General features: G+C 65.3%; 108 protein-coding genes and 2 pseudogenes (1 of these 110 cut by a window edge). 50 read left to right on the forward strand and 60 right to left on the reverse strand.

The window, feature by feature from the left end; translation table 11 throughout:
* From CA2_RS00005 to CA2_RS00025, 5 genes are all read left to right on the forward strand, one after another.
* Positions 1–252, forward strand: a 252-nt coding sequence (locus tag CA2_RS00005; protein WP_042411139.1) for a pilus assembly protein, incomplete at its 5' end; no start/stop codon positions are given.
* 94 nt (positions 253–346) lie between these two features.
* The gene (locus CA2_RS17340) at positions 347–4,033 is read left to right on the forward strand and encodes a pilus assembly protein (RefSeq protein WP_042411143.1); all 3,687 of its coding nucleotides are present in this window, start codon (positions 347–349) and stop codon (positions 4,031–4,033) included.
* Between the two features lie 20 nt (positions 4,034–4,053).
* On the forward strand, positions 4,054–4,494 hold the full coding sequence (locus tag CA2_RS00015) for a type IV pilin protein (protein WP_042411146.1): 441 nt from the start codon (positions 4,054–4,056) through the stop codon (positions 4,492–4,494).
* Between the two features lie 34 nt (positions 4,495–4,528).
* Positions 4,529–5,638 carry a bifunctional diaminohydroxyphosphoribosylaminopyrimidine deaminase/5-amino-6-(5-phosphoribosylamino)uracil reductase RibD gene (gene ribD, locus CA2_RS00020; protein ID WP_042411148.1) on the forward strand — a complete coding sequence of 370 codons (1,110 nt, stop codon included), beginning with the start codon at positions 4,529–4,531 and terminating at the stop codon, positions 5,636–5,638.
* A gap of 72 nt (positions 5,639–5,710) precedes the next feature.
* The gene (locus CA2_RS00025) at positions 5,711–7,501 is read left to right on the forward strand and encodes a phospholipase D family protein (RefSeq protein ID WP_042411150.1); all 1,791 of its coding nucleotides are present in this window, start codon (positions 5,711–5,713) and stop codon (positions 7,499–7,501) included.
* A gap of 30 nt (positions 7,502–7,531) precedes the next feature.
* Here CA2_RS00025 and CA2_RS00030 read toward each other — a convergent pair whose 3' ends face one another.
* A complete protein-coding gene (locus CA2_RS00030; protein WP_081888806.1) occupies positions 7,532–8,584 on the reverse strand; it encodes a tRNA dihydrouridine synthase in 1,053 nt (350 codons plus the stop codon).
* A 183-nt stretch (positions 8,585–8,767) separates the two neighbouring features.
* Between CA2_RS00030 and CA2_RS00035 the strand changes: the two genes are divergently transcribed.
* The gene (locus CA2_RS00035; RefSeq protein ID WP_042411153.1) at positions 8,768–9,256 is read left to right on the forward strand and encodes a hypothetical protein; all 489 of its coding nucleotides are present in this window, start codon (positions 8,768–8,770) and stop codon (positions 9,254–9,256) included.
* Positions 9,257–9,275: 19 nt separating this feature from the next.
* Here the strand turns inward: CA2_RS00035 and CA2_RS00040 are convergent, their stop codons facing one another.
* The 5 genes from CA2_RS00040 to clpB form a co-directional block, all read right to left on the reverse strand.
* A complete protein-coding gene (locus CA2_RS00040; protein ID WP_042411156.1) occupies positions 9,276–10,448 on the reverse strand; it encodes a methyltransferase in 1,173 nt (390 codons plus the stop codon).
* A gap of 62 nt (positions 10,449–10,510) precedes the next feature.
* On the reverse strand, positions 10,511–11,032 hold the full coding sequence (locus CA2_RS00045) for a GNAT family N-acetyltransferase (RefSeq protein WP_042411160.1): 522 nt from the start codon (positions 11,030–11,032) through the stop codon (positions 10,511–10,513).
* 206 nt (positions 11,033–11,238) lie between these two features.
* Positions 11,239–12,684, reverse strand: a complete 1,446-nt coding sequence (locus tag CA2_RS00050) for a coniferyl aldehyde dehydrogenase (RefSeq protein ID WP_042411163.1) — start codon at positions 12,682–12,684, stop codon at positions 11,239–11,241.
* Between the two features lie 56 nt (positions 12,685–12,740).
* On the reverse strand, positions 12,741–13,112 hold the full coding sequence (locus CA2_RS00055) for a hypothetical protein (RefSeq protein WP_042411168.1): 372 nt from the start codon (positions 13,110–13,112) through the stop codon (positions 12,741–12,743).
* A 52-nt stretch (positions 13,113–13,164) separates the two neighbouring features.
* Positions 13,165–15,774 carry an ATP-dependent chaperone ClpB gene (gene clpB / locus CA2_RS00060; RefSeq protein ID WP_042411170.1) on the reverse strand — a complete coding sequence of 870 codons (2,610 nt, stop codon included), beginning with the start codon at positions 15,772–15,774 and terminating at the stop codon, positions 13,165–13,167.
* Positions 15,775–16,012: 238 nt separating this feature from the next.
* Here clpB and CA2_RS00065 point away from each other — a divergent pair, with 238 nt between their 5' ends.
* The 3 genes from CA2_RS00065 (at position 16,013) to CA2_RS00075 (ending at position 17,903) form a co-directional block, all read left to right on the forward strand.
* On the forward strand, positions 16,013–16,573 hold the full coding sequence (locus CA2_RS00065; protein WP_174435587.1) for a cytochrome b: 561 nt from the start codon (positions 16,013–16,015) through the stop codon (positions 16,571–16,573).
* A gap of 43 nt (positions 16,574–16,616) precedes the next feature.
* Positions 16,617–17,189, forward strand: a complete 573-nt coding sequence (locus CA2_RS00070; RefSeq protein WP_042411631.1) for a YceI family protein — start codon at positions 16,617–16,619, stop codon at positions 17,187–17,189.
* A gap of 141 nt (positions 17,190–17,330) precedes the next feature.
* Entirely contained in the window at positions 17,331–17,903 is a 573-nt protein-coding gene (locus CA2_RS00075; protein ID WP_042411173.1) for a YceI family protein, read from the forward strand.
* Between the two features lie 112 nt (positions 17,904–18,015).
* Here the strand turns inward: CA2_RS00075 and CA2_RS00080 are convergent, their stop codons facing one another.
* Both CA2_RS00080 and moaE read right to left on the reverse strand, forming a co-directional pair.
* Positions 18,016–18,549, reverse strand: a complete 534-nt coding sequence (locus CA2_RS00080; protein ID WP_042411176.1) for a type 1 glutamine amidotransferase domain-containing protein — start codon at positions 18,547–18,549, stop codon at positions 18,016–18,018.
* A 192-nt stretch (positions 18,550–18,741) separates the two neighbouring features.
* Positions 18,742–19,215 carry a molybdopterin synthase catalytic subunit MoaE gene (moaE, locus tag CA2_RS00085; protein WP_042411179.1) on the reverse strand — a complete coding sequence of 158 codons (474 nt, stop codon included), beginning with the start codon at positions 19,213–19,215 and terminating at the stop codon, positions 18,742–18,744.
* A gap of 116 nt (positions 19,216–19,331) precedes the next feature.
* Between moaE and CA2_RS00090 the strand changes: the two genes are divergently transcribed.
* Positions 19,332–19,586, forward strand: coding sequence for a hypothetical protein (locus CA2_RS00090; RefSeq protein WP_042411181.1), 255 nt, complete (start codon positions 19,332–19,334; stop codon positions 19,584–19,586).
* 9 nt (positions 19,587–19,595) lie between these two features.
* Positions 19,596–19,922, forward strand: a complete 327-nt coding sequence (locus CA2_RS00095; protein WP_042411183.1) for a hypothetical protein — start codon at positions 19,596–19,598, stop codon at positions 19,920–19,922.
* A gap of 92 nt (positions 19,923–20,014) precedes the next feature.
* Here CA2_RS00095 and CA2_RS00100 read toward each other — a convergent pair whose 3' ends face one another.
* Positions 20,015–20,902: a LysR family transcriptional regulator gene (locus CA2_RS00100; RefSeq protein WP_042411185.1), complete on the reverse strand. Its 888-nt coding sequence runs from the start codon at positions 20,900–20,902 to the stop codon at positions 20,015–20,017.
* 132 nt (positions 20,903–21,034) lie between these two features.
* Here CA2_RS00100 and CA2_RS00105 point away from each other — a divergent pair, with 132 nt between their 5' ends.
* Both CA2_RS00105 and CA2_RS00110 read left to right on the forward strand, forming a co-directional pair.
* Positions 21,035–22,249, forward strand: coding sequence for a CaiB/BaiF CoA transferase family protein (locus CA2_RS00105; RefSeq protein WP_042411187.1), 1,215 nt, complete (start codon positions 21,035–21,037; stop codon positions 22,247–22,249).
* 31 nt (positions 22,250–22,280) lie between these two features.
* A complete protein-coding gene (locus tag CA2_RS00110) occupies positions 22,281–23,279 on the forward strand; it encodes a Bug family tripartite tricarboxylate transporter substrate binding protein (RefSeq protein ID WP_042411189.1) in 999 nt (332 codons plus the stop codon).
* Between the two features lie 133 nt (positions 23,280–23,412).
* On the opposite strand, the gene CA2_RS00115 is transcribed toward CA2_RS00110, so the two are convergent.
* The 7 genes from CA2_RS00115 to CA2_RS00145 all read right to left on the reverse strand — a co-directional run bounded on the left by CA2_RS00115 (position 23,413) and on the right by CA2_RS00145 (position 30,186).
* Positions 23,413–23,748: a recombinase family protein gene (locus tag CA2_RS00115; RefSeq protein ID WP_042411191.1), complete on the reverse strand. Its 336-nt coding sequence runs from the start codon at positions 23,746–23,748 to the stop codon at positions 23,413–23,415.
* Positions 23,749–23,751: 3 nt separating this feature from the next.
* Positions 23,752–24,003 carry a molybdopterin converting factor subunit 1 gene (moaD, locus tag CA2_RS00120; protein WP_042411193.1) on the reverse strand — a complete coding sequence of 84 codons (252 nt, stop codon included), beginning with the start codon at positions 24,001–24,003 and terminating at the stop codon, positions 23,752–23,754.
* Between the two features lie 20 nt (positions 24,004–24,023).
* Positions 24,024–25,268 carry a molybdopterin molybdotransferase MoeA gene (locus tag CA2_RS00125; RefSeq protein WP_042411197.1) on the reverse strand — a complete coding sequence of 415 codons (1,245 nt, stop codon included), beginning with the start codon at positions 25,266–25,268 and terminating at the stop codon, positions 24,024–24,026.
* Complete coding sequence (gene mobB, locus CA2_RS00130; protein ID WP_042411199.1) at positions 25,265–25,828, reverse strand: molybdopterin-guanine dinucleotide biosynthesis protein B; 564 nt, start codon at positions 25,826–25,828, stop codon at positions 25,265–25,267. Before mobB ends, CA2_RS00125 begins: the two co-directional genes overlap by 4 nt.
* Before the next feature lie 79 nt (positions 25,829–25,907).
* Positions 25,908–27,332, reverse strand: a complete 1,425-nt coding sequence (thrC, locus tag CA2_RS00135; protein WP_042411201.1) for a threonine synthase — start codon at positions 27,330–27,332, stop codon at positions 25,908–25,910.
* A 162-nt stretch (positions 27,333–27,494) separates the two neighbouring features.
* Positions 27,495–28,829: a homoserine dehydrogenase gene (locus tag CA2_RS00140; RefSeq protein WP_042411203.1), complete on the reverse strand. Its 1,335-nt coding sequence runs from the start codon at positions 28,827–28,829 to the stop codon at positions 27,495–27,497.
* A gap of 73 nt (positions 28,830–28,902) precedes the next feature.
* Positions 28,903–30,186 (reverse strand): pyridoxal phosphate-dependent aminotransferase, encoded by a 1,284-nt coding sequence (locus CA2_RS00145; RefSeq protein ID WP_042411205.1) that lies wholly within the window; start codon positions 30,184–30,186, stop codon positions 28,903–28,905.
* 171 nt (positions 30,187–30,357) lie between these two features.
* Here CA2_RS00145 and CA2_RS00150 point away from each other — a divergent pair, with 171 nt between their 5' ends.
* The 4 genes from CA2_RS00150 (at position 30,358) to CA2_RS00165 (ending at position 33,749) form a co-directional block, all read left to right on the forward strand.
* Positions 30,358–30,726: an Mth938-like domain-containing protein gene (locus tag CA2_RS00150; RefSeq protein ID WP_042411208.1), complete on the forward strand. Its 369-nt coding sequence runs from the start codon at positions 30,358–30,360 to the stop codon at positions 30,724–30,726.
* A 138-nt stretch (positions 30,727–30,864) separates the two neighbouring features.
* On the forward strand, positions 30,865–31,353 hold the full coding sequence (locus CA2_RS00155; protein ID WP_042411211.1) for a peroxiredoxin: 489 nt from the start codon (positions 30,865–30,867) through the stop codon (positions 31,351–31,353).
* 170 nt (positions 31,354–31,523) lie between these two features.
* Positions 31,524–33,341, forward strand: coding sequence for a PhoH family protein (locus CA2_RS00160; RefSeq protein WP_042411214.1), 1,818 nt, complete (start codon positions 31,524–31,526; stop codon positions 33,339–33,341).
* Entirely contained in the window at positions 33,342–33,749 is a 408-nt protein-coding gene (locus tag CA2_RS00165) for a hypothetical protein (RefSeq protein WP_042411217.1), read from the forward strand.
* Positions 33,750–33,916: 167 nt separating this feature from the next.
* On the opposite strand, the gene dnaB is transcribed toward CA2_RS00165, so the two are convergent.
* The 5 genes from dnaB to rpsF all read right to left on the reverse strand — a co-directional run bounded on the left by dnaB (position 33,917) and on the right by rpsF (position 37,022).
* Positions 33,917–35,347: a replicative DNA helicase gene (gene dnaB / locus CA2_RS00170; RefSeq protein WP_042411221.1), complete on the reverse strand. Its 1,431-nt coding sequence runs from the start codon at positions 35,345–35,347 to the stop codon at positions 33,917–33,919.
* A gap of 235 nt (positions 35,348–35,582) precedes the next feature.
* On the reverse strand, positions 35,583–36,035 hold the full coding sequence (gene rplI / locus CA2_RS00175; protein ID WP_042411223.1) for a 50S ribosomal protein L9: 453 nt from the start codon (positions 36,033–36,035) through the stop codon (positions 35,583–35,585).
* A 12-nt stretch (positions 36,036–36,047) separates the two neighbouring features.
* On the reverse strand, positions 36,048–36,329 hold the full coding sequence (gene rpsR / locus CA2_RS00180; protein WP_042411225.1) for a 30S ribosomal protein S18: 282 nt from the start codon (positions 36,327–36,329) through the stop codon (positions 36,048–36,050).
* An 18-nt stretch (positions 36,330–36,347) separates the two neighbouring features.
* The gene (gene priB, locus CA2_RS17345; RefSeq protein ID WP_045267300.1) at positions 36,348–36,638 is read right to left on the reverse strand and encodes a primosomal replication protein N; all 291 of its coding nucleotides are present in this window, start codon (positions 36,636–36,638) and stop codon (positions 36,348–36,350) included.
* A 21-nt stretch (positions 36,639–36,659) separates the two neighbouring features.
* Positions 36,660–37,022, reverse strand: a complete 363-nt coding sequence (gene rpsF / locus CA2_RS00185; protein WP_042411228.1) for a 30S ribosomal protein S6 — start codon at positions 37,020–37,022, stop codon at positions 36,660–36,662.
* 194 nt (positions 37,023–37,216) lie between these two features.
* Here rpsF and grpE point away from each other — a divergent pair, with 194 nt between their 5' ends.
* The 16 genes from grpE (at position 37,217) to accD (ending at position 57,381) form a co-directional block, all read left to right on the forward strand.
* Positions 37,217–37,771, forward strand: a complete 555-nt coding sequence (grpE, locus tag CA2_RS00190; RefSeq protein ID WP_042411231.1) for a nucleotide exchange factor GrpE — start codon at positions 37,217–37,219, stop codon at positions 37,769–37,771.
* A 91-nt stretch (positions 37,772–37,862) separates the two neighbouring features.
* Positions 37,863–39,812, forward strand: coding sequence for a molecular chaperone DnaK (gene dnaK, locus CA2_RS00195; RefSeq protein WP_042411235.1), 1,950 nt, complete (start codon positions 37,863–37,865; stop codon positions 39,810–39,812).
* A gap of 95 nt (positions 39,813–39,907) precedes the next feature.
* Positions 39,908–41,047 carry a molecular chaperone DnaJ gene (gene dnaJ / locus CA2_RS00200; protein WP_042411237.1) on the forward strand — a complete coding sequence of 380 codons (1,140 nt, stop codon included), beginning with the start codon at positions 39,908–39,910 and terminating at the stop codon, positions 41,045–41,047.
* Positions 41,048–41,611: 564 nt separating this feature from the next.
* Complete coding sequence (locus CA2_RS00210; RefSeq protein WP_081888807.1) at positions 41,612–43,411, forward strand: TonB-dependent receptor domain-containing protein; 1,800 nt, start codon at positions 41,612–41,614, stop codon at positions 43,409–43,411.
* A 291-nt stretch (positions 43,412–43,702) separates the two neighbouring features.
* Complete coding sequence (locus CA2_RS00215) at positions 43,703–44,644, forward strand: LysR family transcriptional regulator (RefSeq protein WP_042411242.1); 942 nt, start codon at positions 43,703–43,705, stop codon at positions 44,642–44,644.
* A gap of 42 nt (positions 44,645–44,686) precedes the next feature.
* Entirely contained in the window at positions 44,687–46,108 is a 1,422-nt protein-coding gene (gene leuC / locus CA2_RS00220; protein WP_042411245.1) for a 3-isopropylmalate dehydratase large subunit, read from the forward strand.
* 35 nt (positions 46,109–46,143) lie between these two features.
* On the forward strand, positions 46,144–46,269 hold the full coding sequence (locus CA2_RS00225; RefSeq protein WP_042411248.1) for an entericidin A/B family lipoprotein: 126 nt from the start codon (positions 46,144–46,146) through the stop codon (positions 46,267–46,269).
* 26 nt (positions 46,270–46,295) lie between these two features.
* The gene (gene leuD, locus CA2_RS00230) at positions 46,296–46,952 is read left to right on the forward strand and encodes a 3-isopropylmalate dehydratase small subunit (RefSeq protein ID WP_042411251.1); all 657 of its coding nucleotides are present in this window, start codon (positions 46,296–46,298) and stop codon (positions 46,950–46,952) included.
* Positions 46,953–47,076: 124 nt separating this feature from the next.
* Positions 47,077–48,153 carry a 3-isopropylmalate dehydrogenase gene (gene leuB, locus CA2_RS00235; protein WP_042411254.1) on the forward strand — a complete coding sequence of 359 codons (1,077 nt, stop codon included), beginning with the start codon at positions 47,077–47,079 and terminating at the stop codon, positions 48,151–48,153.
* Positions 48,154–48,533: 380 nt separating this feature from the next.
* Positions 48,534–49,646, forward strand: a complete 1,113-nt coding sequence (gene asd, locus CA2_RS00240) for an aspartate-semialdehyde dehydrogenase (protein WP_042411258.1) — start codon at positions 48,534–48,536, stop codon at positions 49,644–49,646.
* 402 nt (positions 49,647–50,048) lie between these two features.
* Positions 50,049–52,727 (forward strand): motility hub landmark protein FimV, encoded by a 2,679-nt coding sequence (locus CA2_RS00245; RefSeq protein ID WP_042411261.1) that lies wholly within the window; start codon positions 50,049–50,051, stop codon positions 52,725–52,727.
* 49 nt (positions 52,728–52,776) lie between these two features.
* A complete protein-coding gene (truA, locus tag CA2_RS00250) occupies positions 52,777–53,592 on the forward strand; it encodes a tRNA pseudouridine(38-40) synthase TruA (protein WP_042411265.1) in 816 nt (271 codons plus the stop codon).
* Between the two features lie 35 nt (positions 53,593–53,627).
* Positions 53,628–54,353: a phosphoribosylanthranilate isomerase gene (locus CA2_RS00255; protein WP_154163762.1), complete on the forward strand. Its 726-nt coding sequence runs from the start codon at positions 53,628–53,630 to the stop codon at positions 54,351–54,353.
* Positions 54,353–55,621 (forward strand): tryptophan synthase subunit beta, encoded by a 1,269-nt coding sequence (trpB, locus tag CA2_RS00260; RefSeq protein WP_042411268.1) that lies wholly within the window; start codon positions 54,353–54,355, stop codon positions 55,619–55,621. The genes CA2_RS00255 and trpB overlap by 1 nt, the downstream gene beginning before the upstream one ends.
* Positions 55,618–56,439, forward strand: coding sequence for a tryptophan synthase subunit alpha (trpA, locus tag CA2_RS00265; RefSeq protein ID WP_042411271.1), 822 nt, complete (start codon positions 55,618–55,620; stop codon positions 56,437–56,439). Before trpB ends, trpA begins: the two co-directional genes overlap by 4 nt.
* Positions 56,440–56,499: 60 nt before the next feature.
* Positions 56,500–57,381 (forward strand): acetyl-CoA carboxylase, carboxyltransferase subunit beta, encoded by an 882-nt coding sequence (accD, locus tag CA2_RS00270; RefSeq protein WP_042411272.1) that lies wholly within the window; start codon positions 56,500–56,502, stop codon positions 57,379–57,381.
* A gap of 88 nt (positions 57,382–57,469) precedes the next feature.
* Here the strand turns inward: accD and CA2_RS00275 are convergent, their stop codons facing one another.
* Positions 57,470–58,036, reverse strand: coding sequence for a YggT family protein (locus CA2_RS00275; RefSeq protein ID WP_042411273.1), 567 nt, complete (start codon positions 58,034–58,036; stop codon positions 57,470–57,472).
* Positions 58,037–58,163: 127 nt separating this feature from the next.
* On the opposite strand from CA2_RS00275, the gene CA2_RS00280 reads away from it, so the two are divergent.
* From CA2_RS00280 to CA2_RS00290, 4 genes are all read left to right on the forward strand, one after another.
* A complete protein-coding gene (locus CA2_RS00280; protein WP_042411274.1) occupies positions 58,164–58,784 on the forward strand; it encodes an LON peptidase substrate-binding domain-containing protein in 621 nt (206 codons plus the stop codon).
* 24 nt (positions 58,785–58,808) lie between these two features.
* Positions 58,809–58,997: a hypothetical protein gene (locus CA2_RS17835; RefSeq protein ID WP_156105917.1), complete on the forward strand. Its 189-nt coding sequence runs from the start codon at positions 58,809–58,811 to the stop codon at positions 58,995–58,997.
* Between the two features lie 48 nt (positions 58,998–59,045).
* A complete protein-coding gene (lysS, locus tag CA2_RS00285; protein ID WP_042411276.1) occupies positions 59,046–60,593 on the forward strand; it encodes a lysine--tRNA ligase in 1,548 nt (515 codons plus the stop codon).
* 182 nt (positions 60,594–60,775) lie between these two features.
* Complete coding sequence (locus CA2_RS00290) at positions 60,776–61,399, forward strand: mechanosensitive ion channel family protein (RefSeq protein WP_042411640.1); 624 nt, start codon at positions 60,776–60,778, stop codon at positions 61,397–61,399.
* A 72-nt stretch (positions 61,400–61,471) separates the two neighbouring features.
* Here CA2_RS00290 and ppk2 read toward each other — a convergent pair.
* Positions 61,472–62,393, reverse strand: a pseudogene (gene ppk2 / locus CA2_RS00295) (polyphosphate kinase 2).
* 292 nt (positions 62,394–62,685) lie between these two features.
* Between ppk2 and CA2_RS00300 the strand changes: the two are divergent.
* The 5 genes from CA2_RS00300 (at position 62,686) to CA2_RS00320 (ending at position 67,685) form a co-directional block, all read left to right on the forward strand.
* Positions 62,686–63,198 (forward strand): rhodanese-like domain-containing protein, encoded by a 513-nt coding sequence (locus tag CA2_RS00300; protein WP_042411643.1) that lies wholly within the window; start codon positions 62,686–62,688, stop codon positions 63,196–63,198.
* A gap of 40 nt (positions 63,199–63,238) precedes the next feature.
* Positions 63,239–64,213 carry a serine O-acetyltransferase EpsC gene (epsC, locus tag CA2_RS00305; RefSeq protein ID WP_042411277.1) on the forward strand — a complete coding sequence of 325 codons (975 nt, stop codon included), beginning with the start codon at positions 63,239–63,241 and terminating at the stop codon, positions 64,211–64,213.
* Positions 64,214–64,215: 2 nt separating this feature from the next.
* Entirely contained in the window at positions 64,216–64,503 is a 288-nt protein-coding gene (locus CA2_RS00310) for a helix-turn-helix domain-containing protein (protein ID WP_042411279.1), read from the forward strand.
* A gap of 94 nt (positions 64,504–64,597) precedes the next feature.
* Positions 64,598–65,536, forward strand: coding sequence for a family 2A encapsulin nanocompartment shell protein (locus CA2_RS00315; protein WP_042411281.1), 939 nt, complete (start codon positions 64,598–64,600; stop codon positions 65,534–65,536).
* 163 nt (positions 65,537–65,699) lie between these two features.
* Positions 65,700–67,685: a family 2A encapsulin nanocompartment cargo protein cysteine desulfurase gene (locus tag CA2_RS00320; RefSeq protein WP_042411644.1), complete on the forward strand. Its 1,986-nt coding sequence runs from the start codon at positions 65,700–65,702 to the stop codon at positions 67,683–67,685.
* A gap of 237 nt (positions 67,686–67,922) precedes the next feature.
* Here the strand turns inward: CA2_RS00320 and purT are convergent, their stop codons facing one another.
* Entirely contained in the window at positions 67,923–69,140 is a 1,218-nt protein-coding gene (purT, locus tag CA2_RS00325; RefSeq protein WP_042411648.1) for a formate-dependent phosphoribosylglycinamide formyltransferase, read from the reverse strand.
* 303 nt (positions 69,141–69,443) lie between these two features.
* Here purT and CA2_RS00330 point away from each other — a divergent pair, with 303 nt between their 5' ends.
* The gene (locus CA2_RS00330) at positions 69,444–71,009 is read left to right on the forward strand and encodes a methyl-accepting chemotaxis protein (RefSeq protein ID WP_042411284.1); all 1,566 of its coding nucleotides are present in this window, start codon (positions 69,444–69,446) and stop codon (positions 71,007–71,009) included.
* A 42-nt stretch (positions 71,010–71,051) separates the two neighbouring features.
* On the opposite strand, the gene CA2_RS00335 is transcribed toward CA2_RS00330, so the two are convergent.
* From CA2_RS00335 to CA2_RS00450, 24 genes are all read right to left on the reverse strand, one after another.
* A complete protein-coding gene (locus CA2_RS00335) occupies positions 71,052–71,534 on the reverse strand; it encodes a hypothetical protein (protein ID WP_042411287.1) in 483 nt (160 codons plus the stop codon).
* A 115-nt stretch (positions 71,535–71,649) separates the two neighbouring features.
* Positions 71,650–73,443: a methyl-accepting chemotaxis protein gene (locus tag CA2_RS00340; protein WP_042411289.1), complete on the reverse strand. Its 1,794-nt coding sequence runs from the start codon at positions 73,441–73,443 to the stop codon at positions 71,650–71,652.
* A gap of 192 nt (positions 73,444–73,635) precedes the next feature.
* On the reverse strand, positions 73,636–74,700 hold the full coding sequence (locus CA2_RS00345) for a 6-phosphofructokinase (protein ID WP_042411291.1): 1,065 nt from the start codon (positions 74,698–74,700) through the stop codon (positions 73,636–73,638).
* 17 nt (positions 74,701–74,717) lie between these two features.
* A complete protein-coding gene (nagZ, locus tag CA2_RS00350) occupies positions 74,718–75,812 on the reverse strand; it encodes a beta-N-acetylhexosaminidase (protein ID WP_042411293.1) in 1,095 nt (364 codons plus the stop codon).
* A 177-nt stretch (positions 75,813–75,989) separates the two neighbouring features.
* Positions 75,990–76,388 (reverse strand): holo-ACP synthase, encoded by a 399-nt coding sequence (acpS, locus tag CA2_RS00355; protein WP_042411295.1) that lies wholly within the window; start codon positions 76,386–76,388, stop codon positions 75,990–75,992.
* A 68-nt stretch (positions 76,389–76,456) separates the two neighbouring features.
* A complete protein-coding gene (locus tag CA2_RS00360) occupies positions 76,457–77,230 on the reverse strand; it encodes a pyridoxine 5'-phosphate synthase (protein ID WP_042411298.1) in 774 nt (257 codons plus the stop codon).
* Positions 77,227–77,991, reverse strand: a complete 765-nt coding sequence (gene recO / locus CA2_RS00365; RefSeq protein WP_042411302.1) for a DNA repair protein RecO — start codon at positions 77,989–77,991, stop codon at positions 77,227–77,229. Before recO ends, CA2_RS00360 begins: the two co-directional genes overlap by 4 nt.
* Before the next feature lie 170 nt (positions 77,992–78,161).
* Positions 78,162–79,292, reverse strand: coding sequence for a GTPase Era (era, locus tag CA2_RS00370; protein WP_042411305.1), 1,131 nt, complete (start codon positions 79,290–79,292; stop codon positions 78,162–78,164).
* Positions 79,289–79,972, reverse strand: a complete 684-nt coding sequence (gene rnc, locus CA2_RS00375; protein ID WP_042411308.1) for a ribonuclease III — start codon at positions 79,970–79,972, stop codon at positions 79,289–79,291. Before rnc ends, era begins: the two co-directional genes overlap by 4 nt.
* The gene (locus tag CA2_RS00380) at positions 79,973–80,329 is read right to left on the reverse strand and encodes a DUF4845 domain-containing protein (RefSeq protein WP_042411311.1); all 357 of its coding nucleotides are present in this window, start codon (positions 80,327–80,329) and stop codon (positions 79,973–79,975) included.
* Positions 80,330–80,398: 69 nt separating this feature from the next.
* Positions 80,399–81,373, reverse strand: a complete 975-nt coding sequence (lepB, locus tag CA2_RS00385; RefSeq protein WP_042411314.1) for a signal peptidase I — start codon at positions 81,371–81,373, stop codon at positions 80,399–80,401.
* Between the two features lie 11 nt (positions 81,374–81,384).
* On the reverse strand, positions 81,385–83,193 hold the full coding sequence (gene lepA / locus CA2_RS00390) for a translation elongation factor 4 (RefSeq protein WP_042411317.1): 1,809 nt from the start codon (positions 83,191–83,193) through the stop codon (positions 81,385–81,387).
* Between the two features lie 417 nt (positions 83,194–83,610).
* Positions 83,611–85,134, reverse strand: a complete 1,524-nt coding sequence (locus CA2_RS00395; protein WP_439708923.1) for a DegQ family serine endoprotease — start codon at positions 85,132–85,134, stop codon at positions 83,611–83,613.
* A 247-nt stretch (positions 85,135–85,381) separates the two neighbouring features.
* Complete coding sequence (locus CA2_RS00400) at positions 85,382–85,999, reverse strand: sigma-E factor negative regulatory protein (RefSeq protein ID WP_042411322.1); 618 nt, start codon at positions 85,997–85,999, stop codon at positions 85,382–85,384.
* A 41-nt stretch (positions 86,000–86,040) separates the two neighbouring features.
* The gene (gene rpoE / locus CA2_RS00405; RefSeq protein ID WP_042411650.1) at positions 86,041–86,670 is read right to left on the reverse strand and encodes an RNA polymerase sigma factor RpoE; all 630 of its coding nucleotides are present in this window, start codon (positions 86,668–86,670) and stop codon (positions 86,041–86,043) included.
* Between the two features lie 77 nt (positions 86,671–86,747).
* A complete protein-coding gene (locus CA2_RS17840) occupies positions 86,748–87,197 on the reverse strand; it encodes a hypothetical protein (protein WP_052369775.1) in 450 nt (149 codons plus the stop codon).
* A 99-nt stretch (positions 87,198–87,296) separates the two neighbouring features.
* Positions 87,297–88,541, reverse strand: coding sequence for a beta-ketoacyl-ACP synthase II (gene fabF, locus CA2_RS00415; RefSeq protein WP_042411323.1), 1,245 nt, complete (start codon positions 88,539–88,541; stop codon positions 87,297–87,299).
* Between the two features lie 42 nt (positions 88,542–88,583).
* Positions 88,584–88,823, reverse strand: a complete 240-nt coding sequence (gene acpP, locus CA2_RS00420; protein WP_019575021.1) for an acyl carrier protein — start codon at positions 88,821–88,823, stop codon at positions 88,584–88,586.
* Between the two features lie 105 nt (positions 88,824–88,928).
* Positions 88,929–89,666 carry a 3-oxoacyl-ACP reductase FabG gene (fabG, locus tag CA2_RS00425; protein ID WP_042411325.1) on the reverse strand — a complete coding sequence of 246 codons (738 nt, stop codon included), beginning with the start codon at positions 89,664–89,666 and terminating at the stop codon, positions 88,929–88,931.
* Positions 89,663–90,607 (reverse strand): ACP S-malonyltransferase, encoded by a 945-nt coding sequence (gene fabD, locus CA2_RS00430; RefSeq protein ID WP_042411328.1) that lies wholly within the window; start codon positions 90,605–90,607, stop codon positions 89,663–89,665. Before fabD ends, fabG begins: the two co-directional genes overlap by 4 nt.
* Positions 90,608–90,668: 61 nt before the next feature.
* The gene (locus CA2_RS00435; protein WP_042411331.1) at positions 90,669–91,646 is read right to left on the reverse strand and encodes a beta-ketoacyl-ACP synthase III; all 978 of its coding nucleotides are present in this window, start codon (positions 91,644–91,646) and stop codon (positions 90,669–90,671) included.
* A 6-nt stretch (positions 91,647–91,652) separates the two neighbouring features.
* On the reverse strand, positions 91,653–92,705 hold the full coding sequence (gene plsX / locus CA2_RS00440; RefSeq protein ID WP_042411336.1) for a phosphate acyltransferase PlsX: 1,053 nt from the start codon (positions 92,703–92,705) through the stop codon (positions 91,653–91,655).
* A 122-nt stretch (positions 92,706–92,827) separates the two neighbouring features.
* On the reverse strand, positions 92,828–93,010 hold the full coding sequence (rpmF, locus tag CA2_RS00445; RefSeq protein WP_042411339.1) for a 50S ribosomal protein L32: 183 nt from the start codon (positions 93,008–93,010) through the stop codon (positions 92,828–92,830).
* Between the two features lie 252 nt (positions 93,011–93,262).
* Positions 93,263–93,817, reverse strand: coding sequence for a YceD family protein (locus tag CA2_RS00450; RefSeq protein WP_042411655.1), 555 nt, complete (start codon positions 93,815–93,817; stop codon positions 93,263–93,265).
* A gap of 25 nt (positions 93,818–93,842) precedes the next feature.
* Here CA2_RS00450 and CA2_RS00455 point away from each other — a divergent pair, with 25 nt between their 5' ends.
* Both CA2_RS00455 and CA2_RS00460 read left to right on the forward strand, forming a co-directional pair.
* Positions 93,843–94,445: a Maf family nucleotide pyrophosphatase gene (locus CA2_RS00455; RefSeq protein WP_042411341.1), complete on the forward strand. Its 603-nt coding sequence runs from the start codon at positions 93,843–93,845 to the stop codon at positions 94,443–94,445.
* Positions 94,442–95,215 (forward strand): SAM-dependent methyltransferase, encoded by a 774-nt coding sequence (locus CA2_RS00460; protein WP_042411343.1) that lies wholly within the window; start codon positions 94,442–94,444, stop codon positions 95,213–95,215. Before CA2_RS00455 ends, CA2_RS00460 begins: the two co-directional genes overlap by 4 nt.
* A 138-nt stretch (positions 95,216–95,353) precedes the next feature.
* Here the strand turns inward: CA2_RS00460 and CA2_RS00465 are convergent, their stop codons facing one another.
* From CA2_RS00465 to CA2_RS00475, 3 genes are all read right to left on the reverse strand, one after another.
* A complete protein-coding gene (locus CA2_RS00465) occupies positions 95,354–96,394 on the reverse strand; it encodes a S49 family peptidase (RefSeq protein ID WP_042411346.1) in 1,041 nt (346 codons plus the stop codon).
* Positions 96,395–96,472: 78 nt separating this feature from the next.
* Positions 96,473–97,132 carry an HAD family hydrolase gene (locus CA2_RS00470; protein ID WP_042411349.1) on the reverse strand — a complete coding sequence of 220 codons (660 nt, stop codon included), beginning with the start codon at positions 97,130–97,132 and terminating at the stop codon, positions 96,473–96,475.
* A gap of 28 nt (positions 97,133–97,160) precedes the next feature.
* Positions 97,161–98,165 carry an RluA family pseudouridine synthase gene (locus CA2_RS00475; protein WP_369441105.1) on the reverse strand — a complete coding sequence of 335 codons (1,005 nt, stop codon included), beginning with the start codon at positions 98,163–98,165 and terminating at the stop codon, positions 97,161–97,163.
* Between the two features lie 594 nt (positions 98,166–98,759).
* On the opposite strand from CA2_RS00475, the gene CA2_RS00480 reads away from it, so the two are divergent.
* The 4 genes from CA2_RS00480 (at position 98,760) to queF (ending at position 104,386) form a co-directional block, all read left to right on the forward strand.
* Complete coding sequence (locus CA2_RS00480; protein WP_042411354.1) at positions 98,760–101,699, forward strand: Rne/Rng family ribonuclease; 2,940 nt, start codon at positions 98,760–98,762, stop codon at positions 101,697–101,699.
* A gap of 78 nt (positions 101,700–101,777) precedes the next feature.
* Positions 101,778–102,554: a peroxide stress protein YaaA gene (yaaA, locus tag CA2_RS00485; RefSeq protein ID WP_042411357.1), complete on the forward strand. Its 777-nt coding sequence runs from the start codon at positions 101,778–101,780 to the stop codon at positions 102,552–102,554.
* Positions 102,555–102,608: 54 nt separating this feature from the next.
* Positions 102,609–103,469, forward strand: a complete 861-nt coding sequence (locus CA2_RS00490; RefSeq protein WP_042411360.1) for a 2OG-Fe(II) oxygenase — start codon at positions 102,609–102,611, stop codon at positions 103,467–103,469.
* 68 nt (positions 103,470–103,537) lie between these two features.
* Positions 103,538–104,386, forward strand: a complete 849-nt coding sequence (gene queF / locus CA2_RS00495; protein WP_042411363.1) for an NADPH-dependent 7-cyano-7-deazaguanine reductase QueF — start codon at positions 103,538–103,540, stop codon at positions 104,384–104,386.
* Positions 104,387–104,475: 89 nt separating this feature from the next.
* Here queF and CA2_RS00500 read toward each other — a convergent pair whose 3' ends face one another.
* The 8 genes and pseudogenes from CA2_RS00500 to CA2_RS00530 all read right to left on the reverse strand — a co-directional run bounded on the left by CA2_RS00500 (position 104,476) and on the right by CA2_RS00530 (position 110,914).
* Positions 104,476–105,384 (reverse strand): carbohydrate kinase family protein, encoded by a 909-nt coding sequence (locus tag CA2_RS00500; protein WP_042411658.1) that lies wholly within the window; start codon positions 105,382–105,384, stop codon positions 104,476–104,478.
* A gap of 29 nt (positions 105,385–105,413) precedes the next feature.
* On the reverse strand, positions 105,414–106,364 hold the full coding sequence (locus CA2_RS00505; RefSeq protein WP_052369777.1) for a DUF3426 domain-containing protein: 951 nt from the start codon (positions 106,362–106,364) through the stop codon (positions 105,414–105,416).
* Between the two features lie 228 nt (positions 106,365–106,592).
* A pseudogene (locus CA2_RS18790) lies at positions 106,593–106,661 on the reverse strand (zinc-ribbon domain-containing protein); the annotation flags it as partial.
* 93 nt (positions 106,662–106,754) lie between these two features.
* Positions 106,755–107,642: a 50S ribosomal protein L11 methyltransferase gene (prmA, locus tag CA2_RS00510; RefSeq protein WP_042411369.1), complete on the reverse strand. Its 888-nt coding sequence runs from the start codon at positions 107,640–107,642 to the stop codon at positions 106,755–106,757.
* 85 nt (positions 107,643–107,727) lie between these two features.
* Positions 107,728–109,086, reverse strand: a complete 1,359-nt coding sequence (gene accC, locus CA2_RS00515) for an acetyl-CoA carboxylase biotin carboxylase subunit (protein WP_042411372.1) — start codon at positions 109,084–109,086, stop codon at positions 107,728–107,730.
* Positions 109,087–109,167: 81 nt separating this feature from the next.
* Complete coding sequence (accB, locus tag CA2_RS00520; protein ID WP_042411374.1) at positions 109,168–109,629, reverse strand: acetyl-CoA carboxylase biotin carboxyl carrier protein; 462 nt, start codon at positions 109,627–109,629, stop codon at positions 109,168–109,170.
* Positions 109,630–109,763: 134 nt separating this feature from the next.
* Positions 109,764–110,318, reverse strand: a complete 555-nt coding sequence (locus CA2_RS00525) for a TlpA family protein disulfide reductase (protein ID WP_042411376.1) — start codon at positions 110,316–110,318, stop codon at positions 109,764–109,766.
* Positions 110,315–110,914 carry a hypothetical protein gene (locus CA2_RS00530; protein ID WP_042411379.1) on the reverse strand — a complete coding sequence of 200 codons (600 nt, stop codon included), beginning with the start codon at positions 110,912–110,914 and terminating at the stop codon, positions 110,315–110,317. Before CA2_RS00530 ends, CA2_RS00525 begins: the two co-directional genes overlap by 4 nt.
* 418 nt (positions 110,915–111,332) lie before the next feature.
* Between CA2_RS00530 and mpl the strand changes: the two genes are divergently transcribed.
* Entirely contained in the window at positions 111,333–112,733 is a 1,401-nt protein-coding gene (gene mpl / locus CA2_RS00535; RefSeq protein ID WP_042411381.1) for a UDP-N-acetylmuramate:L-alanyl-gamma-D-glutamyl-meso-diaminopimelate ligase, read from the forward strand.
* Positions 112,734–112,837: 104 nt separating this feature from the next.
* On the opposite strand, the gene CA2_RS00540 is transcribed toward mpl, so the two are convergent.
* Positions 112,838–112,963, reverse strand: the final stretch of a protein-coding gene (locus CA2_RS00540) for a hypothetical protein (protein WP_042411384.1). 186 nt of this gene lie beyond the right edge of the window; only the last 126 of its 312 coding nucleotides appear in the window; its start codon lies off the right edge, out of view — the gene reads right to left on this strand; the stop codon is at positions 112,838–112,840.

The following is a 112,963-nucleotide window of genomic DNA, read 5'->3' on the forward strand; positions in this document are numbered from 1 at the left end:
GCCAATGGTCCACTCAACCCCATCCTGACTGAGACCGATGCTGGCCGCGGCGGCTGGTACTGGATAGAAATCATGCGCTACAGCGATGCAGCCAAAAGCGCCAATCTCATCGTGGATGCGTCCACCAGTCAACTGCCATTGAACCTGGATGTTTACGTTGTATTTCGCATCACCGCATTGGCTGTGGGACGCAAGCCTGGCACTACCGTCGTCCTGCAGCAAACCTACGCACGTCAACGGCTCAGAGATTGAAACCAGGCATCGAAACCCATGGAGTGCTGGCCAATTTCTGTGTCTTAGCCAGTGTTTTTACTTCTATTCTTATTTAGCGAACAAGGAGCACGTCATGCATTGCATCAAGCAGCTGCCCTTTCAGTACAGCGCACTCACTATTGCCATTCTTGCCGTATTAACCACACCAAACAGTTGGTCGCTGGAATTGGTCCAGGAACCACCTCTCCCGACCTCCAAATCAGCTTTTGTCGCACCGAACGTGATTATCTCGATCGATGACTCTGGAAGTATGGAATACGGCATCAAGACATCCCGAGATGGCTCATCCAGTACGGGGGCTGGTTACACCTACCCAGACTCGAATGGAAAGTGGAAAGACAATGCCAAACGCATCAACGTTTTAAAATACTCACTCAAAACAGTTTTTGAAGATAAAACACTGATTCCAGATAACAAAATACGTATTGCATGGCAAACCATGCATAACAACGCCAAATCCAGCGATGCTGGCAACGTCAACAGTAGCAGCATGAATACAAACTCCATGCGCCCAATCGACGCCATCGTCAGCAACAAATCACACCGCGCCAATTTTTTGAGTTTTGTCGCTGGCATCAAGGCTGACAACGGCACCCCTTCCCACAAGATGTTCAGTCAAGCTGATGCCTATATGCGTCGCACACTCAGCAAGAACAGCCCTTGGTCGACCGATCCCGGCGGGACCGGCAGCAAATCTACTGAATATTTAGGATGTCGTCGCAACTACCACATCATGATGACCGACGGCAGATGGAATGGCGATACATCGGGAGCTAATCAGGACGGGACAAACTGGTCCGCTTTGAATGGACGTCAAGCATATAACACCAATTCTGATCAAACCAGAATTTATCAGGATGACACCTCAGACACGTTGTCCGACTGGGCTTTCAAAAGTTGGATGAATCCCCTCCAAGACCCAACCAAACTCAAAGATTCAGAAAATCTAAAACCATCCAAAATTTATGATGATGCAAGCGCCATCGAGTCCTTCACCAAGACAAAAACCGTGGATGTTTTCGAAACCAGACCTATATATGGCCCAATATGCATAGACAATAGATGGTGGGGCTGCAACCAATGGGGAACCGGACAAATTGGCACAGAACAAGTAAAAATAGGAACTCGCCAAGAGACAAAATCAGTAGATTTACAAAAGTATTGGAATCCCAAATACAATCCAGCCACTTGGCCTCACATGGTGACTTACACCATCGGCTTCAGTGATGAAGCTGTAACCTGGCCTGGAGCCAGCGAAATTATTGCACCATCCACCAAAGTTCCATTCGGTTATGACAATAGTTTTGTCGATTTAGTCACTGGCTGGCAGACCTGGCCCAACATGGGCAATGAAAACAGGCGATCGCTCGATTTATGGCATTCGGCAATCAATGGACGCGGCCGCTTTTATGCCATCACAGAGGCCGAAGACCTCGCCAAGGCTTTCACCGAAATCATCGGAAAAATCAACGAGGAAAGCGCACCCTTGCCTGACGAAATAGCGGGCGGTGGCAGCACCAGCGGCTATAACGTATCGCAAAACAATGCGGGCATCTTTGCCTCGGTTTACAGCCCCAAGGATGGCTGGAGTGGCTACATCACGGCATCACGTGCGATTGAGCCGGAAGAATACGCTTGTCCAACCAAAACCGAACCTGAAAAAACATGCATTCGCTTTCCCGATGTCATTTCTGGCTGGGAAAGCAAAACCACCGCCATGCGACTGGATGAATTGACTTCGTTGGACAACCGGCTAATTTTGACTTGGAGTGACAGCACCAATGCGGGCACCGCGTTCAAATGGCCATCCATGGAAACTCCCATCGGCTACAGCACAGCCCAAATCAAAAACTTATTGGGTGTGACCACATCCGGCGACCTGACCACAGCCCAAAAAATCCAGGCACAAAACATCATCAATTACATCCGGGGCGATAAATCCCTGGAAGGCACAACGACCGAAAGGCCGATGCGCATACGTCATAGCCGACAAGGTGACGTGGTCAACTCTGAAATTTGGTACACGGGTGGCCCCATCGGGAATTACTCACTCGGCTATTCAAGTTTTGTCAAAGCGCAAAAAGATCGTACACCCATCCTGTACGTAGGAGGCAATGACGGGATGCTGCATGGCTTCTCCGCCAAGGACGGCAAAGAACTGCTCGCCTATGTACCACGCGGTGTGGTCGCAGGGCTGAAAAGCCTGTCTGACAAGGATTATCAGCACCGTTATTACGTGGATGGCTCGCCAATGACTGGCGACATCCGTGATAACGAAACATGGAAGACCCTGCTGGTTGGCACGCTGGGGGCTGGTGGCAAAGGCTATTTCCTGCTGAACGTCACCAATCCATCGACCTTCAGCAGCACGCCAGCCTCCGATCTGGTGGTGCTGGACCGCACCCGCGCCAGCTCGGAAGCCGCCGCGAATTGCAGCGCACTCAGCGGTTCTGCACAAACCGCTTGTAACGCAACCGTCGCTGAAGATGGCGACATTGGTCATATCACAGCCCAACCCGGACGCAACCCCGCCAACCTACAGGAGGCCACGCAAATCACACGCATGAACAACGGCCGCTGGGCCGTGGTGATGGGCAACGGCTACAACAGCACCAACCAGCGCCCGGTGCTACTGGTGCAATACCTGGATGGGAACAAGGCACTCAAGCGCATCCAGGCCACGACCGACGCCACAGGTTCCGGCAATGCACTGGACAACGGATTGTCTTCCCCAGCTCTGACGGATTTAGACGGAGACGGCACAACCGACATAGTGTATGCCGGCGACAACCTGGGCAATCTCTGGAAGTTTGATCTCACCAGCGCCAATGACAGCAATTGGCAGGTGGCATTCGGAAACAACAGACCGCTTTTCACCGCACGCGGCCCCGTGGCACTGAATGGCACACGCAATCAAGTTCAACCCATCACTGCACCGCCTACTGTGCGGGCCAACGACCGGAGCATGGTGGTGGGCGAGGGCAAAAATGCCAAGACGGTTCCCGTGGGAGGCATGATGGTGGCTTTCGGCACCGGCCGCAACGTCACATCCAACGACCGACGCACTGACATCACGCAGAACGTGCAAACGCTGTATTCCGTGCTCGACAGCACGCGTTACCGCATGAATGCCGACAAAACCTCGCTGGAGGTTCACCCTGGGAGCAACGATTGCAGCACTAACACCAGCTGCGTTCCCACGCCAGCCCCTGTAGGCACCATGGGAGCAACCGGCGTGACCTTGGCCAAACAGAGTATCACGACCGTGGACGGTGACTTTGCCACCGTCACCGCCACACAGGAACTGAAGGCGGAGACCTGGAAAAACTACAAGGGCTGGTACCTCGATTTTCCGGTCACTGGTGAGCGTCTGCTCAAGCCCATGCAGTTCTTTGATGGCAGCAACATTCTGGCCGTTTATTCAGAGACGCCCTCAGGCATCAAGAACAGCGAAAGCGACAACATCAATGAAAGCTGTGTCCCGGTGAAGGTCGACACCAGCGCCGGCAGCCAGTTCCGCACCCTGATCAACATCATGGACGGTAAGCGCGCCACCATTCAACTTGTGGACTACAACGGCGATGGCCTCTACAACGCCGACGACCTGAACGTGGACCGTGCGGCGGTTAAGACGGGCACCCCTATTCTGATCACCAAACGAGACCGGATTGTCGACCTAACCGGGGGTGGGGGTGGCCGCGATACCCTGGCACGCATGCCAGAAAGCTCCATGCGCCCCAGTTGGCGCCAATTGAAGTAAGAAGAAGGAACGCAAACCTCATGCACCAGCATTCGCACAGCCGACAAGATGGTTTTACTCTCATCGAATTGATGATCGTGGTCGCGATCATCGGCATTCTGGGGGCGATCGCCTACCCCAGCTACACCAGTTATGTGCAGCGTGGCCACCGGGCCGATGCTCGGGCGGGGCTGCTTCAGGCCCAGCAGTGGTTGGAGCGCGCCTCCACCGCCACCGGTGTCTATCCCACCGAACTACCCGACGCGTTGACCTGGGCGAATGACAAAAGCAAGCGCTACACGATCGGATTTGCCGCCAACAATACAGAAATGGCATTCAGCCTGACGGCAACCCCCAAATCGCCGGGCCCCCAGGCCAGCGACCAGTGCGGTACCTACACACTGACCCACACCGGCATCCGCGGGGCGGCGGGTAAGAAGCAAGGCGACAGCAGCTACAACGCCAGTTGCTGGGACAAATAAGCCTGGTCGCGCTTGGATTACCATCCGGGGCAAGATGACCCACTCCCCCTTCATGCAACAAGCGCTTGATCTGGCTCGTCAGGCGCTTTTCATTTCCAACCCCAACCCGCGCGTGGGCTGTGTGCTGGTGTCCGCCACGGGCCAGGTCATCGGCCAGGGCTTCACCCAGCAAGCCGGCGGGCCGCATGCCGAGGTCATGGCGCTGCGCGATGCCGCGACGCAAGGCCACAGCACCCAGGGGGCCACGGCCTATGTCACGCTGGAGCCCTGCTCCCACACCGGGCGCACCGGCCCCTGCTGCCATGCGTTGATCGACGCCGGCATCGCCCAGGTGGTCGGCGCCATCACCGACCCCAACCCGCAGGTGGCCGGCCAAGGTTTTGCCAAGTTGCGGGCCGCCGGGGTGCAGGTCGAGGTGTACGCGCCCGCCGGCCTGGCTTCGCGCGAGCTGAATCTGGGTTTCTTCAGCCGCATGGTGCGAGGTACTCCCTGGGTGCGCATGAAGGCGGCCACCTCGTTGGATGGCAGCTCGGCCTTGCACAACGGCCGCAGCCAGTGGATCACCGGCCCCGCTGCGCGTGCCGACGGACATGCCTGGCGGGCCCGGGCCTGCGCCATCTTGACGGGCATCGGCACCGTGCTGCAAGACAACCCGCGCCTGAATGTGCGCGAGGTGGCCACGCCCCGCCAGCCCAAGCTGGTGGTGATCGACAGCCATCTGGACATGCCCCTGGATGCGCATGTTTTAAAAGCACCCAGCGGTTGCACCATCTACACCTCCAACCACAATCCATCCAAGACCCAGGCGTTGCAAGCGCTGGGTGCTACCGTGATTGCACTGCCGAACGCACACGGCAAGGTCGATCTGGCCGCCATGCTGCGCGATCTGGGCGCCCGCGGCACCAACGAGCTGCATGTGGAAGCCGGCTTCAAGCTCAATGGCTCCCTGCTGCGTGAAGGCCTGGTCGATGAGCTGCTGCTCTACCTGGCCCCCCAGTTGCTGGGCACCGGCGGCATGGGGCTGGCCAACTTTGGCCCACTGGACGAGCTGGCACAGGGTGTGCCGCTGCAGTGGCAGGACGTCAGCCGCATCGGCAACGACCTGCGCATCGTGGCCCGTGTGGCCGGCCGCGACCAGTTTTAAGCCTCCGCCGCCCGTGCAAAACCTCTGGCGTCTGACAGGCCAGCGCCGCCGCGCCGTCTTATAAATTCCTGCATGCCTTTTCTTCTGCCTGCACGCTTTGGCCGCGCCCTGCGGCGCTTGGCACTGTACGGCCTGCTCTGCGCCAGCGCCCTGGGCTTGACGGCCTGCGGCAGCCTGCCGCCCATGCCGCCACGCACGGCCAGCACGGCGTTGGCGGCCCCACAGGCCACGCCCCTGGGGCAGATGGTGCAGACCCAGCGCCAGGCCGCCGGCACGCGCTACACCTCGGGCTTCACCCTGCTGGGCGGCGCCCAGGCGGCTTTCACCAGCCGCCTGGCCCTGGTGCAGGCCGCCACCCAGACCCTGGACCTGCAGTACTACGCCATCCACGCCGATGCCAGCACCGCCCGCCTGCTGGAGGCCCTGGTGCAGGCCGCACAGCGCGGGGTGCGCGTGCGGGTGCTGCTGGATGACTTCCATGGTGCCGGCAAGAACGCACAGGTCATGCGCCTGGCGTTTGTGCCCGGCATCGAGATGCGCATGTTCAACCCGCTGACGGGGCCACGCGGCTCGACCATGCTGCGGGCACTGTCCACGCTGACCGATTTCCAGCGCGCCCAGCAGCGCATGCACAACAAGCTGTTCATTGCCGACAACAGCATCGGCATCACCGGTGGGCGCAACCTGGGCGACGCCTACTTCGATGCCCTGGACAGCGACAACTTCATCGACCTGGATGTGATGGCGGCCGGCGCCGCCGTGCGCCAGCTGTCCGCCAGCTTCGACCGCTACTGGAACGACGCCCGCGCCTACCCCGTCAGTGCGCTGGTGTCCGAGCCCGAACTGCTGCGCCTGCGCGAGCACGCCAGCGAGGACCAGGAACAGGCGCTGGTGCAGGCCGCCATCGCCACCAGCAAAACCGCAGAGCTGCAGCCCATGGATTTGCAGGCCGTGCCGTGGATCTGGGCACCGGCCCTGGTGCTGGCCGATGCCCCGGGGAAGATTCCGCCGCCCCCCGAGGACGCGCCACCAGACACCGGCAGCGCCGCCGCCGGCGACACGGCCACACCGCCGGCCGATGCCGAAGACGGCCATGCCACCCAGTTGCTGCCGATCCGCCTGCCGTCCACGCAGGAGGCCGCACCGCGCGGCCAGCCGACCTCGCCCAACCGCCAGGCCCTGCGCCAGGTGCTGGCCCCGGTGGTCGGCCAGGACAATGTGGTCAGCGGCCTGCTGGCCCTGATCGACCATGCCAGCAGCGACATCCTCATTGTCTCGCCCTACTTCGTGCCAGGGGACGACATGAAGCAGGCCTTCGCCCGCGCCCGCGCGCGGGGCATCCGGCTGCGCATCCTGACCAACTCGCTGGCCTCCAACGATGCACCGCTGGCCCATGCTGGCTATGCGCGCCACCGTCTGGCCTTGCTGCAGCAGGGGATCGAGCTGTATGAGCTGCGCAGCCTGCAGGACGGCCACGTCGGCACCGGCACGCTGCGCGGCACGGCGGGCACGATCACTGGCTCGCAAGGCCAGTCGCGCGCCATGCTGCACTCCAAGATGCTGGTGCTGGACCACAAGTTGACCGTGGTCGGCTCCATGAACCTGGACATGCGCTCGCAGCTGCAGAACACCGAGATCGCCCTGCTCATCGCCTCGCGCCAGCTGGCCCAGGAAGCCACGGCCAACATCGAGGCCACGCTGCAGGAGGCCGCCTGGCGGGTGGAGGACACGCCGCACGGCCTGGTGTGGCGCGCCCCGGCGGGCAGCGACTGGGGCGACCGCAGCCGCGAACCCGATGCCAGCCTGCCACTGCGGCTGATGATCCAGCTGATCGGCCCGCTGGCGCCCGACCATCTGCTCTAAAAAGCGCAGCTGCCTGCGCTGGTCAGCGCTTCATTCCAGCACGTAATCGCCGTCAGGCATCCGGTGTTCGTACGCGGCAAGCTCTTGTTTGTGTAGCACAAAGGGCACGCCGCAACGCGCGCACTCCTGCTCGATCCACGCCGTCACCAGGCTTTGCTGGGTGATCACGCGCACGCACTGGAACGCCTCCTCGGCCTCGGGGTAGCGGCGGCGCATCAGGTTCAGCCACTGCTTGAGCCGGCCAGCGCGCTGGTTGGGCGTCAGGTCGCGGCAGACCATCCACCAAAAGCGCTGGATGTGGGGCAACAAATCCGCCCAGGCCACCACGGGTGGCAGCTCGGGGGCCTCCTGCGCGCCCTGCGCCAGCGCCTGGCGCACCGCCAGGGCCAGGCCCGGGTCGGCCACGCTGCCGCGGCCCAGCATCAGGTCGCTGCAACCGGACTGCGCACGGCAGCGCAGCGCGTCCTGCACGGTCCAGATCTCGCCATTGGCCACCACGGGCACGCGCACGGCGGCCGCAATCTCGGGGATCAGCTCCCAGTAGGCCGGCGGGCGGTAGCCCTCCACCTTGGTCCGGGCGTGCACCACCAGCTCGCAGGCGCCGTTTTCGGCCATGGCCAGCGCGCACTCGCGCATCAGGCTTTTGTCGTTGAAACCCAGGCGCATCTTGGCCGACACCGGCAGGTGGGCCGGCACGGCGCGGCGCACGGCGGCCACCAGGGTGGCGATCGCCTCGGGGTCCTGGAGCATCGACGCCCCGCCGCCGTGGCGGTTCACGGTCTTGGCCGGGCAGCCGAAGTTCAGATCGATGCCCTCGGGCTGCAGGCGCGCCAGCGCGGCCGCGTTCTCGGCCATGCTGACCGGGTCCGAGCCCAGCAACTGCGCGCGCACCGGCACGCCGGCCAGGGTGCGGCTGCCGTGCCGCAGCTCCGGCATATAGCGCAGAAACACCCGGTCCGGCAGCAGCGAGCCGCTGACGCGGATGAACTCCGAGACGCAGCGGTCCACCCCGCCCACCCGGGTCAGCACATCGCGCAGCACAAAGTCCAGCAAACCCTCCATCGGGGCCAACAACAGTCTCATGGAATTTTCAGTGGCACCCACAGGCACCTTCAGATCAAAATCACGCTCCTGCGCTTGTCCAGCAAGCGCAGGCAGCTATCAATATGGAGGGCTTGATGCCGTCCAGCCTGCCATTGTCGCAAGCCTGGGGCATTCCTGCCTCGGCTTCATCGTGCTGTCACACAGCTTGTGTGCAATCGACCGATGTCTCTGCAACGCACGCCCAAAGCCCTGCTGGAGCTGGCCCCTGGCCAGCGCCACCTGAGCCTGCGCGAGCGTTCCCTGCTGCTGCTGGCCGAGGGCACGCCCCTGGCCCAGCTGCAGGCCATGTACCACGGCCAGGGGGCGGCGCTGGTGCAGCGCCTGCTGCAAGACGGCTACCTGCAGCAACCCAGCGCGGAACAGACCACGGCAGCGCCCGAGTCCCCCAGTGCCACCGCGCCCGTCAGCCTAGCGGGCGTGCGCATGCACTTGTTTGACCTGTGCGAGCGCATGTTTGCCAACCGCCTGCACGACACCGCCCACCACCTGCGCCAGATGCTGCGCGAAGCCCGGGATCTGGACAGCATGCTGCACGCCCGCGATCAGCTGCTGCGCGCCGTGCACCTGCATGCCGGCGCCGAGCGGGCCGAGGTCCTGCGCCAGCAGCTGGCCGACATGCTGCCCGAGCGCAGCCTGGAAAGCCCCAACTGAAACCGTCAGCGCCCTGCCGTCAACGCGCCTGCAGGCGCCACAGCGAGGTGACTTCCTGCGCACGCGCGGCGTGCAGCGGGTCGCTCGCGTCCTGTGCCTTGCCATGGCGCGGGCGCACGTCCAGCTTGCCCACCACCTGCAGGCCGGCGGCCTCGATCCAGCCCAGCAGCTCGGCACGGCTGCGCAGGCCCAGGTGCTCGGCCAGGTCCGACAGGATCAGCCAGCCCTCGCCCTGCGGCAGCAGGTGCGCGCGCAGACCGGTCAGGAAGCCCCGCAGCATGGCGCTGTGCTCGTCGTACACGGCCTGCTCCAGCGTGGTCACGGCGCGGGCCGGCAGCCAGGGCGGGTTGCAGACGATCAGACCGGCCTGCCCTTCGGGGAACAGGTCGCAGGCCTGCAACTGCACGCGCTGGGACAGGCCCAGGCGCTGCAGATTCTCCTGGGCGCAGGCCAGGGCGCGCGGCGACAGGTCGGTGCCCACCACCTGGCGCACACCGCGCTGCACCAGCAGCGCCGAGAGCACGCCCGTACCGACGCCAATGTCAAAGGCCCGCGCCTGGCCCGCGGCCGGCAAGGGCGCCTGGGCGACCAGGTCCACATACTCCCCACGCACCGGCGAGAACACGCCGTAGTGCGGGTGGATGCGCGCCTGCGCGCCCAGCACCGGCATGGCCACGCCCTTCTTGCGCCACTCATAGGCGCCGACCACGCCCAGCAACTCGCGCAGCGCCACCACCTGCACACCGGCATCACCGCTGGGCGCGCCCCAGGCCTGGGTGCAGGCTTCGCGCCAGTCGGGCGCACGGCGCAGTTGCATGCCGTAATCGGGCTGCAGCGGCACCAGCAGGCTGTTCAGCACCCGCGCACGCTGGCCCTGGGCCTGGCGGTGCAGGTGGAAGGCCTGGGCCGGGCTGACCGGCTCCGCGGCCGGGCGTGGCTTGCCCCGGCCTGCGGCCTTGCCGGCCGGCTTGCGCGCGGGCTTGTCCAGGCGGCGCTTGAGCGCATCCAGCAGGTGCCGCGCATTCTGGAAGTCTCCCTGCCACAGCAGGGCCGTGCCCTCGCACGCCGGGCGGTAGGCGGTATCGGCGGACAGGGTGTCGTCCGCCACCACCACGCGGCGCGGCGCGGGCAGGCCGCTTTCACTGCGCCAAGCAGCTTGGTGGTCAACGCCTTGGTGGTGCCAGTGCAGCATGCAAAAATCCTTGGTCAGGGTACAAAAAAAATCGGCCCGCCGAAGCGGGCCGTGGACAGCAATCAGTTCAAGGGCCGCTTGAGGCGGACTTCCTCGATCTTGATGCCGGCAATGACTGCCGTCTTGGCGGTCGACATCTCGCGCTTGAAGCCTGCCATTTCATGGAAATGCAGGGCACGCTCGTTGCGCAAAGGGACCCAGGCGGTGACGTTGGTACAGCCTTCTTCAAGCAGGCCTTCGCGCGCAGCGTCCCACAGGGTCACGCCGACGCCCTTGTTCCAGTGCGAAGGGGCCGCATAGATGGCCCAGATTTCACCGGTGGTCTGGCGCGACTTCTCGTCACGGGAACGGTCAAAGCCAACAAAGCCTACGATCTTGTCACCGTCGATGGCCACTTGCACTTGCGGCTCGCAGTACTCAATGGCCTCACGCCAGTAAGCTTGGCGCTTCTCGACGGAAGACATGGCTTTCAGTTGATCGTCAGGCACGATGCCACGGTAGGCTTCCAGCGCAGAAGCAGTGTGGATTTGTGCAATCGCCTTCGCATCGCGAAGGGTTGCAGGACGAACCTGGTAATTGGACATGGAAAAACCGGAAACGGGAACAGGTGTTGAAAACGAAAGTCGGCAATTGTCAGTGAAAACGGTTTTTCACCTTAGGCCTTTCGTTTGTAGCCATTTGCCCAAGTACGGCTGTATCCGGTTTCTTGCCCCTTCAAAAAGGATGTGCTAGGCCTGTCGAAGCACAAGCCACGCCAAGCCATTCGGGGCGTTTTCAGAGTGGCAAGCGCTCAGTGCCAGCGCTTGAGGAGCGCCATGACACGCTCAAACTTGGCGCCATACGGGGGGTAGAGCCAAGCAGCAGGGCTCCATTTTGCTTGCAAAAAGACCCCCTTTTGGTGAGAAAAGCGTAAAAAACCAGACTCTCCGTGGTACGCACCCCAGCCACTGGCGCCCACGCCACCAAATGGCAGGTTGTCGTGCGCCACGTGCATCAAGGTGTCGTTGACGGTCACACCACCGCTGACCGTGCGGCGCAGCACGCTGTCACGCTGCTGCACATCCTGCCCGAACCAGTACAGAGCCAGCGGCCGCTCCCCAGCGTTGATGGCCTTCACCACATCGTCCAGGTGGTCGTAGCTGATCACCGGCAGCAAGGGCCCGAAGATCTCCTCGCGCATGATGTCCATCTCGGAGTGCACGTTCCACACTAGGGCCGGCGTCATCTGGCGCTGCACCGCATCACCCCACCCGGGGGCGGCCGACGCGGGGCTGGCACTGGCAGGGCCGGCCTCCAGCCACTGCACATGTGCGCCCTCGCTTTCCGCCTGCTGGGCCAGGTTACGCAAGCGGTTGAAATGCTTCTGGTTGATGATGGCCGCATAGTCCGGGTTGCCGGCCAGTGCGGGAAACAGCTGGGCCACGGCCTTGCGGTAGGCCTGCTCGAAGGCCTGTTCGCGCCCGCGCGGCAGCAGTAGGTAGTCGGGGGCGATGCAGGTCTGCCCGGCGTTCAGCAACTTGCCGTGGGCAATGCGCACGGCGGCCTGCGCCAGATCGCAGTCGTTGCCGATGATGCAGGGGGACTTGCCACCCAGCTCCAGCGTGGTCGGCGTCAGGTGCTGGGCAGCGGCCATCGCCACCTTGCGGCCAACGGCGGTCGAACCGGTGAACACCAGGTGGTCGAAGGGCAGGCCGGCAAACTGGCTGGCCACCTGGGCATCGCCCTGGATGACGCAGAACTCCTCGGGGCTGAAGAACTGGCCGATCACGTGCGCCAGCTGGGCCGAGGTGTGCGGTGTCAGTTCGCTGGGCTTGAGCATCACGCGGTTGCCGGCCGCCAGGGCCGCGATCGCCGGGCCCAGGGCCAACTGCAGGGGATAGTTCCACGGCGAGATGATGCCCACCACCCCCAGCGGCTGGCGTTCGATGCGCGCCGTGGCGGGCAACAGGTGCAAGGGGGTCCAGACACGCTGCGTGCGCATCCAGCGCTTGAGCTGGCGCAGCGTCTGCTGCAGCATGGTGCGCAGCACCATGAGGTCGGCCATCTCGGTCAACTGGGGGGAGCGCACGCCAAAGTCGGCCTGCACCGCGGCCGCCAGGGTGGTGCCATGTTCGTGCAGCAGTTTCTGCAGGCGCAACAGGCGTTCTCGGCGCACCAGCTCGGGCACGTCCACGTGCTGGCGGCTGGCCTGGTATTGCAGCTCAAACGCTTGCTGCCAGGGGGAAGGAAGGTGCATGCTGGCGTTGTCTCCGTCGCGTTCTCTCTCGTTGGGACCTTCCTGGGAAGGCCGGCTCAGCGCTCGTGGACTTCGCGGGGTTGCACGTCGCTCACATCACCGGCGACCTGGGACAGGATGCCGCCGCGCTTGCTGCCGGCCGCAGTACTGAAAGGGGGCGCCGTTTCGGCAGCCGCCGCCGATTGCGCAGCCATGCCGCCAAAACCGCCGGCGCGCTGGTACATGCTGGTCCAGCTGCTGGCCGCGCGCATGGGCATGACCCAGGGCGTCACAGGCTGACCGGTGAGCTTGGCCCACAGGGCCCGCAGCCCCCACAGGGCCGCCAGCAGGCAGCCCACGGTGAGCAGGCTCAGAAAGAACACGACACCGACCATGAGCAGGACGATGCGGACGGTCCACCGGGTGGCCCAGTTCAAAAAATCGTTCAAAGCAATCCCTTTCTGAATGCGGCCAGCCCCTTGCGGCGCTGGCCGTCCCGGATCAGGCGCCGCCGTCGGCGGCGACCAGACCGAAATTGAAGACTCCGGGGGCCTGGACAGGGTCCACCGAAACCTCGATCCGGCTCTTGGGCGGGAACTTGCCTTCCAGCAACAGGCGCGAGAGCGGGTTCTCGATGCGCTGCTGGATGGCCCGCTTCAGCGGACGTGCGCCAAAGACCGGATCAAACCCTACTTTAGCCAACTCTGCCAAAGCAGGCGCTGTCACGTGCATTTCCAGGTCCATTTTTTGCAGACGGCGCTGCAGCAACTGCAGCTGGATCTGGGCGATGGCCTCGATGTGCGCCGCATCCAGGCCGTGGAAGACCACGGTTTCATCGATGCGGTTGAGGAATTCGGGTCGGAAATGGGATTTAAGTTCCCCCCACACCGCGTCCTTGATGTCCTCGCTGTCCTCACCGACCATGGCCTGGATCAGGTGCGAGCCGATGTTGCTAGTCATCACGATGACCGTGTTCTTGAAGTCCACAGTGCGGCCCTGGCCGTCCGTCAGGCGGCCATCGTCCAGCACCTGCAGCAGCACGTTGAACACGTCGGGGTGGGCCTTTTCGACCTCGTCCAGCAGCAGCACGCTGTAGGGCTTGCGGCGCACGGCCTCGGTCAGGTAACCGCCCTCTTCGTAGCCCACATAGCCGGGGGGCGCGCCAATCAAGCGTGCCACGCTATGCTTTTCCATGAACTCGCTCATGTCGATGCGCACCAGGTGCTCTTCGCTGTCGAACATGAAACCGGCCAGCGCCTTGCACAGCTCGGTCTTGCCCACGCCCGTGGGGCCCAGGAACAGGAAGCTGCCCAGTGGCTTGTTGGGGTCGGACAGGCCCGAGCGCGAACGGCGGATGGCGTTGGCCACGGCCGAGATCGCCTCGTCCTGGCCCACCACGCGCTCGTGCAGCTTGGCTTCCATGTGCAGCAGCTTGTCCTTTTCGCCCTGCATCATCTTGGACACGGGAATGCCCGTGGCGCGACTGACCACCTCAGCAATCTCTTCAGCCCCGACCTGGGTGCGCAGCAGCTTGTGCTTGGGCGCGGCACCATCGGCCTCGCTGGCCTGGGCCTCGTTGAGCTGCTTTTCCAGCGCGGGCAGCTTGCCGTACTGCAGCTCGGCCACCTTGTTGAAGTCGCCCTTGCGCTTGAGCTCTTCGATCTGGGTGCGGATGGCGTCCACTTCCTTGCGGATCTGCTCGGAACCCTGGGCGCTGGCCTTTTCGGCCTTCCAGATTTCCTCCAGGTCGGCGTACTCGCGCTCCAGCTCGATCAGTTCGTCCTCGATCAGCTGCAGGCGCTTTTGCGAGGCCTCGTCCTTTTCCTTCTTCATGGCCTCGCGCTCGATCTTCAGCTGGATCATGCGGCGCTCGAGCTTGTCCATGCTCTCGGGCTTGGAGTCGATCTCGATCTTGATCTTGGCCGCGGCCTCGTCGATCAGGTCGATGGCCTTGTCGGGCAGGAAGCGGTCGGTGATGTAGCGGTGGCTCAACTCCGCTGCAGCAACGATAGCGGGGTCCGTAATATCTACGCCGTGGTGCGCCTCATAACGCACTTGCAGACCGCGCAGGATGGCGATGGTGTCCTCCACCGAGGGCTCTTCCACCAGCACCTTCTGGAAGCGCCGCTCCAGCGCCGCGTCCTTCTCGATGTACTTGCGGTACTCGTCCAGCGTGGTCGCGCCAATGCAGTGCAGCTCGCCGCGCGCCAGCGCGGGCTTGAGCATGTTGCCGGCATCCATGGCGCCTTCGGCCTTGCCGGCGCCGACCATGGTGTGGATTTCGTCGATGAACAGGATGATGCGGCCTTCTTCCTTGGCCACATCGTTCAGCACGGCCTTCAGCCGCTCCTCGAACTCGCCGCGGTACTTGGCACCGGCCAGCAGGCCGGCCATGTCCAGCACCAGCACGCGCTTGTCCTTGAGGGTTTCGGGCACTTCGCCCTCAACGATGCGCTGCGCCAGGCCTTCGACGATGGCGGTCTTGCCCACGCCAGGCTCACCGATCAGCACGGGATTGTTCTTGCTGCGGCGCTGCAGCACCTGGATGGCGCGGCGGATTTCGTCGTCGCGGCCGATCACCGGGTCCAGCTTGCCCATGCGGGCACGCTCGGTCAGGTCCAGGGTGTATTTTTTCAGGGCTTCGCGCTGGCTTTCGCCTTCGGCGCTGTCCATGGTCTGACCACCGCGCACAGCGTTGATGGCGGACTCCATGGCCTTGCGGCTCAGGCCGTTTTCCTTGGCAATCTTGCCAGCCTTGCTGTCGCTGTCAGCCAGCGCCAGCAGGAACAGCTCACTGGCGATGAACTGGTCACCGCGCTTGATGGCTTCCTTTTCCGTGGCCTGCATCAGCTTGCCCAGCTCGGAGCCGATGGTGACCTGGTCGTGGCCCTGGACCTCGGGCAGCTGCTTGACGGCGTTTTCCACGGCCGTGGACATGGCCGCCACATTGGCGCCGGCGCGCTGCAGCAGGGCCTTGGGGCCGTCGTTCTGGCGCAGCATGGCGGCCAGCAGGTGCAGGGGGTCGATGTAGGCGTGGTCGTTGCCCAGGGCCAGGGTCTGGGCGTCGGCCAGGGCTTCCTGGAATTTGGTGGTGAGCTTGTCGATTCGCATGGGTGGCTTCCTTCAACAGCAAATTAATAACTGCTTCACAACTAAGGGCTTGGCCAGGGTTTTCAAGGGGCTGCCAGGCCTGAAAAGGCACCATCTATCCGGCCAGTGGCCGGCATGCGGTGCCGGCTTGTGCCGCAAAGTTCCTTGCAATCTTTTGAATCTTGTCATCAAGCGCATTGAATGCTGTGTCAGAGGGCGCCTTCTAGACTGCCTGCTTCTGCACCCTTTGTTGCGCACCATGCCCTCCTCCCCCACCCACCGCTACACCACCACCGCGATTGCCCTGCACTGGGTGCTGGCCGCCGCCCTGCTGGGTCTGCTGGTGTTCGGCTGGTACATGGTGGGGCTGCCGTTCTCACCCGCCAAACTCAAGTACTACAACTGGCACAAGTGGGCTGGCGTGACCATCCTGCTGCTGAGCGTGCTGCGCCTGGTCTGGCGCCTGGCCCACCGACCACCGGCCCTGCCCGCGCGCATGGCCGCTGCCATGCCGCGCTGGCAGCACCTGGCCCACCATGGCGTGCACCACCTGCTGTACGCGCTGTTCTTCGCCGTGCCGCTGATCGGCTGGGCCTACAGCTCGGCGGCGGGCTTTCCCATCGTCTGGTTCGGCCTGTGGCAGCTGCCCGACTTCGTGCCCGCCAGCCCCGCCTTGGCTGAAGCCATCAAGCCCTGGCACATGCTGACGGCCTACACCCTGCTGGCCCTTGCGGCCCTACACATTGCCGCCGCGCTCAAGCACCAGGTGATCGACCGCGACGGGCTGCTGCGCCGCATGTGGCCCGGCCGCGCGCGCTGACCCCCTTCCATCCCATTGTTTGCGAATGCCACAAGGATTGACCATGACTTTCACCTTCCCACTGCGTGCCACCGTGCTGGCCAGCGCCGCCCTGCTGGCCACCGCCGCCATGGCGCAGCAGGCCCTGGTGCCTGCGCAAAGCAGCATCCAGTTCAGCGCCAAGCAGCTCGGCGTGCCCGTCAGCGGCCACTTCAAGCAGTTCAGCGCGCAGGTGCAGTTCGACACCGCCAAGCCCGAGACCAGCAAGATCCACTTCACCGTGGACACCGGCAGCGCCACCATGGGCTCCAAGGAGACCGACAGCAACCTGTTCAGCGCCGACTGGTTCAACATCGCCAAGTTCCCCAAGGCCACGTTCGACTCCAGCGCCGTCAAGGCCCTGGGTGGCGGCAAGTACCAGATCGACGGCACGCTGACCATCAAGGGCCAGGCGCAGAAGGTCTCCGTGCCCGTGCAGCTGGCGCAATCGGGCACCACCACCACGGCGTCCGGCACCCTGCCGCTCAAGCGCCTGAGCTTCAAGATCGGCGATGGCGACTGGGCCGACACCGCCATGGTGGCCGACGAGGTGAACGTGCAGTTCAAGCTGGCCCTGACCGGCGTGGGCAAGCTCTAAGCCCTGTTTTGGAAGCAGCTGGCGCGCGCTGCACTTGGGTTTCCGATGCTTTACGGCTTGAAACCTAATGAATGCGCGCGCAGGCAGCTCTCTTTTTTATCTGTGTTCTTTGTTCCCGCTTTTCACCAAGGAGATTCCACCATGCGCTCGACCCTGATTGCCCTGGCTGCCACCGGCCTGCTGGCCACCGCCGCCCACGCGGCCCCTGCGGCCTACGCCATCGACCCCACCCACACCTTCGCGACCTTCGAGATCGACCACTTCGGCGCCTCGACCAACCGCGTGCGCTTTGACAAGAAGAGCGGCACCGTGCAGTTCGACAAGGCCGGCAAGAGCGGCAAGGTGGAAGTGGCGCTGGACATGAACTCCGTGAACTCCGGCACCGCCGCCTTCGACAAGCACCTCAAGAGCGCGGAAATCTTCAACGCCGAGAAGTTCCCCGAAGCCAAGTTCGTCTCCGACAAGTTCGTCTTTGACGGCGACAAGCTCAAGGAAGTGACCGGCCAGCTGACCCTGAACGGCCAGACCCACCCCATCACCATCAAGTCCAACAAGTTCACCTGCTACGACAGCCCCATGCTCAAGCGGGAAGTCTGCGGCGGCGACTTCGAGGCCACCATCGACCGCACCCAGTGGGGCGTGAACTACGGCGTGGACTGGGGCTTCCCCAAGAACGTGCGCCTGGTGCTGCAGATGGAAGCCGTCAAGCAGTAAGCGCGACACAGCATGCGGGAAGGCGGCCTTGCGGCCACGCTTCCTCGCACAGCCAAAAGCGGGCCCCTGGGCCCGTTTTTTCATGCCCGCGCGGTGCAGCGGGGCGCGCGCTTCACAGCGGCGGGTGGTGCTCGGCCAGCAGCTGCAGCATGGCGGCGTTGAACAGTGGCAGGTCTTCCGGCGTGCGGCTGGTGACCAGCTGGCGATCGGCCACCACCACCGGGCTGTCCTCATAGCTGGCACCCGCATGCTGCAGGTCATCCGCAATCTGCGCCACGCCGGTCATGGCGCGGCCGCGCACCACGCCGGCGCTGACCAGCAACAGCGGGCCGTGGCAGATGGCAAAGATCGGCAGCCTGCGCGCATCGCAGTCGCGCACGAACTGCAGCACCCGCGGGTCGCGGCGCAGCACGCCGGGCGAACGCCCGCCGGGGATCAGCAGGCCCGCATAGTCGGCCGCCCGCGCCTGGTCGATGCCCAGATCGATGCGCAGCGGCAGTTGCTCCGCGCGGCTCTTGACGATGCGCCCTGGCTCCACATCGATGTTGAAGATGGCATAGCCGGCGGCCCTCAGGGCGTCCACGAGCGAGAGGTATTCGCTGTCCTCAAACCCCTCGGTGACCAGCACCGCAATCGACCGGCTCATGGCAGCCCTCCTTGGCCCAGGTGGATCCTGCCGGCCATGGTGGCCCGCCGCGCAGCCAGCGTCTGTCGGCCAAGGCGGCGCCCCGCTGTCACCCGTGCCTGACGCCGTCGTGCGGCCTGCGTTGGGGGCATGGCAGCACCGCCGGCCACCGGGGGAGGCCCGTCGCGCTCCGGCCTGCGCCGGCGCAGGGCGTCAGTGGGCGGGGGTCTCGACCCAGCGGGCCAGGGCCTGTTCGTCGCTGACGCGCGCATCCACCCAGCGTGCGCCTTCGGGGGTCTGCTCTTTTTTCCAGAACGGGGCCTCGGACTTCAGGTAGTCCATGATGAACTCGCAGGCCTGAAAGCTCATGCCACGGTGGGCCGAGGTGACGGCCACCAGCACGATCTGGTCCAGGGGCTGCAGCGGGCCGATGCGGTGGATCACGCGCGCGCCAAAGATGCCGAAGCGCGCCACGGCGCGGTCGATGATGGCCTCGATGCACTTTTCCGTCATGCCGGGGTAGTGCTCCAGTTCCATGGCCGAGACACTGGCGCCCTCGTTGCGGTCGCGCACCGTGCCGACGAAGCTGCACACTGCCCCCACGCGCGCATCGCCCGCGCGCAGCGCGGCCAGCTCGGCGGAAACATCAAAATCTTGGTGCTGGATCAAAACACGGGGTGCAGTCATGGCGCAGATTGTGGCGTAGGTCGCGCAGCACATGCCCACATGCCAGCGAAACCCTGCCCAGCCACGGTAGCATTGCGGCCCCGCGGCTTTTCGCCACCCTCTTTTTTGTCTTTCGCATGGCCACCCCAACCATCGACACGCCGGAGTACATGCTGTACCCCTCGCCCCGCAACGAACACCGTGTGGTGTTCGAGCACCAGTGCTTCGTGCCCCACCCCTACGCCATCATCCACCTGCCGGACTACGACTTCGAGGGCCGGGCCACGCTGTTCTCGGCCCAGCGCAAGCAGGACGGCCGCATGGGCCAGCTGGTGACCTGTGAGCTGGAAATCGACATCGTGCGTTTCGAGCGCCTGTTCGACCCCGACTGAGCGCCCCCGATGGACGACACCAGCCAGATCCAGCCCCCGGCCAGTTTTGCCGACCTGTTCCGCAGCCGCGCCGGCGTGCTCAAGACGCCGATCGCCGAGGTCGTGGCGCGCTACGAGCTGTGCGAGGACTTGGCCTGCCACCTGGTGGAACAGGCCCAGACCCTGTACCACAGCGGCAACTCCAGCGAGGAAGGTGTGCTGCTGGGCTTTCACAGCGCGCTGGCGGCCGAGGGCTCGGTCCTCACGGCCGTGGAAGCCGGCTGGGTGATCCAGCGCCTGGCCGAGCTGCTGGAGTGGAAAGCACCGCGGCTGCCCGACGGCACGGAATCTGCCTGAAATACGCCTTCAGCCCAGCATCCACGAGCGCTGACTGCTCACAAAAAAGCCGCCCCCCAGGGGCGGCTTTTGCATGCCGGAACCACCCCGGCTCAGGCGGCCACGGCCGGGGCCTGCGCCTTGTCCAGCAGGAAGGCCATCAGCGTCTGCTGGGCCTTGGTCTGGTAGCGCGAAGGCATGTGCAGCAGGTACAGGTTGGAGCGCAGGAAGGCCAGGTCGCGCTGCGGCACGGACAGCCGCAGCAGATGGCCGGAGGCGATCTCATCGGCCACCATGTAGTCGGGCACCAGCCCGGCGCCCAAGCCCTGCAGGATGGCGTCGCGCAGGAAGAAGAAGTTGGCCGACATCAGCCGCGGGCGGATGTCCGCACTCTGGCCGGCCAGCTTGAGCTTCTCGCCCGTCAGCTCCGAGGTGATCAGCGGTAGCTGCTTGAGCGCGGCCAGCGTCTGCACCGGACCGTAGGCCGCCACCAGCTGCGGCGCAGCACAGGCCGCGTATTCCACCGTGCCCAGGTTGTGCGTCACCAGGTGGCTGGGCGCATCGCCCATGACGCGGATGGCAAAGTCCACCGCGCCCTTGACCAGGTCCTCGATGGCGTTGTCGAAGATCACCTCCAGCGTCACCTCCGGGTAGCGGCGCATGAACTCCATCAGCCACGCCGCCATGGTGTGCTGGCCGTAGCCGCTGGGCACGCTCAGGCGCACCGTGCCGCCCAGGCTGCGCCCCAGGTGCTGCAGCGACTCCTCGGCCGCCATCAGCTCGTGGCGGATTTTCTTGCCGTGCGCATACAGCTGGCGCCCCAGCGCCGTGGGCTCCAGCTGGCGCGTGCTGCGCTTGAGCAGCTCGGCCCCCAGGCTTTTCTCGAAGTGGTTCAGCCGCTTGCTGACGTTGGCGCGGCTCATGCCCAACTTCTGCGCCGCACGGCTGAGGTTGCCGCTGTCGATGATGTCCACCAGCAAGGCCAGGGCATTCAGGTCCATTGTCAACTTTCAGTTTTCATATCTGTTGAATATTAATTGCAATTGTCAAAAATTAATACCAATCCGACAATGCAAGCACTATGCGATGGCCGCCGCAGTTGCGACAGGCCACCCTGACGGAGACCCACACCCATGCCTGCATCCATCCACGCAGCCCCCCTCCCCCTGGCGGGGGTCCGCGTCCTTGACCTGTCCCGCGTGCTGGCCGGCCCCATGTGCGCCATGGCCCTGGCCGACCTGGGCGCCGACGTCATCAAGGTCGAGCACCCGGCCCGCGGCGACGACACCCGCGACTGGGGCGTGCGCGTCGGCACGCGCAACACCTCCTACTTCAACAGCGCCAACCGCAACAAACGCTCCATCACCCTGGACCTGCAAAGCCCGCAAGGCGCGCAGATCGCCAAGGACCTGGCGGCGCAGTGCGACGTGGTGATCCAGAACTTCAAGGTCGGCGGCGCCGAAAAGCTGGGCCTGGGCTATGAGCAGCTGCAGGCACTGAACCCGCGGCTGGTGTACTGCTCGATCTCGGGCTATGCCCGCTTCACGCCCGAGGCCCAGCGCCCCGGCTACGACCTGGTGGTGCAGGGCGAATCGGGGGTCATGGCCACCAATGGCGAATACGGCCAGGGCCCGCTGAAGTTCGGCGTGGCCGCCGTGGACATGTTCACGGGCATGTACTCCGCCCAGGCCATCCTGGCGGCCCTGTTCGCCCGCCAGCACAGCGGCCAGGGCCGCCATGTGCAGATGGCCCTGTACGACTGCGGGGTGATGATCACCTCCTACTACGGCATGGAAGCCCTGCTCAAGGACGGGGACCCGCCCAAGTTCGGCAATGCCCACCCGTCCATCGTGCCCTACGGCGTGTTCGAGGCCGCCGACGGCCCGCTGGTCATCACCGTGGGCAACAACGGCCAGTTCCAGCGCTTTTGCCAGGACGTGATCCAGCGCCCCGACTGGGCGGCCGACGAGCGCTTTGCCACCAACACCGGCCGCTCGACCCACCGCGAGCTGCTGCTGCCGCAGATCCGCCAGGCCCTGCAGGGCTTCACGCGGGCCGAGCTGCTGGAGCGCCTGGTGCGCGCGCAGATTCCCTGCGGCGAGGTGCTGGGCATGCTGGACGCGCTGCAGTCCGAGCGCACCGCCCAGGCCGGCCTGCTGCACCGCTACGACGATGCCGAAGCCGGCACCCAGGCCGTGCTGGCCCCGCCCTATGCCATGGACGGCCAACGCCTGCCCGTGCGCCGCCCGCCCCCGCACCTGGGCGAGCACACCCACAGCGTGCTGCAGGAGCTGCTGCAGCTGGACACCGCGGCCCTGGCCGCATTGCAGGAAAACGGCGTCATCTGACGCCCGTGTTTGTACAACAAGGAGACATCGCATGAACCCCTCATCCATCCGCCGCCGCCAGTTGCTGGCCTGGAGTGCCGCCGCCCCGCTGCTGGGCTGGACCGGCTACAGCCGGGCCCAGGGCGCCTGGCCCAGCAAGATCATCAAGATGGTCGTGGCCTTCCCCGCGGGCGGCCCCACCGACACGGCGGCGCGCATCGTGGCGCAGAAGCTGAGTGAGCGCCTGGGCCAGCAGATCATCATCGAGAACAAGCCCGGCGCCTCCGGCTCCATCGGCACCGCCAGCTTCATCAAGAGCCCGGCCGACGGCTACAACCTGTCCATGTTCGGCATGCCGGCCCTGCTGGCACCGCTGATGTACAAGAACAATGCCTACGACGTGACCAAGGACTTCGCCGCCGTCGCCACCGTCTACGACCTGCCCATGGCGATCGTGGTCAACCCCGCGGTGATTCCGGGCGTGGACGACCTGGCCGGCCTGATCCGTTTCATCAAGGAGAGCAAGGAGCCGCTGAACTTCACCAGCTCGGGCACCGGCAGCTTCGGCCACCTGGCGATGGAGCAGCTCAAGGAACTGGGCAAGTTCGACCTGATGCACGTGCCCTACCGTGGCAGCGCCCCGGCCGTGGCGGACCTGCTGGGCGGGCAGATCGGCATCATGTTTGCCGACGTGGTGGCGGCCCTGCCCCACATCCATGCCGGCAAGCTCAAGGCCATCGCCCTCAGCTCGCCCAACGCCAAGGCCTTGCTGCCCAAGACCAGGACCGTGTCCGAACAAGGCTTCCCGGGCTTTGACTTCGACTCCTGGGGTGGCCTGATTGCCCCCCTGGGCACGCCCCAAGCCATTCTTGACCGCATCGCCAGCGAGACGCGCGACATCGTGGCCAAGGACAAGGAACTGCAGCAAAAGCTGCTGACGGCCGGCGCGATCGCCTCGTTCCAGGACGGCAAGCAGATGCAGGCGCGCCTGAACAAGGACTACGAGCGCTGGAGCGCCATCGTCAAGGCCAAGGGCATCAGCGCCACCTAATCCCCGCCACAGAACGCAGCCCCCAAGCCATCCCCGAGCCACATGGGGATGGCTTTTTTTGGCTGGCCCACGCCGGGGCGCAGGGCCTGGAGCAACCACAGCCAGGCACCCGCAGGCGCGCGCCGGGTCGCCGTCAGGCCGAAGCGGCCTGGGCCCAGTCGGCGTAACGGTTCAGGATGCGCTGCACCTGGCCGTGGGTCCACGGCCCGCCCTTGGCGGCGGGAATGCCGCGCGCGTTGAGCAGCTCGGCCATCTTGCGGTGCGTCAGGCCCTGCGCCACGAATTCGGCAAACAGCGCTGCGTGCTGCTTGGCAAAAGCGTCTGCGGCGCTCTTGCGCTTTTCCACCGTGGCGCGCAGGTTGTCCGCGCCGGCCTTGCCCAGTTGCACACCGCGGGCCTTGGCCTCGCTCAGCGCCTGGCGCGTGCGGCGGCTGATGGCGGCATCCACCTGCTTGGGAGCATCGTTCATGGCTCAGCCCCCGGTGACAGGGGGAAAGAACGCGACTTCATCGCCGGCCTTCAGGGGCGCATCGCCCTGGCACAGGTCCTGGTTCAGGGCCATGCGCACGGCCTTGCCCGGGGCCAGGGCGGCCGCAGCCGCGGGGCTGCGGGCCATCAGCGCCTCGCGCAGCGCCCCCACGGTGGTGGCACTGGTCTGCAGCGCTTCGCTGCCGGTGCCCATGGCCTCGCGGATGGAGGCAAAGTAACGCACGGTGATATTCATAGAGTTGCTCTCCGGGATGCTCACATCAACTCGGTGAAGGGGATGAAGCGCACGCTGTCGCCGGGCTGGATGGGCGTCAGCGGCGGGTTGTCGATCAGGCCATCGCCCCACACGGTCGAGGTCAGCACGCCCGAGCCCTGGTTGCCAAACAGCTGCAGCCCCCCTTGTCCATCGTGGCGCGCGCGCAGGAACTCGCGGCGCTTTTCCAGCTTGGGCCAGGCGAACTGCGCGGTGACCGTCGTGGCCCTGGGGGCGACGTCCTGCAGGCCTTGCAGGCGCAGGACAAAGGGCCGCACCAGCAGCAGGAAGGTGATGAAGCTGGAGACCGGGTTGCCGGGCAGGCCCATGAAATGCGCCACGCCCTGGCTGGCATCCTGGCCGTTGCGGAACACCTGGCCATACGCAAACGGCTTGCCGGGCTTCATGGAAATCATCCACAGGTTCAACTTGCCCTGCTGCTCCACGGCCGGCTTGACGTGGTCTTCCTCGCCCACGGACACGCCGGCGCTGGACAGTACCAGGTCGCAGTCCTGGGCCACGCGGTGAATGGCCTCGACGGTCTGCGCGCGGTGGTCGGGCAGGATGCCGCCATCCACCACCTCGCAGCCCAGGCGCTGCAGCAGCGCGCGCAGGAAGTAGCGGTTGCTGTTGTAGATGCTGCCGGGGCGCATGTCCTGCGGAGCCACGGTGCCGGGCAGCACCAGCTCGTCCCCCGTGGAGAACAGCGCCACGCGCGGCTTGCGGCCCACGGGCAGCGTGGCCATGCCGATGCTGGCGGCCAGTCCGATGGCGGCGGGCGTCAAGCGCGTGCCGGCGGCCAGCACGGTGCTGGCCAGGGCAATATCTTCGCCCGCACGGCGAATGTTCTGGCCCGGCTTGGGCACCGCGTTGAACTGCACGCGGCCGTCTGTCAGCACGGTGGTGTCTTCCTGCATCAGCACCGCGTCGGCACCGGGGGGCACGGGGGCGCCGGTGAAGATGCGGGCCACGCTGCCGGGCTGCAGTTCGGTGCCGACATGGCCGGCAGGGATGCGCTGGCTCACGGGCAGGGCCACGCCAGCGGCGGGGAGGTCGGCCACGCGCACGGCGTAGCCATCCATGGCGGAGTTGTCCTGGGGTGGCACCTGCAGGGCCGAGGTGCAATCGGCACGCAGCACGCGGCCATCGGCGTTGAACAGGTCGACATGCTCCACGCCCAGCGGCAGGGCCTGGGCCAGTACGGCGGCCAGGGCTTCGTCCAGGGTGGTCAGGGCTTGGGGCTTCACGCGTGCTCTCCTTGTGGGCGACGGTATTCAAAACGGCTGGCATTGGCCAGCATCCAGTCCGCGATCTGTGCGGGCTGGTTCATGTCGAGCAACTGCACATGGGCCGGCGGCTGCTGAGGCAGGGCCGCCGCATCGTCGGTGGCCAGCGCCACCACATGCGGATCCTCGGGAAAGCGCAGGGGCTTGGCGGGCTTGCCACTGGCGGGGTCGGGCTGGCGCCAGATTTCCACCTTGGGCAGGTCGCCGTGTTTGAAGCCTTCGATCAGCACCCAGTCGACCTGGGGGCTCAGCTCGGCCAGCATGGCATGCACGTCCAGGTCCTGCGCGGTGCTGAACTCGCGCACCAGGGCCAGGCGCCGGTCGCAGACCAGCAGCACCTCCTGGGCACCGGCCTGGCGGTGGCGCCAGCTGTCCTTGCCCGGCAGGTCGATGTCCACGTCGTGGTGGGCGTGCTTGATGGTGGACACGGTCTGCCCACGCGCACGCAGTGCGGCGATCAGGTGCTCCAGCAGGGTGGTCTTGCCGGCGCCGGAGTAAGCGGCAAAGCCCAAGGCTTTCATGCGTTGTGCTCTCTTCCAAATAGCAACCGGCGCTTGTGGAACAAGCGCCGGCGCTCAGTTTCATGCCTAAAGCCCAGGCTCAGTCGCAGTGCTGCTGAATATAGGCTTTGACCTTTTCCACATCCGCCGGCATGACCACCACACGCTTGGGCAGGTCTTCGATGCCGTCGAACTTGGCGGGACGCTCGGGCTGGCGGCCCAGGGCTTCCTCGATGGTGGCCGCGAACTTGATCGGCAGGGCGGTTTCCAGCACCAGCATGGGCTCGTGGCGCAGGTGCTCACGGGCCACCTTCACGCCGTCGGCGGTGTGGGTGTCGATCATCTGGCCCAGACGCTGGTAGCAGTCCTTGATGGTAGCCAAACGGTCGGCGTGCGTGCTCTTGCCGCTGACAAAGCCGTACTTCAGGGCCGCATCCTGGAAGCAGGCGTCCTGGCTCAGGTCGAACTTGCCTTGCTTGGCTACGCCTTCGGCAAACAGCGCCTGGGTGCGCGCGCCATCCCGGCCGACCAGGTCGAACACAAAGCGCTCGAAATTACTGGCCTTGGAAATGTCCATGGACGGGCTGGAGGTCTCGTAGGTGTTGACCGCGCCGCGCACCTGGTAGACGCCGGTGCGGAAGAATTCGTCCAGCACGTCGTTCTCGTTGGTGGCAACCACCAGCTGGGCAATCGGCAGGCCCATCTGGCGCGCCACATGGCCGGCGCAGATGTTGCCGAAGTTGCCCGAAGGCACGGTGAAGCTGACCTTCTCTTCGTTGCGGGCCGTCGCCTGCAGGTAGCCGGCAAAGTAGTACACCACCTGGGCCAGCAGACGCGCCCAGTTGATGGAGTTGACGGTGCCGATCTTGTACTTGGCCTTGAAGGCGTGGTCGTTGGACACGGCCTTGACGATGTCCTGGCAGTCGTCGAACACGCCTTCGATGGCGATGTTGTGGATGTTGGCGTCCTGCAGGCTGAACATCTGCGCCTGCTGGAAGGGGCTCATGCGGCCGTGGGGGCTGGTCATGAACACGCGCACACCCTGCTTGCCGCGCATGGCGTACTCGGCCGCGCTGCCGGTGTCGCCGGAGGTGGCGCCCAGGATGTTCAGCGTTTCGCCACGGCGGGTCAGCTCGTACTCGAACAGGTTGCCCAGCAGCTGCATGGCCATGTCCTTGAAGGCCAGCGTGGGGCCGTTGGACAGGGCTTCAATCCGCAAATTGCCTTCCAGCGTGCGCACGGGCACGATGGCCTCGGTGCCAAAGACTTCCTGGGTGTACGTCTTGGCGCACAGGGCGCGCAGGTCGTCGGCAGGGATGTCGTCGATGTACAGCGACAGGATCTCGAACGCCAGCGCGGCATAGCCCTGGGTGGCCAGCGTGGTGCGCAGCTGGGTCAGCTTCGCATCGTCGATCTGGGGGTACTCGACCGGCAGGTACAGGCCGCCATCGGGCGCCAAGCCTTCGAGCAGGATGTCGCAAAAGCGTTTGCGGTCGGCATGACCGCGGGTGGACAGATAAAGCATGGTGCTTCCTCGTCAATATTCGAATCAAAAGCCCCAACACAGTGTCCACGCCAACTTTCGCTGGGGACACCGCGCAAAGGCCGCTCCGCCGCACTGGTGTCGTCCCCCTCCAGCGCGCAGCGCCAGCGAGGGGGAAGGCGCACAGCGCCTCAGGGGGAGCGCTTAGTTCAGCTCTTCTTTGCGGATGCGCGTGATCGGCGCCAGCACGGTGGGCAGCCCCTGGATTTCAGCCAGCGCCTTGTCCATATCGCCTTCGCGCGTGTCGTGGGTCAGGATGATCAGGTCGGTCTGGGTCGAACCTTCGCCGCCCACTTCATCGGCTTCGCGCTGCAGCACGGCGTCGATGCTGATGCCGGCATTGGCCAGCAGCGTGGTGATCTTGGCCAGCACACCGGCCTCATCGGCCACGCGGATGCGCAGGTAGTAGCTGGTGACCACCTCGGCCATGGGCAGCACGGGCAGTTCCTTGCCGGCAGCACCCAGGGTGCTGCTTTGGAAGGCCAGGGGCGGCACGCTGTGGGCAAGGTCCGCGCCGTGCAGGCGGGCGATGTCCACCAGGTCGGCAATCACGGCCGACGCAGTGGGCTCGGAGCCCGCGCCCTTGCCGTAGTACAACGTGGTGCCCACGGCGTCGCCGTTCACCACCACGGCGTTCATCGCGCCTTCGACGTTGGCGATCAGGCGCTTGGAGGGCACCAGCGAGGGGTGCACACGCAGCTCGATGCCCTTGTCCGTGCGCTTGGTGATGCCCAGCAGCTTGATGCGGTAGCCCAGCTGTTCGGCGTACTTGATGTCGGCGCCCGCCAGCTTGGTGATGCCTTCCACATAGGCCTTGTCGAACTGCACGGGGATGCCAAAGGCAATCGCGCTCATCAGCGTGGCCTTGTGCGCGGCGTCCACGCCTTCGATATCGAAGGTGGGATCGGCTTCGGCATAGCCCAGGCGTTGTGCTTCTTTCAGCACCACGTCGAAGTCCAGGCCCTTGTCGCGCATTTCGGACAGGATGAAGTTGGTCGTGCCGTTGATGATGCCGGCCACCCACTGGATCTGGTTGGCGGTCAGGCCTTCGCGCAGCGCCTTGATGATGGGGATGCCACCGGCCACGGCGGCTTCGTAGGCCACGATCACGCCCTTTTCGGCCGCCGCCTTGAAGATTTCGGAGCCGTGCACGGCCAGCAGCGCCTTGTTGGCGGTCACCACGTGCTTGCCCGCGGCAATCGCTTCCAGCACCAGGGCCTTGGCGATGCCGTAGCCGCCGATCAGCTCGACCACCACGTCGATGTCGGGGTTGGCGATGATGGCGCGGGCATCGCCCACCACCTGGACGGCATCACCGACGACTTGCTTGGCGCGCGTGGTATCCAAGTCGGCCACCATGGCAATCTCAATGCCACGACCCGCGCGGCGGCGGATCTCTTCCTGGTTGCGCTGCAGCACGTTGAAAGTGCCGCTGCCCACGGTGCCAATGCCCAACAGGCCTACTTGGATCGGTTTCATAGTCTCATTACGCTTTCACGTCAAAAAGGGCTGCAGCGCTTATGGGGTCTGCGCTTACAGCTATCAAAAATGCTTAGGCCGCAGCGTCGGCCTTGGGTTTGGATTTGGCGGCCGGCTTGTTCAGCAGCTTGTCCGTGCCATGGCGCTGGCGGTACTTGGCCAGGAAGGTAGCCAGGCGGTTGATGGCCTCGCGCAGATCGGGCTCGTGCGGCAGGAAGACGATGCGGAAGTGGTCGGGATTGGGCCAATTGAAGCCCGTGCCCTGCACCAGCATGACCTTGGTTTCCTGCAGCACTTCGAGGAAGAATTCCTGGTCGTCCTTGATGGGGTAGATCTCGGGGTCCAGGCGCGGGAACATGTACAGCGCGGCCTTGGGCTTGACGCAGGACACGCCGGGGATGGAGTTGATCAGCTCCCAGGCCACATCGCGCTGCACGCGCAGGCGGCCGCCTTCCTTGACCAGCTCGTCAATGCTCTGGTGACCGCCCAGGGCCGTCTGCACGGCCCACTGGCCGGGCACATTGGCGCACAGGCGCATGTTGGAGAGCATGTTCAGGCCCTCGATGTAATCCTTGGCGGGCTTCTTGTCGCCGGAGATCACCATCCAGCCGGCGCGGTAGCCGCAGCTGCGGTAGGCCTTGGACAGGGAGTTGAAGGTGATGGTCAGCACGTCGGCGGACAGGCTGCCCAGGGGCGTGTGCTTGACGTCGTCGTACAGCACCTTGTCGTAGACCTCGTCGGCAAACACCACCAGCCCATGCTCGCGCGCCAGCTGCAGGATCTCCAGCAGCAATTCCTTGGAGTACAGCGCACCCGTGGGGTTGTTGGGGTTGATGACCACGATGGCCTTGGTGCGGGGTGTGATCTTGGCGCGGATGTCCTGGAGATTCGGCATCCAGCCGTTGTCCTCGTCGCACATGTAGTGCACGGGTGTGCCACCGGACAGGCTGGTCACGGCCGTCCACAACGGATAGTCGGGCGCCGGCAGCAACATCTCGTCGCCGTTGTCCAGCAAGGCGTTGGTGGCCAGGGCGATCAGCTCGGAGGCGCCGTTGCCCAGGTAAATGTCGTCCAGCGTCACACCCTTGATGCCCTGGCGCTGGGTTTCGTGCATCACGGCCTTGCGCGCCGCGAAGATGCCCTTGCTGTCGGAATAGCCGGCCGAGTTGGGCAGGTTGCGGATCATGTCCTGCTGCACTTCCTCGGGGGCATCGAAGCCGAACACCGCCAGATTGCCGATGTTCAGCTTGATGATCTTGTGACCGTCCTCTTCCATCTGCTTGGCCGCATCCATGATCGGCCCTCGGATGTCATAGCAGACGTTGGACAGCTTTGCGGATTTTTGGACAGTCTTCATGGAAATATGCCACCTATTGCTTCAACAGCGCCAAGGCGCGCCCGCGCCCCGGTGAAACCTATAATTTGACCACACTTCGGCCGGCCGCCCTCCCCGCAAAATGCGGTGCCCATGCTCCCGGTATACCAGGCAGCGCCCTGACCCACGCCGCCACCACAAGGACCCCCCTCCATGAAACTCCACGCTGACCACTCCGACGTGCAAATGGTCACGGGGTACGGCCCCGGCTGGCTGACCGTCAACAAGCAGGAACACCGCGGCAACCTGCTGCTGGGCGCCAGCGGCTTCCTACGCCCCTGGGACTGCACGGACTTCGCCTCGCTCACGCCCCAGCACTTCGCCGCACTGGCCGAACTCAACGCCGAACTCATCATCTTCGGCTCCGGCAGCAAGTTGCGTTTCGTGCACCCCTCCTGGCTGCAACCGCTGATGCACAAACGCATCGGACTGGAGACCATGGACACCCACGCCGCCTGCCGCACCTACAACGTGCTGGCCGCAGAAGGCCGCAATGTGATAGCCGCACTGCTCTTGGAGTAATATCCGCACGGGGCTCGTCAAAATTCGCGTTTCGGGGTAAAATCCCAGGTTGCGGTCGGGGGCGTACCTACCCATAAAAGCAATACACACCCTACACCCCTCGGCATTCCAACGACTACTCCCGAGAGATCAAAGCGCATGGCGATCGTTGTCAACAAACCCCTTCCCGAATTTGAAGCCAACGCGACAGGTGGCGTGAAGGTATCCAACACCTCGCACACCGGCCAGATTGTGATTCTGTACTTCTACCCGAAGGACAACACCCCTGGCTGCACCACCGAGGCCATGCAGTTCCGCGACAAGTTCAAGGACTTTGAAAAGGCCGGTGCCGTGGTGTTCGGCGTGTCGCGCGACAACATGAAGTCGCACGACGACTTCAAGGAAAAGCTGGAACTGCCCTTCGAGCTGATCGCCGACACCGAAGAAAAGATGTGCCACATGTTCGGCGTGGTCAAGAACAAGATCATGTACGGCAAGAAGGTCAAGGGCATCGAGCGCTCCACCTTCCTGGTGAATGCCGACGGCATCCTGGTGCAGGAATGGCGCGGCCTGAAGGTCCCCGGCCACGTGGACGAAGTCCTGAAGGCTGTCAAGGCACTGAAGACCGCCGCCAAGCAAGCCGCCTGAAATACCACGCCACGGCGCTGACATCGGAGTCGGCGCCAAGGCATGCATAATGGGTCTCATGCCTTTGCGCGTTTTGACCCTGCATTGCAAACCCACCTCCTCCAAAGCCGCCTGGGCCTGTGCCCGGCGGCTTTGTGTTTTTTACAGCCCTCACAAGGACTGACTCGCTTATGCCATTGCCTCCCGCCCCGACCAAACGCGCCGCCCGTGTAGCCAAGGAAGCCTTTGACGTCACCGCACGTACCAGCAGACGCGCGACAGCCGCCGCCAGCCCGGACACAGAGGACACGCTGCCGACACCCCTGGCCAGCACGCCTGCGCCGGCCTTGACACCGCCGCCCGCGCGCAGCGGCAAGAAAGCCGCCAGCACCGCCACGGCCAGTGCCGCAACCACGGCAGCCGCGCAAAGCCTGGCCCAGCAGCGCGCCGCCGTGCAGCAAAAGGCGGCCGCGGCCGCCCCTGCGCCCAAGGCAACCCCTGCCCCCGCACCGGCCACGCCCGCGGCCAGCAACCGCAAGCGCAGCACCACCCCCGCGGCGGCTGCACCCGCAGCGGTCGCCAGCAACCCGGCACGCCCGACCAAGAAGCGCACGGGCCAATCCTGCCTGTTTGTTCTGGACACCAATGTGCTGCTGCACGACCCCACCAGCATCTTCCGCTTCGAAGAGCACGACATCTTCCTGCCCATGGTGGTGCTGGAAGAGCTGGATGCCCACAAGAAGGGCATGACCGAAGTGGCCCGCAACGGCCGCCAGGTCAGCCGCATGCTGGATGCCCTGGTGGACGCGCAGCAGAGCGCCGATCTGGCGATTGGCCTGCGCCTGGACGCCAGCGGCAACAAGGGCTCCACCGGCCACCTGTTCTTCCAGACGGTGCCGCTGGACTACCGCCTGCCCGCCAGCCTGCCCCAGGGCAAGGCCGACAACCAGATCCTGGGCGTGGTCCAGGCCCTGCGCGCGGCCAAGCAAGGCCAGCAGGAAGTCATCCTGGTGTCCAAGGACATCAACATGCGCGTCAAGGCGCGCGCCCTGGGCCTGCCGGCCGAGGACTACCGCAACGACAAGGCGCTGGACGACGGCGACCTGCTGTACACCGGCAGCCTGGCCCTGCCCGCCGACTTCTGGCGCAAGGCCAAGAACGTCGAAAGCTGGCAGCAGGGCGGACGCAGCTTCTACAGCCTGAGCGGCCCCGTCACGGCGCCCATGCTGATCAACCAGTACGTGTACTTTGAAGCGCCGGGCGAGCCCAGCCTGCATGCCCGCGTGACGGAGATCCGCGACAAGACCGTGGTGCTAGAAACCCTGCGCGACTACAGCAGCAGCAAGCACAACGTCTGGGGTGTGAACGCACGCAACCGCGAGCAGAACTTCGCCCTGAACCTGCTGATGGACCCCGAGGTGGACTTCGTCACCCTGACCGGCACGGCCGGCACCGGCAAGACGCTGATGGCCCTGGCCGCCGGCCTGTGCCAGGTGCTGGACGAGCGCCGCTACACCGAGATCATCATGACCCGCGCCACCGTCAGCGTGGGCGAGGACATCGGTTTCCTGCCCGGCACCGAGGAAGAGAAGATGGGCCCCTGGATGGGTGCCCTGGACGACAACCTGGAATTCCTGGCCAAGGGCGACGGCGGCAACCCCAACGAATGGGGCCGTGCCGCGACCAATGAGCTGATCCGCAGCCGCATCAAGATCAAGAGCATGAACTTCATGCGTGGCCGCACCTTCCTGAACAAATACGTCATCATTGACGAGGCCCAGAACCTGACGCCCAAGCAGATGAAGACCCTGATCACCCGTGCCGGCCCCGGCACCAAAATCATTTGCATGGGCAACCTGGGCCAGATCGACACCCCGTACCTGACGGAAGGCAGCTCCGGCCTGACCTTTGCCGTGGACCGCTTCAAGGGCTGGCCGCACAGCGGCCACATCCAGCTGGCGCGCGGCGAGCGCTCGCGCCTGGCGGACTTTGCCAGCGAGGTGCTGTAAATGGCGATCAGCTGGGTGGCGGCCCTGAAGATGGTGCCATGGACCGATGTGATCCAGGCGGCACCGCACGTGCTCAAGGCCGCCAAGGGGCTGATGAAGAAAAGCCCCGGGCAGGAGGCCGCCGATGCCATGGCGTCAGCACCCTCCTCCACCGGACCGCAAACCAGCTTGCCCAGCAATGCGGGCGAACTGGCCTTGCAGCAGGTGGCACAGCTGGAAGCCCGCGTGCAGCAGTTGGAGGCCGCCCAGCGCGCCTCGGCCCAGGTGCTGGAGCAGATGGCCGAGCAGCAGGCACAGATCGTCCAGACCGTGGGCCTGCTGCGCACCGGCGCCACCCGCCTGGCCTGGGCCTGCGGCGTGCTGGGCGTGTGCGTGCTGGGGCTGCTGATCGCCTTGCTGCGTCAATAAACGAAGCAGCCTGCGCTGGATAGACGTGAGTTTCAATGCTTCAAGGACTGCAACTCTATGAATAACCAGCGCTGACAGCTCCTCTTTTTGAGGCACCCTCCAACAAAAAGGGCCTTGCCATGGTGGCAAGGCCCTTTTTTTTTCATGCTTTCGCGCCGGGCACGCCCTCAATAGGCGTCGCTGTCGTAGCCCATGGCCAGGTTCTCGAAGCGTGTCTGGTTCTTCTGGAAGAACAGCTTCACCGTACCCGTGGGGCCGTTACGCTGCTTGCCGATGATGACCTCGGCGATGTTCGGCTCCTTGGAATCCTTGTTGTAGTAGTCATCGCGGTAGATGAACATGATGATGTCCGCGTCCTGCTCGATGGCGCCCGATTCGCGCAGGTCGGACATCATGGGGCGCTTGTCGGTGCGCTGCTCCACCGAACGGTTCAGCTGCGACAGCGCAATCACCGGGCACTGCAGTTCCTTGGCCAGCATCTTCAGACCCCGGGAGATTTCCCCCAGCTCGGTCGCGCGGTTGTCACCACCTGCGCCACTGCCGGAGCCACTCATCAGCTGCAGGTAGTCGACCACGATCAAGCCCAGCTTGCCGCACTGGCGCGCCAGTCGCCGCGCATTGGCGCGCAGCTCGGACGGCGTCAGCCCCGGCGTCTCGTCGATGTGCAGCGAGATCTGGCTGAGCTTTTCCACCGCCTCGGTCAGGCGCGCCCACTCATCGTGCTCCAGCTTGCCGGTACGCAGATTGCCCTGGTTCACCTTGCCGATCGAACCCACGATACGCACCGCCAGCTGGGCGGCGCCCATTTCCATCGAGAAGATGGCGACCGGCAGGCCTTCGTTGAGCGCCACGTGCTCGGCAATATTCACCGCGAACGAGGTCTTACCCATGGACGGGCGCGCCGCCAGCACGATCATGTCGCCGGCCTGCAGGCCACTGGTCATGCGGTCCAGGTCGGCAAAGCCGGTGGGAATGCCGGTCACATCCACCGGGTTGTCCGCCATCTCCTGCACCCGGTCCAGCAGGTCGCCCACCAGGGTGTCCATGCTCTGGAAGCCCTGCTTCATGCGCGAGCCCTCCTCGCCGATGGCGAAGATCTTCTGCTCGGCCTCGTCCAGAATGCGCTCCACCGGCTTGCCCTGGGGGTTGAGCGCATTCGTGGCGATCTCATCACTCACCGTCAGCAGTTTGCGCAGGATGCCCTTCTCGCGCACGATCTCCGCATAGCGGCGGATGTTGGTCGCGCTGGGCACGTACTGGGCCAGCTGGTTGAGGTAGAGGATGCCCCCCACCTCTTCGGCCTTGCCCATGCTTTGCAGGTGCTCGAAGACCGTGATCACGTCGGCCGGCTTGCTGTCGTTGATCAGCTTGCCGATGGCGGCATAGATCTGCTGGTGCTCGTGGCGGTAGAAATCGCGCTCGGTCAGCAGGTCCCCCACCCGGTCCCAGGCGTTGTTGTCCAGCAGCAGACCGCCCAGCACGCTGGACTCGGACTCCATGGAGTACTGCGGCAGGCGCAGCTTGGCCACCTGCTGGTCCTCGGCGGCAGCCGGCGCGCCAAAAACATCATCATCCAACGGAGGCATCACAGAAGACATGGTCGACCCACAAAAAGACAAGCCCATCATCGTAGCGCCGCCGTCGGCTGCCGTCATCCACCGATGCAGGCAGCCCAGCGTCGGCATGGGCTTCGCGGCCAGGGATAGCCCCGGAACCGCTGAAATAAAAAGAGCTGCAAGCGCAGGTTCAGCAAGCGCCAGCGCCTGTTTTCATCCTGAAAATACAAAAGCCGCCCGAGGGCGGCTTTTGGTGTGTCGGAAAGTTTCCGAAAGCTTAGGCAGCTTCGCCAGCCACTTCCACGGTCACTTCGACCAGCACGTCGGTGTGCAGAGCCACTTCCACGGTCGAAACCGACACGGTCTTGATGGGACCGTTGGGCATGCGCACTTGTGCCTTGTGCACGCCAAAGTTTTGTGCCTTCAGGGCGTCAGCGATGTCGTGGTTGGTCACGGAACCAAACAGACGGCCGTCCACGCCAGCCTTTTGCGACAGCTTCAGCGTGAAGCCGTTCAGCTTCTCGCCTTCGGCTTGGGCAGCAGCCAGCTTCTCGGCAGCAGCCTTTTCCAGTTCGGCGCGCTTGGCTTCGAACTCGGCCTTGGCAGCAGCCGTGGCGCGACGGGCTTGGCCCGAAGGGATCAGGAAGTTGCGAGCGTAGCCGTCCTTGACCTTGACGATATCGCCCAGGTTACCCAGGTTCACAACCTTTTCGAGCAGGATGATTTGCATGGTTGTGACTCCTTAGATCTTGTGCTGGTCGGTGTAGGGCAGCAGAGCCAAGAAGCGAGCGCGCTTGATGGCAGTGTTCAGCTGACGCTGGTAGATGGCGCGCGTGCCAGTCAGGCGAGCGGGGATGATCTTGCCGTTTTCGGCGATGAAGTCACGCAGGGTGTCGACATCCTTGTAGTCGATCTCTTCCACACCAGCCACGGTGAAGCGGCAGAAGCGCTTGCGCTTGAACAGCAGCGACTGGGTGTTGCGCTTGGGGCGCTTGTCTTTGTTGAATTTCTTGAACGTGGCCATTGCTGGACCTCTTGAAAATTAATTTTGTTGAATATCCTGGATGTGCAGCACCACGGTTTTGCTGTTGCGCGGTGTGGCCAGAAAACCTTGGAATCTCCAAGAACTTCCGGGTGCCTGGCGGGCGAGTCGCTCAGCCAACGCACCAAATGCCACCGCTTTTACAGCTGCCGAGACCTTGCGCGGGCTGCCTGCTTCCATCTGGGAGGATTCGTGCACCAGGCGCAAATCCAAGGCGGGCAATCCGGCGGGGGTGTACCGCAGAGCGGGCAACTCATCGATACAGGCGGTCAGGACAACGTGGTTTTCCACTCTCCAAGCGAAGGCCTGAAATTAGGCTTCAGCGGCTTGGTTGGCCTTGCGGGCTTCTTCGCGCTCGACAGTCTTCATCATGGAAGAAGCGCCGGTGTCGGCCTTCTTCTTTTGCACTGTCAGGTGACGCAGCACGGCATCGTTGAACTTGAACGCGTGTTCCAGTTCAGCCATCACAGCCTGGTCGGCTTCGATGTTCAGGCAGATGTAGTGGGCCTTGGCGAGCTTGTTGATCATGTAGGCCAGTTGACGACGGCCCCAGTCTTCTTCACGGTGCACTGCACCGCCGCCGGCGGTGATCATGCCCTTGTAGCGCTCCAGCATGGCTGGAACTTGCTCGCTTTGATCCGGATGGATCAACAAAATGATTTCGTAATGACGCATGAAAACTCCCTTTTGGGTTAAGCCCCCCGCTGCGCCTGTAGCGGTGGAGCAAGGCAAAACGCGAGATTATAGACACTCCTCTCCAGGCTTGTACACTTGTCCCTGCAATACCCTTTGGGTGACCCGGCCCTTGAAAGCCGCCAAGGCACCCCCATGTGAACTGGCAAGGTTCATTCTTCTGAGACGCTATCCACATGTCCGAACAACACACTACGCCCCACACAGCCCCTGTTGACGCCTCGACCGAGGAACTGGAGGCTGCGATGGCTGCCAATGTGGCCGACGAAATCTCTCGCCTGCAAGCCGAACTGGCCGAACTCAAGGCCAAGAACGCCGACATGGCCGACCAATTCCTGCGCGCCAAGGCCGACGCCGAAAACATGCGCCGCCGCGCCGAGGAGGAAGTCAGCAAGGCGCGCAAATTCGGCATCGAAAGCTTTGCCGAAAGCCTGCTGCCCGTGTGCGACAGCCTGGACGCCGCCCTGGCCATCCAGAACGCCACGGCCGAGCAACTGCGCGAGGGCTCGGACGCCACCCTGCGCCAGCTGCAGCAGGCGCTGGAGCGCAACAAGGTGGTCACCATCGCCCCCGCGGCGGGCACCAAGTTCGATCCCCACCACCACCAAGCCATCTCCATGGTCCCCGCCGACCAGGACGCCAACACCGTGGTCAGCGTGCTGCAAAAGGGCTACCTGATTGCCGACCGTGTGCTGCGCCCCGCGCTGGTGACGGTCGCAGCGCCCAAGTAAGGCCACGTAAAAAATCTTGACACCATGGCTTGAAGCCCCGGGAACAACCCTTAGCTAAGAGCCAATCAACCAAACATTCGGAGCATTTCAAATGGGCAAAATCATCGGTATTGACTTGGGCACCACCAACAGCTGCGTGGCCATCATGGAAGGCAACACCACCCGGGTGATCGAAAACAGCGAGGGTGCGCGCACCACGCCTTCGATCATTGCGTACCAGGAAGACGGTGAAATCCTGGTCGGCGCCTCCGCCAAGCGCCAGGCGGTGACCAACCCCAAGAACACCATTTACGCCGCCAAGCGCCTGATCGGCCGCAAGTTCGACGAAAAGGAAGTGCAAAAGGACATCGACCTGATGCCCTTCACCATCACCAAGGCCGACAACGGCGACGCCTGGGTGGAAGTGCGCGGCCAGAAGCTGGCACCTCCCCAGATCAGCGCCGAAGTGCTGCGCAAGATGAAGAAGACCGCCGAGGACTTCCTGGGCGAAACCGTGACCGAGGCCGTGATCACCGTGCCCGCGTACTTCAACGACGCCCAGCGCCAGGCCACCAAGGACGCCGGTCGCATTGCCGGCCTGGAAGTCAAGCGTATCATCAACGAACCCACCGCTGCCGCCCTGGCCTTCGGCCTGGACAAGGTGGGCGCCGGTGACCGCAAGATTGCCGTGTATGACCTGGGTGGCGGCACGTTCGACGTGTCCATCATCGAAATCGCCGACGTGGACGGTGAAAAGCAGTTCGAAGTGCTGTCGACCAACGGCGACACCTTCCTGGGTGGCGAAGACTTCGACCAGCGCATCATCGACTACATCATCAGCGAGTTCAAGAAGGAACAGGGCGTGGACCTGTCCAAGGACGTGCTGGCCCTGCAACGCCTGAAGGAAGCCGCTGAAAAGGCCAAGATCGAGCTGTCGAACTCCGCACAGACCGACATCAACCTGCCTTACATCACGGCCGACGCCACCGGTCCCAAGCACCTGAACATCAAGCTGACCCGCTCCAAGCTGGAGGCCCTGGTCGAGGACCTGATCGAGCGCACCATCGCCCCTTGCCGCACCGCGATCAAGGACGCCGGCATCTCCGTGTCCGACATCCAGGACGTGATCCTGGTCGGCGGTATGAGCCGCATGCCCAAGGTGCAGGAAAAGGTCAAGGAATTCTTCGGCCGCGACCCCCGCAAGGACGTGAACCCCGACGAAGCCGTGGCCGTGGGTGCTGCCGTGCAAGGCCAGGTGCTGGCCGGTGACCGTTCCGACGTGCTGCTGCTGGACGTGACCCCCCTGTCCCTGGGTATCGAAACCCTGGGCGGCGTCATGACCAAGATGATCACCAAGAACACGACCATCCCCACCAAGTTCGCACAGACCTTCTCGACCGCGGACGACAACCAGCCTGCGGTGACCATCAAGGTCTTCCAGGGTGAGCGTGAGATGGCCTCGGGCAACAAGCTGCTGGGTGAATTCAACCTGGAAGGCATCCCTGCCGCACCCCGTGGCGTGCCCCAGATCGAGGTGAGCTTCGACATCGACGCCAACGGCATCCTGCACGTCGGCGCCAAGGACAAGGGCACCGGCAAGGAAAACAAGATCACCATCAAGGCCAATTCGGGTCTGTCGGAAGAAGAAATCCAGCAGATGGTCAAGGACGCGGAACTGAACGCAGCCGACGACAAGAAGAAGCTGGAACTGGTGCAGGCCCGCAACCAGGGTGAAGCCGCCGTCCACAGCGTGAAGAAGAGCCTGGGCGAGCACGGCGACAAGCTGGATGCCGCCGAGAAGGACGCCATCGAAGCCGCCACCAAGGAACTGGAAGAAGCCCTGAAGGGCGAGGACAAGGACGCCATCGAAGCCAAGACCACGGCCCTGATGACCGCCAGCCAGAAGCTGGGCGAGAAGGTCTACGCCGAAGCCCAGGCAGCTGCCGGTGCAGCGGGTGGCGCCGCAGCCGCCGACGCGGGTGCCGCTCAGCAGCAGCAAAAGCCTGCGGGGTCCAACGATGACGACATCGTGGACGCCGAAGTCAAGGAAGTGAAGAAGTAATTCGAAGCAGCGGCATTCCTGACCGCTTGCCGCCGCGCCGCCCCAGCTGATGGGGTCTTGCGCGGCGTTCCTGTTTTTTATTGGCTGTAGCAACCATGTCCAAACGCGACTATTACGAAGTCCTCGGCGTCGCCAAGACGGCCTCGGACGATGAGATCAAAAAGGCCTACCGCAAGCTGGCCATGAAGTACCACCCGGACCGCAACCAGGGTGACAAGGCGAAGCAGGCCGAAGAGCAGTTCAAGGAGGTCAAGGAGGCCTACGAAATGCTCTCGGACAGCCAAAAGCGCGCGGCCTACGACCAGTACGGCCATGCTGGCGTCGATCCCAACCGGGGCATGGGCGGCGGTGAAGGCTTTGGCGGCGGCGGTTTTGCCGAAGCCTTTGGCGACATCTTTGGCGACATGTTCAGCGGCGGCCGCGCGGGCGGCCCACGCGGTGGCCGCCAGGTGTACCGCGGCAATGACCTGAGCTATTCCCTGGAAATTTCTCTGGAAGAAGCGGCCAAGGGCAAGGACGCCCAGATCCGCATCCCCAGCTGGGACAACTGCGACACCTGCCACGGCAGCGGCGCCAAGCCCGGCACCAGCCCCAAGACCTGCACCACCTGCGGTGGCAATGGCTCGGTGCAGATGCGCCAGGGCTTCTTCAGCGTGCAGCAGACCTGCCCCCACTGCCGCGGCACGGGCAAGATCATTCCCGAGCCCTGCACCACCTGCAGCGGCCAGGGCAAGATCAAGCGCCAGAAGACGCTGGAAGTGAAGATCCCCGCCGGCATCGACGACGGCATGCGCATCCGCTCCACCGGCAACGGCGAGCCCGGCATGAACGGCGGCCCTCCGGGCGACCTGTACATCGAGATCCGCATCCGCGAACACGACATCTTCGAGCGCGATGGTGATGATCTGCACTGCCAGGTGCCGGTGAGCTTCATCACGGCCGCCCTGGGGGGCGAGATCGAAGTGCCCACGCTGCAAGGCAAGGCGGCGATCGACATCCCCGAAGGCACGCAAGCGGGCAAGCAGTTCCGCCTGCGCGGCAAGGGCATCAAGGGCGTGCGCTCCAGCTACCCCGGCGACCTGTACTGCCACATCGTGGTGGAAACGCCGGTCAAGCTGACCGAGTACCAGCGCAAGCTGCTGCGCGAGCTGGAAGAGTCGCTGAAAAAAGGCGGCGCCAAGCATTCGCCCAGCGGCGAAGGCTGGACCGACAAGCTCAAGCGCTTCTTCAGCTGATCCAGCACACCCCATCCAGGCCCGCCGTCGCGGGCCTTTTTCATGCTGTAGCTACTGCAAGCCGCCGCTCCCCCATCCATAGCTGCCTGCGCTCAGGGTGCTTGGGCTGGAGGCCTCCAGCGCGCTTCATGCTGAACGCCGACCGCTGCGCCCCCATGTCCGCCACCCCACTGCGGCCGCCTGCGAGCCACACACCGGCCACCGCACGCCCGGAAAGATCCGCCCCCCACCGACAGACAGCGCCATACGACCCGGCGCATCCTCGCCAGCGGTGCCACCAAAAGCTGCGGCGCAGATGGGGGTTCTTGCCATCTTCCCTGCCCGCCATCACGCCCGCCTTTAGCATTAGAAAAAGTTTATGTACTTTTTTGTCCATACAAATTTCTAATTTCCGCATGCCAGTCACCGCCACCTGCCGGCCACCCGCCCTCGCCCTCCTGCTCACCGGCCTGGCCGCGTCGGCCCACGCCCAGACCGAGGCCCCTACGCTGGAGGCGGTCGAAGTACGCTCCGCCCCCGGCACCCCCAGCCTGCAGGCCCTGCCCACCTCGGCCACGGTGCTCGATGGCGAGCAGCGGCGTGCGCCTGTATGTGGATGGCATTCCCGCCACCATGCCCGACGGCCAGGGCTCGCTGTCGCACATCGACATAGCCAGCCTGGAGCGCGTGGAAGTGCTGCGCGGCCCCTACTCAGCGCTGTACGGTAACTCCGCCGGCGGCGTGGTCAGCCTGTTCACCGAAACGCCCGAGGGACGGCCCTTTGTGGAAGGCGGCGTCAGCTTTGGCAGCGACGGCCAGCAGCGCCTGTCGGCCAAGGCCGGCGGCCAGACGGCACAAGGCCTGAGCTATGTCGTCAGTGCCAGCCGCTTCATGACCGACGGCTGGCGCGACCACAGCGCCGCCGACCGCAACGTGGCGAATGCCAAGCTGAGCACCGCGCTGGGCGACGATGCCCGGCTGACCCTGGTGGCCAACACCATGGACTCTGACGCGCAGGACCCCCAGGGCCTGACCTGGGCGCAGTACCAGGCAACCCCGCGCCGCGCCTCCTACCGGGCCGACAACGGCGCTGCCGTGGCCGAAAGCTTCAACACCCGCAAATCGCTGCAGCAAACCCAGGTGGGCGCCAGCTATGAACGCCGCCTGGACGGCGTGCACAGCGTGGCCCTGACGGCCTATGCCGGCCACCGCAGCATGGCGCAGTACCAGTCGATTCCGGCTGCCACCCAGGCCGCTGCCGGCCATGCCGGGGGCGTGATCGATATGTCGCGCAACTACGCCGGCGTGGACGCCCGCTGGACCGGCAGGTTCAGCGACGCGCCAGTGCCCGTCACCGTGACGGCCGGCCTGGCCGTGGACCGGGTGGACGAAGACCGCCAGGGCTATGAGAACTTTGTCGGCAGCACCCTGGGGGTGCAGGGTGCACTGCGCCGCGACGAGAAAAACACCATCACCAACGTCGACCCCTACATCCAGGCCACCTGGCAGCTGGCCCCGGCCTGGAGCCTGGACACCGGCCTGCGCTACAGCCGCGTGAAGTTCGTGTCGGACGACCATTACCTGCGCCCCGGCAATCCCGACGACTCGGGCACGGTCACGCACCACCAGGCCCTGCCGGTGGTGGCACTGTCCCACCAGGTCACCCCCGACGCCACGGTCTACGCCAGTGCCGGCCGCGGTTTTGAAACCCCCACCTTTGCCGAGCTGTCCTACCGCCCCGACGGCACCGGTGGCCTGAACCTGGCACTGCAACCCAGCGTCAGCACCCAGTACGAACTGGGCTGGCGCCAGCGCCTGGCAGGCCGCGTCCAGGGCCTGTGGAGCGCGGCCGTGTTCCACAGCCGGACCGACGACGAGATCGTCAGCGCCGGGGGCACGGGCGGGCGCACCACCTTCCGCAACGCCGGCACCACCCGCCGCTACGGCGCCGAGCTGCAGGCCGATGTGCGCCTGGCACGCCAGTGGTCGCTGCAGGCCGCCTACACCTACCTGAATGCCGAGTTCCGCGAAGGCGAGTTCGCGGGCCGCATGCTGCCCGGCCTGTCCAAGCAGCACCTGTTCATGGGCCTCAATTACCGTCCCACCGCAGCCTGGCGCCTGGGCGTATCGGCCCAGCACGCCGGCAAGGTCTACGTGAACGACGCCAACAGCGAAGCTGCACCGGCCTTCACCATAGCCTCGGCCAGCGTGGGCTACACCCGCCAGCTCGGCGACTGGACGCTCAACGCCTTTGCGCGGGTGGACAACCTGTTCGACCGCCAGTACGTGGGATCGGTCATCGTCAACGACGGCAACAGCCGCTATTACGAAAGCGCACCGGGCCGCAACTGGGCCACCGGGGTCAGCTTGCGCTACAACTTCTAAAGCACACCCCGAGCATCGGGGCACGCGACCGCGGCACCCGCTTCTGAATCAGGAGCTGGTGCCGCTGTGTTTTCAGGCGTTTACATGCCCAATCCACTGCAAAAGCCCTGAAATCGCGCGCCAGCAGCTCCTGATTCTGGGTTCCGGCACGCAAACCATCGCGAAACACGATGGCTTGATTGGCACAACAATAGCCAAAGTCTTCGTATTGCGCGATGCCAAAGCGCTGAACATGGTGAGAAAATCGCTTCAACTTCTCAAAATGAGAAGACTTGATAAGTGTGCCCCGCCATGAAGAATTCCGAGCGCAGTTTTGCCCGCCGTATCGACCTGACCTCGTTGCAGCTGTTTGTGGCTGTGTGCGAGCTTGGCAGCATTGGTCGTGCCGCCGAACGTGAATACATCGCCGCGTCTGCCGTCAGCAAGCGCCTGTCCGACCTGGAGGCCGCCGTCGACACCGCGCTGCTGTACCGCCACAGCCGCGGTGTGACGCTGACGCCCGCCGGCGAAAGCCTGTTGCACCACGCCCGCAACGTGCTGTACGGGCTGGAGCGCATGCAGGGCGAGCTGTCCGAATACGCCGACGGGGTGCGCGGCCATGTGCGCGTGCACGCCACCATCTCGGCCATCGTGCAGTTCCTGCCCGAGGACCTGGGCGCCTTCAGCAAGGAGCATCCGCAGATCAAGATCGACCTGCAGGAACACCTGTCGGCCGACGTGCTGCAGGCGGTGCACGAAGGCACGGCCGACCTCGGCATCTGCAACATGGGCCAGGCCAACACCAACGGCCTGCAGACCCGCCCCTACCGCACCGACCGCCTGGTGGTGATCATGCCTGAGGCCCACGCCCTGGCCCAGCGCGAGGCCATCAGCTTCGAGGAAGTGCTGGAATGGGACATCGTCGGCCTGCAGGGCGGCAGCTCCATCAGCCTGGCCATGCGCGGCGCGGCAGCGCGCTCCGGCCATCCCCTGCACCAGCGCATCCAGGTCACAAGCCTGGACGCCATGTGCCGCATGATCGACAACGGCCTGGGCATCGGCCTGATCCCCGACCGGGCGTTCGAGCTCATGCACGGCGTCGGGCACCTGAAAAGCGTGACCCTGACCGACGCCTGGGCACAGCGCACCCTGAGCCTGGTGGCCCGCGACTTCGAGGCCCTGCCGGTGACATCGCGGTTGCTGGTGGAACACCTCGGCAAAGGCTGGGAGCCCGCCCCCAAACCCGCTGCCTAAAATTTCGAGAGACAACCTCCCTACCCACGAGAAGAGAACACCATGGGACGCACCCTTTACGACAAGATTTTTGACGAGCACGTCATCCACACCGAGGAAGACGGCACCTCCATCCTCTACATCGACCGCCACCTGGTGCACGAAGTCACCAGCCCGCAGGCCTTCGAAGGCCTGCGTCTGGCCGGTCGCAAGCTGTGGCGCATCAACTCCGTGGTGGCCACGGCCGACCACAACACCCCCACCACCGGCTGGGAGCGCGGCTACGACGGCATCGAAGACCCGATCAGCAAGGAACAGATCACCACGCTGAACACCAACATCGCCGAATTCGGCTCGGCCGCCTTCTTCCCCTTCATGGACAAGGGTCAGGGCATCGTCCACGTGATGGGCCCCGAGCAAGGCGCCACCCTGCCCGGCATGACCGTGGTCTGCGGCGACAGCCACACCTCCACCCACGGCGCCTTCGGCGCGCTGGCCCACGGCATCGGCACCTCCGAAGTCGAGCACGTCATGGCCACGCAGACCCTGCTGGCCAAGAAGGCCAAGAACATGCTGGTGCAGGTCAACGGCAAGGTCGCGCCCGGCGTGACCGCCAAGGACATCGTGCTGGCCATCATCGGAAAGATCGGCACCGCCGGCGGCACGGGCTACACCATCGAGTTTGCTGGCCAGGCCATCCGTGACCTGTCCATGGAAGGCCGCATGACCGTGTGCAACATGGCCATCGAGGGCGGCGCCCGCGCCGGCCTGGTGGCCGTGGACGACAAGACCATCCAGTACGTCAAGGGCCGCCCCCTGGCGCCCACCGGTGCCGAGTGGGATGCCGCCGTGGCCTACTGGAAGACGCTGCACTCCGACGCCGACGCCCAGTTCGACCACGTGGTCGAGCTGAACGCCGCCGACATCGTGCCCCAGGTCACCTGGGGCACCAGCCCCGAGATGGTGCTGGGCGTGGACGCGACCGTGCCCGATCCCGACAAGGAAAAGGACCCCAACAAGCGCGGCGCCATCGAGCGCGCGCTGACCTACATGGCGCTGGAGCCTGGCAAGCCGCTGAACGACATCTTCGTCGACAAGGTGTTCATCGGCTCGTGCACCAACAGCCGCATCGAGGACATGCGCGAAGCCGCCGCCGTGGTCAAGAAGCTGGGCCAGAAGGTGGCCAAGAACATCAAGCTGGCCATGGTCGTGCCCGGCTCCGGTCTGGTCAAGGAACAGGCCGAGCGCGAAGGCCTGGATGTGATCTTCAAGGCCGCCGGCTTTGAATGGCGCGAACCCGGCTGCTCCATGTGCCTGGCCATGAATGCCGACCGCCTGGAGCCCGGCGAGCGCTGCGCCTCCACCTCGAACCGCAACTTCGAAGGCCGCCAGGGCGCGGGGGGGCGCACCCACCTGGTCAGCCCAGCCATGGCCGCGGCCGCGGCCATCCACGGCCACTTTGTGGACATCCGCAAGTTCGCCTGAGTCCGACCCAGATCCCACGAGACACGGAGACCCTCATGAAGCCTTCCTTCACGATTCTTTTGCTCGGCCTGGCCTTCACGCTGGCAGCCTGCAACACCGTCCAGGGCATTGGCCAGGACGTGCAAAAAGCCGGCAACGCCATCGAGCGCGCCGCCCGCTGATCTGCCACCCTACCGATTCGAACGCCATGCAAAAATTCACCATCCACCAGGGCCTGGTGGCCCCCATGGACCGCGAGAACGTCGACACCGACGCCATCATTCCCAAGCAGTTCCTGAAGTCGATCAAAAAGACCGGCTTTGGCGTGAACGCGTTTGACGAATGGCGCTACCTGGACCAGCCCGGCCAGCCCGGCGTGCCCGAAGAACAGCGCAAGCCCAACCCCGACTTCGTGCTGAACCAGCCGCGCTACAAGGGCGCCAGCATCCTGCTGACACGCAAGAACTTCGGCTGCGGCTCCAGCCGCGAGCACGCGCCCTGGGCGCTGGACCAGTACGGCTTCCGCGCCATCCTGGCGCCCAGCTTTGCCGACATCTTCTTCAACAACAGCTTCAAGAACGGCCTGCTGCCCATCGTGCTGCCCGAGGCCACGATCGACCTGCTGTTCCACGAAGTGCAGGCCTTCCCCGGCTACGAGCTGACCATCGACCTGGAGCGCCAGGTCATCGTGCGCCCCCAGGGCGAGGAAATCCCGTTCGACGTGATTCCCTTCCGCAAGTACTGCCTGCTCAACGGCTTTGACGACATCGGCCTGACCATGCGCCACGCCGACAAGATCAAGGCCTTCGAAGCCGAACGCCTGGCGCAAAAGCCCTGGCTGTCGCGCAGCCTGGTCCAGGGCTGACCCGCTTTCCATAACTATGAATCCATGAGCTGACAGCGCGCATCACACAAGGGTTTCAGAGTCTTTTCTACTTGAAACCCTTGCAATACGTGCGCAAGCAGCTCTCAAAACTTCGAGGAACACCATGAAAATTGCAGTCTTGCCCGGCGATGGCATCGGCCCCGAAATCGTTGCCGAAGCCGTGAAGGTGCTCAACGCCCTGGACCTGGACATCGAGATGGAATCCGCCCCCGTGGGCGGCGCCGCCTACGAAGCTGCCGGCCACCCCCTGCCCCCGGCCACACTGAAGCTGGCCCAGGAAGCCGACGCCATCCTGTTCGGCGCCGTGGGCGACTGGAAGTACGACACCCTGGACCGTCCCCTGCGCCCCGAGCAGGCCATCCTCGGCCTGCGCAAAGCCCTGGGCCTGTTCGCCAACTTCCGCCCCGCCATCTGCTACAAGGAACTGACCCACGCCTCCAGCCTCAAGCCCGAGCTGGTGGCCGGCCTGGACATCCTCATCATCCGTGAGCTGACCGGTGACATCTACTTCGGCCAGCCGCGCGGGCGCCGCGTGGCCACCGACGGCCACTTCCCCGGCACCGAGGAGGCCTTCGACACCATGCGCTACTCGCGCCCCGAGATCGAGCGCATCGCCCACGTCGCCTTCCAGGCCGCGCAAAAGCGCGGCAAGAAGGTCACCAGCGTGGACAAGGCCAACGTGCTGGAAACCTTCCAACTGTGGAAGGACGTGGTCACCGAGGTCGGCCAGCAGTACCCCGACGTGGCCCTGGACCACATGTACGTGGACAACGCCGCCATGCAGCTGGTCAAGGAACCCAAGCGCTTCGACGTGGTGGTCACCGGCAACATGTTCGGCGACATCCTGTCCGACGAAGCCTCCATGCTGACCGGCTCCATCGGCATGCTGCCCAGTGCCAGCCTGAACGACAAGAAGCAAGGCCTGTACGAGCCCAGCCACGGCTCGGCCCCCGACATCGCCGGCAAGGGCATCGCCAACCCCCTGGCCACCATCCTGTCGGCCGCCATGATGCTGCGCTTCAGCCTGGGTCAGGAAGCCGCCGCGCAGAAGATCGAAGCCGCCGTGCAGAAGGTGCTGGCCGATGGCCTGCGCACCGCCGACATCTACAGCGAAGGCACCACCAAGGTCTCCACCCGCGAAATGGGCGATGCCGTGGTCGCTGCCCTGGCCGCGGTCTGAGTCCGCGCCCTGAACCGCCGCGCCCGGGGTGCGGCGGTTCAGGCACACTCATGCACCTGCAGAAAATTTCATGGCCGGTGCACCGGGTTTCAGCGCCACAATGCGAAACCCAAAACCCTGCGGAGGGTGGAGATTAGCTTCTCTAAACCCGCATTAGTTCAGCTACAATCCACATCTTATGTTTGCCGCCCACTTCCCCACTGCCTCTCACAACGCTGCCTTGCTGGCAGGTGTGGCCGTGCGCGCGACAACCATTACGACGATCAAAGGCTGACCCAGCCCGGTTCGTCGCGCGCCCTCCCCCGGCCAGACGAGCCGGGCCCGGAAAGCAGGATTGAGCACATTCACATCTGTTTTCGCAACTCGGAAGGGCGTTTCAAATGAGCAAGCAATTGGTAGGTTTGGTGGGCTGGCGCGGCATGGTCGGCTCGGTGCTGATGGACCGCATGCAGGCCGAAGGTGACTTCGACCTGATCGATCCCGTGTTTTTCTCCACCTCCAACGCCGGCGGCAAGGCCCCGGCCATGGCCACGGTGCACACCCAGCTCAAGGATGCCAACGACATCGCCGAGCTGGCCAAGTGCGACATCATCATCACCTGCCAAGGCGGTGACTACACCAAGGAAGTCTTCCCCAAGATCCGTGCGGCCGGCTGGAACGGCCACTGGATCGATGCGGCCTCCTCGCTGCGCATGGAAGACGACGCCGTCATCGTGCTGGACCCCGTCAACGAAGACCTGATCCAGGCCAAGCTGGCCGCCGGTGGCAAGAATTGGATCGGCGGCAACTGCACCAACTCCATCCTGCTGATGGGCCTGGGCGGTCTGTTCAAGGCCGGTCTGGTGGAGTGGGTCTCCTCCATGACCTACCAGGCGGCTTCGGGCGGCGGCGCCAACCACATGCGCGAGCTGCTCAAGGGCATGGGCGTGGTGCACGCGGCCGTGGCCGACGAGCTGGCCACGCCAGCATCCGCCATCCTGGACATCGACCGCAAGGTGGCCACCACCATCCGTGAAGACGTGCCCACCGAGTTCTTCGGCGCGCCCCTGGCAGGTGGCCTGATCCCCTGGATCGACGTGCAACTGCCCAATGGCCAGTCCAAGGAAGAATGGAAGGGCCAGGCCGAGGTCAACAAGATCCTGGGCACCGCCGCCACCATCCCCGTCGACGGCCTGTGCGTGCGCATCGGCGCGATGCGCTGCCACTCGCTGGCTTTGACCCTGAAGCTGAAGAAGGACCTGCCCCTGGCAGAGATCGAAGCGCTGATCAAGGGCGGCAACCCCTGGGTCAAGTTCGTGGCCAACGACCGCGCCGAGACCGTGCAGCAGTTGACCCCCGCCGCCACCACCGGCGGCCTGGAAGTGGCCGTGGGCCGCGTGCGCAAGCTGAACATGGGCCCCGAGTACGTGTCGGCCTTCGTGATCGGTGACCAGCTGCTGTGGGGCGCGGCCGAACCGCTGCGCCGCATGCTGCGCATCCTGCTGGCACGTTAAGCACGGCGCCGGCCCAGCCCACAGGGAAGCCACATGGCTTCCCTTTTTTTGTGGCTGCAGCGCCTGCGCCGACCACGGCAGACCCGGGTGTGGCTGTGTTGCAGCGACAACATTGCTTAACAATTCACTGCGCCAATCCACGGGCGCACGGGCTGCCCGCCGAAAATCCCAGGCAGCCGGACAATCGCGCGCGGGGGCCGGCCATCCGGGGCAAGGGCTTGCCATAATGGCGTCCAGCCCCAGCGAAGCCTGGAAAAGGCTTGGATTCCCGTGCTTTGTGCGCGCTTGTCTGCCCCTGGTAATGCTGCTAAGGTCGTTCGCAAGTGCCTACGCCCGGGCGCGCCCCTCCCCATACTTGCTGCCACCGCAGCGGCACAACACCTTTTGAACGTGACTGCAAACATGCATCGTTGGAAACTTTCAGCCCTGGCCGCCGCGGCCTTTGTTTCTGTGGCCCTTGCCCCCACCGATGCCGCAGCCCTGGCCCTGGGTCCCATCCGCATCCAGTCGGCGTTGGGTGAAAACCTGCGCGCGGAGATCGCGATCCCGCAGATCACCGCAGCGGAAATGAACAGCCTGAGCGTGCAGATCGCCGCCCCCGAGGTCTTCCGTGCCCAGGGCATGGACTACAGCAGCGCCGCCCGCAGTGTGCAGGTCAGCCTGCAGCGCAACCCCGACGGCACGGCCAGCCTGCGCCTGAGCAGCAACACCCCGATCAATGAGCCGTTTGTCGACCTGGTGATCGACTCGCAGTGGAGCACCGGCAATCTGGTGCGCACCTACACCCTGCTGCTGGACCCCCCAGCCAGCCAGCGCCGCGCGGCCCCTGCGCCCACGCCCGCCCAGGTGACGCCCCCCGTGGCCGCTGCGCCGGCCGCAACGCCCAGCCCCGCCCCACGCCCACGTGCCGCCGCACCCACCCCGGCCGCCGCAGCGCCTGCGGCAACGGAGCCCCGCAACGACAGCCAACGGGTGCAGGCCGGCGACACGGCCGGGCGCCTGGCGAATGCCAACCGCCCCAACGGCGTGTCGCTGGACCAGATGCTGGTGGCCATGCTGCGCAGCAACCCCAAGGCATTCATCAACGGCAACGTCAACCGCATCCGCGCCGGAGCCGTGGTGCAGATGCCCAGCCGCGAACAGGCGCTGGAGACCTCCGCCAGCGAGGCACGCCAGATCGTCGCCGCGCAAAGCCGTGACTTCAACACCTACCGCCGCAGCCTGGCCTCCAAGGCCCCGCAAGCGACCGTACAGGCAGCCGACCGCAGCTCCGGTGGCCAGGTCCAGGCCCACGTCGAGGATGCCAGCGCCGCCGCGGCCACGCCGGACAAGCTGACCCTGTCCAAGGGCGCCGTCCAAAGCGCGGCCGCCGAAGAAAAGATGGCCATCCAGAAGCAGGCCGAAGATCAGAGCAACCGCCTCAATGAGCTGCAGCGCAATCTGGCCGAGCTCAACGAACTGGCCCAGAACAACGCCGCGGCCAAACCCGCCGTCCCTGCCGCAGCGCCAGCACCCGCTGCGGGCGAACAGCCCGCCAGCACAACCGCCACCCCGGGCGTGGAGGTCGCTGCCAGCAACCCCGCGGTCACGGCAGCCGCCCCCGAGGCGCCCCCCGCCAGTGGCGACAAGGCCCCCGAAGCCACACCACCTGCGGCCAGCGACGCACCGCCCCCCCAGGCAGCGGCCCAGCCGGCCCCCAAGCCTGCGGTCGTGCCGGCCGCGCCCGTGGCCGAAGCTTCCCTCACCGACGAGCTGCTGGACAATCCGCTGGTCCCCGCCGGGGGCGCCGCCGTGGCACTGCTGCTGGGCCTGCTGGGCTATACCGCCTGGAAACGCCGCCATGCCCAGTCCAAATCCGAGGACCCCGCGCTGGGCGACAGCCAGTTGCAGCCCGATTCGTTCTTCGGCGGCAGCGGCGGCCAGCAGGTCGACACCAGCAATGCCGAGGGCAGCGCCACCACCATGGCCTACTCGCCCAGCCAGCTCGATGGCGGCGGCGATGTCGATCCCGTTGCCGAGGCCGATGTCTACCTGGCCTACGGCCGGGACGTGCAGGCCGAGGAAATCCTCAAGGAAGCGCTGCGCAACCAGCCCGAGCGCCTGTCCATCCACCTGAAGCTGGCGGAAATCTACGTCAAGCGCCATGACATCAAGGCCCTGGAGAACACGGCCCGGGGCATGCAGCCCGTCAGCCAGCCCCAGGACCCCGAATGGCAGCGCGTGGTGGAAATGGGCCGCAGCCTGGACCCCACCAACACTTTCTTTGCCGGCGCCGACACCGGTGCCTCGGCCACTGGCGGCAAGCCTGCTTCCTCGTTTGCCGCGGCCTTGAATGCGGCCAAGCCCGAGCTTGCGACACCCGTGGCTGCGGCGGCGGGCGCGGTGGCTGCGGCTGCAGCAGCGAACACGCCCGATCTCCCGGATCTGGACCTCCACCTGGACCTGCCCGAGGGCTTGATCACCGCCAATACCCCCTCCGTGGCGGATGTCCCGGCGGCGCAGCCACCGTCGGACGACGACTTTGCGGCGCTGGAGCTGCCCTCGACCCTGGACAGCCAGCTCGACGTGACGGCCGCTCCAGCGGTCGAGGACCCACCCACCCTGGTGCAGGACACCGTCATCGGCGAAGACAGCCGCCAGGACCTGGACGGCCTGGATCTGGACCTGTCGGGCTTTGACGTGCCTGCGCCTGCGGCAGACACCCCACCACCCGCCGCACAGAATGCCGACACGGATATGGGCGCTGGACTGGACTTTGACCTGGACAGCCCATCCCCCGACACCGCTGCGCCTGCCGGCGCGGCCACCGAGCCTGCCCCCGCAGCGGCGGTGCCGCAGGACCTGGAATTCGACCTGGGTTCCCTGGATCTGGATTTGGGCACCGACGCCGCGCCTGCAGCCCAGCCCCAAGCCGTGCACAATGCCGCGGACGACCCCCTGTCGACCAAGCTGGACTTGGCCCAGGAATTCAACTCCATCGGCGACAGCGAAGGCGCCCGGGCATTGATCGAGGAAGTGCTGGCCGAAGCCAGCGGCCCGCTCAAGGACCGTGCCCAGAAGATGCTGTCCGAACTTGATTGATGCACCGTATTTTTTCTGAAGCGGCCCGGCCGCTGGCCTGGGAGCCGCCATGCGCATAGCCCTGGGCGTGAGCTACAACGGCCAGGCCTACAACGGCTGGCAAAGCCAACCGAACGGCAACACCGTTCAAGACAAACTCGAAGCGGCCCTGGGCCGCTTTGCTACTCAGGGCGTGTCCACCTTGTGCGCCGGCCGCACCGATGCCGGGGTGCATGGGCTGATGCAGGTGGTGCACTTTGACACCGCTTTGCAGCGGCCGGAAACCGCCTGGGTGCGCGGCACCAACACCTTCCTGCCCCCCGACATCGCCGTGCAGTGGGCGCGGGCCGTGCCCGACGCCTTCCACAGCCGTGCCTGTGCCACGGCGCGGCGCTACGCCTATGTGCTGCTGCAGTCGCCGGTGCGCCCCAGTGTGGAAGTCGGGCGGGTGGGCTGGGTGTTCAACCCGCTCGATGGCGAGGCCATGCGCCAGGCCGCGTCCTGCCTGATGGGCGAGCATGATTTCACCTCGTTCCGCGCCTCGGCCTGCCAGGCGCTGACACCGGTCAAGACCCTGCACCGCATCGACATCACGCGCCGCGCCGTGGCCTCGGCCCAGCACCGTGAGATGGAATGCTGCTACTGGCGCTTCGAGTTCGAGGGCAACGCCTTCCTGCACCACATGGTGCGCAACATCATGGGCTGCCTGGTCTACATCGGCCAGGGCTCGCACCCGCCCGAATGGATGGCCCAGGTGCTGGCAGCGCGCTCGCGCGACGCCGCAGCGCCGACGTTTTCGCCGCATGGCCTGTACTTCTTGGGGCCTGTGTACGATCCGCAGTGGCAACTGCCCGACCGTGTGCCCGGCTTCGACTGGCTGCCCTGAGCATCAATTCCACGCCAAATTGGCATGAAACCCTTATGGATCAAGCGCTGAACGCTCCTATTTCACGCACCCGCATCAAGGTCTGCGGCCTGACCCGCGAAGCCGATGTCGACGCGGCGGTGGCCGCCGGCGTGGACGCCCTGGGTTTTGTGCTCTATGCCCCCAGCCCACGCGCCGTCAGCCTGGCGCGCGCGGCTGAGCTGGCACGGCGCCTGCCGCCTTTCGTCACCCCCGTGCTGCTGTTCGTCAACGCCACGGCGGCCGAGATCGCCGCCGCGCTGGCCGCCATTCCGCACGCCCTGCTGCAATTTCACGGCGACGAGAGCCCGGCCGCCTGTGCAGACGCCACGGACCAGGGGCGCCACCGCTACCTGCGGGCGGCGCGCATACCCCTTGGGGATGACGCCGGGGACTTTGACCTCGTAAAATACGCCCATCAATACTCTCAGGCCCAGGCCATTCTGTTGGACGCCCATGTGGACGGCTACGGTGGTGCAGGCAAAGCATTCAATTGGTCACTCCTTCCAACAAGCGTCAACGCTCACCTCGTCTTGTCTGGTGGGCTTACGCCTGCAAACGTGACCGATGGCATCCGTCTGGTACGACCCCGCTGCCTGTCTTTGGCAGTTGATGTCAGCTCCGGCGTCGAAGCCACCCGCCCTGACGGCACGCCGCTCAAGGGTGTCAAGGATGCTGAAAAGATTCAACGCTTCGTTGCAGCCGTGCGTGCTGCCGATGCACCCATTGCCCCCCAATCCTGATGTACGAATATTCCTATCCCGATGCTCACGGTCACTTTGGCCCCTATGGCGGCAGTTTCGCCAGCGAGACGCTGACCCACGCCCTCGCCGAGCTGCGTGACGCCTATGCCAAGTACCAGCACGATCCGGCCTTCGTCGCCGAATTCCGCTCCGAGCTGGCGCACTTCGTCGGCCGGCCCTCACCCGTCTACCATGCCGCGCGCATGTCACAGGAGATGGGCGGCGCGCAGATCTATCTGAAGCGCGAAGACCTGAACCACACTGGCGCGCACAAGATCAACAACGTGATCGGCCAGGCCATGCTGGCCAAGCGCATGGGCAAGCCGCGCATCATCGCCGAGACCGGCGCGGGCCAGCACGGCGTGGCCACGGCCACCATCTGCGCGCGCTACGGCCTGGAGTGCGTGGTCTACATGGGTGCCGAGGACGTCAAGCGCCAAAGCCCCAACGTCTACCGCATGAAACTGCTGGGCGCCACCGTGGTGCCTGTGGAATCCGGCTCCAAGACCCTCAAGGATGCGCTGAACGAAGCCATGCGCGACTGGGTGGCCAACGTCGACAACACCTTCTACATCATCGGCACGGTGGCCGGACCGGCTCCCTACCCCGCCATGGTGCGTGATTTCCAGAGCGTGATTGGCGAAGAGTGCCTGACGCAGATGCCCGAGATCTTCAAGGAACTGAAGATGGCCGGTGAGCAACCCGATGCCGTTGTCGCCTGCGTGGGCGGCGGCTCCAACGCCATGGGCATCTTCTACCCCTACATCCCGTTCGAGAACACCCAGCTGATCGGCGTGGAAGCTGCGGGCGAAGGCCTGGACACCGGCAAGCACTCGGCCTCGCTGCAAAAGGGCAGCGCGGGCGTGCTGCACGGCAACCGCACCTTCATCATGCAGGACGAGAACGGCCAGGTGCTGGAGACCCACTCCATCAGCGCCGGCCTGGACTACCCCGGCGTGGGGCCTGAGCACGCCTGGCTGCAGGAGATCGGCCGTGCCCAGTACGTGGGCATCACCGACAAGGAAGCGCTGGAAGCCTTCCACTACCTGTGCCGCGTCGAAGGCATCATCCCCGCGCTGGAGTCCAGCCATGCTGTGGCCTATGCCATGAAGCTGGCCAAGACCATGAAGCCCGAACAATCCATCCTGGTCAACCTGTCGGGCCGGGGGGACAAGGACATCGGCACCGTGGCCGACCTGTCGGGCGTGGATTTTTACGACCGCCCATCGATGCGCGGTCTGACCGTCAAGGGAGGGCACGCTGCATGAGCCCACAACCATCCAGAATTGCTGCCACTTTCGAAAAACTGAACCAGGAAGGCCGCAAGGCCCTCATCCCCTTCGTGACGGCTGGCTACCCGTTTGCCGCCATCACGCCCTCGCTGATGCACGGCATGGTGGAAGCTGGCTCGGACATCATCGAGCTGGGGGTGCCGTTCTCGGACCCGATGGCCGATGGCCCCGTCATCCAGAAGGCCGGGGACCGCGCGATTGCCAATGGCGTGGGCCTCAAGCAGGTGCTGGCCTATGTGCGCGAGTTCCGTCAGAAGAACCACACCACCCCCGTGGTGCTGATGGGCTATGCCAACCCGGTGGAGCGCTACGACCAGGTGCACGGCACGGACGCATTCGTCAACGATGCCGCCGAAGCCGGTGTCGATGGCATCTTGGTGGTGGACTACCCTCCCGAAGAGTCTGAAGCGTTTGCTGCCAAGCTGCGCGCCAAGGGCATGGACCAGATCTTCCTGCTGGCTCCCACGAGCACCGACGAACGCATGCAGCAGGTGGCCCGTGTGGCCAGCGGCTACGTGTACTACGTCTCGCTGAAGGGCGTGACCGGCTCCAACGCGCTGGACCTGGACGCCGTGGGCGAGATGCTGCCGCGCATCAAGCAGCACGTACACATCCCGGTCGGCGTGGGATTTGGCATCCGTGACAACCAGACCGCCCACGCGGTGGCCCAGATGTCCGACGCGGTCATCATCGGCAGCAAGATCATCCAGCTGCTGGAAGATCAACCCCACGAAAAGATTGTCCCGCTGACCATCGACTTTCTGCGCGGCGTGCGCAAAGCGATGGACGCATAATGCGACCCCGGGCGGCCGCCGCACCGGCCCGCTGCCCGATCGCCTTGAAGAGGAAACCGTATGTCCTGGCTCGAAAAACTTCTGCCCGCCAAAATTCAGCAAACCGAACCCAAGGATCGCCAACAGCAGATCCCCGAGGGCCTGTGGGTCAAGTGCCCCAGCTGCGAGTCGGTGCTCTACAAGACCGATCTGGAAAGCAACCAGAACGTGTGCCCCACCTGCGGCCACCACCACCGCATCGGTGCGCGTGCGCGCCTGAACCATTTCCTGGACGGCGAAGGCCGCTATGAAATCGGCCAGGAAGTGATTCCCGTCGATGCCCTGAAGTTCCAGGACAGCCGCAAGTACCCCCAACGCCTGAAGGAAGCCCTGGAAAACACGGGCGAGACCGATGCGCTGATCGTCATGGGCGGCACCGTCAAGGGCATCGAGCTGGTGGCCGCCTGCTTCGAGTTCGACTTCATGGGCGGCTCCATGGGCTCCGTGGTGGGCGAGCGTTTCGTGCGCGGCGTGGAAACCGCCATCGCACAGAAAGTGCCCTTCCTGTGCTTCACCGCCACCGGCGGCGCCCGCATGCAGGAAGGCCTGCTGTCCCTGATGCAGATGGCCAAGACCAATGCCGCGCTGACCCGCCTGGCACAAAAGGGCCTGCCCTACATCTCCGTGCTGACCGACCCCACCATGGGCGGCGTGTCGGCCGGCTTCGCTTTCGTGGGTGACATCGTGATGGCCGAGCCCAAGGCGCTGATCGGCTTTGCCGGCCCCCGCGTGATCGAAACCACCGTGCGCGTGAAGCTACCCGAGGGCTTCCAGCGCTCCGAGTTCCTCAAGGAAAAGGGTGCCGTGGACATGATCGTCGACCGCCGCGAACTGCGCGACACCGTGGCCAGCACCCTGGCCATGCTGCAGCGCCTGCCGGCCGATGCCGTGGTGCAGGACTGATCCAGCGGCTGTGCCCCCCAACAAAAAGGCTCCCAACCGGGAGCCTTTTTTCATGCCGGCACGCAGGCCGGGGCCATGGCGTGCCGCTTCAGCCGCCGGTGGCCATGCTGGCCAGCACGCCAAACTGCACATTGCCCAGCACCATCAGCAGCACCTGCAGGGCGATGATGGCCACCAGGGCCGACAGGTCCACCCCGCCGATCAGGGGAATCAGCTTGCGCAGCGGCCGCAGCAAGGGCTCGCTCAGGCGGTGCAGGATGCCGGCCATCGGCGAGTGCGGCTGCACCCAGGACAGGATGGCATAGACGATCAGGATGCCGATCAGCCCGGTCAGCACCATGCGCAACAGGCCGAACAGCGCCAGCACGGGCACCAGGCCGGGGTTGCCATTCGCGCCCAGCAGCAGCCACAGCAGCACGTACTGCACCAACATCACCAGCACTGCGGCCACCAAGCTCGACAGGTCGTACTGGCTGCGGTTGGGGATGATCTTGCGCAGCGGCATCACGATCCAGTCGGACAGTGCGAACACCAATTGCCCCACCGGGTTGTTGAATGGAATGCGCTGCGCCTGCATGTACAAGCGCAGCAAGCAGGCACCAGCGATCAGGCCGCTGACGACCTCCAGCAGGAATTGAAGAATTTGAACAATCATGGAGATCACAAAGGTTGAAGAACTACGCGCACAACCATATCCCACATGCAGGTCCGCGCGTTGTCAGCCTACGCCCACCGGCAGGCACTGGCGGCCATCATAGCCAGCAGAATCACCGCATGCAGCCATGACCTCGCCGTTAACGCTCATTTCGCTACCGCTGTTTCCCCTGCATGCGGTGCTGTTTCCCGGCGGTCACCTGCCATTGCGGGTGTTTGAGGCCCGCTATCGCAGCATGGTGCACGGCTGCCGCGAAGCCGGTGCGCCCTTCGGCGTGGTCACGCTGCTGAGCGGGCAGGAAATCCACCAGCCCCACCTGCCGCCCGAAACCTTCTATGCCACCGGCACGATTGCCGCCATCGACTCGCTGTCGCCGCTGAGCACCGGGCTGGAGCTGCTGCACTGTAGCGGCAAGGACCGCTTTCACATTGCCACAGCACGCAAGCTGCCCCTGGGCCTGTGGGTGGCCGACGTGGAGCTGCTGCCCGCCGACCACACCATCCCCATCCCCTCCTACCTGCGCCATACGGCCACGACCTTGCGCCTGGTGCTGCAGAAGATTCCGCAGAACCACCTGGAAGGCGCCACCGACGCCCAGTTCGCCGACTGCGGCTGGGTGGCCAACCGCTGGTGCGAACTGCTGCCCATGGAGCGCAAGCTGCAGCTGTGCCTGCTGGAGCTGGACAGCCCCCTGGTGCGCCTGGAGCTGGTGGCCGACACGCTGGAGCGCGCCGGCATCACGCCCTGAGGCCCGGCGCGCCATGCATGCGTCATGCTGCGCAAAACCATAGCTGCTGGCGCAGATGAACAGGACATCTTCAATACTTTTGTGTGCCAAACCCATACAAATCAATCGCTTGCCGCTCTTTTTCTGCAAGCACCGCGCCCCATCGCCACCGGCAGCGCAGCGGATTCACAGAGATTCCCACACCGGCCTGCCGACCGGGCGCAAAAAAACTAAAATCTCCGGTTTTGGCTTGTTTCCTCAGCCTTTGCGCTGCGCTCATCCATGTCTGAACAACACAACTCCCCCGAGGCAGAAGTCACTGCCCCCCAAGACGAAAACAAACTGATTGCTGAGCGCCGCGAAAAACTGAAAGCCTTGCGCGAGTCCGTCAAGGCCCACGGTGGCGTGGCCTTCCCCAACGACTTCAAGCCCGCCGACCGCGCCCTGCCGCTGGTCGAGGCCCATGGCAGCAAGGAAGCCGAGGCACTGGACGCCGAAGCCATCACCGTCTCCGTCGGCGGCCGCATGATGCTCAAGCGCGTCATGGGCAAGGCCAGCTTTGCCACCGTGCAGGACGCCACCGGCCGCATCCAGGCTTACATCACCCGCGACGCCGTGGGTGAAGAAGTCTACGCCGACTTCAAGAAGTGGGACCTGGGCGACATCATCGCCGTCGAAGGCCAGCTGATGAAGACCAAGACCGGCGAGCTGTCGATCAAGGCCACGCGCATCCGCCTGCTGACCAAGAGCCTGCGCCCCATGCCCGACAAGTTCCATGGCATGGCCGACCCCGAGCAGAAGGTGCGCCAGCGCTACGTTGACCTGATGATGAACGAAGACGCCCGCAAGCGCTTCGTGGCGCGCAGCAAGGCCGTGGCCGGCATCCGCGACTTCATGGTGCAACACGGCTTCCTGGAAGTCGAAACGCCCATGCTGCACCCCATCCCCGGTGGTGCCAACGCCAAGCCCTTCGTCACGCACCACAATGCGCTGGACCAGGAGATGTACCTGCGCATCGCGCCCGAGCTGTACCTCAAGCGCCTGATCGTCGGTGGCTTTGAGCGCGTGTTCGAGATCAACCGCAACTTCCGCAACGAAGGGGTGTCGGTGCGCCACAACCCCGAGTTCACCATGATGGAGTTCTACGCGGCCTACTGGAACTACCAGGACCTGATGGACTACACCGAGCAGCTGGTGCGCGACGCTGCCATGAAGGCCGTGGGCACGCTGGAGTGCACCTACGGTGGCAAGCCCGTGGACCTGACCAAGCCGTTTGAGCGCCTGACCATCCCCGAAGCCATCGTCAAGTACACCGAAGCCGGTGACAACGTGACCAACCGCGACTGGCTGACCAACGCGCTGAAGAAGCTGGGCATGAACGAGGAGAAGGACAAGCTGTCCAGCCGCTCGCTGGCCAGCCTGCAGGTGCTGTACTTCGAGGAAGTGGTCGAAGAGAAGCTGTGGAACCCCACCTTCATCATGGAGCACCCCACCGAAATCTCGCCGCTGGCGCGCGCCAACGACGAGCGCCCCGAAGTGACCGAGCGCTTTGAGCTGTACATCACCGGCCGCGAATTCGGCAATGGTTTCTCCGAGCTGAACGACGCCGAAGACCAGGCCGCGCGCTTCAATGCCCAGGTGGAAGCCAAGGACGGTGGCGACGACGAAGCCATGTACTTCGACCACGACTTCGTGCGCGCGCTGGAATACGGCATGCCCCCCACCGGCGGCTGCGGCATCGGTATCGACCGCCTGCTGATGCTGCTGACCGACAGCGCCAGCATCCGCGACGTGATCCTGTTCCCCGCCCTGCGCCGCGAACACGCTTGATCCTCCGCGATCCAGCCTCTTTCCAAGGGACCTGCGGGTCCCTTTTGATTTCTGCCATGCCCCCAAGTGCAGGGGCATGGACCCCGCTTCGTTAGTATCGGAAGAAGAACACCGCTTTGAATTTACCGACCGTGACCCTGATCGACCGTATTTCTGGCCTGCGTACCCGCCTGCCTGCCTGGATGCAGGACTGGCTGGAAATCGCCATTCCTGTGCTGCAGATCCTGCTCATCGTGCTGGTGGCCTGGCTGCTGCACCGCCTGTTCAAGCGCGTCATCCAGCGCGCCAGCGACCACTACGAGTTCCCGAACGAGCTGCTGATGCCCATCCACACCGTGGTGCGCTGGCTCATCATTGGGGGCTCCGTGCTGCTGATCCTGGAGCGCATGGGCGTCTCGGCCAGCGTGCTGTGGTCGGCCTTCACTGGCTTTGCCACCGTGGGCGCCGTGGCCTTCTTTGCCGCCTGGAGCGTGCTGTCCAACCTGTTTTGCGCCTTCCTGATCTTCACCGTCGGCCCCTTCCGCGTGGGCGACCACATCGAGGTGCTGGACACGGCCGAGAAGCCCGGCGCCCTGGGCCGCGTGATCGACATCAACCTGCTCTACACCACGCTGGAAGATGCCACCGCGCCCATCCCCGGCACGCTGATCCAGATCCCCAACTCGCTGATCTTCCAGCGCGTGGTGCGCCGCTGGCGCATGGGCACCCCCTTGCCCGAGGACAAGCTGCACAAGCCCGCCGCGCAGATGCCGGCCCCGGAAGCAGCAGAACCTGCCCCAGCCCCCAAGAGCGCCAGCTTCCCCTGACGCGCCGACGCCCCTGGCCCCAGCCCTGCTGCACCGCACCAGGGCTTTTTTCATGCCCCGGGGCCCTGTGGCTCAATACAGCTGGGGCACCAGCATGCTGGCGGGCACCGGATGGCGGATGGCGGATGTAATCCGCATGGCGCACGCGCTCCGGCAGGCTGGTTGCGGGCCGGGGCACCTCGTTGTAATCGAACTGCGACAGCAGGTGGCGGATGCAATTGAGCCGCGCCTGCTTCTTGTGGTCGGCCGGCACCACCCACCACGGCGCCTCCGGGATGTGGGTGCGCTCCAGCATCACCTCCTTGGCGCGGGTGTAGTCCTCCCAGCGGCGGCGCGACTCCAGGTCCATGGGCGAAAGCTTCCACTGCTTGAGCGGATCGTGGATGCGCCCCAGAAAGCGCAGGTGCTGCTCTTCGTCGGTGATGGAGAACCAGTACTTGATCACGCGGATGCCCGAGCGCACCAGCATGCGCTCGAACTCCGGCACGGAGCGGAAAAACTCCTCGTACTCGTCGTCCGAGCAGAAGCCCATCACCCGCTCCACGCCGGCGCGGTTGTACCAGCTGCGGTCGAACAGCACCATCTCGCCCGCGGCCGGCAGGTGGGCCGCATAGCGCTGGAAGTACCACTGCGTGCGTTCACGGTCGTTGGGCGCCGGCAGCGCCACCACGCGGCACACGCGCGGGTTCAGGCGCTGGGTGATACGCTTGATCACGCCGCCCTTGCCGGCGGCATCGCGCCCCTCAAACAGGATCACGGCCTTTTGCTTGGTGGAGGCCACCTAGTCCTGCAGCTTGACCAGCTCGCCCTGCAGGCGGAACAGCTCCTTGAAATACGCCACGCGCTGGGCATGGCTTTCGGGGGCCCCCTCTGCCATACCCGGCACGGCGCCCAGCACGCCCGTGCGGTCCTCGATCTCCAGCTCTTCGTCCAGGCTGTCCAGCAGGTCGCTCTCGATACGGCGCACCAGTTCTTCTCGGTTGTCCCAATTCATCACTCACCTTCGTGGTTGGCCGTTTGTGGCTTTGCCACACAGGCTACGCGCCGCCTGCGACGCTTTGATGACAACCGGGTACGCGCTGCGCACAGCGTCTGCGGGGCGCCCCCATCGCCAGGCAAGCCCAGCCCGCACGCCACAACCGCGGGCGAGCGGCACACGGCCCGCAGCCCTTAGTCGTTTTGCGCGCAAGCACATCCATTTTTGTTCGTTGGAGCGCCCGCCACCGGCTCGCAAGATGGTGGCTATCGCCATCTTCCTGCGATGGATTGCACCGAAAGGCCACGCCATGACACACGCTACCACCGACACCCTCACCGCAGCTGCGGTCGCCCCCCAGCAGCCCCCCGCACTGCCTGCCGTGCTGCAGCAGGCCCTGGCACAGGCCCAGGCACAAGGTCTGCCCTACGCCGGCAGCGTGACCCCGCTCCAGGCCTGGCCCCTGGTGCAGCAAGGCCAGGCGCTGCTGGTGGATGTGCGCACCGCCGAGGAACGCAAGTTCGTCGGCCAGGTGCCGGGCAGCGCCCATGTGGCCTGGGCCAGCGGCACGGCGCTGACCCGCAACCCGCGCTTTGCCCGCGAACTGGCCGCCCTGCACGCCAAACAGCCCCAGCCGCTGCCCGTGCTGCTGCTGTGCCGCAGCGGCAAACGCTCAGCCCTGGCGGCCCAGGAAGCGGCCAAGGCCGGTCTGGCCCATGTCTTCAATGTCAGCGAAGGCTTTGAGGGCGACCACGACGCGCTGCAGCAGCGCGGCCATTTGAATGGCTGGCGCTTTTACGGCCTGCCCTGGGTGCAGGACTAGGACGAACGCCCCTCCTCCGCCCTTTCACCGGACTGTCCCCATGAGCACCTTCGATATCAGCACCATCGTCCAGCAACTGCGCCAGGTCCGCGACCATTGGCGCGAGCAGCAGAACCGCACCGACCCCGGCCACCGCGAATTTCCCGCACGCGCCGCGATAGCCCAGGCCCTGGAGGGACTCAAAGGTGTGCTCTACCCGCTGCGCCTGGGCCCGCCCGACCTGCGCCACGCCAGCGAAGACTTCTACGTGGGCCACACGCTGGACACGGCACTGCAGGTTCTGCAGACCCAGGCCCAGATCGAGCTGCACTACCGCCACCGCAGCACGGGCGCGGCGGCCCAGGACCATTCCGCCCTGGCGCTGCAGACGGTGCAGGCCTTTGCACAGCAGCTGCCCCGCCTGCGCCAGTTGCTGGACACCGACGTGCTGGCCGCCTTCCACGGCGACCCGGCCGCGCGCAGCGTGGACGAGGTGGTGCTGAGCTACCCCGGCGTGCTGGCCCTCATCCACCACCGCATTGCCCACGCCTTCTACCGGCTGGACCTGCCGCTGCTGGCGCGCATCGTGGCCGAGCTGGCCCATGGGCAGACGGGCATCGACATCCACCCCGGTGCGCAGATCGGCCCCGGCTGCTTCATCGACCACGGCACGGGCGTAGTGATCGGCGAGACCGCCGTCCTCGGTCAGAACGTGCGCATCTACCAGGCCGTGACCCTGGGCGCCAAGCGCTTTCCCAAGGATGCCCAGGGCCACCTGCAAAAAGGCTGGGCACGCCACCCCATCGTCGAGGACGACGTGGTGATCTACGCCGGCGCCACCATCCTGGGGCGGGTGACCATCGGCCAAGGTGCGGTCATCGGCGGCAATGTCTGGATCACCGAGGACGTGCCCGCCGGCGCCCATGTCAGCCAGGCCAGCCTGCGCCAGGCCGTGGAACACAGTGGCGGCGCCGGTGCCACCGCACCGGTGGCCGCCGCCCCCCTCCCCGCCACCACCGCCCGTGTGGCCGCCTGAACATGCCAGGGCCCCACGTGATCCAGGACTTCGGTCTGGCCGTGCGCCAGCTGCGCGAAGGGCGCGGCTGGTCGCAGGAGCAACTGGCGGCCCAGGCCGACCTGAACCGCTCCTATGTGGGCGAGGTCGAGCGCGGCCAGGTCGCCCCCTCGCTGCTCACGCTGCACAAGCTGGCCCAGGCGCTGCAGGTCAGCAGCACCACGCTGCTGGCGCATGCCGAGCGCATCTGCCAGCAGCGCGACCCCCAGCACCAGCGCCTGGCGGCCAGCTTGGTGGCGATAGCCGGTTGAAGCCGCACCGCCCCCGTTGAACACTGGCGCAGAGCTTGGTGCTCCGCCTGCACCCCGTTTTATTCCGACCCGCATCCACCAGGAGCCTTTTTCCATGACAGCAACCGTCGGCGGTACCACCGCCCTGGGCGACAACGCCGCCCGCCAGCTGGCCAATGCCACCAAGACCGCACCGCAGCTGGCCACCATCACGCCCCGCTGGCTGACCCATCTGCTGCAATGGGTGCCGGTGGAGGCCGGCATCTACCGCGTCAACCAGGTCAAGAACCCGGAGGACATCCAGGTCACCTGCACCGCCAAGCAGCACGAGAACCAGTTGCCGCGCACCTATGTGGACTACGACGCCCAGCCGCGCGAGTACTTCCTGAACGCCGTCTCCACCGTGCTGGATGTGCACACCCGCATCTCCGACCTGTACAGCAGCCCGCACGACCAGATCAAGGAACAGCTGCGCCTGACCATCGAGACCATCAAGGAGAACCAGGAAAGCGAGCTGATCAACAACCCCGACTACGGCCTGCTGGCCCAGGTGACGGACGAGCAACGCATCTTCCCGCTGACCGGCGCGCCCACGCCCGATGACCTGGACGAACTGCTGACCAAGGTGTGGAAGGAACCCGCCTTCTTCCTGGCCCACCCGCTGACCATTGCCGCCTTCGGCCGTGAAGCCACGCGCCGTGGCACGCCCCCGCCCACGGTCAGCCTGTTCGGCAGCCAGTTCATCACCTGGCGCGGCGTGCCGCTGATTCCTTCGGACAAGGTGCCGGTGGCCGACGGCAAGAGCAAGATCCTGCTGCTGCGCGTGGGCGACCGCCGCCAGGGCGTGGTCGGCCTGTTCCAGCCCGGCCTGCCCGGCGAACAAAGCCCGGGCCTGTCGGTGCGTTTCATGGGCATCAACAACCACGCGATTGCCAGCTACCTGATCTCGCTGTACTGCTCGCTGGCCGTGCTCACCCCCGATGCCGTGGCCGTGCTGGACGATGTGGAAATCCACAAGTACCACGACTACTCGGTGCTGGACACCTACAAGTAAGCCCCGCGCTGCGCGGAAGGTGGTTTGCGAGTCAAAACCACCTTCCACGCATACTCAGAGCGCGCAAGCAGCTCACCTTCTCATATCGCGCACCACAGGAGATGCGGTTTTGAGCACCACCCCCGCGCACGCGCCCACGCTGGCGGCCGCCCAGGCTGCCCCGCTGACGCCCTCGCTGCCTTCACCCCCCGCCGCACCGTTGGACACTGGGGCCCTGGCCCAGCTGGCCACGGCCCTGTTCCGCAGCCTGCCCGGCAGCGCCACGCCCCAGCCACCATCCACGGCCGCCTTCGGCGCCCAGCCGCCCACCACCTGGGCCCCGGGCGGTTCGCCCCTGGCCAGCCCGGCAGGCTTTTCCCCCAATGTGCCTGGCACGCCCATTCCCACAGGGCAGATTCCGGGCACCAACCTGCTGCCCAGCGCCCCCGGCACCGTGCTGGCCCTGGGCCACCGCGCCGAAGCGCTGCGCCCCCACGCGGTGGCCGGCAACGGCGTGCCCGACCAGGCGTTTACCGCCTTGCCCGCCTATGAACCCCGCTTGGGCCATGTCACCGATGGCGTGCCACAGGCCACCGCCGCCGACGCGGCCACGCTGCGCCCTGCGGCACCCGCGGCAGATGGCGCGGTGCCCCAGACCGGCTCGACCGCCGCGCCCCACGCCGGGCTGTATGCACTGAGCCAGCAGGCCGTGGCCGCCCTGGGCAACTCTGGGCCTGCCTCCGGCACGCCCTTCGTCCCCGGCATCCCTTCGGGCCTGCTGGCAACGCCCGCCGCGCCTGCGGCCACGCTGCCCGGCAGCAGCCATGCCGCCGCCCCACAGTTCTACTTTGTCGATGCGGTGCAGCTGCCCAGCGGTTTTGTCACCCCGGCCAAGGCCCATCCCCATGGGGAGCAAGCCAGCACGCCGCAGGCCCAGGCCGACCGCCACCCCGGCTTCGATGTCAACGCCGTGCGCCGCGACTTTCCCATCCTGCAAGAGCGCATCCACGGCAAGCCACTGGTCTGGCTGGACAACGCCGCCACCACGCACAAGCCACGCCAGGTGATTGAGCGCATTGCGCACTTCTACGCGCACGAGAATTCCAACATCCACCGCGCCGCCCACACGCTGGCGGCCCGCGCCACGGACGCCTACGAACACGCCCGGGAAGTGGTGCGCCGCTTCATCCACGCGCCCGAGGTGAACGAAGTCATCTTCGTACGCGGCACGACCGAAGCCATCAACCTGGTGGCCAAGGCCTGGGGCGGCCAGAACGTGGGTGAAGGCGACGAAATCATCGTCAGCCACCTGGAGCACCACGCCAACATCGTGCCTTGGCAGCAACTGGCCCAGGCCAAGGGCGCCAAGCTGCGCGTGATTCCGGTGGACGACCAGGGCCAGATTCGCCTGGACGCATACGACCAGCTGCTGAACGACCGCACCAAGATCATCGCCATCGGCCATGTGTCCAATGTGCTGGGCACCGTGGTGCCGGTCAAGGAGGTGGTGGCGCGTGCCAAAGCGCGCGGCATCACCACGCTGGTGGATGGCGCGCAGTCCATCGCCCACACACCGGTCGATGTGCAGGACATCGGCGCCGACTTCTTTGTGTTCTCGGGCCACAAGATCTTTGCCCCCACCGGCATCGGCGTGCTCTGGGGCCGCCGCGCCGTGCTAGAAGCCATGCCGCCCTGGCAGGGCGGCGGCAACATGATTGCGGACGTGACCTTCGAGAAAACCGTGTTCCAGCCCCTGCCCAACACCTTCGAGGCGGGCACCGGCAACATCGCGGACGCCGTGGGCCTGGGCGCGGCGCTGGAGTATGTGGAGCGCATCGGCATCGCGGCCATCAGCCGCTACGAGCACGCCCTGGTGGACTACGGCATGCAGCAGCTGGCCACCATCCCCGGCCTGCGCCTGATCGGCACCGTGCCGGGCAAGGCCAGCGTGCTGTCGTTCACGTTGGAAGGCTATACGACGGAGGAAGTCGGCAAGGCGCTGAATGCCGAAGGCATTGCCGTGCGCACCGGTCACCACTGCGCCCAGCCCATCCTGCGCCGCTTTGGGGTGGAAACGGCGGTGCGCCCCTCGCTGGCCTTCTACAACACCTTCGACGAGGTCGACCTGCTGGTGCGTGAGGTGCGCAAGCTGGCGGCCCAGCGCCGCTGAAGCCGTGCACGCCCCTGTGGCGCTGCGCGCCTTCCCCTCGCGCTCGCCGTGCTGCGCACCACGGGCAAGGGGACGACACCTTCGCTGCGGGGCGGCCCTTGCTCGGCGTCTCTGGCATGGGCCACACCAGTTGCGCGCATCGCGCGGTACCAAGCCGCTGTGTGGAAAGTTCTGCACAGCGGCTTTTTGACCGCTAGCGTTTACCCCAGGCGCACAAGCAGCTATGTATTTTGAAGTTCAAGGCTTGCGCGGTTGGACCTTGCTGGCGGCCAGCTTGGCCGTCACGCGCGCCTGCTCCACGTCCGCCGCGCGCGCCAGGGCCACGCCCATGCGGCGCTTCACAAAGCTTTCGGGCTTGCCGAACAGGCGCAGGTCGGTGCCGGGCAGTGCCAGCGCTTCGTCCACGCCGTCGAACACCAGGCCTTCGGCATCCTGGCCGCCGTAGATCACGGCGCTGGCGCCGGGGTTGCGCAGGCTGGTGTCCACCGGCAGGCCCAGGATGGCACGGGCATGCAGCTCGAACTCGCTCTGCCACTGGGTGGTCAGCGTAACCAGGCCGGTGTCGTGCGGGCGCGGCGAGACTTCGCTGAACCACACCTGCTCGCCCTTGACGAACAGTTCCACGCCGAACAGGCCCAGGCCGCCCAGGTTGTCGGTCACGGCCTGGGCAATCTGCTGCGACTTCGCCTGGGCCGTGGCGGACATGGGATGGGGCTGCCAGCTTTCCACGTAGTCGCCCGCCTGCTGGATGTGGCCCACCGGATCGCAGAAATGGGTCTGGATCTGACCATCCGCGCCCTTGGCGCGCACGGTCAGCTGGGTGATTTCGTAGTCGAAGTCGATGAAGCCTTCGACGATCACACGGCCCTTGGCCACACGGCCACCGGCCATGGCGTAGTCCCAGGCTTGCTGCACATCGGCCGGGCCGTCGATCTTGCTTTGGCCCTTGCCCGAGCTACTCATCACCGGCTTGACCACGCAGGGGTAACCGATCGCAGGCTGGCCGTCGCTGCCGTCGATAGCGGCCTGCAGCTCTTCCTGGGAATCGCAAAAGCGGTAGGGACTGGTGGGCAGGCCCAGGGTTTCGGCGGCCAGGCGGCGGATGCCTTCGCGGTCCATGGTCAAGCGCGTGGCGCGCGCCGTGGGGATGACGGTGACCACGCCAGCGGCTTCCAGTTCTTCCAGCATGGGCGTGGCAATCGCTTCGATCTCGGGCACGACCAGATCAGGCTTCTCGGCTTCGATCAAGGCCTTGAGCTGCGCCGGATCGCTCATGGTGATGGTGCGCGCATGGTGGGCCACCTGCTGGCCGGGGGCATGGTCATAGCGGTCGACCGCGATGGTCTCCACACCCAGGCGTTGCAGGGCGATCAGCACTTCCTTGCCCAGCTCGCCGCTGCCCAGCAGCATGACTTTGGTGGCGTGGGGGGTGAAAGGGGTTCCGAGGGTGGTCATGGCAAGCTTCAAATCCAGAAAAAAGTGGGCATCCCGCACACCCCGGACAGCCCCCAGGGGCCCCGGCATGCGCACACTGCGCAGCATCATAAAGTTTTGCGCGCCCTCTCCCCCCAAGCGGCGTGCGTCGATCACGGCGCCCCCCCCTCAGGGCCATGCAGCCGTGCGGTACCCCGCAGTGAGCCCCGCTTAACCCCTGGTCCCCCTTGGCTAAGGCGGCTGCCCGAAGATGCGGGCCTGCGCGCGCCAGGGCTGCCTACCGCTGCCCGCATGCGCCTGGTTCCGTCTGTTGCCCCCTCCCCTATGAAGCTCCGTCTCCAACTGCCGCTGGTGATTGCCAGTGCCCTGCTGCTCATGCTGTGCGCAGCCCTGTTTGGCCTGCTGCGCCAGCAACAGGCCCTGTCGCTGTACCACGACGATGTGGCCCGCCACATGGCGCACGAACGGCTGACCAGCCTGATGCTCAACGATTTCAAGCTGCAGGCCCAGGAATGGAAGAACATCCTGCTGCGCGGCCACCAGGACCAGGACCGCACCCGCTACTGGCAGGCCTTCGAAAGCCAGGAGCAGGCCATCCAGGCGCACAGCCAGCAATTGCTGGACCAGTTGCCGGCCGGCCCAGCCCGCCAGCAGGTCGAACAATTCCTGCAGGCCCACCGCCAGATGGGCAAGGCCTACCGCACCGGCCTGCAGGCCTTCATCGACAGCGGCCACGACCCGCGCGTGGGCGACGCCCAGGTCCGCGGCATCGACCGCCAGCCCGCCGCCCTGCTGGAGCAGGCCGCCCAGCAGATCGCCGCCGACAGCGCCGCCCTGTCCGAACAGGCCCAGGCCATGGCCGAGCGGGCCCGCTGGCTCAGCCTGGGTGTGTGCCTGCTGGTGTTTGCCGTGGGGCTGGCGACCAGCGTGGGCTACAGCCGCCACATCACCCGCCCGTTGGCCCAGGCTGTGGACGTGGCCCGGGGCATTGCCGCGGGCGATCTGCGCCAACCGATCACCATCGCAGGCCGCAATGAAATCACCGACCTGATGCAGGCCCTGCAGCACATGCAATCCAGCCTGTCCGAGCTGGTGCAGCAGGTGCGCGCCGACGCCGAGCAAGTGGCCACGGCCAGCCAGCAGATTGCCGGCGGCAACCACGACCTGTCACGCCGCACCGAAAGCCAGGCCAGCGCCCTGCAGCAAAGCAATGCCAGCATGGAGGCCCTGGCCGGCAACGTGCGCCACACCGCCGACAACGCCCAATCCGCGCTGGCGCTGGCGCGCCAGGCCAGCCAGGTGGCCACCGACGGCCGCGGCAGCATGTTGCAACTGGTGCAGACCATGCAGGACATCGAACACAGCAGCCAGCGCATTGCCGACATCACCAGCCTGATCCACAGCATCGCCTTCCAGACCAACATCCTGGCGCTGAATGCGGCGGTGGAAGCCGCGCGCGCCGGCGAGCAAGGCCGCGGCTTTGCCGTGGTGGCCAGCGAGGTGCGTGCCCTGTCGCAGCGCACCACGGCAGCGGCCAAGGACATCAGCACGCTGATCGCGCGCAGCGCCGAGCGCGTGACCGCCGGCGTGCAGCAGGCCGGCGCCACCGGCAGCACCATGGACAGCATCGAAGCCACCATCCACCGCGTGACCGCACTGGTGCAGGACATTGCCCAGGCCAGCCAGGCGCAGAGCACGGGCGTGCTGCAGATGGGCGGTGCCCTGTCCGACATCGACAACAGCACCCAGCACAACGCCGCCCTGGTGGAAGAGATGGCCGCCGCGGCCAGCAGCCTACACAGCCAGTCCCAGGGCCTGCTGCGCAGTGCCAGCGCGTTCCAGACCGACGCGGGCACGCCTCGCTTGGCCGTCCCGGCCCTGCAGGCCTGAAGCCCCGCCGCCCGTGCCCCCGTTGGCGGCCCGGCGGGCAGCTCAGTGCGTGGTGGCCGGCCCGGCGGCGGCGCCACCACCGTCGCGGCGCGGGATGTGGCCCAGGGCAAAGTCCATGTCTTCGGTCCACACCACGCTGTCCCACAGCCAGGGGCTGCTGGCGGTCTCCAGGCTGAGCAGCTGCACACCGGCCGCATCCTGCAGACGGCCGCGCAGCCAGTCGATCTGGTCATCGCGCACGAACACCAGCAGGCCGATGCTCCAGTCACTGCCCGTCACCTGCAGGCGCTGCAACTGCTCCAGCAGCGGCGCATACCATTTCTCCACGCGCTGGTTCACCTTGTCCACCAGGCCCAGCGGGTAGCCGGAGGCCGAGACCTCGACCACCCACACCTGCTTCTTGGCCGGGCGCAGCGCCACCAGGCTGGGCCGCATCCAGCCGGCCGCCACGTCGTAGTGCGCCGCGATGAAGGTGTCCCCGTTCGCAGTCATCAACTGCATCACCGCCTCTTCGTGCCGGTCCATGGCATTCCTTTAAAAATTTAATAGCTGTCTGCGCTGATGGAATCTGCGCCAAAGGCCTATTTTGCTCATAAAAAAAGGAGCCACAAGGCTCCTTACCGGTGCGCGACCGTCGGACTCAGAAGGTTTCCCAGTCGTCGTCGTTGGGGGCCGTGGCCTTGCTGGACAGCGGCGCGGGCTTGAGCATCTGGGGCGCTGCGGCCGGCTTGGCCGCAGCGGGGGCCTTCTTGGCCGGGGCTGGTGCCACGGCGGCAGGCGGGGTCACGGCGGGCTGGGCGCTGGCCACACCCTGGGCGCCCCGCTGGGCCGGGGCCGCAGCGGTGCGCACAGCAGGCGCGGCCACGGTTGGCCGGGCCAGGGCCGCCACGGCCCCCTGCCCCACGTTGAACACGGCCACCACATCGGCCAGGCGCTGCGCCTGCTCGTTCATCGAGGTGGCTGCCGCGCTGGATTCCTCGACCAGGGCGGCGTTCTGCTGCGTCATCTGGTCCAGGTTGCTGACCGCCTGGTTGACCTGGCCGATGCCGTCGCGCTGCTCGGTGGCCGAGGCCGTGATCTCGCCAATCAAATCCGTCACGCGGCGCACGCTGGCCACGATCTCCTGCATGCTCTCGCCGGCCTGCGCCACCTGGGCCGAACCGGTATCCACATTGCCCACGCTGGCGGTGATCAGCTGCTTGATCTCCTTGGCCGCCTCAGCACTGCGCTGCGCCAGGCTGCGCACTTCACCCGCCACTACGGCAAAGCCGCGGCCCTGCTCGCCGGCCCGCGCCGCTTCCACCGCCGCGTTCAGCGCCAGGATGTTGGTCTGGAAAGCGATGCCATCGATCACACCAATGATGTCGCCGATCTTGCGGCTGGAGGTGTTGATCTGCTCCATGCTGCGCACCACCTGGTTCACCACCTCGCCGCCGCGCTCGGCGGCCTGCACGGCGGTGGAAGCCAGCTGGTTGGCCTGGCGCGCGGTGTCGGCCGACTGGGTCACGGTGGCGGTCAGCTCCTCGATGCTGGCGGCGGTTTCTTCCAGGTTGGCAGCCGTCTGTTCGGTGCGGGCCGACAGGTCCTGGTTGCCCATGGCAATCTGGCTGGCAGCCGAAGAGACAGAATCCACACCGTTGCGCACCTCGCCCACCACGCTGCGCAGCTTCTGCGTCATGGCACTCAGGCTGCGCAGCAGCTCGCCCAGTTCGTCCTTGCGGTCGTCGTGCACGTCCTGTGTCAGGTTGCCGGCCGCAATCGCATGCGACAGCGCCACGGCCCGCGCCAGCGGGGCGGTCAACTGGCGCACCAGCCAGACGGCCAGCAGCAGGCCTAACACCACCACCACGGCCAGGGCCGCCAGCCCCAGGGCATAGCTGGTCGTGCGTTCACGCTCGGCCTGCGCCAGGGTGCTAGCCAGCATCTGCTCCTGCAATTGCACCAGGGCGTTCAGGTCCGCGATGAAGCTCTCGACCGCCGGCACCAGGTCGGCACGCACCAGGCGCACCACGTCGCCGTCGTTGCGGCGCTCCAGGCCCACCTGCTCGGCCACGGTGTTGAGCTTGGCGCGCTTGTCCACGATTTGCTGGAACAGGGCCCGGCCTTCGGCACTTCGCAGGCGCGATTCGGTCGACTGCATCAGCTCGGTCATGTGGGCCGCCGCCTGGCCAAACTTGCCCTCGAAGAACTGCATGGACTCGCTGTCCTGCGCCAGGTTGCCGGCGATCAGGTAGCCCGCCGCCGTCTCCACGCTGCCGCGCAGCTCCACCACCAGGCGGATGCGTTCTTCCATGGTCTGGACTTCTTCGCGCAGGTGGCTTTCCAGCTGTTTCATGCTGGCGGTCATTCCCACGCCGGCCAGCAGCATGGCCGCCATCACCAGGAGCATCAACAGCCAAATCTTCTTGGCAACGGACAAATTTTTGAACTGCATACCGACTCTGAAAAGGAAAAGCCGCGAAGCCAACGCATCGCGGCACAGGGGCTACAAACGGCAACAATTACACAGGGAATACCCGCAACCTCCAAATTTTTTTAACGTTTGCTGACATAAATCGCTGCGGATTGCGTGCAACAAAAAAGCAGCCCGCAGGCTGCTTTGCTGTGTGATCGGCGCGAAAACCGCTCAATGCGCAGCTTCACCCAGGCAAATGCCAATATCGCGCGCCATGGTCAGCAAGGGGTGCGCCAGGTCGATCCTGCGTTGCGTATTGGCAACCTGGGCGATCTCCACGCTGCCGATCTGGCCCTGCTGCAGCGTGACCATGCGGCCAAAGCGGCCCGACAGCACCAGCTGCGCGGCATGGTGGCCGAACTGCGTGGCCAGCACGCGGTCGAACGGCGTGGGATCGCCCCCGCGCTGCACGTGGCCCAGCACCGTGGTGCGGACTTCGCTGCGCAGGTGGGGCTGCAGGCGTTCGCGCAGCACATGGCCAATGCCGCCCAGGCGCACCGGGTCGGGGCTGTGGGCGATGGTCTCGCGCACCGTCAGGCTGTGGCCGCTTTCCTTGGCGCCCTCGCCGATGCAGATGATGGTGTAGCGCTGGCGCTGCTCGCGTGCCTGGCAGATGTCGACGATGGCCTGCAGGTCGTAATCGATCTCCGGCAGCAGGATGATGTCGGCCGCGCCGGCCACGCCCGCCTCCAGCGCCAGCCAGCCGGCGTTGCGGCCCATGGTCTCGACGATCATCACGCGGTGGTGGCTGTTGGCCGTGCTTTCGATGCGGCGCAGCGCCTCGGTGGCCGTGGCCACCGCCGTGTCGAAGCCAAAGCTGCGCTCGCAGCTGGCAATGTCGTTGTCGATGGTCTTGGGCACGCCCACACACTGCATGCCCACGGCATTCGCCAGGCCGTTGGCCAGGCTCATGGTGCCGTCGCCCCCGATGGCCACCACCACGTCCAGGCCCAACGCCTGCACATTGCTTTTCACCTGGGTCAGCGTGGCCTCGCTTTTGAGCGGGTTGGCGCTGTTGCTGGTGCCCAGGATGGTGCCGCCGATGTGCAGGATGCCCGAGACCTCGTCCCAGGTCAGCGGCTTGACGCGGGGCGTGGCCCCCATCAGGCCCTCGAAACCGTCGGCAATGCCGATGACCTCGCACTGGCCCTGGCTGATCAAGGATTTCGTGACCGCACGGATCACGGCATTCAGGCCGGGGCAATCGCCGCCGCCTGTCAATACGCCCACTTTCATTGCTTGCTTCATTCCGTTCACTTCAACAAACCCAGGGCGTCGCGGTAGGCCGGCTGCAGCATCAGCTCGTCCCACGGCTGGGGCACGGTCTCGGGCAGCAGCGCCACGCGGCGCGATTCGGAGTCGGCATCGGGCACCCAGCGCCCGGTGCGCAGGGCATCGTCCATGCCGTCCAGCAGTTCATCCACGTGTGCGCCCAGGCCCAGGCTCTGGTTGCACAGCAGCACCATGTCGCAGCCGGCGGCCAGGGCGCGCAGCGCGGCCTCGGTGTAGCTGATGACCTGGCCGTCGATGCGGCGCGCCGCCTCCATGCTCAGGTCGTCGCTGAAGATGACGCCGTCGTAGCGCAGCTCGCCGCGCAGGACGTCCTGCAGCCAGACCTTGGAAAAGCCCGCGGGCAGGGCATCGACCTTGGGGTAGATCACATGCGCCGGCATGACGGCGGTGAGCACGCTGGACAGCCAGGGATAGGGGGCCGCGTCGTCGGCCAGGATCTTCTTAAGCTTGCGCTTGTCCACCGGCATGTCGACGTGCGAATCCAGCGTGACATGGCCGTGGCCGGGAAAATGCTTGCCGCAGTTGCCCATGCCGGCCTGCAGCAGGCCGTGCATCAGGCTCTTGGCCAAGGCGGCGACCACGCGCGGGTCGCGGTGGAAGCTGCGGTCGCCGATCACGCCGCTGGCGCCATGGTCCAGGTCCAGCACGGGCGTGAAGCTGAAATCCACGCCGCAGGCACGCAGCTCGCTGCCCAGCACATAGCCGGCCGCCGTGGCGGCGTTCATGGCGCGCATGGCGCCGTGGCCCTTGTGGCGCTTCTTGCCCTTGCCGTCGTCCATCCACATCTCGCCGAAGGCGCGCATGGGCGGCAGGTGGGTGAAGCCATCGGTCTTGAAGCGCTGCACGCGGCCGCCTTCATGGTCCACGCAGATCAGCAGGTCGGGCTTGACAGCCTTGATGTCGGCGCACAGCTGCACCAGCTGGGCGCGGTCCTCCCAGTTGCGGGTGAACAGGATGATGCCGCCGACCAGCGGGTGCGCCAGGCGGTCACGGTCGGTATCGGTCAGGGCCTTGCCGGCGATGTCGATGATCAGGGGTGCGTGGAGTGCGGTCATACGGGCCTTCGGTGTCACAGGCGCGGCGGGGCGCCTGCCATGCCATAAAGCCTCCAGTATGACCGCGAAGCAGGCCCGTCGGAATCTGCTGCGGGGCGCCGGGGGTTCAGACGTTGAGGGACGTCAGCAGCACCCACACCAGGGCCAGGCCGGCGAGGGGAAACAACACGGGCATGCTCAGGCTCCAGGGCGTTCGACCACGCAGAAGCTGGCGGCGTATTCGCTCTCGTCGGTCATGGTGATGTGGGCGGTCAGGCCGCGCGCCTCGAACCAGTCGCGCAGCGCGCCGTACAGCACGATGGTCGGCTGGCCGCTGGGCAGGTTGGTGATTTCGCAGCTGCGCCAGGTCATGGGCATGGTCATGCCCAGGCCCACGGCCTTGCTGAAGGCTTCCTTGGCCGAAAAGCGCGTGGCCAGGTACTTCACGCCGCGCTCGGGCCAGCGGCTGCTGCGCAGGCGCCAGACGGCCAGCTCGTTGGTGCTGAGGACTTTCTCGGCAAAGCGATCGCCGTGGCGCTCCAGACTGGCGCGGATGCGGCGGATGTCGCAAATGTCGGTGCCGATACCGTAAATCATGATTACAAGCCAAATTGGCATCCAGCGCTTACCCAGCAAGCGCTAGCAGCTCATCTTTTAGAAAAACCTCAAGGGCGTTGCGCCATGCCGGCGTCGATGCAGGCCTGGTAGGCCGCCACGGTCGCCGCATAGCCCAGCTCCAGCGCGTCGGCAATCAGGGCGTGGCCGATGGAGACCTCGGCCAGCCCCGGCACCTGGGCCACGAAGGCGGCCAGGTTGTCACGGTTCAGGTCGTGGCCAGCGTTGACCTCCAGCCCTGCGTCCAGCGCCGCCTGGGCCGCCTGGGCATAGAGTGCCAACTGCGCGTTTTGTTCCGCCGTGCCCCAGGCTGCGGCATAGGGCTCGGTGTACAGCTCGACACGGTCGGCGCCCACGGCCTTGGCGGCCGCCATCTGCACAGGCACGGGGTCCATGAACAGGCTGACGCGCACGCCCAGGGCCCGGCATTCGGCGATCAGCGGCGCCAAGCGCTCGGCATCCTGCGGGAAGTTCCAGCCGTGGTCGCTGGTGAACTGGTCCTCGCTGTCGGGCACGAAGGTGGCCTGGTGCGGGCGCACCTCGCGGATGAAGGCCATCAGGTTCTGCGTGGGATTGCCCTCGATGTTGAACTCGGCCTGCGGCCAGTCGCGCATCAGCGCGGCCAGCTCGAACACGTCGGTGCCGCGGATGTGGCGCTCGTCCGGGCGCGGGTGGATGGTGATGCCCTGCGCGCCCGCCGCCAGGCACAGCTGGGCCGCGCGCGTGACCGAGGGAATGCCCAGGTGGCGCGTGTTGCGCACCAGGGCGACCTTGTTGACATTCACGGACAGGGCCGTGCGGCGGGAGGGGGTCGAAGCGGTCATAGGGTTTGCAGGTCCATCATCAGCTGCCGCGTGCGCAACAGCGGGCTGCCGCAATGGTATTGCAGCAGGTGTCTCAACTGGGGCTTCAGGGCCGTGGCCACGGCGGCGCAGGCGCGCACGGTGGCCGGGTAGGCGCTCTCGCCCTGGGCCAGGGCCTGCTGCAGCAGGCCCCACTGGCGCCCGGTCAGCGCGGCGCGGTCGCTGTCCAGCGCCGGGCGCAGGCCCATCTCGGCCACCAGCACGTACTGGGCCTCGGGCTGCAGCGGCTGCAGCGTCAGGGTTTCCTCGTGCAGCGTGGGCAGCAGGCCCAGCTCGCGCAGCACGATCAGTTCGAAGGCGCGCAGCACCGGCTCGATCACCTCTTCGGGCTGGGTGGCCAGCAGCTTGACCACGGCGCCATAGACATCGAACAGGTAGGCGTACGGGTCGTCGCGCGCCAGCAGGCGCATCAGCAGCTCGTTCAGGTACAGGCCGGTGAGCAGGTTGTTGCCCATGGGCATGATGTGGCCGCCGGCCCATTCCGCGCCCTTGAGCACGTGGATGTCGGCCTGACCGTCGCCCGACAGGGTGTAGCTGACCTTGAGCGGCTGCAGCGCCAGCAGCACCGGCCGGAAGTTGGAGGTGTGCTTCTTGGCCCCCTTGGCGACCAGCGCCACGCGCCCGCGGTGGCGCGTGAACACCTCCAGGATCAGGCTGGATTCACTCCAGTCGTAGCGGTGCAGGATGAACGCGGGCTCTTCGCCCACCCGTTTGGCGGCCATAGGTTTTCACAAAGACAAAAAGGCCTCGGAGAGACCTTTTGAACAAGCACAGTGCTGCAAGTGTCGCACAGCCGGGGGAGCCGGTGACCGCGGCGCGGGAGTGGCCCGCAGACCGCGGCAAGGCCACGGTCAGTGCAAGCCCGCGGCCTCGGCCACGCCAGGTCCTCGATTTATTCGTAGCCGAAGGATTTGACGCGGGCCTCGTCGTCGGCCCAGCCGGAACGCACCTTGACCCACACCTCCAGGAACACCTTGGCGTCCAGCAGCTTTTCCAGCTCCTGGCGCGCTTCGGAGGAGATGCGCTTGAGGCGCTCGCCGCCCTGGCCGATGACCATGGCCTTGTGCCCATCGCGCTCGACCACGATGGTCGCGGCAATGCGCATGAAGCGCTTGTACATCTTGCTGGGCTCTTCCTCGAACTTGTCGATGACCACGGTCGAGGTGTAGGGCAGCTCGTCGCCGGTGAAGCGGAACAGCTTCTCGCGCACGGTTTCGGAGGCCAGGAACTTCTCGCTGCGGTCGGTCAGCTCGTCCTCGCCGTAGAACCAAGGCTGCTGCGGCAGGTACTTGCTGCAGATGCCGAACAGGCGCTCGATGTCGCCCTTGTTCTTGGCCGACATGGGCACGAACTCGGCGAAGGGGTGGCGCTCCTGCATGCTCTTGAGCCAGGGCGCGATCTCATGGCGGCGGCCCACGGCGTCCAGCTTGTTGGCGATCAGCAGGGTGGGAATACCGGGCTTGAACAGGCTCAGCACCTTGGCGTCGGCCAGGGTGAAGTTGCCGGCCTCGACCACGAACAGGATCAGGTCCACGTCGCCGATCACGCCCATCACGGCCTTGTTCAGCGACTTGTTCAGCGCCGTGGAGTGCTTGGTCTGGAAACCGGGCGTGTCCACGAAGATGAACTGGGTGGCTTCCTTGGTGCGGATGCCGGTGATGCGGTGGCGCGTGGTCTGCGACTTGCGCGAGGTGATGGAGATCTTCTGCCCCACCAGCGCGTTCATCAGCGTGGACTTGCCCACGTTGGGCTTGCCAACGATGGCGATCAGGCCGCAGTGCTGTTCTTCGGGCGCATAGATGTGCACGGACACTTCGGCTTCTGCCGCCTTCTCGGCCTCGATCTCGTGGGCACGGGCCACCAGCGAGGGCGTGGCACCGGGCTTGGCCGCCGCCAGCATGGCGTCCAGTTCGGCCATGCTCTGGCCGGCCGGCGTCACGTCGGGCAGGCTTTGGGTCTCTTTTTTGCCTTTGGCGCCCTTGGCGCCTGCGGTGCTAGCTACTTTTTTCGCAGCATCGTTCATGGGTGTTTCGCTTTCAAAATTTCCAGCATGGCGGCCGCAGCGGCCTGCTCGCCGGCGCGGCGCGAGCCGCCTTGGCCCCGCGCGCCCAGGCGCAGTTCGGGAATCACGCATTCCACCTCAAAGGTCTGCTTGTGCGCAGCGCCTGTGATCTGGGACACACTGTATTGCGGCAGCTGCATGCGCCGCCCTTGCAGCCACTCCTGCAACGCGGTCTTGGGGTCCTTCTCGGCCGCGCGCATGTGGGGGTTGATCTCCACGCCCTCAAACAGGCGGTGCACCACCTGCTCGCCGGCGGCGTAGCCGGCATCCAGGTACACCGCGCCCAGGATGGCTTCCACGGCATCGGCCAGGATGGAGGGGCGCGCCTTGCCGCCGGACTTGGATTCGCCCTCGCCCAGGCGCAGCAGCTCGGGCAGGCCCAGCTGCAAGGCGATCTGGTGGAGCGTGCCTTCCTTGACGAGGTTGGAGCGCACGCGCGAGAGATCGCCCTCGGGCAGATCGTTCAGGCGCTGGTACAGCAGACTGGAGATGGCCAGGCTCAACACCGAGTCGCCCAAGAATTCCAGCCGTTCATTGTTATCTGCCGAAAAGCTGCGGTGCGTCAGTGCGCGCTGCAGCAAGGCAGGGTTTTGGAAAGAATGCTGCAGCTGGCGCTGCAGGTCGTGCAGGGTGATTGGCACCTATTTGGTCTGGTAAGAAAAACGGTAAACAAGGTAGGCCGGGCCTACCAGCGGGATGTCGCGCTCGTACTCGAAGCCCACCACCACGCGCTCATTGACTTTGCTGACGTCCAGGTCCTGACCACGCAGGCTCTTGATGTCGTCGATCTGCGCAGCCCGGTCGAAGATGTTGCGGACTTCGGGCACGGTGGTGCCTTCTCTGGCGGCCTTCTGGGATGCTTTCTTGGCGGCTTGGTATTCCAGCCACATGGGCAGCGATTGTCCGCCAATCGCAAAAACCGCGACGGCCAGCACAGCAATCAGCACAAATCCGATGAAGGACAGCCCCTTCTGGCTGTGACGTGGTGCACTACGCATGATCCCCCCTCCTCTAGTGAAAGTGGCCGCATCAGCGGCCACAGAATCTTTGGATGACGCCCCGGGCGTTCAGTTGAAACTGCCGATGCGTTTGAGATTACCGAAATTCATCCAAACGAAAAAGGCCTTTCCGACAATGTTCTCGTCCGGCACAAAGCCCCAGTAGCGCGAATCCAGCGAATTGTCGCGGTTGTCGCCCATGGTGAAGTAGTGGCCTTCGGGCACCTTGCAGGTCACGCCTTCGACGGTGTAGGTGCAGTTCTCACGGAAAGGGAACTCGCTGGCGCCCTGGACAAAGGCTGGCATGCCCTTGGTGTTCAGCAGCCGGTGCGGCTTGTCGCCCAGTTGCTCCTCGAACTGCGCGAAGTAGCGCATGGCATCGGTGTCGAAGAAGTCGGGCAGGTCCTTGGTCGGCACTTCCTGGCCGTTGATGGTGAGGCGCTTGTTCAGGTAGGCCACGGTGTCCCCGGGCACCCCCACCACGCGCTTGATGTAGTCCAGCGTGGGCTGCGGGGGATAGCGGAACACCATCACATCGCCGCGCTGCGGGGCGTTGCCCTGCGTCACCTTGGTGTTGAGCACGGGCAGGCGGACGCCATAGGTGTACTTGTTCACCAGGATCAGGTCGCCCACCAGCAGGGTGGGGATCATGGAGCCGGATGGAATCTTGAACGGCTCGAACAGGAACGAACGCAGCACGAAGACCACGAACAGCACGGGGAACAGGCCGGCCGTCCAGTCCAGCCACCAGGGCTGCTTGAGGATGCGGGTCTCGCCCTCCGTGGTGTCGACCATGTCATGGCGTAGGCCTTGGCGCTCCAACTCGGCACGGCGCGCGGCGGCCTCGGCATTCAGGCGCTCGGCCTCCTTCTTGCGCTGGGGCCAGAAGTAAAAGCGCTCGGCCAGCCAGTACAGGCCGGTGATGAAGGTGGCCAGGAACATCAGCAAGGCGAAGTTGCCTTCGATGGCACCGGTGTACCAGGCACCGATGTAGCCCACAAAAGCGGCCAGGATGACCGCGGTGATCCACTGCATGGCTTGCATGAGTTTCCTTGTTAGTCTTCGACCTGCAGGATCGCCAGGAAGGCTTCCTGGGGCACTTCCACCGCGCCGATCTGCTTCATGCGCTTCTTGCCCGCCTTCTGCTTTTCCAGCAGCTTGCGCTTGCGGGTGATGTCACCGCCATAGCACTTGGCCAGCACGTTCTTGCGCAGGGCCTTGACGGTCTCTCGCGCAATGATGTTGGCGCCGATGGCGGCCTGGATGGCCACATCGAACATCTGGCGGCTGATGATCTCGCGCATCTTGGCCACCACGGCACGGCCGCGGTACTGCGACTGGCTGCGGTGCACGATGATGGACAGCGCATCCACCTTCTCGCCGTTGAGCAGGATGTCGACCTTGACCACGTCCGAGGCACGGTACTCCTTGAACTCGTAGTCCATGGAGGCGTAGCCGCGCGACACGCTCTTAAGCTTGTCGAAGAAGTCCAGCACGATCTCGCCCAGCGGCATTTCATAGGTCAGCATGACCTGGCGGCCGTGGTACTGCATGTTCATCTGCACACCGCGCTTCTGGTTGGCCAGGGTCATCACCGGGCCGACGTAGTCCTGGGGCATGTACAGGTGCACGGTCACAATCGGTTCACGCACTTCCTCGATGCGGCCGGCGTCGGGCATCTTGGAGGGGTTTTCCACGTCGATCAGTTCGCCATCGCCCTTGAGCACCTGGTAGACCACGCTGGGCGCGGTGGTGATCAGGTCCTGGTCGAACTCGCGCTCCAGGCGCTCCTGCACGATTTCCATGTGCAGCAGGCCCAGGAAGCCGCAGCGGAAGCCAAAGCCCAGCGCCTGCGAGACTTCGGGCTCGAACTGCAGCGCCGCATCGTTGAGCTGCAGCTTTTCCAGCGCATCGCGCAGCTGGTCGTATTCCGAGGCTTCCGTGGGGTACAGGCCGGCGAATACCTGGGGCTTGACTTCCTTGAAGCCGGGCAGCGCCTTCTCGGCCGGGCCCAGGTTGTTCGGCAGCTTCTTTTCCAGGGTGATGGTGTCGCCCACCTTGGCGGCCTTCAATTCCTTGATGCCGGCAATGATGTAGCCCACCTCACCCGCCTTCAACGCATCGCGCGGCGAGTTGGCCGGCGTGAACACGCCGACGTTGTTGGCTTCATAGGCCGCGCCCGTGGCCATCATCTTGAAGCGCTCGCCCTTCTTGAGCTGACCGTCCACCACGCGCACCAGCATCACGACGCCCACATAGGGGTCGAACCAGCTGTCCACGATCATGGCGCGCAGCGGCGCGTCGGGATCGCCCTTGGGCGCCGGCACCTTGGCCACGATGGCTTCCAGGATCTCGTCGATGCCCATGCCGGTCTTGGCCGAGCAAGGGATGGCGTCGCTGGCATCGATGCCGATCACGTCCTCGATCTCGGCCTTGGCGTTGTCCGGATCGGCCTGGGGCAGGTCCATCTTGTTCAGCACGGCGAACACCTCGACCCCCAGGTCCAGCGCGGTGTAGCAGTTGGCCACGGTCTGGGCTTCCACGCCCTGCGAGGCATCGACCACCAACAGCGCACCTTCACAGGCCGACAGCGAGCGCGAGACTTCGTACGAGAAGTCCACGTGACCGGGGGTGTCGATCAGGTTCAGGTTGTAGACGTTGCCGTCCTTGGCCTTGTACTGCAGCGCCGCAGTCTGTGCCTTGATGGTGATGCCACGCTCTTTCTCGATGTCCATCGAGTCCAGCACCTGCGCCTCCATCTCACGCTCGGCCAAGCCACCACAGCGTTGGATCAAGCGGTCGGCCAGCGTCGATTTGCCGTGGTCAATATGCGCAATGATGGAAAAATTTCGGATGTGCTTCATCAACGATAAGCGTCTGTAAATAAAGGGGAAAGCGGGCTCTTGGCAAGAAAAAAGGGCGCGTCTTCAAGCGACGCGCCCTGAACCAACAATCTCTGGCAACTGCGATTGGTTGGATGGCCGATTGTAGGCAAAACTGCCCAAAATCCAAGCATCCATTTCCGATGGCTGGGGCATAGCTGGATGCCTCAAAACCACTTATCTACAATTTATCCACAGCTCCGTTGATCACTCACAGGCGGGGAACCGGGCCCTTGTCTGCTTTCCGTTCACAGCAAGTGCTCGCTCGTGCATGGCCTGTAGCCGCGCTCATTACTCGGGCATTCTACCCAAGGCCCCGGGTAAAACCCGGGAGGCCCTCAGTAGGTCAGTCCTACACAAGGAATAGCCTCCCCTGTACAGGACCGACAGGGCAGCGCTTTACTTGCCGTTGGGACGAATGAGAACGTACTGGGTCCACTCGCCACGGCGCACCAGCAGGCTCAGGGGCTTGCTCTTGTCCACCTTGGCCAGCACGGCCTCGAAGGCCTTGACGTTGCTCACTTCGCTGTTGGCGATCGCCAGCACCACATCGCCCTCGCGCAGGCCCGCACGGGCGGCCGCATCTGCGGCCGAGACGATGCGCACCCCGCCCTTGATGGCCAGCGACTTCTTCTGCGCCTCGGTCAGGTCGGCCACCACCAGGCCAATCTGCTTGGCCGTGGCCGTGGCCGTGGCCCCGGGGGAGGACTTGCCTTCGGCACGCGCCACCTGGGCCTCGTCCGGTTCCACCTCGGCCACGGTGATCGTCAGATCGCGCATCTGCCCGCGGCGGAACACGCTGATGCTGCTCTTGGTGCCAGGCTTGGTGTTGCCCACCAGGCGTGGCAGATCGGCGACCTTGTCGATGGACTTGCCATCGTATTTCACGATGATGTCGCCGGCCTCGATGCCGGCCTTGGCCGCAGGCGAATCCGGCTCCACCGCCGACACCAGGGCGCCGCGCGCCGTGCCCAGGCCGATCGACTCGGCCACATCCTTGGTCACCTGGCCGATCTGCACGCCGATGCGCCCACGCGTGACCTTGCCGGTGGCGCGCAGCTGATCGCTGACCCGCACCGCCTCATCGATCGGGATGGCGAACGAAATGCCCATGAAGCCGCCGGAACGCGAGTAGATCTGGCTGTTGATGCCCACCACCTCGCCGCGCATGTTCAGCAGGGGACCGCCCGAGTTGCCGGGGTTGATGGCCACGTCGGTCTGGATGAAGGGCAGGTAGTCGCCGGTGTCGCGCTGCTTGGCCGAGACGATGCCGGCCGTCACCGAGTTCTCCAGGCCGAAGGGCGAGCCGATCGCCATCACCCATTCGCCGACCTTCAGGCGGCCGACGTCGCCAATCTTCACCGCGGGCAGGCCCTTGGCGTCGATCTTGACCACGGCCACGTCGGTGCGCTTGTCCGAGCCAATGATCTTGGCCTTGAACTCGCGCTTGTCGGTCAGCGTCACGATCACCTCGCTGGCGCCTTCGACCACGTGGGCATTCGTCATCACGTAGCCGTCAGGGCTGAGGATGAAGCCGGAGCCCACACCGCTGGGGCGCTCCTCGCCCTCGTCGGCATTGCCCCCGGGCGTGCCCTGGCGGGGCACGTTCGGCACAGGCAGGCCGAAGCGGCGGAAGAACTCGAGCATGTCCTCGTCCATGCCGCTCATCGAGGGCTGGGTGGAGATTTTTTCCGTGGTGCGGATATTGACCACGGCGGGGCCGACGGCGTCGACCAGTTGCGTGAAGTCGGGCAGGCCCGTCACCAGCGGCGCGGTGGCCGGCGCGGTCTGCGCGTGGGCCGGTGCGATCAGCTGGTGGTCCGAAGCGCCCCACCACGCACCGGTGGCGGCACCCGCAGCAATCGCCAGGGACAGCACCGCGGCATGGATGGGCTTGGGTTGCATAGAAGGCATTGTGGTCATCCTTTCCAAAATCACAGCCTGCGCAGCGCGCAGTTACATCCTCAGAAAACCGCCACGCGATTTGGTTCCCGCATCCTGCGGTTTTTGCACGTGACAGTGGTGCCTGCAAGGCAAGGTGTACAGCAAAAAAAAGAGCGCATTGCGTGCGCTCTTTCTTGATTTCATGGTGTTTTACCGCTGAAACGCTTGATATTCAAGCGCAACCAGCTCACTTTTTTGTCAGCCAGACGCTCAAATCGACCAACGGTCACTGGTTAGCGGCCTGCGTGCTGCGCGCCGCAAAGCTGGCGTTGCGCAGGAAATCGGCGGGCACCTGCAGGGCTGCACGGTACTGCTGGTGACTGGCCATCAGGGCGTCCAGGCGCGGATCGCGCAGCACTTCGCCGTTCTCGGTAGCCACCACCACAGGCGCAGCGCCCAATCCATTGCTGGCCAGCTGGGCCCCCTGGCCGCCGGCCGGGGTGGTGCTCACCAGGTTCCAGCCCAGTGCCGCCACGGCGGCGACGGTGGCAAAACTGGCCGCCACCTTCCAGCGGAAGACCGAGGTGTTGGCCGCCGGGTCGCGCAGAGCCACCACCGGGGTCTGCTGCGCCAGGCCGGCTGTGACCTGCTCCAGCTGCGCGGGCTGCAGGCGCAGCGCCGGCTCGGCCGCCAGCTGCTGGCGCAAGCCGGACAGCAGGTCGTGCTGGCTGTGGTGCGCCAGGTCGGGCGAGCGCAGCACATCGCCGACCAGGTGGTACAGCTCCCAGCTTGCGCAGCCGTCGGCACTTTCCGCGCACGCCAAGGCCTGCTCCAGCTCATCGCCGTGGAGCTCGCCGTCCACCAGGGCGGACAGCAACTCCTTGTTCATCTCTTGTTCCATCATGGGTTCACCTGCTCACTGGCTTTTGACCGATGTCGCTTCCATCACCATCGCTTGCCCCCCTGCCGCTCCAGCAAGGGTTTGACACGTGCCGAGATGGCCTCGCGGGCCCGGAAGATGCGCGAACGCACCGTGCCGATGGGACAGTTCATGGCAGCCGCAATCTCTTCGTAGCTCAGGCCCTCGATTTCGCGCAGCGTCACAGCTTGGCGCAAATCTTCAGGCAGCGCTTCCATGGCCGCATTCACCGCGGCGGCAATCTCTTGCGCAGCCAAGACGGTCTCAGGCGTCTCGTCGGTGGTTGGTTCATGGCGAGGGCGGAAAGTTTCATCCTCGTCGTCGGAAATGTGTAACGCACTCTCCAGCACCACCGGGTCGCGCCGCATATCCACCAGGGCCTTCTTGGCCGTGTTGACGGCAATCCGGTACAGCCAGGTGTAGAACTGCGCTTCGCCGCGAAACTGGTGCAAGGCACGGTAGGCACGCAAAAAGGTTTCCTGCGCGATGTCCTGCACCAGATCCGGGTCGCGCACCATGCGCGCAATCAGGCGCTCGATGCGCCGCTGGTACTTGATCACCAACAGCTCGTAGGCGCGCTGATCGCCGGCGACGGTGCGCTCGACCAGTTGCAGATCGCTGTCAGAGGAAGAAGAAGGCGCAGAGGCAGATGTCATGAATGCGAAGTCTCGCGAGAACGCCTGGCCGCAGTGCTGCATCCGGCGCCCTCCCGGGCTGGGAGCGTCGGCACATCTTACGGAGGACGGGCTGGTGAATATACCGCACGCCGCACATCGTCCCAGGCATGCGGCGCCCAATCTCTCTGCAGCCAAAAGCGCTGGCCCCGCTGCGCGCTGCCGGGCCAGCGCAGCAACAGCAGCGACTGCCCGTCCAGCACCACCTGCACGCTCCCCGCCAGCACGGACGACGCCCCGGGCCCCTGCCAGGTCCAGACACGGCCATCCCACTGCAGCACCCCCACCGGCATCGCACGCCAGGCCTGCCAGCCCCATACGGCACAGCCACCCCAGATGGCCACCGCCCCCGCCATGCGCAGCCATTGCCAGCGGCCATGGCCTGCACCCTCGACAGCCCACAGGGCCAGAAGCACGGCCTCCAGGATCAGCACCGCCCACAGGCCGTTGCGCAACAGCGGCGCAGCGCGCAAGGGGTAGGTGACGGCAGGACTGTGGCGCTCTGACATGGCGGGCTCGCTAGCCAAGAAAAAACCCGCGGCTTGGCAGGCAAGCAGCGGGTTGTAGGGAGGTCACAGAAGGCATGCGTGCCCTTGTGCCGTCGGGGTTCAGATGCGCTTGAAGATCAGCGAACCGTTGGTGCCGCCGAAACCGAAGTTGTTCTTCAGCGCGACATCGATCTTGGCGTCCCGCGCCACATTCGCGCAGTAGTCCAGATCACAGTCGGGGTCCTGGTTCAGCAGGTTGATGGTCGGCGGAATCTTCTGGTCATGGAGGGCCATCACCGTGAACACGCTTTCCACGCCACCGGCACCACCCAGCAGGTGGCCGGTCATGGACTTGGTGGAGCTGACCACGGTCTTGTAAGCGGCATCGCCCAGCGCAGCCTTGATGGCGTTGCTCTCGTTCTTGTCGCCCAAGGGGGTCGAGGTACCGTGCGCGTTCAGATAGTTGATCTGGTCCGGGTTCACACCGGCATTGCGCATGGCATTGATCATGGCGCGGCGGGGGCCGTCCATGTTGGGCGCTGTCATGTGGCCAGCATCGGCACTCATGCCGTAGCCACCCAGTTCGGCGTAGATCTTGGCACCACGTGCCTTGGCGTGCTCGTACTCTTCCAGCACCAGCACACCTGCGCCTTCGCCCAGCACGAAACCATCGCGATCACGGTCCCAGGGGCGCGAGGCAGCCTGGGGATTGTCGTTGCGTGTGGAAAGGGCGCGCATGGACGCGAAGCCACCGATGCCCAGGGGGGACACAGTCGACTCAGCGCCACCGGCGACGACGATGTCGGCGTCGCCGTATTCAATCATGCGCCCGGCTTCGCCGATGCAGTGCAGGCCGGTGGTACAGGCTGTCACCACCGACAGGTTCGGCCCCTTGAAGCCGAAGCGCATGGATACGTGACCGGCCACCATGTTGATGATGGAGGCAGGCACGAAAAATGGGGTGATGCGGCGGGGACCGCGATTGGACAGTTCGATCTGGGTGTTCTCGATCAGGGGCAAGCCCCCGATACCGGACCCGATCACGCAACCGATGCGGGTAGAAAGATCATCGGACAAGGCCTCGCCCGTGGGCAGACCTGCATCCCTGACCGCTTGCTCCGCTGCCGCAATGCCAAAGTGAATGAAGGTGTCCATGGTGCGCGCATCCTTGGCGCTCATGTACTCCTCCACGTTGAATCCCTTGACCTCGCCTGCAATCTGGCAGGAGAAGTTCGAGGCATCAAACTTGGTGATGCGGTCAATGCCGGACTTGCCGGCCAAAAGATTGGCCCAGGCATCGGCCACCGTGTTACCCACGGGGCTGATACATCCCAGGCCGGTCACGACAACGCGACGACGGCTCATGCGTTCAAACCTTATTCTTATCGCTCGGTGCGTAAAGACCTATTAGGCCTTGTGGTGGGTGTTGGCGTAGTCGATGGCGTTTTGCACCGTCGTGATCTTTTCAGCATCTTCATCGGGGATTTCGATGCCGAATTCATCTTCCAGGGCCATCACCAGTTCGACCGTGTCCAGGGAGTCAGCGCCCAGGTCGGCCACGAAGGCCTTTTCGTTGGTCACTTGGGACTCTTCAACGCCGAGTTGTTCAGCAATGATTTTTTTGACACGTGCTTCGATATCGCTCATGGTTTCCCTCAGGGGGTTGTGAATGAACCCGCGATTCTAGCCGCTTCGAGGAACTTGCCTCTGTTCGGCCTGCCGTCGCGAGGAAACGGCTTAACTTTCGTTAATTTACATGTACATACCGCCATTGACATGCAATTCGTGGCCGGTGATGTAACCCGCGCCTTCGGAGGCCAAAAAGGCCACGGCATGTGCAATGTCGGAGGGCTTGCCCAGATCCCCCATGGGGATCTGAGAAGTCAGCGCCTTCTTCTGCTCTTCCGGCAGAACCGATGTCATATCTGTAGCAATGAAGCCTGGCGCCACGCAGTTCACGGTGATACCGCGGCTGCCCAACTCGCGCGCCAGCGCACGGCTCATGCCGGCCACGCCGGCCTTGGCGGCCGCGTAGTTGGCCTGACCGGCATTGCCCATCGCGCCGACCACACTGGTCACGCTGATGATGCGCCCAAAGCGCTGTTTCATCATCGGGCGAATAGCCGCACGGCTGAGTCGGAAAACAGCTTGCAGGTTGGTGTCGATGACGGCGGACCAGTCGTCGTCCTTCATGCGCATGGCCAGGGTGTCGCGGGTGATGCCGGCATTGTTTACCAGCACATGCAGGCCGCCGTCGGTCTTAAGGATGTCGTCCAGCAGGGCGTCCACGCCGGCGGCGTCGTTCACGTTCAGGTTCACGCCGCGGCCGCCCTTGGCAGCCAGGGTTTCGCCGATGCGGGCCGCGCCAGCATCGGTCGTGGCCGTGCCGATCACGGTGTAGCCGCGCTCGGCCAGCTCCAGCGCAATCGCGGCACCAATGCCACGCGAGGCACCGGTCACCAGCGCCACTTGTTTCTTTTGTTCGGTCATGCGAGCAATTCTTTCACTTCAGCCAGGGTGGCCGGGTCATACAGGGCCACGCCCACCAGGTCCGCGTCGATGCGCTTGGTCATGCCAGCCAACACCTTGCCAGGGCCGCACTCTACCAAATGCGTGATGCCACGGGCTTTCATGGCCTGCACGCATTCCACCCAACGCACGGGGCCAAAGGCTTGACGGTAGAGCGCATCGCGGATAGCAGCCGCTTCGGTTTGCACCGCCACATCGATGTTGTTGACCACGGGGATCTGGGGCACACCCAGCTCCAGCGCCTCCAGCGCCAGCTTCAGCTTTTCGGCCGCAGGCTTCATCAGGCTGGAGTGGAAAGGGGCCGACACCGGCAGCGGCAGGGCACGCTTGGCACCCGCTTCCTTGACGGCCGCACTGGCCGCCTCGACCGCGGACTTGGAGCCAGCGATCACGGTCTGACCGGGGTCGTTGAAGTTCACGGCTTCCACCACTTCAGCACCACCCAGTTGCGCCGTCACGGCAGCGCAGACTTCGCGGACCTTATCGGCCGGCAGGCCCAGCACGGCGGCCATGGCCCCCGTGCCCACGGGCACGGCCTCCTGCATGGCGGCGGCACGCAGGCGCACCAGCGGCGCCGCCTGAGCCAGCGTCAGCACGCCGGAGGCCACCAGGGCGGAATACTCACCCAGCGAATGGCCGGCCACCGCAGCAGGGGTCGCCCCGCCTTCAGCCTGCCACACACGCCATGCGGCGACACCAGCCACCAGCATCACGGGCTGGGTGTTGGTGGTCAACGCCAGGTCTTCCTTGGGGCCGTTCTTGATCAGCGCACCGATGTCTTCCCCCAGGGCGTCCGAGGCTTCCTGCAGGGTCTGGGCCACCACGGGGTGATCGCCCCAGGCATCCAGCATGCCCACCGATTGCGAGCCCTGGCCGGGAAAGACAAATACAAATTTGCTCATATTGCGGTCTCTCATTCTTCGTAAAAACAGGCTTAAACGCTTGCACAGCAAGCGCTTACAGCTACATATTCAAAAGCACCGCACCCCAGGTGAAGCCCCCGCCCACCCCTTCCAGCAGCACGGTCTGACCGGGCTTGACCTGGCCGTTGCGCACGCCATGGTCCAGCGCCAGCGGGATCGAGGCCGCCGAGGTGTTGCCATGCTGGTCCACGGTGACGATCACCTTGTCCATGGGCAACTTGAGCTTGCGGGCCGTGCTCTGCATGATGCGGATGTTGGCCTGGTGGGGAATCAGCCAGTCGATGTCGGCATCGGTCTTGCCCGCTTTTTCCAGCGTGGCACGCGCCGCTTTTTCCAGCACGCCCACGGCCAGCTTGAACACCGCCTGACCGTCCATGGTCAGCAGGGGCGAGCCCAGCACCTGACCTCCCGAGACGTTGCCGGGCACGCACAGGATGCCGACGTGGCTGCCATCGGCGTGCAGGTCGCTGGCCAGGATGCCTGGCGCGTCGGAAGCCTCCAGCACCACGGCACCGGCGCCGTCACCAAACAGCACGCAGGTGGTGCGGTCGCTGAAATCCAGGATGCGGCTGAACACCTCGGCCCCGACCACCAGCGCACGGCGGGCCCCACCGGAGCGGATCATGGCGTCGGCCACGGTCAAGGCATAGACAAAACCGCTGCACACGGCCTGCACGTCAAAGGCTGCACAGCCGTTGGCACCCAGCTTGTTCTGCAAGATGCAGGCGGTGGAAGGGAACACCATGTCGGGCGTCGAGGTCGCGACGATGATGAGGTCGATGTCCTGCGGCGCCAGGCCTGCGGCCTCCAGCGCCTTGCGCGAAGCCTCCAGCGCCAGATCGCTGCTGCTGGTGGCAGCATCGGCAAAGTGGCGCGCCTCGATGCCGGTGCGCTCCACGATCCATTCGTGCGAAGTCTCAATCCCACGTTCAGCCAGCTCGGCCGCCAAATCGTGGTTGGTCAGACGGCGCGGAGGCAGATAGCTGCCCGTGCCGGTAATGCGTGCGTAACGTGTCATCTCGTCTCAATCTGCCGCAGCAGCAGGCGCGGAAGGGGTTCCCGACGCCGCCAACAGCGTGGCCGCCTGGGCAATCCGACCTTGCACACGGTCTAGAAGGTTGTTGCGGGCTGCATCATAAGCGCGGTTGAGCGCATGCTCGTAAGCCGACTTGTCTGCGGAACCATGGCTCTTGAACACCAGGCCGCGCAGGCCCAGCAAGGCAGCGCCGTTGTAGCGGCGGTGATCCATGCGCTTCATCAGCGCTTTTAGCACCGGATAGGCCACGATGGCCGCAAGTTTCGTCAAGATATTGCGCTTGAATTCGGTCTTCAAACCACCCACGATCATGGCGGCCACGCCTTCGGAGGCCTTCAACGCCACGTTGCCGACAAAACCGTCACACACGACGATGTCCACGTTGCCCTTGAAGATATCGTTGCCTTCCACATTGCCGATGAACTGGATGGCCTTGGCATCACCCGCCGCGCGCAGCAGTTCGCCCGTGCGCTTGATGACTTCGTTGCCCTTGATGGCTTCCTCACCGATGTTCAGCAAGCCCACCGAAGGTTCGGCATGGCCGGCGTCCAGCGCTGTCACCAGCGCCGAGCCCATGACGGCAAACTGCAACAGGTGCTCGGGCTGGCAATCCACATTGGCCCCCAGGTCCAGCACCGTGGTGGCGCCACCCTGGTCGTTGGGCAGTTGCGTGGCAATCGCCGGGCGGTCGATGCCATCCATGGTCTTGAGCAGGTAGCGCGATACGGCCATCAAGGCGCCGGTGTTGCCGGCGGACACCGCCACCTGGGCCTTGCCATCCTTGACCAACTGGATGGTCACGCGCATCGAGGAATCCTTCTTGCGACGCAAGGCGACCTCGACGGCGTCGTCCATGGTCACCACTTCCGAGGCATGCACGATCTCGGCGCGCTCATGCGCCTGCCACCCCGCAAACGCTTGCGGCAGGCCGACCAGCAGCAAGCGCACATCCGGGTGGGTGGTGAGAAATTGGCGGCACGCGGGGAACGTGACGCTGGGGCCGTGGTCGCCCCCCATGCAATCGACTGCCAGTGTGATCATGAATAGCATTACCCGTCTGCACGAGACCGGCAACCAGTGACTAATAAATAAGCGGCATTAAAAAGCACAAAAGCCCGAGCTACAACAAAAGTAGCTGCGGGCCTTGGGTCAGCCGAGGCGAATTAGGCTTCGGACTTGTTCTTCAGCACTTGACGGCCACGGTACACGCCGTTGGGGCTGATGTGGTGACGCAGGTGCACTTCACCGGTGGTGGTTTCCACAGCGATGCCGGGCACATTCAGAGCGTTGTGCGAACGGTGCATGCCGCGCTTGGAAGGGGACTTTTTGTTTTGCTGAACAGCCATGATGGCTCCTGGTCTTGAAAGGGTTGGTGAAAAACGCGATCAGCCCATTAAAGACACGAGGGGGTTTCGCGCGAAGCCCCCGATTATAGCTCAAACCCTTGGAACAAAGCGAACCACCCCGCAACTTGGCAAGATGACCTCGGTACGCACCGGTTCACACCACGTGTCTTCCACAGCTTGGTCGCCGGGTTACCCACAGCACACCAACAGGAAACCGCCTTGCGGCGGCTTGCAACTGATCACCAAAAAACGTCAGTCTTGGCCGCCATTCTTGCGCAGCCCGGCCAACACTGCAAACGGATTGGTCTTTTCCGTGACGGCCTGCTCAAAGTCTTCATCGCTGGAGGCCATGGGCACCACGGCCGGGCACACCTCGTGCATAGGCACCAGGGGCAGCTCCATCAGCAACTCATCCTCGATCAGCTCGCGCAGGTTAAAGTCCTTGCTGATAGCCAGCAGGTCTTCTTCCGCTTCGTCATCCAGAACTTCGGCCGTGGCCTCGTCCTTCACAAAGCGGAAGGAGCGCTCGGCATGCAGCGCAATCTCGGCCACTTCCAGGCAGCGCTGGCAGACCATGGGCACGCTGCAGTCGGCCTGCAGGTGCAGCCAGATGTGGCCCGCGCCACCCATTTCGGCCACATGCTCGCCTTCGGCACTCCAGGTGACGACCGCTGCATCCTGCACCGGAGCTTGCGCCTCCTGCTGCAGACGCTCATACATCGATAGCGGATCCTGACCTTCCAGCAGCGCGCCAGCCTTGGCAAACGCGGCCACATCAAGGTGATCCGGAGAAAAGTCCTTGCTCATGGCGGCAGTGTAAGAGAATCCCAGCATGTCTGAATCCCACACCCCACAGCGCCCCTTGATCCTGGGGTCCACCTCCCGCTACCGCCGCGAACTGGTGGAGCGCCTGAACCTGTCCTTCACCACCGTTTCGCCAGAAGTCGACGAAACCCCGCTGCCCGGCGAAGCCCCCGGCGCGCTGGCCCTGCGCCTGGCCCTGGCCAAGGCCCATGCCGTGGCCGCCCTGCACCCCGAAGCCATCGTGATCGGCTCCGACCAGGTCTCGGACCTGCACGGCCAGCCCATGGGCAAGCCCGGCACGCACGAGCGCGCGGTCGAGATGCTGCGCGCCATGCGCGGCCAGACGGTGATGTTCCACACGGCCGTGGCCGTGGTGTGCCAAGCCACCGGATTTGCACAAAGCGATGTCGCCGTCATCCGGACCGTGTTCCGCAGCGACCTGAGCGACGACGCGATCGAGCGCTACCTGCGTGCCGAGCAGCCCTACGACTGCGCCGGCAGCGCCAAGAGCGAAGGCCTGGGCATCAGCCTGCTGGACGCCATCCACAGCGACGACCCCACCGCCCTGATCGGCCTGCCCATGATCCGCACCTGCCGCATGGTGCGCGCCGCCGGGATTGCACTGCCATGAGTACACCGGGCACGCTGTACCTGGTCCCCGCGCCGCTGGACTTTGGCTGCGCCACGCAATCCCCCATCACCGATGTGCTGCCGGAGCTGACGCTGCGCACCGCCGCGCGCCTGCAGCACTGGGTGTGCGAGAACGCCAAGAGCACCCGCGCCTACCTCAAGCGCGTGGGCGAGCACCACCCCCTGGCCGTGCCGCTGCAGCAGATGCAACTGCAGGAGCTGCCGCGCGAAGCCCATAAAAAAGGCGACCACGGTGGCCAGGGTGGCGCGGTGTTTGATGCCAAGGCCCTGCTGGCACCCGCCCTGGCGGGCCACGACATGGGCCTGGTCAGCGAAGCCGGCATGCCCGCCGTCGCCGACCCCGGCAGCTCCATCGTGCGCGCGGCGCACGATGCCGGCATCCCGGTGGTGCCACTGGTCGGCCCCGTGTCGCTGCTGATGACCCTGGCGGCCAGTGGCCTGAACGGCCAGAACTTCGCCTTTGTCGGCTACCTGCCCCAGGACGCCGCCCAGCGCGTGCAGCGCATCAAGGAACTGGAGCAGCTGGCCCAGCGCCACAACCAGGCCCAGCTGTTCATCGAAACGCCCTACCGCAACCCGGCCCTGTGGCAGGCGCTGCTGGGCAGCCTGCAAGCCGGCACCCGACTGGCCCTGGCCAGCGGACTGACACTGGAAAGCGCGCGCATTGCCAGCCGCAGCGTGAAGGACTGGAAGCAGCTGGGCACCGAGCCGGACAACCGCACCCCGGTGGTGTTTGCCATCGGCCAATAGGCAGCCACCAAAACCAGAGCGCCTTGCGCTTGGTCTGCAAAGCTTTCAGGGTTAAAACCATCTGAAAACCACAGCAGACCAGCGCAAGGCGCTCTTTTTTTATGCAGACCCGACGCCGCCGCAGCGGCGGGCTGACGATCAGCGGATGGCGGGCAGCATGCCGTGCAGCGCATCCACCGCACCGCCGCCCACGGCAGCGCCAAAGCGCTTGGCAAAGCGCTCGGCAATGTTCTCGCTGCGCGTGTAGTCGATCACCTGCTCGGCCTGCACCACGTCGCGGGCCACGCTGTCCAGGGTACCGTACTTGTCGGCCAGGCCCTGCTCAATCGCTTCCTGGCCCGTCCAGAACAGGCCGCTGAAGGTGTCATCGGTTTCCTTCAGGCGCTCGCCACGCCCCTGGCGCACCACGTCGATGAACTGCTGGTGGATCTGGTTCAGCATGGTCTGCGCATGGGCGCGCTGCCCAGGCTCCAACGGGCTGAAGGGGTCCAGCATGCCCTTGTTGCTGCCGGCGGTCAGCAGGCGGCGCTCCACGCCCAGCTTGTCCATGGCGCCGGTGAAGCCAAAGCCGTCCATCAGCACGCCAATGCTGCCGACGATGCTGGCCTTGTCGACAAAAATCTCGTCCGCGGCAGCGGCGATGTAGTAGGCCGCCGAGGCACAGGTCTCCCCGACCACAGCGTAAATGGGTTTCTGGTGCTGGGCCTTCAGGCGGCGGATTTCGTCGTTGATCATGCCGGCCTGCACGGGGCTGCCGCCGGGCGAATTGATCATCAGCACCAGGGCGCGCGAGCCCTGGTCTTCCAGCGCGCTGCGCATGGCGGCGATGATGAATTCCGCATTCGCGTTCGCATCGCTGGCGATGGCGCCCTTGATCTCGACCACCGCCGTGTGCGGCCCACTCATCGCCGCTGTGGCGCTGTCACGCCCCAGCCACCAGAACGCGGCCAGAAAGGCGCCCAGCCAGGCAAAGCGCCAGAAGATGCGCCAGCGCCGCGCGGCGCGCTGCTCGCGCACCGTGGCGAACACCAGGCGCTCCAGCACATCCCGCTCCCAGCCCGGAGCGGCAGGCGCCGCCGCCTGCGGGGCACCCGATGCGGCACGCGCCCACAGGTCCTGCCCCGGCTGCGGTTCAGACGATGGAAACCCCTCGCGATCGGGGGTGGATGGAGTGCTCATGGGTGCTCTATTCTCAAAATCAGGCCAGAACGGCAGTATGCCAGCGCGGCCGCGGGCAGCGGGGGCAAAGTGCGCCGCTCAGGCATTGCTGCGCAGCCACTGGTGCAAGTCTGCGACATCCGCCGCCACGTGCAGAGGCTGGCAGGCCTGCAGGTCCCGGGGGTCGTGCGCGCCATAGGCCACCGCCACGCTGGCGCAACCGGCGTTGCGCGCCATCTGCAGGTCGTGCGTGGTGTCGCCAATCATCAGCAGGCGCTCGGGCGGCACGTCCAGCTCGGCCATCAGCTCCTGCAGCATCAGCGGATGGGGTTTGCCGGCGGTCTCATCGGCCGTGCGCGAGCTGTCGAACATGCCGCGCAGGTCGGCATGCTGCAGCGCCTCGTTCAGCCCGCGGCGGCTCTTGCCCGTGGCCACGGCCAGCCAGTGCCCGCGCTCGCGCAGCGCTTCCAGCATGGGCAGCACGCCGGCAAACAGGGTGATCAGCTCCTGCTGCTTCAGATAGTGGTAGCGGTAGCGGTTGGCCAGGTCGTTGTACTTGTCCTGGGGCACGTCGGGCGCGGCATGGGCCAAGGCCGGCAGCAGCGCCATCCCGATCACGTACGAGGCCTGGGCGTCCGACGGCACCGTGCCGCCGACATCGGCCACCGCCAGCTGGATGCTGCGGGTGATCGCCGCGGTGGAGTCGAACAGGGTGCCGTCCCAATCGAAGGCGATCAAATCAAATTTACGAGCAGACATCGCAATACCGTTCTAGGTTGCTGGCCAATCAGGCCACAAATTCCGCCAGCTCTGGCGGCAGCTCGGCCCGCAGCTCAATGCGCTCGTCCGTGGCCGGATGGTTGAACTGCAGGCGCCAGGCATGCAGGAACATGCGCTTCAGCCCCTGCTTGGGCAGGCGCTTGTTCAGGTCGAAATCACCATACTTGTCGTCTCCCGCAATCGCATGCCCTTGCGAGGCCAGGTGCACGCGGATCTGGTGGGTGCGACCGGTCTTGATGGTGACTTCCAGCAAACTCATCGCCGGCAGCCCCTGCAGCGGGCGCGGCGCATGCTGGCTGCGCACCTTCACCAGGGTCAGGGCCCGCATGGCATCGGGATCGTCGGCCGTGGTGGTGCGCACACGGCGCTCCCCGTCGGGCAGCAGGTATTTGTGCAGCGGGGTGTCGATCACCTTCTTGTTGGCCGGCCAGACGCCGGGCACCAGGGCCAGGTAGGTCTTGCCGGTTTCGCGCTCGCGGAACTGGTCCTGCAGCTTGGTCAGCGCCGAGCGCTTCTTGGCCACCAACAGGATGCCCGAAGTCTCGCGGTCCAGCCGGTGCACCAGCTCCAGGAACTTGGCCTGGGGCCGCGCCTGGCGCAGTTGCTCGATCACACCGAAGCTCACGCCGGAGCCGCCATGCACGGCCACGCCGGCCGGCTTGTCCAGTGCGATCAGGTGGTCATCCTCAAACAGGATGGGAAACTCGCGCGCGGGCGCAGGACGCTCGGCCTTTTCCTGCACCCTGTCGGAAATGCGCACCGGCGGCACGCGCACCACATCCCCAGCTTCCACTCGGGTATCGGCGTGGCAGCGCCCCTTGTTGATGCGCACTTCGCCGCTGCGGATGATGCGGTAGACATGGGTCTTGGGCACGCCTTTCAGGTGGCGCATCAGAAAGTTATCCAGGCGCTGGCCGGCACCATCTTCGTCCACCGCAATCAACCGTACAGCGGAAGCTGCGGGGTTCTGGGTAGGTTCTGGGGGCTGTTTGCCCTCTATAATGTGTTTCACCTGCGCGTTATATAGTGTAAGTGGTTGATTTTTCTGGATTTTAGTCCACACAGCCATTTCCCCGGCGCAGGCAGGTCGATGCCACGGATGCCGCGCCCATCAAAATCCACCCGATTGTCGGTGGTCTCGGGGCGGGATCTGGCTGGTTGACGCATTGAAACACTGAACGGAATCTTCACGTGGATGGTGGTGTTTGGAGCCGCTTGCTCCAAGCCATCCACGTCTTCGAAATCGGCGAGTATGTGGGTACTTCTTTCTTGGTTGCTTGGTATGACGCAGCGGCAGATGCCGGTGCTGCGTGCCCGCACGCCAGGCGCACGCCCTGTCCTTCGCGCTGCCACAGGCCATCACCGCACGGTGCGGGACCTGCGCACAGCGTCACTCGCCCCCTGTCCCCTGCCCTTGCCACCGTTGCTGACCTAAGCAACGCCATCGCAATCAGGCCCAGGTCGATTCCCTTTCTTTTCGTTTCAACGCGGCAACCCGGCATCTTCGGCTCCTACAGAGCCTGTCTTTGATGAAGAGTCAAAGGCGTGTCGGTACCGCAGCGCGTTGCTGCTGGCCGGCCGCCACACAACGAAAAGGATATGCATCATGAAACGGATGCTGATTAACGCGACGCAGTCTGAAGAACGCCGCCTGGCCATCGTGGATGGCCAGAAGCTGCTGGACTACGAGATCGAAATCGAAGGTCGCGAACAACGCAAGGGCAACATCTACAAGGCGGTGGTCACCCGCGTGGAGCCCTCGCTGGAAGCCTGCTTCGTGGATTACGGCGAAGACCGCCACGGCTTCCTGCCCTTCAAGGAAATCTCCAAGCAGTACTTCACCGAAGGCGTGGCCCCCAGCCAGGCCCGCATCAACGATGTGATCCGCGAAGGCCAGGAGCTGATCGTCCAGGTCGAGAAGGAAGAACGTGGCAACAAGGGCGCGGCCCTGACCACTTTCATCTCCCTGGCGGGCCGCTATGTGGTGCTGATGCCCAACAACCCCCGTGGCGGTGGTGTCTCGCGCCGCATCGAGGGCGAAGAGCGTGCCGAACTCAAGGAGGCGATGGACCAGCTCGAGTACCCCAAGGGCATGTCCATCATCGCGCGCACGGCCGGGATCGGTCGCTCCGCCCCCGAACTGCAGTGGGACCTGAACTACCTGCTGCAACTGTGGACCGCCATAGACGGCGCAGCCAAGGGCGGCAAGGGCGCCTTCCTGATCTACCAGGAATCCAGCCTGGTGATCCGCGCCATCCGCGACTACTTCAACAATGACATCGGTGACATCCTGATCGACACCGACGACATCTACGAACAGGCGCAGCAGTTCATGGCGCACGTCATGCCCGAGCATGCCGCCCGCGTGAAGCGCTACCGCGACGACGCCCCGCTGTTCAGCCGCTTCCAGATCGAACACCAGATCGAGTCGGCCTACTCCCGCGTGGTGCAGCTGCCCTCCGGCGGCGCCATCGTGATCGACCACACCGAAGCCCTGGTGTCGGTGGACGTGAACTCGGCCCGCGCCATCAAGGGCGGCGACATCGAGGAAACCGCCACCCGCACCAACCTGGAAGCCGCCGACGAAGTGGCCCGCCAGATGCGCCTGCGCGACCTGGGTGGTCTGATCGTGATCGACTTCATCGACATGGAAGAGTCGAAGAACCGCCGCGAAGTGGAAAACCGCCTGCGCGACGCCCTGCGCCAGGACCGTGCCCGCGTGCAGTTCGGCACCATCAGCAAGTTCGGCCTGATGGAAATGAGCCGCCAGCGCCTCAAGCCCGCGCTGAGCGAAGGCGCCCACATCAACTGCCCGCGCTGCGGCGGCTCTGGCCACATCCGCGACACCGAGTCCTCGGCGCTGCAGATCCTGCGCATCATCCAGGAAGAGTCCATGAAGGACAACACGGCCGCCGTGCACTGCCAGGTGCCCGTGGAAGTGGCCTCCTTCCTGCTCAACGAGAAGCGCACCGAGATTGCCAAGATCGAGCTCAAGCAGCGCGTCTCCGTGCTGATGGTGCCCAACAAGTCGATGGAGACGCCGCACTACAAGCTGGAGCGCCTCAAGCACGACGATCCACGCCTGGAAAACCTGGACGCCAGCTACAGGCTGGCCGAGGAAACGGAAGACGTGACCAAGGTCACCCGCCGCTCGCAGGAACCCACCAACAAGCAGACGCCAGTCATCAAGGGTGTGCTGCCCGATGCGCCGCCCGCGCCCGAAGCGCGCCCCCAGCCTGTCGCCCGCAGCGCCGACAAGCCCCGCACCGGTGGTGCCCAGCGCCCCCAAGCCGCCGCAGCGGCTGCGCCACGCACCGAAGTGCGCGAGCAAGGCTTCTTTGCCTGGCTCAAGAGCCTGTTCGGCTTCGGCGCCAAGCCGGCGGCGGAACCTGTGGCACCGGCCAAGGCCGAGACCCCGCGCGAAGGCCGCCAGGGCGAGCGCAATGGCCGCAACGGTGAGCGCAATGGCCGCAATGGCGAGCGCGGCAACCGCCGTGGCGAGCGCAGCGAACGCGGTGACAACAGCGAACGCGGTCCCCGCAACGAAGCCGGTGGCAGCGAACGTGGCCGCCGCGGCGAACCGCGCAACGACCGGAACGAGCGCGGCGAACGCAGCGAACAGCGTTCGGGCGACAGCAACCGCCCCCAGCGCGAGCCCCGCGGCCGTGAACGCCAGCCACGCAATGCCGAGGTGAGCGAGCAGCGCAACCTGCAAGCTGCGGCCCCTGGTGACGCCAGCCTGCAGGCCCCGGAGACCGAACGCGCCGAGCGCCAGCCACGCCGCGAGCGCGGCGAGCGCCGTGACCGCCGCCAGGGCGACGCACCGGCCCTGCCCGTGGTCGACACCAACGTGCAAGACGTGACCGGGAATCTCCAGGCCGTGGAAGGCCAGGACCCCAGCGCGACCAGCGCCGAGGACGCGCCCCGCAATGGCCGCCGCTCGCGTGACCGCTACGGCCGCGATCGCCGCAACGGCCGCGACCGCAACGGTGCGCCCCGTGACGAGGACACCGTGAACGGCGAGGAAGACGCTGCCGTGGTGGCCCCTGCCGCCGTGGACGCCGACGCCGAGACCGTGGTGGACAGCACGCCGCGCCGCAGCTACTTCAGCCAGGTGACAGCCGCCGAAGAGGCCACCCCGGCCGCCGCAGACACCGCCGTGGCTGCACCGGTCGAAGCAGCCCCTGTCGCTGCGGCACCCGCCCCTGTGGTTGTGGCCGAAGTGGCAGCGGCCCCCGCAGCCCCTGCTGTGGCACCCGCCGCCCCGGCCGCTGCAGCCGCCATGCCCCGTGTGCAGGCCTATGCCCTGCCCGTGGGTGAGCTGGTGCAGCTGGCACGCGATGTAGGCCTGGAATGGGTCAACTCGGACGCCGACAAGGTGGCCGCCGTGCAGGCCGCGATTGCCGCGGAACCACAACCCGTGCGCATCCCGCGCGAACGTCCCCCCGTGGTGGTGATCGACGAAGGCCCGCTGGTCCTGGTCGAGACCCGCAAGGACCTGAGCGACATGGTCCTGCCGTTTGAGCAGACCAGCACCACAGCCTAAAACGCTGACAGCTACCGGGGGCCTAGGGCCCCCGGTGCTTTATTGACGCCCGCTGTTGCCGCCCTACCGACCGTGCCCATGCTGTTGTTGCTCTCGCCCGCCAAATCCCTGGATTACGAACGTCCGCTGCCTGCCGGACTGCCCCACACCCTACCCCCTTTCATTGCGCAATCCGCCGAACTCATTGCCCGCTTGCGCCAGCTGCCGCCGCAGGAGGTGGCGGCGCTGATGTCGATCAGCGACAAGCTGGCCCAATTGAACACGGCGCGCTACGCCGCCTGGCAGCCAGAGTTCACGCCCGACAACGCGCGCCAGGCGCTGTTTGCCTTCAACGGTGACGTGTACGAGGGGCTGGATGCCTATTCCCTGAGCTCCGACGACATCGCTTGGGCGCAGAACCACGTGCTGATGCTCAGCGGCCTGTACGGCGCCCTGCGCCCGCTGGACTTGATGCAGCCCTACCGCCTGGAAATGGGCACACGCCTGGCCACGGACCACGGCAGCAACCTCTACCAGTTCTGGGGGACACGCATCGCCCAGCTGCTCAACGAACGCCAGGCCCGCAGCGCACAGCCGGTGGTGGTCAATCTGGCATCGCAGGAATACTTCAAGTCCGTCGATCTGAAGCACCTCCAGGCCCGCGTGGTGGAGTGCGTGTTCGAGGACTACAAGGGCGGCAAGTACAAGATCATCAGCTTCCATGCCAAGCATGCCCGCGGGCTGATGGCACGCTATGCCATCCAGCACCGGCTGACCCGGCCCGAGCAGTTGATGCAGTTTGACGAAAAGGGCTACGCTTACGCCCCAGAGGTCTCGTCCCCTGACCGCCTGGTCTTCCGGCGCAACGCCGACTGAGCCCGCAGGCGGTCCCGCCCAGCCTGAGGACGCGCCCACGACAAGGAGATTGCCGTGCCCCAGTCTTTGGAACAGTTGTCGGCCCAGGTCCCCGGCAGCACCCCCGCCCTGCTGCAATGGGTGCAGACCCAGCTGGCCGCCGGCCACAGCCCGGCCGCGCTGCAGCACAGCCTGGTCACCGCGGGCTGGTCGGCGCCCATTGCCCAGGCTGCCACCGACCTGCTGCTGCGCCCGACGGCTGCCGCACCGAATGCATCCATGGAGATGCCGGACCTGCGCCTGCAGGACGGCTGCAACGCGCTGGACGCCGGCGACCGCCACGTCCAGGTGCTGCTGTCCATGCAGCGCCCGCGCCTGGTGCTGCTGGACCAGTTGCTGAGTCCCGAGGAATGCGCCCAGCTGATTGCCGAAGCCCGCCCGGCGATGGCCCGCTCCAGGACCGTGGCCAAAGAGGCCGGCGGCGAAGAGATCAACCCCGACCGCACCAGCGATGGCATGTTCTTCCAGCGCGGCCAGACCCCGACGGTGCGCGCCCTGGAGGCCCGCATCGCCCACCTGCTGCAGTGGCCGGTGGAGCGCGGCGAAGGCCTGCAGGTGCTGAACTACCGGCCCGGCGCCCAGTACAAGCCGCACCACGACTACTTCAACCCGCAGGACCCGGGCAGTGCGCCGGTGCTGCGCCGTGGCGGGCAGCGCGTCGCCACCCTGGTGATCTACCTCAACACGGTCAGCGCCGGCGGCTGCACCTATTTCCCTGAAAGCCAGCTGCGCATTCACCCACGCCCGGGGCAGGCCGTGTTCTTCCGCTACCCTCGCCCCGACGCCCAGAGCCTGACCCTGCACGCTGGTGACCCGGTGCTGCAGGGCGAAAAATGGATCGCCACCAAATGGCTGCGCGAGCATGCCTTTACCTGATCCGTCGAAGTTTGACCCCAATCGCCCGCCAGCGCGCACCCAGCCTGCGCAGGCAGCTATGAATATCTATGAATACACCTGAACAATCGCAACTGGGCAAGTCCTCTGCCTATGCCGACCAGTACGACCCCAGCCTGCTGTTTCCCATTCCGCGCAGCGGCAAGCGTGAGGAAATCGGCATCACCGGGGCCCTGCCCTTCTTCGGCGCCGACCTGTGGACCGCGTTCGAGCTGTCGTGGCTGAATGCCCGCGGCAAGCCCCAGGTGGCGTTGGCGCACTTCACTATCCCCTGCGAGACCCCGCACATCATCGAGAGCAAGTCGTTCAAGCTGTACCTCAACAGCTTCAACAACAGCCGCTTCGACAGCCTGGAGGCCGTGCAGGAGCGCCTGCGCGAGGACGTCAACGAGGCCCTGTGGCGCGGCGCGGCCGTGCGCCAGTCGTCGGCCAGCGTGCGCGTCATCGCCCAGGATGCCTTCGAGCTACAGAAGGTGCAGGAGCTGCAGGGCCTGAACCTGGACCGCCTGGACATCGAATGCAGCGACTACACGCCGCGCCCCGACCTGCTCAAGGCCGACCACGATAACCCGCCCGTGACCGAAACCCTGGTCAGCCACCTGCTCAAGAGCAATTGCCTGGTCACCGGCCAGCCTGACTGGGGCAGCGTGCAGATCAGCTACACCGGCGCGGCCATCGACCAGGAAAGCCTGCTGCGCTACATCGTGAGCTTTCGCAACCACAACGAATTCCACGAGCAGTGCGTGGAACGCATCTTTATGGACATCACGCGCCAGTGCCAGCCTATGAAGCTCAGCGTCTATGCGCGCTATACGCGCCGTGGCGGTCTGGACATCAACCCGCTGCGCACCAGCCACCCCATGGCTTTGCCTCCGAATGTGCGCACAGCCCGCCAGTAGCCTACGCAGACAGCTATGAAAAAAAGGAACCCAAAGGTTCCTTTTTTTCATGGACACGGCCCGCAGCCGGCCTGCGGGCCGGCATGGCCTCAGGCAGCAAAAGTAGCGGGATCGAAATCCAGCACATAGTTCTGCGGTCCCTTGGACGCCACCTTCAGTGCCCCCACGCGGTTGCCCAGCGCTGCGCAGCGTGCCAGGGACCAGCCCTGCTCCAGACCGAACAGCAGCGCACCACGCCAGGCATCGCCGCAGCCGGTGGGGTCGACCACCTCGGTGGGCGCCACCGGCGCCACCAGGGTTTTCACGCCCTGCTCCCAGACTTCGCAGCCCTGGGCGCCCAGGGTCACCACCAGGCCCTGCACCTTGTGGCTCAGCGCCGCCAGGTCCAGGCCGGTGCGGTCGCACAGCATCTTGGCCTCGTAGTCGTTCACGGCAATCCAGCTGGCCTGTTCGACAAAGGTCAACAGCTCCTGGCCATTGAACATGGGCAGGCCCTGGCCGGGATCGAACACAAACGGAATGCCCGCGGCCTGGAACTGCGCGGCGTGCTGCTGTATGGCATCGCGGCCATCGGGTGAGACGATGCCCACGGCGGCGCCTTCGCTGCCATCGATGACGTTGACATGGGCCTCGGTCATGGCACCGGGGTGGAAGGCCGTGATCTGGTTGTTGTCGCTGTCGGTCATGATCATGGCCTGGGCGGTGTAGGTGTCGTCCAGCTGACGCACATAGCGCGTTTCGATGCCCAGAGTGCGCATGCGGCCCAGGTAGCTGGCGCCATCCTCGCCCACGGTGGCCATGGGCAGGGGCTGGCCGCCCAGCAGCTTCAGGCTGTAGGCGATGTTGCCGGCGCAGCCGCCAAAATCGCGGCGCAGCGAAGGCACCAGGAACGACACGTTCAGGATGTGCAACTGCTCCGGCAGGATCTGATTGGCAAACTTGCCCTCAAAACTCATGATGGTGTCAAAGGCGAGGGAACCGCAAATCAGTGCAGCCATGGTCAAACTTTCGTGATGGGAAAAAGAAATCAGGGATAGAAGGCCAGCACCCGGTAGCCGGAGACGGCCAGGTGCAGCCCTTGGGTGACCACCGACAGGCTGCCTTCCCATTCGGTCTGGGCGGCCAGCTCGACCGGCGCACCGATGTCGCTGGGCAGCAGCACCTTGCGCACCAGCACCTGGTCCTGGGCATCGGTCAGCGTCAATTCCACCGCCGGCGTGGCCACCGAGGTGGTCGCCTGGTTCTGGATGCTCAGCTCCAGACGGTAGCGGTGGGGTTGCGCATCCTGGCGGAACGAAGAACCGGTCAGCACCACGGCCGCAATGTGCTGGCGCGGCGCCAGTTCACAGCGCAGCGCAATGCACATGGTCTGGAAAAAGGGGCGCCAGTGGGGTTTCCAGGCGACCAGGGTGTTGCGCTCGTGCACGGCGATCTGCAGCAGCAGCGCCAGCGGCAGCAGGATCACCAGCATGCCCATGGCAAAACGCACGCCGGGCTGGTTCCACCAGGCCTTGCGCTGGGCTTCCTTGACAAAGCTGGGCAGGGCCTCGGTTTCGAGATCGTCGGTTTCTTCGGACGGCAGGGCCTCAGGGGCCGCGGGTGCGTGCGGCGCCGGTTCTGGCGCCACGGCATCCTGGGCCCCAAGCTCCGTGACCATCGGGGGCAGCGGCTCGGGTTCGGACTGCGTTTGGGGTGGGGTCTGCAGCGCCTGCTGCCACGCCGCGGCCTGGGCTTCCTCGGCAGGCAAGGCCTGCTGCGGCTCCCAAGGCGCGGCCTCCTCCCAGACGGGCTCGCGCGGCAATGTGGCACCCACTACACCGGCAGCACTCGCCCGCCACACTGACGCATCGTGGACTGCCGCCATCGGCTGGTCCAGCCAGGCTTCCGGGGCCAACTCGCTGTCCGAATCCACCGGCGCGGGCAGTTCATAGCCCGCCGCCACGGGCTCGGCGCGCGGCGCCGGCGTGGACAGTTCCACAGGCACAGCAGCCAGTGGCACAGCAGGCAGGGAGACTGGCTCTGGCTCTGGCTCTGGCTCTGGCTCTGGCTCTGGCTCTGGCTCTGGCCGGGTGACCGCCACGGCCACAGGTGCCAGCACCTCAGGCGCAGCAGGCACGGGCGCAGGCGCCGCCGGGGGTGCCTCTTCCAGGGCCTGGGCCGCATCGAACACTTCCTGACAACGACCACAGCGCACCCAACCATCGGAGATGCGCAGTTGATCGGCCACCACACGGAATTTGGTGCCGCAAGAAGGACAGCAGGTAATCAGGCTCATCGCGCGTGGATTGTAGAAGCTGGGGCACACGCCCCCTGGCAGGCAGAAGATGTCCGATGTTAATCAGCCACGCGCCAGGGCACGCGGCCAAGTTCAGGCGCGGTGCGCGGTCATCAGGATCCAGCCGTCCTCGCTGTCGGCCACCTCCAGTTGCAGGTAGGGCCAGTAGGCTTCCTTCAGCTCGTCGGCCTGGCGCTCCAGGATGCCGGCCAGCACCAGATGGCCGCCGGGCTGCACATGCGCGCACAGCAGGGGGGCCAGGACCTTCAGCGGCGTGGCCAGGATGTTGGCCAGCACGGTCTGGTAGCTGCCCTGGGCCTTGTCCGGCAGACCGGCCTTGAGCGTGACCCCATTGGCCTGGGCATTCAGCTCGCACGACACCACGGCATCCTGGTCGATATCGACCGCATCGATGTCCTGTGCGCCGAACTTGGCCGCACCGATCGCCAAAATGCCGGAGCCGCAGCCATAGTCCAGCGTGCGGCCCAACGAGCCTTGGGGCTGGCGTGCAATCCAGCGCAGGCACATGCGGGTCGTGGGGTGGGTGCCGGTGCCGAAGGCCAGGCCGGGGTCCAGGCGGATGCTGACCTTGGCGTCTGCTGGCAGTTCATGCCAGGTGGGCACGATCCAGAATTCAGGGGTGATGTCGACGGGCTGGAACTGGGACTGCGTCAGGCGCACCCAGTCCTGCTGCTCGACTTCCTGGATGCCCAGCACCTGGCAGCCGGCAAAGAAGTCCTGCAACTGCAGCAGCACCTGGGCCCGCTGGGCCGCGTCCTCGGTCGGGAACAGGGCCACGATGCGGCTGCGGTTCCAGCCTTCCTTGGGGGCCGGCATGCCGGGTTCGCCGAACAGGGGCTGCTCGGACTCGGTTTGCGCATCCATGTCTTCGACCGAAACGCTCAAGGCATCCAGGGCATCGAGCGCGTCGCTCACATCTTCGACCCGTTCTTCGGGGCACATCAGGCTGAGCTCAAACATGAGGCAGCTCCTTCAAGCTTTATAAAAACGAAATGCTGACCCCCGTCGCCAGGGGCCAGCATGACTGGTCATCAATGACTGGGAATTAGCGCTTTTTGCGCTGCTCCAGCCAGTGTTCCAGATAGTGAATATTCGTGCCACCTTCGGCGAATGCGGCATCCACCATCAAGTCCTGGTGCAGGGGCACATTCGTCTTGATGCCTTCGACCACAACTTCCGACAAAGCGGTACGCATGCGGGCCAGGGCCTGCTCACGGGTGTCACCGTAGACGATCAGCTTGCCGATCATGGAGTCGTAGTTCGGTGGCACGAAGTAGTTGTTGTACACGTGGGAGTCCACACGCACGCCAGGACCACCCGGCATGTGCCACATGGTCACACGGCCGGGCGAGGGCATGAAGTTGTATGGATCTTCCGCGTTGATACGGCACTCGATCGCATGGCCACGCATTCGGTTGTTGATTTCACGCTGGGTGAAAGGCAACTTTTCGCCAGCGGCCACCATGATCTGGGTACGCACGATGTCCACGCCCGAGATCAGCTCGGTCACGGGGTGTTCCACCTGCACGCGGGTATTCATTTCGATGAAATAGAACTCCCCATTTTCATAGAGGAACTCGAACGTACCTGCACCACGGTAGCCGATCTTCTTGCAGGCGGCCACGCAGCGCTCGCCCACCTTCTCCACCAGACGGCGAGGAATGCCAGGTGCGGGCGCCTCTTCGATCACCTTCTGGTGGCGGCGCTGCATGGAGCAATCGCGCTCGCCCAGGTACACGGCGTTCTTGTGCTGGTCGGCCAGCACCTGGATTTCGACGTGACGGGGATTCTGGAGGAACTTCTCCATGTACACCGCAGGATTGCCGAAGGCGGCACCGGCTTCGGCCTTGGTCATCTGCACAGCATTGACCAGGGCGGCCTCAGTGTGCACCACGCGCATGCCACGGCCACCACCGCCACCGGCGGCCTTGATGATCACGGGATAGCCGATCGCCTTGGCAATGCGCTTGATCTGACCGGGGTCATCGGGCAGCTCGCCGTCCGAACCGGGCACGCAAGGCACGCCGGCCTTGATCATCGCCTGCTTGGCCGACACCTTGTCGCCCATGATGCGGATGGAATCGGCCGTGGGGCCGATGAACTGGAAACCGCTTTGCTCGACACGTTCGGCAAAGTCAGCGTTTTCGCTCAGGAAGCCATAGCCGGGGTGGATGGCTTCGGCATCCGTCACCTCGGCGGCCGAGATGATGGCCGGCATGTTGAGGTAGCTCAGAGGCGATGCGGCGGGGCCAATGCACACCGCTTCGTCGGCCAGCTTGACGTATTTCGCGTCGCGGTCTGCCTCGGAGTAGACCATCACGGCCTTGATGCCCATCTCGCGGCAAGCGCGCTGGATGCGCAGGGCAATCTCACCCCGGTTGGCAACCAAAATTTTCTTAAACATGGAAGTCCTCGTTGTTCACCGCCCCTCGCGGGGCGAATCGTGGAATCTGGCCAGTCCCACAGCGGGGGACTGCAACAGACCTCACTCGATCACGAACAGCGGTTGTCCGTATTCCACGGCTTGGCCATTGTCGACCAGGATGCGGGTCACGGTACCCGACTTGTCAGCCTCGATCTCGTTGAGGATCTTCATGGCTTCGATGATGCACAGGGTCTCGCCTTCCTTGACCTGGGCGCCGACTTCCACGAACGCTTTGGCGCCAGGGCTGGAAGCACGGTAGAAGGTACCCACCATGGGGGACTTGACCTGGTGGCCAGCCACGGCCGCAGGAGCGGCAGGTGCTTCGGCAGCAGCAGGGGCAGCGGCAACAGGGGCGGCGGCTTGCACGGGGGCGGCTTGCATGGGCGCGGCAACGAACTGCTGCACCACGTTGCCACCGCTCTTGACGATGCGGACTTTGCCCTCTGCCTCGGTAATTTCCAGTTCCGAAACATTCGATTCGGACACCAAGTCGATGAGGGTCTTGAGTTTACGCAGATCCATGGAAGCTCCAACGGCTAAAACTAAATAAGGGCGCGAATTTACCCTAAATCCGCCCTTCTGCGCGCTTTGTTAGATATTTTTCGCCATCGCCATTGAGGTTTTTTTGATGAAACCCGGCTGGATGGTCGTGACCACTAGCTGAAAGTGGCCCATTGCTGCAGTTCTTTTTCTGAAAGTTCGCCGATTTTACGCGCTTGCACATGACCCTTGCCGTCCAACAAGATGGTGAACGGCAAGCCCCCATTGATATTGCCCAGGCTGCGTGTCAGCGTGACCCCGCCGGCACCGGCCAGGGCCACGGGAAAGCTCAGGGGTTGGCGCGCCAGCCATTTGTTCACGGCGGCCGCCTGGTCCACGGCAATGCCCAGCACGCGCACGGCATGCGCCCCGCGCGCAGCCTGGGCCTGGGCAAACTGGTTGATCAAGGGCAGCTCGCGCACACAGGGGGGGCACCAGGTGGCCCAGAAATTCACCAGCAAGGGCTGTCCGCGCAGGGAGGCCAGGGACAGTACGCCCCCCTCGGGCTGCTGCAGCTGCAATTGCCAGAACGCCTCCAGGGCGGCGTCGTTGCTGGTGGTGCTGCGGGTTTGCTCCCAGGCCAGCCAGGCGCCGCCTGCGGCCGCGGTCAGCGCCACCCCACCGGCCAACCAGCGCCGCCGCGCCACGGACATGGGCGGGTGCGCGCTCATACCGCCTCCTCGGCCAGCAGCTGGCGCACGGCCTCGGCGTCGCCACGCTGGCTGCGCCCTTGTGCATCGTTGCGGCGGGCCCCGCGCAGGTCGTCATAGTCGTACACCATCAGGTGCACGCCCACCACTTCGTTCAGGGGCTTGCACAGGCTGCTGATGCTCAGCGCATCCACCGCCTCGCCATGGAAGCCTGCCACCTGGGTCACGTCGTACTGGACGTTGTTGTTGATCAGCGCAATCTCGGCCGACTTGGAGTCGTCGCAAAACAGCTGGATATAGATGTCGGAGTTGCGCGTGGCCGTGCCGCGCCACACGGCACCGGCCAGGTGGGGGCGGAACTCCTGCAGCCGGTCCATCCACACCAGGGCCAGCTCGCGCAGGGCCCGCAGCTCCTGCGGCTGGGTGTCGGCGCAAAAGATCTCGATGTATTCGCGCACGGCGGCTTCCAGCGCATCGTTGTCCGGCAAGGGGGTGCGCGGCGGCAACCCCAGTTGCTTGGCGGCGCGGCGTTTGGCGGGGCCCCATTCCAGCCCTTCTTCCACCACCATGCGGGCGGCAGTCTGGGCGATTTCGTGCAGGGCGGAAGATGAATGCATGCCGTGTTCTCTGGTCAACCATCAAAGCCCCGATTATGGGAAGCCAGCGGCCACCCGGGTGGCAGACAGCCCGTCGCCCCCAGGGGTTAAAGCCCGGCACTGCCCGATGGCCCCCATCCCTGGCGCCCCCCATGGCCGCCCGCTGCCCAGCCGCCCTGCATCGGACTGTGCCTGTATGCTATCTAAAACAAGAGCTGATTGCGCTGATAGAACGAGCATTTGCTGCCCATATCTATCTGAAGTGCTTGCTGATGCTGCGCAGATCGCTACTGTTTCCATGGATTGCGGCTGTTACCGCTGCTTGCACCGGCTGCCGCCAGACAGCCAGCGTGGCGGGCGAAGCCACCAGGGAACGCCACCGAGGCCGCCTGCCCCCGCCGATGGCAGCACAAGCATGAACACGCCCTAGAATCCGGGCATGCATATTCATATCTTGGGCATTTGCGGCACGTTCATGGGTGGCGTCGCCGCACTGGCACGCGAAGCGGGCCACACCGTGACCGGTTGCGACGCGGGCGTGTACCCGCCCATGAGCGACCAACTGCGCGCCCTGGGCATTGAGCTGATCGAAGGCTTTGGCACCGAACAGCTGGCCCTGCAGCCCGACATGTTCGTGGTCGGCAACGTGGTCAGCCGCGCCCACCTGGCCGATGGCAGCCCCAAGTTCCCGCTGATGGAAGCCATCCTGGACCAGGGCCTGCCCTACACCAGTGGGCCGCAATGGCTGAGCGAGCATGTGTTGCAAGGCCGCCATGTGCTGGCCGTGGCCGGCACCCACGGCAAGACCACGACCACCTCCATGCTGGCCTGGATCCTGGAATGTGCCGGTCTGACCCCGGGCTTTCTGGTCGGCGGCGTGCCGCTGAACTTCGGCGTCTCGGCCCGGCTGGGTCAGTTGGCCACCGCCCAGGAACGCCCCCTGTTCGTGATCGAGGCCGACGAGTACGACACGGCCTTCTTCGACAAGCGCAGCAAGTTTGTGCACTACCGCCCCCGCACGGCGGTGTTGAACAACCTGGAGTTCGACCACGCCGACATCTTCCCGGACCTGGCCGCCATTGAGCGCCAGTTCCACCACCTGGTGCGCACCGTGCCCGCTTCGGGCCGCGTGGTCTGGAACGGGCTGGAGGAAGCCCTGGCCCGCGTGCTGCACCAGGGCTGCTGGAGCACCCAGCGCAGCTTTGGCGCGGCGGTCAGCGACTTCACCGCCGAAGGCGCCCACCATGCCTTCGATGTGCTGCAGCAAGGCCGCAAGGTCGGCCGTGTGGAATGGGAGCTGAGCGGTGAGCACAACCAGCTCAACGCGCTGGCCGCCATCGCCGCGGCCGAGCACGTCGGTGTCTCTCCAGCCGTGGCTGCCGAGGCCCTGGGCCGCTTTCACAACGTCAAGCGCCGCATGGAACTGCGCGGCAGCGTGCGTGGCGTCACCGTCTACGACGACTTTGCCCACCACCCCACGGCCATCCGCACCACGCTGGACGGCCTGCGCCAACGCATCGGCCAGCAGCAGCGCATCCTGGCCGTGTTCGAGCCGCGCAGCAACACCATGAAACTGGGCACCATGAAGGCCCAGTTGCCCTGGTCGCTCAAGGAGGCCGATCTGGCCTTTTGCCACACCGCTGGCCTGGACTGGAACGCCGCCGAAGCGCTGGAGCCGCTGGGCGATGCGGCCTTCACCACCGACAACATCGACACCCTGGTGCAGCAGGTGCTTGCCCAGGTACGCCCTGGCGACCACATCGTCTGCATGAGCAATGGCGGCTTTGGCGGTGTGCACAGCAAACTGCTGGAGGCGCTGCAAGTGCACCTCGCGGCCTGACCGCACGCGCCTGGCAACTTAGCAATAAAAAAACCGACTGTCCCCAGTCGGTTTTTTTGTGGCGGCCCGGCGCGCTGCAGCTGCAGCGGGCGGGTGGCGCGGACTCAATAAGTCACGGTCATCCCGGCCACATCGACCTTGATCATCGGACGCGCCAGCACGGCATGGGCCGCGCGCGCATAGGTCTGAAACCAGGCCTCATCGCCCAGACGGCGGGCACCGGCCTCGCG

This window comes from Comamonas aquatica NBRC 14918, from assembly GCF_000739875.1.
Classification (GTDB): domain Bacteria; phylum Pseudomonadota; class Gammaproteobacteria; order Burkholderiales; family Burkholderiaceae_C; genus Comamonas; species Comamonas aquatica.

Excerpts from the sequence above, each read along its gene's own strand:
- CA2_RS17340 (WP_042411143.1), top strand. The coding sequence starts at position 347 with ATGCATTGCATCAAGCAGCTGCCCTTTCAGTACAGCGCACTCACTATT.
- CA2_RS00015 (WP_042411146.1), top strand. The coding sequence starts at position 4,054 with ATGCACCAGCATTCGCACAGCCGACAAGATGGTTTTACTCTCATCGAA.
- ribD (WP_042411148.1), top strand. The coding sequence starts at position 4,529 with ATGACCCACTCCCCCTTCATGCAACAAGCGCTTGATCTGGCTCGTCAG.
- CA2_RS00025 (WP_042411150.1), top strand. The coding sequence starts at position 5,711 with ATGCCTTTTCTTCTGCCTGCACGCTTTGGCCGCGCCCTGCGGCGCTTG.
- CA2_RS00030 (WP_081888806.1), bottom strand. The coding sequence starts at position 8,584 with ATGAGACTGTTGTTGGCCCCGATGGAGGGTTTGCTGGACTTTGTGCTG.
- CA2_RS00035 (WP_042411153.1), top strand. The coding sequence starts at position 8,768 with ATGTCTCTGCAACGCACGCCCAAAGCCCTGCTGGAGCTGGCCCCTGGC.
- CA2_RS00040 (WP_042411156.1), bottom strand. The coding sequence starts at position 10,448 with ATGCTGCACTGGCACCACCAAGGCGTTGACCACCAAGCTGCTTGGCGC.
- CA2_RS00045 (WP_042411160.1), bottom strand. The coding sequence starts at position 11,032 with ATGTCCAATTACCAGGTTCGTCCTGCAACCCTTCGCGATGCGAAGGCG.
- CA2_RS00050 (WP_042411163.1), bottom strand. The coding sequence starts at position 12,684 with ATGCACCTTCCTTCCCCCTGGCAGCAAGCGTTTGAGCTGCAATACCAG.
- clpB (WP_042411170.1), bottom strand. The coding sequence starts at position 15,774 with ATGCGAATCGACAAGCTCACCACCAAATTCCAGGAAGCCCTGGCCGAC.
- CA2_RS00065 (WP_174435587.1), top strand. The coding sequence starts at position 16,013 with ATGCCCTCCTCCCCCACCCACCGCTACACCACCACCGCGATTGCCCTG.
- CA2_RS00070 (WP_042411631.1), top strand. The coding sequence starts at position 16,617 with ATGACTTTCACCTTCCCACTGCGTGCCACCGTGCTGGCCAGCGCCGCC.
- CA2_RS00075 (WP_042411173.1), top strand. The coding sequence starts at position 17,331 with ATGCGCTCGACCCTGATTGCCCTGGCTGCCACCGGCCTGCTGGCCACC.
- CA2_RS00080 (WP_042411176.1), bottom strand. The coding sequence starts at position 18,549 with ATGAGCCGGTCGATTGCGGTGCTGGTCACCGAGGGGTTTGAGGACAGC.
- moaE (WP_042411179.1), bottom strand. The coding sequence starts at position 19,215 with ATGACTGCACCCCGTGTTTTGATCCAGCACCAAGATTTTGATGTTTCC.
- CA2_RS00090 (WP_042411181.1), top strand. The coding sequence starts at position 19,332 with ATGGCCACCCCAACCATCGACACGCCGGAGTACATGCTGTACCCCTCG.
- CA2_RS00095 (WP_042411183.1), top strand. The coding sequence starts at position 19,596 with ATGGACGACACCAGCCAGATCCAGCCCCCGGCCAGTTTTGCCGACCTG.
- CA2_RS00100 (WP_042411185.1), bottom strand. The coding sequence starts at position 20,902 with ATGGACCTGAATGCCCTGGCCTTGCTGGTGGACATCATCGACAGCGGC.
- CA2_RS00105 (WP_042411187.1), top strand. The coding sequence starts at position 21,035 with ATGCCTGCATCCATCCACGCAGCCCCCCTCCCCCTGGCGGGGGTCCGC.
- CA2_RS00110 (WP_042411189.1), top strand. The coding sequence starts at position 22,281 with ATGAACCCCTCATCCATCCGCCGCCGCCAGTTGCTGGCCTGGAGTGCC.
- CA2_RS00115 (WP_042411191.1), bottom strand. The coding sequence starts at position 23,748 with ATGAACGATGCTCCCAAGCAGGTGGATGCCGCCATCAGCCGCCGCACG.
- moaD (WP_042411193.1), bottom strand. The coding sequence starts at position 24,003 with ATGAATATCACCGTGCGTTACTTTGCCTCCATCCGCGAGGCCATGGGC.
- mobB (WP_042411199.1), bottom strand. The coding sequence starts at position 25,828 with ATGAAAGCCTTGGGCTTTGCCGCTTACTCCGGCGCCGGCAAGACCACC.
- thrC (WP_042411201.1), bottom strand. The coding sequence starts at position 27,332 with ATGCTTTATCTGTCCACCCGCGGTCATGCCGACCGCAAACGCTTTTGC.
- CA2_RS00140 (WP_042411203.1), bottom strand. The coding sequence starts at position 28,829 with ATGAAACCGATCCAAGTAGGCCTGTTGGGCATTGGCACCGTGGGCAGC.
- CA2_RS00145 (WP_042411205.1), bottom strand. The coding sequence starts at position 30,186 with ATGAAGACTGTCCAAAAATCCGCAAAGCTGTCCAACGTCTGCTATGAC.
- CA2_RS00150 (WP_042411208.1), top strand. The coding sequence starts at position 30,358 with ATGAAACTCCACGCTGACCACTCCGACGTGCAAATGGTCACGGGGTAC.
- CA2_RS00155 (WP_042411211.1), top strand. The coding sequence starts at position 30,865 with ATGGCGATCGTTGTCAACAAACCCCTTCCCGAATTTGAAGCCAACGCG.
- CA2_RS00160 (WP_042411214.1), top strand. The coding sequence starts at position 31,524 with ATGCCATTGCCTCCCGCCCCGACCAAACGCGCCGCCCGTGTAGCCAAG.
- CA2_RS00165 (WP_042411217.1), top strand. The coding sequence starts at position 33,342 with ATGGCGATCAGCTGGGTGGCGGCCCTGAAGATGGTGCCATGGACCGAT.
- dnaB (WP_042411221.1), bottom strand. The coding sequence starts at position 35,347 with ATGTCTTCTGTGATGCCTCCGTTGGATGATGATGTTTTTGGCGCGCCG.
- rplI (WP_042411223.1), bottom strand. The coding sequence starts at position 36,035 with ATGCAAATCATCCTGCTCGAAAAGGTTGTGAACCTGGGTAACCTGGGC.
- rpsR (WP_042411225.1), bottom strand. The coding sequence starts at position 36,329 with ATGGCCACGTTCAAGAAATTCAACAAAGACAAGCGCCCCAAGCGCAAC.
- rpsF (WP_042411228.1), bottom strand. The coding sequence starts at position 37,022 with ATGCGTCATTACGAAATCATTTTGTTGATCCATCCGGATCAAAGCGAG.
- grpE (WP_042411231.1), top strand. The coding sequence starts at position 37,217 with ATGTCCGAACAACACACTACGCCCCACACAGCCCCTGTTGACGCCTCG.
- dnaK (WP_042411235.1), top strand. The coding sequence starts at position 37,863 with ATGGGCAAAATCATCGGTATTGACTTGGGCACCACCAACAGCTGCGTG.
- dnaJ (WP_042411237.1), top strand. The coding sequence starts at position 39,908 with ATGTCCAAACGCGACTATTACGAAGTCCTCGGCGTCGCCAAGACGGCC.
- CA2_RS00210 (WP_081888807.1), top strand. The coding sequence starts at position 41,612 with ATGGCGAGCAGCGGCGTGCGCCTGTATGTGGATGGCATTCCCGCCACC.
- CA2_RS00215 (WP_042411242.1), top strand. The coding sequence starts at position 43,703 with ATGAAGAATTCCGAGCGCAGTTTTGCCCGCCGTATCGACCTGACCTCG.
- leuC (WP_042411245.1), top strand. The coding sequence starts at position 44,687 with ATGGGACGCACCCTTTACGACAAGATTTTTGACGAGCACGTCATCCAC.
- CA2_RS00225 (WP_042411248.1), top strand. The coding sequence starts at position 46,144 with ATGAAGCCTTCCTTCACGATTCTTTTGCTCGGCCTGGCCTTCACGCTG.
- leuD (WP_042411251.1), top strand. The coding sequence starts at position 46,296 with ATGCAAAAATTCACCATCCACCAGGGCCTGGTGGCCCCCATGGACCGC.
- leuB (WP_042411254.1), top strand. The coding sequence starts at position 47,077 with ATGAAAATTGCAGTCTTGCCCGGCGATGGCATCGGCCCCGAAATCGTT.
- asd (WP_042411258.1), top strand. The coding sequence starts at position 48,534 with ATGAGCAAGCAATTGGTAGGTTTGGTGGGCTGGCGCGGCATGGTCGGC.
- CA2_RS00245 (WP_042411261.1), top strand. The coding sequence starts at position 50,049 with ATGCATCGTTGGAAACTTTCAGCCCTGGCCGCCGCGGCCTTTGTTTCT.
- truA (WP_042411265.1), top strand. The coding sequence starts at position 52,777 with ATGCGCATAGCCCTGGGCGTGAGCTACAACGGCCAGGCCTACAACGGC.
- CA2_RS00255 (WP_154163762.1), top strand. The coding sequence starts at position 53,628 with ATGGATCAAGCGCTGAACGCTCCTATTTCACGCACCCGCATCAAGGTC.
- trpB (WP_042411268.1), top strand. The coding sequence starts at position 54,353 with ATGTACGAATATTCCTATCCCGATGCTCACGGTCACTTTGGCCCCTAT.
- trpA (WP_042411271.1), top strand. The coding sequence starts at position 55,618 with ATGAGCCCACAACCATCCAGAATTGCTGCCACTTTCGAAAAACTGAAC.
- accD (WP_042411272.1), top strand. The coding sequence starts at position 56,500 with ATGTCCTGGCTCGAAAAACTTCTGCCCGCCAAAATTCAGCAAACCGAA.
- CA2_RS00275 (WP_042411273.1), bottom strand. The coding sequence starts at position 58,036 with ATGATTGTTCAAATTCTTCAATTCCTGCTGGAGGTCGTCAGCGGCCTG.
- CA2_RS00280 (WP_042411274.1), top strand. The coding sequence starts at position 58,164 with ATGACCTCGCCGTTAACGCTCATTTCGCTACCGCTGTTTCCCCTGCAT.
- CA2_RS17835 (WP_156105917.1), top strand. The coding sequence starts at position 58,809 with ATGCTGCGCAAAACCATAGCTGCTGGCGCAGATGAACAGGACATCTTC.
- lysS (WP_042411276.1), top strand. The coding sequence starts at position 59,046 with ATGTCTGAACAACACAACTCCCCCGAGGCAGAAGTCACTGCCCCCCAA.
- CA2_RS00290 (WP_042411640.1), top strand. The coding sequence starts at position 60,776 with ATGCAGGACTGGCTGGAAATCGCCATTCCTGTGCTGCAGATCCTGCTC.
- CA2_RS00300 (WP_042411643.1), top strand. The coding sequence starts at position 62,686 with ATGACACACGCTACCACCGACACCCTCACCGCAGCTGCGGTCGCCCCC.
- epsC (WP_042411277.1), top strand. The coding sequence starts at position 63,239 with ATGAGCACCTTCGATATCAGCACCATCGTCCAGCAACTGCGCCAGGTC.
- CA2_RS00310 (WP_042411279.1), top strand. The coding sequence starts at position 64,216 with ATGCCAGGGCCCCACGTGATCCAGGACTTCGGTCTGGCCGTGCGCCAG.
- CA2_RS00315 (WP_042411281.1), top strand. The coding sequence starts at position 64,598 with ATGACAGCAACCGTCGGCGGTACCACCGCCCTGGGCGACAACGCCGCC.
- purT (WP_042411648.1), bottom strand. The coding sequence starts at position 69,140 with ATGACCACCCTCGGAACCCCTTTCACCCCCCACGCCACCAAAGTCATG.
- CA2_RS00330 (WP_042411284.1), top strand. The coding sequence starts at position 69,444 with ATGAAGCTCCGTCTCCAACTGCCGCTGGTGATTGCCAGTGCCCTGCTG.
- CA2_RS00335 (WP_042411287.1), bottom strand. The coding sequence starts at position 71,534 with ATGGACCGGCACGAAGAGGCGGTGATGCAGTTGATGACTGCGAACGGG.
- CA2_RS00340 (WP_042411289.1), bottom strand. The coding sequence starts at position 73,443 with ATGCAGTTCAAAAATTTGTCCGTTGCCAAGAAGATTTGGCTGTTGATG.
- CA2_RS00345 (WP_042411291.1), bottom strand. The coding sequence starts at position 74,700 with ATGAAAGTGGGCGTATTGACAGGCGGCGGCGATTGCCCCGGCCTGAAT.
- nagZ (WP_042411293.1), bottom strand. The coding sequence starts at position 75,812 with ATGACCGCACTCCACGCACCCCTGATCATCGACATCGCCGGCAAGGCC.
- acpS (WP_042411295.1), bottom strand. The coding sequence starts at position 76,388 with ATGATTTACGGTATCGGCACCGACATTTGCGACATCCGCCGCATCCGC.
- CA2_RS00360 (WP_042411298.1), bottom strand. The coding sequence starts at position 77,230 with ATGACCGCTTCGACCCCCTCCCGCCGCACGGCCCTGTCCGTGAATGTC.
- recO (WP_042411302.1), bottom strand. The coding sequence starts at position 77,991 with ATGGCCGCCAAACGGGTGGGCGAAGAGCCCGCGTTCATCCTGCACCGC.
- era (WP_042411305.1), bottom strand. The coding sequence starts at position 79,292 with ATGAACGATGCTGCGAAAAAAGTAGCTAGCACCGCAGGCGCCAAGGGC.
- CA2_RS00380 (WP_042411311.1), bottom strand. The coding sequence starts at position 80,329 with ATGCGTAGTGCACCACGTCACAGCCAGAAGGGGCTGTCCTTCATCGGA.
- lepB (WP_042411314.1), bottom strand. The coding sequence starts at position 81,373 with ATGCAAGCCATGCAGTGGATCACCGCGGTCATCCTGGCCGCTTTTGTG.
- lepA (WP_042411317.1), bottom strand. The coding sequence starts at position 83,193 with ATGAAGCACATCCGAAATTTTTCCATCATTGCGCATATTGACCACGGC.
- CA2_RS00395 (WP_439708923.1), bottom strand. The coding sequence starts at position 85,134 with ATGACCACAATGCCTTCTATGCAACCCAAGCCCATCCATGCCGCGGTG.
- CA2_RS00400 (WP_042411322.1), bottom strand. The coding sequence starts at position 85,999 with ATGATGGAACAAGAGATGAACAAGGAGTTGCTGTCCGCCCTGGTGGAC.
- rpoE (WP_042411650.1), bottom strand. The coding sequence starts at position 86,670 with ATGACATCTGCCTCTGCGCCTTCTTCTTCCTCTGACAGCGATCTGCAA.
- CA2_RS17840 (WP_052369775.1), bottom strand. The coding sequence starts at position 87,197 with ATGTCAGAGCGCCACAGTCCTGCCGTCACCTACCCCTTGCGCGCTGCG.
- fabF (WP_042411323.1), bottom strand. The coding sequence starts at position 88,541 with ATGAGCCGTCGTCGCGTTGTCGTGACCGGCCTGGGATGTATCAGCCCC.
- acpP (WP_019575021.1), bottom strand. The coding sequence starts at position 88,823 with ATGAGCGATATCGAAGCACGTGTCAAAAAAATCATTGCTGAACAACTC.
- fabG (WP_042411325.1), bottom strand. The coding sequence starts at position 89,666 with ATGACCGAACAAAAGAAACAAGTGGCGCTGGTGACCGGTGCCTCGCGT.
- fabD (WP_042411328.1), bottom strand. The coding sequence starts at position 90,607 with ATGAGCAAATTTGTATTTGTCTTTCCCGGCCAGGGCTCGCAATCGGTG.
- CA2_RS00435 (WP_042411331.1), bottom strand. The coding sequence starts at position 91,646 with ATGACACGTTACGCACGCATTACCGGCACGGGCAGCTATCTGCCTCCG.
- plsX (WP_042411336.1), bottom strand. The coding sequence starts at position 92,705 with ATGATCACACTGGCAGTCGATTGCATGGGGGGCGACCACGGCCCCAGC.
- rpmF (WP_042411339.1), bottom strand. The coding sequence starts at position 93,010 with ATGGCTGTTCAGCAAAACAAAAAGTCCCCTTCCAAGCGCGGCATGCAC.
- CA2_RS00450 (WP_042411655.1), bottom strand. The coding sequence starts at position 93,817 with ATGAGCAAGGACTTTTCTCCGGATCACCTTGATGTGGCCGCGTTTGCC.
- CA2_RS00455 (WP_042411341.1), top strand. The coding sequence starts at position 93,843 with ATGTCTGAATCCCACACCCCACAGCGCCCCTTGATCCTGGGGTCCACC.
- CA2_RS00460 (WP_042411343.1), top strand. The coding sequence starts at position 94,442 with ATGAGTACACCGGGCACGCTGTACCTGGTCCCCGCGCCGCTGGACTTT.
- CA2_RS00465 (WP_042411346.1), bottom strand. The coding sequence starts at position 96,394 with ATGAGCACTCCATCCACCCCCGATCGCGAGGGGTTTCCATCGTCTGAA.
- CA2_RS00470 (WP_042411349.1), bottom strand. The coding sequence starts at position 97,132 with ATGTCTGCTCGTAAATTTGATTTGATCGCCTTCGATTGGGACGGCACC.
- CA2_RS00480 (WP_042411354.1), top strand. The coding sequence starts at position 98,760 with ATGAAACGGATGCTGATTAACGCGACGCAGTCTGAAGAACGCCGCCTG.
- yaaA (WP_042411357.1), top strand. The coding sequence starts at position 101,778 with ATGCTGTTGTTGCTCTCGCCCGCCAAATCCCTGGATTACGAACGTCCG.
- queF (WP_042411363.1), top strand. The coding sequence starts at position 103,538 with ATGAATACACCTGAACAATCGCAACTGGGCAAGTCCTCTGCCTATGCC.
- CA2_RS00500 (WP_042411658.1), bottom strand. The coding sequence starts at position 105,384 with ATGGCTGCACTGATTTGCGGTTCCCTCGCCTTTGACACCATCATGAGT.
- prmA (WP_042411369.1), bottom strand. The coding sequence starts at position 107,642 with ATGTTTGAGCTCAGCCTGATGTGCCCCGAAGAACGGGTCGAAGATGTG.
- accC (WP_042411372.1), bottom strand. The coding sequence starts at position 109,086 with ATGTTTAAGAAAATTTTGGTTGCCAACCGGGGTGAGATTGCCCTGCGC.
- accB (WP_042411374.1), bottom strand. The coding sequence starts at position 109,629 with ATGGATCTGCGTAAACTCAAGACCCTCATCGACTTGGTGTCCGAATCG.
- CA2_RS00525 (WP_042411376.1), bottom strand. The coding sequence starts at position 110,318 with ATGAGCGCGCACCCGCCCATGTCCGTGGCGCGGCGGCGCTGGTTGGCC.
- CA2_RS00530 (WP_042411379.1), bottom strand. The coding sequence starts at position 110,914 with ATGCATTCATCTTCCGCCCTGCACGAAATCGCCCAGACTGCCGCCCGC.
- mpl (WP_042411381.1), top strand. The coding sequence starts at position 111,333 with ATGCATATTCATATCTTGGGCATTTGCGGCACGTTCATGGGTGGCGTC.